This window comes from Psychrobium sp. 1_MG-2023, assembly GCF_030689115.1.
In the GTDB taxonomy this organism is placed as follows: Bacteria; Pseudomonadota; Gammaproteobacteria; order Enterobacterales; family Psychrobiaceae; genus Psychrobium.
Map to the genome: position 1 here is coordinate 1 of NZ_JAUYVJ010000005.1, position 115,343 is coordinate 115,343.

Consider the following 115,343-nt stretch of genomic DNA (forward strand, 5'->3'; position numbering starts at 1 on the left):
TCCCCCGAACGGTAAAGCCCAGACCTCAACGTTATGCTAGAAATAAAAATGCCGCTCACCTTAAGTGAACGGCATTAGGGCCAAGGCCCCTTTTTATAACATTACAGACAATGTCTAATCTTCAATTTCCATAGTCATCAGGGATGCATTACCACCTGCTGCGGTTGTATCAGTACTAATTGTCTTTTCAGTCACCATACGAAGGAAAAGGTTCTCATAAGAACTAGCCGTGATTAGTGGTAGAATTGCGCCGCTTCTTGCAGCTAACTTATCATTGATCAAATGCGTAAGGCTAGTTTTGTAGTCAACCACAGCGCCAGCTAATGATTGATGCGCTAGAATACCATTTAATTGTGATGTCTTAGCGATTTGGAAAATACCAGAGACCACACCAATTTTGGCAAAGGCATCACGGATAGCTTGTGCTTGAGCGAGATCTTCATCGTCAACAAGTGCGATAACGGTGTTACCAGCGGCCAATGCAGAGACAATTGACATAAACCAGAAATCAAAACTTGTATCTTTATCACGGATAACAGCTAAAGTGCCACGAGACTCAAGATAAAGTCGATTAGACTCACCTGTTGGCCCTGGTAATTCAAGCGGGTTTGTTAATTGTTTTTCTGCAGAAATTAGTAACGAGCTTGCCGATGCCAATGTGTCCTTTGCTTGAGCAGCTTGATTGATTCCTTGATTATTTGAAACATGTGCAAGCAACTGTCGTAATACCGAAATTCGTGTATTTACATCGCTGTATTGCCAACTATCTGCAACATCTTGTGCGCGATTAAGAACACCATCAATAATTGAATGATCACCACTATCTTTAGCAAAAAGCGTATTTAACGCAGCAACTTTCGCATCGTCAAAGCGCGGTACACTGCTCAGTGATTGCTCTTTAACCAAGCGCGTTAGATACATTGGCCCACCGGCCTTAGGGCCCGTACCAGATAATCCACGACCACCAAAGGGTTGAACACCAACAATAGCACCAATCATGTTACGATTAACATACACATTACCGGCACGCGATCGAGACGCTAAGTATTCAGCTTTTTGGTCGATACGAGTGTGAATACCCATCGTTAAACCAAAGCCAGTGCTGTTGACCTGATTGATAACATCATCAATCTTGTCACCTTTGAATCGAATGACGTGAACACATGGCCCGAATACTTCTTGTTTAAGAACAGATAAATCACTAATCTCATACAAACGAGGTGCAAAGAAAAAGTTTCCAGTCTCACCCATATCTGGGATTGGGCAGGTGTAATGTAATGTTGCTTTCCCTTCCAGGTACTTCACGTGGTCATTCAGTGCTGTCAGTGCCTTTTGATCAATAACAGGGCCGATATCTGTACTAAAGAACTCAGGATTACCAACATGTAGTTCTGTCATCGCACCTTTGATCATGGTGATAACTTTATCAGCAATTTCATCTTGAACAAATAAAACACGAAGCGCAGAACAACGCTGGCCTGCTGATTGGAAACCTGATGCAATCACATCATCAACAACTTGTTCTGGTAGTGCTGTAGAGTCAACGATCATACAGTTTTGACCACCAGTTTCAGCGATAAGTGGCACAGGGTCTCCACCTCGAGCAGCAAGATCTTGAGCAATTCGTGTACCAGTTTCTGTTGAACCAGTAAACATCACGGCTTGAACACGTAGATCTGGCACAATGACTCGACCCACTTGGCTACCACGGGCAATCACCGGTAATACAACGTTGTCAGGTAAACCGGCTTCTTTCATTAATTCAATTGCACGTAAAGCAATTAGACTGGTTTGTTCAGCTGGTTTAGCAACAACTGTGTTACCAGCAACAATCGCTGCTGCGACTTGACCTAAGAAGATAGCTAACGGGAAGTTCCATGGGCTAATACATAAAACAACACCGCGAGACTCTAATTGCGGGTCTTGCATCAGTTCTTGTGCACGTACAGCGTAATAACGGCAGAAATCTACTGCTTCACGAACTTCCGCAACACCATCGACAGGAACTTTGCCTGCTTCTTTGATACATAATGCGATTAACTCATCACGGTTCGCTTCAAGTAAATCAGCTGTTTTGTCTAAAACTTGTGCACGAACAGCAACATCAGTAGTTGACCACGTTTTAAAGGCTGTATCAGCATCTGCTACAAGCTGCGCCATACCTTCTGCATCAACATGGGTGATGTGGCCAATGATTTCGTCATGATTTGCAGGATTAGTTACGGCTTGTGAACCAGCAGGTAACTGCTCTTGAGTCAGGCGGTTACTTTCAAACCATTGGTCAAGATTGCCTTTCATTTCGGTTACTAGATCAACGTCTGTAAGGTCGATGCCTTTAGAGTTAGCACGCTCAGCACCATAGAGCTCAATAGGCATACTTATTTGTGGGTTATATTTATCCTTCCAAGCTTTAACCGTTTCAACAGGATCTGAAAGTAAAGACTCCACTGGAATATCTTCATCAACAATGTTGTTTACAAACGAGCTATTGGCACCATTCTCTAACAAACGACGAACTAAGTAAGCTAATAGATCTTCGTGAGCCCCTACCGGCGCATAAACTCGACATGGTACCTGATGGCCTTGAACAACTTGGTCATAGAGAGATTCTCCCATGCCATGAAGACGTTGGAACTCAAAACCAGATTTATCTTGATTAGCAATCTCAAGGATTGTTGCTACAGTATATGCATTATGAGTAGCAAATTGTGGGTAAATTGTATCGCGGTAACCTAGTAGCTTAATTGCACAAGCTTGGTAAGAAACATCAGTTGATGGTTTACGCGAAAACACCGGGAAATCTGGTAAACACTCTGTCTGCGAGATTTTAACTTCACTATCCCAGTATGCCCCTTTAACTAGACGTACCATCATTTGACGTTTGGCTTGTTCTGTTAAGTCACGAACCCAATCGATCACGAATATCGCACGTTTTTGATAAGCCTGAACAGCAATACCAAAACCATCCCAACCATCAAGATCACTGTCTAAGAAAACAGCTTCAATAACATCCATAGAAATATCTAAACGATCAGCTTCTTCAGCATCAACCGTAAAACCGATGTTATAGCCTTTAGCACGCATTGCTAAATCTTTCAAACGTGGGACTAACTCTTCAATGACACGGTCACGGTGACTGAATTCATAACGTGGGTGAATAGCTGAAAGTTTAATAGAAATACCAGGGCTCTTTTGTGGTCCACGACCATTTGCAGCTTGACCAATGGCGTCAATTGCACTGACGTACGCCGCGAAATAGCGATCGGCATCGCTCATGGTGCGAGCACCTTCACCAAGCATATCGTATGAGTATGTGTAGCCTTTAGATTCTTGCTCAACGGCACGCTCAACGGCTTCACCGATATTACGCCCCATCACAAATTGGGTACCCATAATTTTCATCGCATAACGCACGGCTTTACGAATAACAGGCTCACCTAAGCGGCCAACCGTACGTTTTAGTAGGTTAAACTGCAGTTTTTTCTGTTTATCGGTGTAGTTAACCAGCTTACCGGTCATTAACAAACCCCAAGATGAGGCATTGACAAAAATAGAGTCACTATTACCAATATGAGAGCTCCAATCGCCGTTCGCTAACTTATCGCGGATTAAGTTATCTGCCGTTACCTTATCTGGCACACGAAGCAACGCTTCGGCTAGACACATTAATACAACACCTTCTTCGGTTGATAATGCAAATTCATTGAGCAGTGCATCCACACCACCTTTACCGACTTGGTCCTTACGAATATTAACCACCATCTGACGTGCATTTTCCCAAGCACGGCTCTTAGCATCGACATCAATCTCAGCTAATGGTAAAAGGTGATTGATAATTGTATTTTCATTACAACGGTAATGATCTCGGATGGTTTGGCGAATTGAATTTGTCGTCGTTAATGTGCCATTAAATAACATGAGCGATCCTATTATTTATTATTAGAGGTAAATAAAGCTAATATTTAGCTTAGTCTATTTACACGGGATTTTTTAGTGCAGCAAGTTTACCCATTGGGCAGCAGAATGTGCTGGTTAAATACGAAGAAATACCGTAAATTATCGTGCCCAGCCATCATTAAACAGAATAATCTACTGATATTATGCAATCGACTAAAACTAAACCGCTAGATCGAATTGATCTAAGCATCCTTTCTACACTCCAAAAAAATGGCCGAATTTCGAATGTAAACCTTGCTAACGAGGTTGGGCTTAGCGCGAGTCCTTGTCTAGATCGGGTAAAACGCTTGGAGAATGAGGGCTACATTGAGCGATACGGCGCTAAATTAAATGCATCAAAGTTAAAATTTGGCATGTCAGCCTTTATTCAAATCACATTAGACCGCACCACCACTGAGCTTTTTGATAGTTTTCAAGCGGCTATTGCTGAGATAGACCAAGTGTGCGAATGTCACATGGTGGCAGGAGGCTTCGATTATCTGGTTAAGATTCGGATTGCTGATATGGAAGCTTATCGGCAAGTACTCGGAATGATTGTCGACATCCCAGGTGTTGCTAAAAATCACACCTATGTTGTGATTGAAGAAATTAAGCAAGACCATGGCTTACCGCTTAAGCTAACCTAATATCATCATTAACATGCTACAAGAAAGTATTTCGATTTTAGCATGTTACCTTTTAGTCTAAGATAGGTCGATATTGGCTAAATAGCCGTCTAAAAACCCTCTCCCTCTTAGATTAACAGTGGTATATTAACTAGATATTTTTTATAGAGTATTACTAAGCAATGAAATCTGAATTACGTGACAAATCCCGCGACGCCAAATTTGGTGTTTATTTTATCGGTACGACTCCACCTCGTGAAGGTGTACCATTAAACAAGGTTGAAGAGGTCGCCGATAAATTAGTGGCTCGTTTAGACAAAATCGACTTTGACGGACTGATTGTCTACGATATTCAAGATGAGAGTAGTCGCACCGAAGTCAAGCGCCCTTTCCCATTCAGTAAAACATTTGAGCCTTGTCATTACTCACAAATTTTAAACAATAAGACAAACAAGCCAATCATCACTTATAAAAGTGTTGCTCAGCGTGATAAAGCAGAGTTTACCCAGTGGTTAGATACTAGTTGGCAGCTTTATGGCGTCAGAGATATTGTTCTCGTCGGTAGCCCATCTGCTGATGGCCAACAAAAGCTATCACTACCAGAGGCGTATCAAGCACAACAAGAACACCATAAAAATTATTACTTAGGCGGTGTCACCATTGCAGAGCGTCACTCTAAAAAAGGTGATGAGCATTTGCGCATGCTTGAAAAAGATAAACAAGGCTGTGAATATTTCATCTCTCAAGCCGTCTATGACGCCGCCGCAACCATTGACATGTTAGCCAATTACGCCCGTGAATGCCGCGTCCAACAAATGCGACCACGTCGAATCATTCTAACATTCACCCCGTGTGGCAGTGAAAAAACTATGGATTTCATGGAATGGTTGGGTATTGCTATTCCAGATGCTACACGGTGGCGCATTTTAGAGTCAAAAGACCCACTCAATGAGTCCATTCAAATTTGCCGTAGTAATCTTAATCAGATTATTGAGGCTTGTATGTCACTTGATATCCCATTGGGTCTTAATATCGAGAGCTTGACTAACCGCAAAGAAGAAATAGATGCATCTATAAGGTTATATAAACTGTTAAAAGCGACGTTAGATTTAGCGCTAGCAGAGCGGGAACTTGTGAATGTTGAAGCGGAATTCAATAAAAAAGGTTCATAACATCGTTGGTCACTAGCTAGGTATCTATTTTGGGCTCAGGTATGAGCCCTTTTTGTTTAATGTAGGTATGTAACCACTCCATAAAATGCAGCTGATTACGCTTTTTCCAGACAACTCGTATCTTTCGCGTTACACAGTACGCCCAATATTTTAGTATCAGTCTCATCAAGCTCTTTGCCTAAAAGGTCTGAGGCAATGTCTCTCATGAGACGCTTATTAAATAACATAACCATTTCTAGATGCTTTAAGTTATCATAAGTTTGAACTTTTAAATTATCTGCAACGATGGACTCCCAATAACTACTTGGGGTAATGGCATCACCTGATGACACATAGACATTGGTTGTGATGGTGTTAACTTCAATTCCTCGGCGAAGGTTTAGGTCATTGGGCTGTATCTGTGACTTACGGTGCACAATGTCGACTGCTTTTTCTATAGTTTCTAGGTTGTGGGCGAGTGATTTGGTTGGCAACGATTGAAGCACAACCTGAACATAATAGTGAAAATACGATGATGATGTAGCTTTGGCAGCTAATCATACTGAACTCCTTTTCGGTATGATTTCTATAAATTCGTCTAAGCTATTAATACTATGACGATACCAATAGCTATTTGAATTAATAGCTGCTAATTCTTTTTGGGAATGTATTTAGCAGAAAGTTCCTCGATAGATAAGGGTTTATCAAAAAAGTACCCTTGAATAACGTCACAATTAAATTCGCGCAAACGCTCATATTGCTCACTCGTTTCAACCCCTTCTGCTACGACGCTCATGTGACCCGAAGACGCGATAAGAATAATCGATTTAACTAAAGACTCTGCTTGCTCATTAACGAGTAGTTTATCAATAAAGCTCCGATCGATCTTAATTTCACTGATCGGTAGCTCTGCAAGGTAACTGAGTGAAGAATAACCTGTACCAAAATCATCTAGTGACACATCAAAGCCATAATTGCGTAATTGCTCTATCACTGGTTTCGCCTTTTTAACATCAGCGATCAACACATTTTCAGTTATCTCTACCGTGATATAGGACGAGTTAAGCCCTGCTTTCTTAGCAAAATTTAAAACCGTGTTAGCAAAGTTGTCAGCAACTAGATGGTCAGGGGAAATATTGACTGATAATGTCACCGGGTTTTCATTATTCGCATTATAGTGACCAATATCGATACTTGCCTGCTCAAGAACAAACTCGCCAATTTGTTCGATAATGCCGATATCTTCTGCCAGTGGGATAAACTCGGCAGGTGAAATAAACCCTAAGCTTGGGCTAACCCAGCGGATTAATGCCTCAACGCCAATGATCTGTTGACTTGCAGTACAGATTTGCGGTTGATACACCAAGGAAAATTCTTGATTAGTTATCGCTAAACGTAATTCCTCTTCAAGCTTAAAGTCACGTTTCACTTTGAGGTGAGTAACTTTATCATAAAATAAAAATTGTCCTTTTTGTTCAGCTTTAGACTTATAGAGAACAAGATCTGCTTTACTGATTAGCTTTTCAGCATCCTTGCCATCCTCGGGAAACATTGATACACCTATACTTCCGCTCGTATAAACTTGCTTGCCATCTAATGGAATAGCTTGACGGAAAACATCTTGTATTGCCTGCACTTTATGTTCAGCTTCTAATAATGATGAAAGCTTTGGAAAACAAAAAATAAACTCATCGCCACCAAATCGACAGACTGTATCACCCTCACCGATGACCTCACTAAAACGTTTACTAACATGTTCGAGTAATCGGTCTCCCATCGAGTGACCATAGTTATCGTTAACCTTTTTAAAGTCATCGATATCAACAAACATGACAGCTAACGATTGCCCCACTTGTTGTGACAATGCGATGCCGGTGTTAATTCTCTCGATGAGCGCAACACGGTTAGGTAATTGCGTTAAAGCATCATGGTGGGCCATATGAGTCAGCTTATTTTTTGTGGCTTCAAGCGCCTCAAAGTCTAGCTGAATTTTTCGTTGATAATTTTGAAAACGCAACGATATATTCTTAGAGATCAAGATAGACATTACGATCAAAATAAGTGAAACAAAGACGCTTATCGCGACAATTTTAATTAGCTCTTGTTGGTGACGTGCTTCAATAGTTATTTTTCTGTCGTCAATATATTCATTGATTTCTTGTAAGTAGGTCCCAGTGCCTATGGCCCACTGCCAGTCTTTGACCCCTTTTACAAAACTTGTTTTGTCCGACGGTTCCCCTGTTTCCGGCATGATTGAAGCGACGTAATTAATATAGCCCTCTCCACTACGCGCAACTTTAATGATTTCTTTAACTAACGGGAAACCTTTGGCATCGACAGCATTAAAACGGTTTAAGCCAACAAGATCTGTTTTGTAATGTGCTAAGTAATTACCTTTGAAATCCATGACGAAGAAGTAACCATTATCACCATATCGCATTTTTTGGATCTCTTTGAGTAACTCTTGCTTAATCTGAGACTCAAAATCAATTACGTACTCCCCCGTTCCAATAAACCAATTATAAGGGGCAAAGTATTTCGAATAACCTACTTTTTTGAACGAAGCTTGTTTATTATCAGGTTTAGGGAACCACCACGTATAAAAACCGGCCTGACGTTGATCCTTTGAGGCAGCTTCAGCTAAACCACGAATGATGTAGTTTCCCTTAACATCTTTCATATCCCAAAGGGCTTTGTTCTCAAGGGATGGTACTGTTGGGTGCATGACGTTCACACCATCCATAGTATAGATGAAGTAATAGCCGCGACCTTGATTGAATGAGACAGAGCGCAATGTATCATTAATCAGGGCTTTAACGACATGCTCTGGTCGGTGTTGATTATTATTGTAAATAGTTGACGCAATCGCGTGAGCTTGATTAATCCTCAGCTCCATACTCTGTTTAAGCTCAGACTCAGCGGCTTCTTTTCGAACTAAAATATGCTGATAAAGCTGACTGACTTGATTTTTAATTATTTGACGTTCAGTGGCCTCGAAATCCTCTTGCAATGATAAAAGATCAAAATCACTCATGGATTTATTCTCATGGATTACAATAACGTTGACAAGGATCGAGAAGAAGATGATTAAGGAGATAGGACCAAACTTAATTAAGCGTAATAAGTTTTTGTCGTTAGAATGTGTCATTAAACTAGTCTTTACTTAACTTATCAGAGATAAGTTTTTGTTTACAAAAAATGCCTTTGATTAGATTGTGACTTGCCTGACCACAAGGTGACAGCACAAATCACACCAACTAAAGGGATGGATATTAACACTAAATAAAGCCATCCTTGACTAAATAAAACAACGCCCGCAGAGAGTGAAGCAAAGCCCTGGACAATAAAAATGCTAAAGTCATTAAGCGACTGAACCTTAATTCTCTCTTCTGGCTGATATGACTTCTGAAGCATCAAAGTGCCCGTTAAGAAGAGAAAGTTCCAACCTAAACCAAGTAAAACCATTGTTAACCAATAGTGCATTACATCGTGGCCACTTAAAGCAAAGATTATCACAGATATGTAACAAAGACAGCCTAATCTCATCACATTCAAGAGTCCAACTTTTGCAACAAGCCAGCTGGCAAATAGTGACGGTAGATACATAGCGAGAATATGACTCTGAATAACCCACTTTGTGTCATGAAGACTATGCCCTGAGACTACACTCATACTTAACGGTGTTGCTGTCATGATATAGCTCATAAAAGCGTAAGCAATGACTCCGCAAGTTAACGCTATGATAAAGACGGGCTGAGATGTAATCGTCCCTAATGGCCGTCCACTATAATCGCTAGTGATATCTGGTACCGGATTAGGCTCAAGGAAGCACAACAAACACAGTCCACCAAATAGCATCAAGCTTAGCGCCATAAATGAACCCGCAAAGCCATGAGGAGAGGCAAGTGTGTTTTCGAAACTCGTGGCTAATTCAGGCCCCAAGATTGCGGCGAAAATGCCGCTGAACATTAATACGGACAAGGCTTTTGCTGACTGAGATTGATCCGTTAAACTTTCCAAGGCCGCAAAACGCATTTGTGCAACAAATGCCATGCTAAAACCAAGAAGTAATGACGCGATGCAAAAGATTTCAAAAGATGCCTTCTGCGCTGCAATCATAGCGGCTGTAGAGCCACATATACTCACTAACGTGCCGATGATTAAGCTTTTCTTGCGACCAAACAAGAGGGTTAATTTTGCCGCCGGAATAACTGCAAGTGCAACCCCTAAGATTAAAATCGTCACGGGTAAGGTTGCCAGTTCCTGTGAAGGCGCTATTTTATTTGATAGGAGTCCACCCACAAACACCATCAGCGATGTTGCGCTCATTGCAAGTGGCTGCACAAGAAACAACAGCCAAACATTTCTAGGAACAATAATGACCTTACTTGCAATAAACGCACTTAAACCGAGTAAAATAAAGGCGAACGTTAGTATTGTAGGCATTGCACTTTCTTATAAGAAAACGTTTAAAAACAAATACTACAACATTAGTATTAATAGGTATAGATATTATACCTATTACGCAAATTAAATAGTCTTCCAGCCTTTAAATACCAATTTTTGACCACTACCACCTGAAGGGTTACCCACAACTTTAGCTTTCGATAGTGCGGTATCGTAATGGAGTCCACCGTCACCGCTTACCGTGACCTTGTTCCCAAGCACAGACCCTTTAAATGCAACATCAGAGCTAATTGTTATGTCAGTTTTAGGTGCGTAAATGGCTGCATAAATTGACTCGGTGCCCCCTGTTATATCAATACCGGTGCCACTATAAGAACTGTATATAGAAAAAACCGGTTGCCCTGTGGTTGTGATTCCTTTAGCTGGTGTATAGACCTGAGCGCCACCGCCAATTTCAACAGCTCCTTTTATCACAAGGGTTAAACTCGAGTTATCAGGAATTGTCAACGAACTGCTACCACTCATCTTAAAGTTCCCTTTAACATACATCATAACATTTGCGCCGGGTGCAACTTTAAGGTGTCCTTTAATGGTGACATTGTCATAAGCTAAAAATTTATGATTGACACCAAGGAAATCAGCAGTCACTGGCGTAATGATTTTTGAAGGGCTACTTTGGCTACCGTTATTCAATGAGAAATCACCAATTGCATCACTAAGTAAGTAAATATCCCCTGTTCCGGAGCCACTGATAGTTAGATCCTTTGCATTATCAGCACTGGCGTCAACAGTTAGCACTTCAAATTCGATTGAATGAACATCACACGTTGAACCTGTTGTCTCAGTTGCTTCTGAATCATCGGTTGGTAATGCAACAACTTCTGCGACGTCAGGTAAATTTAGCGGGACTTCTTGAGCGTATGGAGATACGCCATAACCTAATGAGTGAGTGTAAAAGGTGCCGATGCCGTTATAACGTAAATCATCATTAGAGATCTGTGCACTCTCTTTCAAATGAACATTGCCCTTAGCCCTGACACCATTAGAAACTACCCCTCCAATTTGTGTATATTTACCATGAGTTTGTACACCGCCGCCAACAGTTAAGACACGAGTAAGGGTAACGTCTTGTTGTGACAAAATTGAGCCGGTAATTTTATTACCTGTAATGTTTACTATACCTCGAGACTTTAAGTTACCACCCAGTTTCGTCTCGTTAAGGGTCACCGTTCCGTTAGCGTGAATTGTTCCACCGACAGTACCACTTGACTGCTTATAATTACCACGTAAGGTCACGTTGCCATGAATATCACTACTGCTTGGTAGCGTGACATTACCATTTGCAAATACATCCCCATCAATCGTTGCACCACTTTTGAGAGCCAGACTGTGAGTGGCAAATACATCGCCCTCAATTGTTGATGCGCCTGATAAAGAAATTAGACCTGATGAAGTCACCGTTTTTACAACAGCCTCTTTGCCTTTATTAGTTGTAATATGATAGTCACCCAGCGCAGAGTTATAGCTATCAATTGAACCACTTGCACTGATATCGACACCTTCACAGCCTATAATCCCATCAGCAAAAGGTGAAGTTTTGCTTGAGGCAGAACCTTGTAACTCGAAAATGGCGTTAAGTTGACTCAGGCCTTCAAATCTAGAGCCCTTACTAGTCAACGTTAGCTCCGAGCCTGCGTGTGACAGATTAACTGCATAAGCTAAATCAGATAGCTGATGACCTTGCCCTGTTATGTTGCCGTGGGCATCCGTAGGTAGGGCAGCGACTAACTCCTGTATCGTACTGGTAGGGTTGGCACTAAGCGTTGTTGTCATACTATCCAGTGTATCAAAAACTCCCTTTTCAGCGAGTAGCCGAGCATTAATCTTTTTTTGAAAGTTCCCGGTGAGCCGCTCTTGAATAACGCTACTTTGTAATGAACTTAAAACTACAGTGCCAGCCATTAAGCTCATAATAAGGACAGAAACCAACGTATAGCCTTGCTGTTTAGTGTGCTTAGAGTTGCTTTGTATTAATATTTGTCTCATATTTATGGCCTCGTTGCATTCGTAAGGATGACACGCGTTAAAGCAACATCAATAGTAAATGGCGCATTAGCCCCTTGACCACTCGGCTCTCCCCCTGTTGCCAGCGGCGTCACAGTGATAGTGACTAACCTCCCGTTAATCGCAAAGGCTATAGCATCAATTCCTGTTAAAATTGTTATGGGACCAGCCCCTAAATCACAAGTTAAATTATTACCGTCGAGCGTGAATGTTTCAGTATAGGCAACCGCTTTTACTAGGCCATCACACGCCGTGGAGTTGGCCTCTTGCGATACGACGATAGAGTCAGGTCCAACCGTTGGTATCAGTGACGTTTGTTTCAAACTAGTACTATAAATTTGGGAAGAGAATCTAAGAACCTCTTGGGCATTTTCTAGGTTTTTGCTAATGCTCACCATGGACTTAACGGTCACGTAACTCATAGAAAGCCCAGTGACTATTAACGTACTCAGGAACATGGCTATTAGTAATTCAACTAACGTAAAACCACTCATTTTTTGCTGATTAACCATTACAACCTGCCTCTAACGTAGGGTAAGCGGCATTGAGTGAGACTTTATTATCAAGCCCGTCTGTCATTCGCTCATCTAACCAAGTTACCTCAACAGTAAAATCGGTATTGAATGCCCCTACAGCTAACCCGTTATATGTAATCGTATAAGCGGAATTCGCCGGTTTCAACGTATCAAGGAAAGTTGTGTCAACGGCTTGACGGCCGTCCTGAAGTTCACAGATCTTACTCCAGACACGTTCAATCGCATTATTGCCATGAATAATCGAAGCCGTATACATAAAACTATTAGTTGCAAATTGAAGAGTCTTAAGTTGAGCACCAGCCAAAGCGAGCAGTGCGATAGTTGAGACTAACAGAGTAATCAGCACTTCGATCAAGCTAAAGCCAAGCTGTGCGTTATTTGTTTTCATGGGCAAGTCCCCTGTGAAATTATTACGCTTTGACCACTTGGGTAGGTACAAAAACGATAATCCCCTGTCGAACTATCAAGGTCACTAATGACAAACTCGTTTGCTGAAGTTGTGCCGATCTTTGAAATACTTAAATTCGCTAACCCGGTAACCGTAACCCCTGTTGCAGGCTCGAACTCTAATAATGTTTTTTCTGATGCAAGGCCTAAATCTTGGAGTACGAGCCACTTGATGCCAGAAACATGGATGTTAATCGTTTCATCTCTTTTGACTGCTTCACTACGAGCAAACTTATAAACAGCATTAAGCTTATTGACGGTGGTCACTAGACGATCGTCTTTAACTTGTTTGACAAATGAAGGCATCGCTATGCTTGCAGCAATGGCAATAAGCGTTAAAACAATTAACAGCTCCACCAACGTATATCCATGTTGACGCTCGTTTCCAATCGGATCGCTATAAAGCATGTTTAAGACCAACAGTCGGTAACTGTAACCGTGGTGTTCCCAACGGTTTTCTTTGCGAGTTTACTGCCCTGATGGTTGATAGTAAGAGCGCCACATCGATCACCAGACTGTATAGAAGATGAGATAGGCTTAGCAGCAAGGACAAATGTTGCCGAGTCATTGGTCGCACCGGGTGTTGCTTGTGCTGCCACTGATGGCGTGTAGGTAAAAGAGTATTGTTCTGTCGAAGAAACAGTGAAAGTATCAGGGTAGCCACCTAGTCTGGTGTATTGGCGCTCTAAACGTTGTACTTGTTGTAATAAGGTTTGTTGAACATCAAGACGATTAGCTTGTTGTACGTGGCTCTTGTAACTTGGAATAGCGACCGTTAATAAAATCGCAATGATAGCTACCACTATTAATAGTTCGATAAGTGTAAAACCACGTTCATTTTTAAACATAACTGTCTCCTATATTCGATTTGACGAATTTATATGACAGCGGTATCAGTGTCAATTAATCACATTGAGTTACGTGATAACGATAAAATAAATAGATTGTCTTATTGTGTTAATGTGACGCCCGACACGATGTTCAGAAAACTCAACAAACCATATGGAATAATATATTTCATATAATTCTAAAAACGAACATGATCTATGACAGTGAAAACTGAACGTGGTATTTACATTTCATTAAACTAGACGATGGGCTGAACGTTATTGATACTTAAGTATGAGGCGGTAAATGTATGTCTAAGACTAGCTCAACCAAATGTCTTTAACGTTATTAGAATACAGGTTTTCTGCTTCACATTAATTCGTAAGGCGTACAGTTCCATTTATTGTTGAAATTCTAATACCAGAATTCGGATTAGACACCATCATAATTAACTAGATAAATATGGAGCAGCCCATCAGGCTGTAAAGCTTCTTATTAGTGAGCAAAGGTAGAAGACCTTAGAAGTGAGAGTGATAATATTACTGATTGCAAAAAAATTATTTACAGGCGCATCGCTATTTCAGCACCGTCAAATAACCCTTGTCGATGCAGAAACAGCGGTGTTATGCGTTAATTATTTTTAAGTACAATACTACGTTGCTCTTTCTTGGGTAAGTTACTAACCACTAAATTGAACGAGTTATCAATCATTCGCTCAATTTCGCCAGTTGGTATACTGCCGTCAATGATTACTGTATTCCACAAACGTTTATTCATATGATAGCCTGGGATAATACTCTCAAAGATATCACGAAGCGCTAATGCTTCATCAGGGTCGCATTTAAGATTGAGCCACCAAGGTTGCTCTGTCTTAGTATCCTTACCTTTCCCTCTTGATAAAGTGGCAAACATCTTGTGTTTTACTTTAAAGACCATCACCTCTTCGCCAAATGGGAAGTCGAGCACAGCAAATGGTTTATTTAGCAAGTACGCTTTAAGATGGTTTTGACTAAGCATTGCGTAATCGCCCCTCTAACTCATTAATTTTTTCTTTAAGTTGAACGATATGCGCTTCAAGCTCTTTGATTTTTGTTGCATCGCAATGGGGTGCTGTTTGATCTGTTTTGTTCGGCTGCTCATCGATTGCTTGATAAAAAAGTTGTTCGAACCTGTTATCTCTCTGACCTGGCTGTCGCTCAAGTTTTCGAACAATGCAACTTCCGTTGTAGTGACAAAGGCTCTCTAAACAAGCCTCGACCTCAGCTAAATGACTAAAAGTCGATAAACGATTAGTTCTTGTCTTTAATTCTCCTGCACTTTGTTTTCCACGTAACAGTAATACACAAAGAACAGCCTTTTGTTGCTCGGTAAGTTTGAGGTCACTAAACTCAGTGTTGCAGAAACGGTGCTTATATTTGATAACACGACTACCAAAACCTGTTTGTTCACTCACCAAATGCATTGCAATTAACTGCTCAATCGTTTCTTTAACCTCTGATTCACTTAATGTCATTACAGGTTCACGATTACTTTTTTGATTACATGCCGTCATTAACCCATTTATCGACATCGGGTATTGATCAGGTGTGGTGACCTCTTTCTCTAATAATACACCGATAACACGAGCTTGGGTGTTTGTTAGGCTAAGCATAAATCTCCTTGATGCTGATAAAATTTGTTTGAATGGCTTAATAACGATGGGTCCGTGTGAACGTTCACATCACTATAATCTTAATGCTAATATAATACATAAAACTTTGATGTAGAATAGTTAACATATATTTAGACAAGGAAGCACCATGTTCGTCAGTAATGATTCCACCGCAGGAACAGTTAAGCGCTTTATGTTTTTAATAACATTATGCTTGATCCCAATAGTCGTTTCTGTCTCTATTTATGAACATGCCGCCTACAAACAGTATCAAAGCCACAAAGACAATCAAATCCGCCAACAATTATTAATTTACCGCACAAACATAGAAAGTATAATCACTCAAAACTTAATGCTTGCCCAAGGGCTTGCCGATTACATTGCGATCAAACCCGATATTTCACAAGTGGAATTTGAGGAGTATGTCACTAGGTTGTTATCAAAAGATAATCAAATAAGTCACTTTGGCGCTGCACGTAATTTAATAATAAGTCATATTTATCCAGTAAAAGGCAATCAAGCGGCTTTGGGCTTAGATTATAGAGACAACAAACAGCAATTTAAAACAGTCTCTCAAGCAGTGACCCTAAACCAAACAATCATTGCTGGTCCATTAGAATTGGTTCAGGGGGGAATTGGTTTGATCGGCCGTATCCCAATAAAAACAATAAATGAAGACTGGGGGGTATTGTCTGTAGTACTCAACCTGCAATCGATTTTGATAAAATCAAACATAGAAAGTCCGTCTATTAATGTCGCCATCCGTGGCAAAGATGGTGCTGGCGTACTGGGTGATACATTTCACGGAACAGCTCTATTATTCGCTCAAAGTGACTTAGTAGAAACAATCAAACTGCCCTACGGTGAATGGCAAATCGTTGGACAGGCCTCTGAAAATTGGCCCAGATATAAAACTCACCCACTTGTTTGGTTAATTACTATCACCTTAATCATCCTGTGCTTCATACTGATTATTCAACGCGTACGAACCCAGCGGGTCTATTATCACTCTCTTGCGATGAAGTTGCGCTCAGAAAAGAAATTTAGAGCATTTTTCACTAACCATACTGCGCCGATGCTTATTATAAAGCCAGGTGGTGAAATTACCGGTGCCAACGATGCCGCAGCTTCACTATACGATTACGACAAGAGTCAGCTAACTCAGTTAAATATTTCTCAGTTACATACCTTTAGTAATCAACAATCGGCTTTATTTCTAGGACCCAATAACAATCTATCTATCCCTACGTTCACCGCAAGTCGTCAATGCCGTGATGGTTCAGTAAAACAGATTCAAATAAACTCTGCGCCGATATATTTTGAAGGTCAGAAACTGTATTTCACTATTCTGAGCGACATTACCGAACGGTTTGAATTGGAAAGAAAGCTAAAATTAGACGCGCAAGTTTTTGAATATTCCCAAGAAGGCATATTGATCACAGATCATAATAAAAAAATAATATCTATCAATAAGGCTTATACGGAAATAACGGGCTATCAACTCAGCGATGTATTTGGCAAAACTCCACCAATGCTCACTTCAGGTATTCATGATGAATTATTTTACAAAAAAATTTTTGAACAATTGGCCAATAAAGGTTTTTGGAAAGGAGAGATCAAGAATCGTAAAGCAAATGGTGCTATCTTTTCAAAGCTATTATCCATCAGCAAAGTAAACAACGATCAAGGAGAAACGGTTAATTACGTCATAGTTTTTTCGGATATCACCAAACTAAAACAATCCGAAAAGCATCTTGATCAGCTTGCACATTATGATACGTTGACAGGCTTGCCTAATCGCAATTTATTAAAATCACGCCTTCATCATGCAATCAAAAATGCGAAACGACTGAACACCAAAGTTGCGGTAATGTTTCTAGACCTAGATCGTTTTAAAATAATTAACGATAGCTTAGGTCACATGGCTGGAGATGAATTATTACGCCATGCTTCGACTAGATTGGTACAGCAAATCCGAGAAACAGATACGTTAGCTCGTATTGGTGGCGATGAATTTGTTGTGCTTTTAGAGAATGTTAATTGCCCGGATCGATTAAGCAACATTGCAGATAAATTAATTAATGAGTTAAATAAACCTTTTATTATTGCTGAAGATCAAGAAGTGTATATTGGCGCATCAATCGGTTTAAGTACCTACCCAGGTGATGCCACAGAGCCTGAGCAATTAGTGTCTTATGCTGACGCGGCGATGTATAAAGCAAAGCAAATGGGTCGTAACTCTTTTTATCGCTATACGCCTCAAATCACCTATATAGCCAATGAAAAACTCAGGCTATCTACAGAAATCAAGAATGCACTAATTTGTAATCAATTCGTTTTATTTTATCAACCACAAATCAACCTAGCGTCTACGCGTATCATTGGTGCGGAAGCATTGATACGTTGGAAGCACCCGATTGATGGCATTATTACACCAGATAGGTTCATTGATATCGCAGAAGATGCTGGCGTGATTCATCAATTAACCTTATGGGTTATTGAGCAAGCCTGTATTCAGTTAAATCGCTGGCAAAAAAACTTTGCTGATTTAACTATCTCTGTAAATATATCAGCAAACGATTTTACCAATATTCATTTTGTCAGTGAGGTAGAAGCTATCCTAGATAAATTTTCAGCGATCAGAGCAGAACAGTTAGAGTTTGAAATAGTAGAAAACGTTATCATGGAAAATATTGGTGATGCAGTCTCAATGTTGGAACAGTTTAGAAGTATGGGCATCAGTGTAGCTATCGATGACTTTGGTACCGGCTATTCTTCACTTTCATATTTGCGGAACTTACCAGCAGATAAACTAAAGATTGATCGCAGCTTTATTCAAGATATCGAACCTGATGGTACAGGAGCTGAAATAGTGCTATCAGCGATTGGTCTAGCGAAGAACTTCCATTTAGAACTCGTTGCTGAAGGGGTTGAATTACAACACCAAGCTGACTTTTTAAAACAACAAGGCTGTCAAACGGTTCAAGGTTACTTATTCGGAAAACCAACAGCGATTGAAGAATTCGAAAGGCACGTCTTACATGACAAAAGAGGTAGCGTTAAACAATAAAAAGCGACTTCTAGAGTCGCTTTTTATAAGAATAGATGGCGGTGAAGGAGGGATTCGAACCCTCGATACGTTTCCGTATACACACTTTCCAGGCGTGCTCCTTCGGCCACTCGGACACTTCACCTAAGAATCAATCGGAATTGATAATGGCGCTAGTCTAGGCTAAACGCCAAATTAAAGCAATGCTTGAATAATCAAGTGATTATTTATCAAGCATTTCCTTTTACTTTCATCTTTAATTCTGCTGCAAAATCTAACATACGACGTAGTGGAACTAATGCGCCTTCGCGTAATGATTCATCAACGAAGATTTCATGCTCGACAGGGTTAGGGTTAGTTAATGCATTTTCAATCGCTGCTAAGCCATTCATTGCCATCCAAGGACAGTTAGCACAAGAACGACATGTCGCGCCCTCACCTGCTGTTGGCGCTGCAATAAAAGTTTTATTTGGCATTAACTGCTTCATCTTATAAAAGATACCGCGATCGGTAGCAACGATAAATGTTTCTTTATCTGAGTCTTGTGCTGCTTTAATTAACTGGCTTGTTGAACCCACAGAATCTGCTAATGCAACAATCTCAGCAGGCGACTCAGGGTGAACCAATACTTGTGCTTCTGGGTAGACAGCTTGCATATCTTTTAGCGCTTTAGTTTTAAATTCATCATGAACAATACAATCACCCTGCCACAACAGCATGTCGGCACCTGTTTCACGTTGAATGTATCCACCTAAATGTCTATCTGGGCCCCAGATAATCTTTTTCCCTTGTTCATCAAGATGCTCGACAATTTCAAGAGCGATGCTTGAAGTGACGATCCAGTCAGCACGCTTTTTAACGGCCGCTGAAGTATTCGCATAAACGACAACGGTACGATCAGGGTGTTGATCACAAAAAGCACTAAATTCATCAATAGGACAACCGACATCCAACGAACACGTCGCTTCAAGTGTTGGCATTAATACCGTTTTTTCAGGGCTAAGAATCTTGGAGGTTTCCCCCATAAATTTAACACCGGCAACGATTAACTTATCAGCAGGGTGTTCTGCACCAAAACGAGCCATCTCTAACGAGTCAGAAACACAACCGCCAGTTTCTTCGGCTAGCGCTTGGATTTCAGGATCGGTGTAATAATGCGCAACTAGTACAGCGTTTTGCTCTTTAAGTAAACGTTTAATATTCTCACGATATTTTGCCGTTTGGTCTTGCGATAAAGGAACGGGTTTCGCTGGGAACGGATAATCTAATTCGCGCTTTTCTGGAATATCTAACATTGCTTTACTACCTAACTGGCTTACACATAATTATTTGCGCCCGATTATAATCGAAAGCGATCCAAATGGTAATAACCCAATAGTGCAAAATTAGCCGAATCTAAGTATTTACTATTAAAACAATGTATAGCTTATACTTTTTTTATCTAATTAGACCACTATATTCCTTGGTTTTGTTTGAACTTTGTTGCAAAGACGTTGTAAACTCGGGACAACTAGTTAAAAAGTAGGTAGGAAGAACATGTCAGACAACTATAAAATATTGATTGCCGATGACCATCCGTTATTTCGCAATGCGCTACGTCAAGCACTAGAGTCGGCTTATCCTGACACGCAATGGCTGGAAGCCGAGTCTGCAGATTCTTTGCAGGCAGTACTAGAAGATGATAATCAACTTGATTTAGTTATCTTAGATTTACAAATGCCAGGTTCACACGGGTATTCAACCCTGATTCATTTACGTAGTCACTTTCCAACTATTCCTGTTGTGGTTATTTCAGCTCATGAAGATAATAATACCATCGCAAAATCTATGCATTACGGTAGCTGTGGATTTATTCCTAAATCTACATCGATGGAAAAGTTAGCAGATGCTTTAGATCAAATCTTACAGGGTGAAACGTGGATCCCTGAAGGTATCGATCTTTCAGAGAAGAATGTGTCTAGTGAAGGCGACTTTGCAAACCGCCTTTCTGAGTTAACTCCTCAACAATATAAAGTATTGCAAATGTTTGGTGAAGGCTTACTCAACAAACAAATTGCCTACGATTTAGATGTATCAGAAGCGACGATTAAAGCTCACGCAACGGCTATCTTTAGAAAGCTAAATGTACGTAATCGCACACAAGCGGTAATTGCTTTATCTCAATTAGAAGTGACGCATCAACCACCTGAATAGGTTTTACCTGTTCAGTAAAAAGGGTTGCCAAGGCAACCCTTTTTTATGCACTAACATTTATACCAACTCGCACCTATTGGCTATAAGACTGCCAAATAAATACAGACAGCCTATCGGGTCGTTAAATCAAACCTGATATCACTGCACGCAGCGCTGCAGGACGAACCATTTTCGCCATGTATCGATAGTTTTTAGACTCGACTTCTTCAACCAATTCCTTGCGTGTATCAGCTGTGATCAAGACACCCGGAATTTGATGTTGATATTTTTCACGCAATGCTTCCATTGCATCTAACCCCGTTTTATCATCGTCTAGATGAAAGTCTGCTAGCATTACATCGGGCAGCTCACCAGACTCTTCAATTAAAGTGATCGCATGTTCTAAGCTCTCGGCAAGTAAGACCTCACATTTCCATCGTTGAAGTAACAAATCGAGACCAACTAGAATTTTTTCTTCGTTATCGATACATAAAACTTTGACCCCTGCAAGCTGAGTATTACCAAGGCTGGCCAAAGGTTTGGCCGCCTGTGGTTTATAATTCTTAACAATGGGAACAGTGATGGCAAATACAGACCCTCTATCAACTTCTGATCGTAAACTTAATTCATGCCCCAAGACTTTACTGATTCGATCGGCGATGGCTAAGCCCAACCCTAAGCCATTGCGATCGTAGACCGAGCTATTCTCCAATCGCTGAAACTCACAAAAGATTTCTTTAACTTTATCCTGTGGAATCCCCTTACCCTGATCCCACACTTCAATACGAATTGTGTTTCCAACATGACGACAGCCAAGTAACACTTTACCGCCACTGCCATATCGAAAAGCGTTGGTCAGGAAATTCTGAACAATTCGGCGTAGTAAGTTGATATCACTATGTACAACAGCAGAAGAGGAAACAGTTTTAAACGAGACAGAATAATCAGCAGCCATAGCACCGAATTCAGCATCAAAATTATTTAATAATTCAGACACCGCAAAGTCACCGACATTAACTTCGATGGCATCAGATTCCAACTTAGAAATATCGAGTAAATCAGCAAGTAACTGCCCAGAAGCTTTTAAAGAGTCAGCAATGTGACGAACCGTTTCTTGAACCTGAGGCTCCGCGCTTTCGTGTTGTAGCAATGAGGCGGTAAATAACCGAGCGGCATTAAGTGGTTGCATCAAGTCATGACCGATCGCGGCCATAAAACGTGTTTTACTCAGATTAACTTGATCGACTTTAGCTTTCGCATCAGTAAGATTCTCATTAGCAAGTTCCAACTCCATGGTTCTGGCTAATACACGGGCTTCTAATTCTTCTTTGGCACGCACAAGTTCCCGCTCAACTTCACGGTATTGTGTAATGTCAGAAAAAGTTGTCACAAAACCACCGTTAGGCATAGGGTTTCCTTGCATCTTAATTACCTTACCATCGGGGCGGGTACGCTCGAAATAATAAGAAATTCCTTGCTTGACTCGCTCCATGCGTCGGGATACATGATCTTCAACGTTCCCCTCGCCACAAAAACCGCGCAGTGAATTAAATCGAATAAGTTCGGCAATAGGCTTGCCCACTTCCAGAAAGCCCGGTGGATAATTAAATAGATCTGCATACCGTTGATTCCATGCCATCAAGTTATGGTGCTCATCAATCACACTCATACCCTCGCTGGCATGTTCAATCGCGCTTTGCATTAGCTTCTGACTGGTTAGTATTTTAGATGAGGCTTCATCAATTAACTCGACTAAGTCATCCAGTGGCATATCACGCCCTTCTAGAACAGAGTGCATGACAAGGGATGCGGAGGACGTACCAATGACGGAAGAAAGTAACAGTTCAGTGTGGTCAATAAAAGCAGTTCCAGCGGCCTTATTCCAGTTATAATGGCCTTGATACTTCCCATCAAAGGCATGGTAACTATCTAAAGCACGTTCCCTGCCAATAAAACGACTGGCAAGCATTAACAGCTCTTGTTCAGAAACTGCAGCGCCCTTCACTGCCTTTTCATGGGTTAACCTGTCAACAAACACACCCGCTTGCATACGTTCGCGTACGCTTGATCGGAAAATCAGAGAGCCCCAAATATAAAACATGCAATTAACGGCTAAACTGACAAAAATCCAGTTGTAACTTGGTTGAATTTCACTAAGCCATTCCATCGAATGTAATAAATCAATATTCCCTTTCATTGGCTTGAATAAAGTGTAGAACCAAATAAATAAACCAACAACTAAACCAATATACACCCCTTTTCTGTTACCGTGCTTCCAATAAACGGCACCAATTAAACCCGGCAAGATCTGAATAAACACACCAAAAGAAATTTGCCCTAAATTAGCTAGTGAGTTTTGATAGGAAACATTGTTATAAAACAGCCACCCAAGACCAAGCACAATTAAAATAACTAAACGCCGAATATTGAGGATCTTTCTGCTAAATTGACTAAAGCTCCCTTGTTCTATACTGCCAGTTCTTAACAAAAGGGGCACAACCCATTCATTGCTTACCATAATAGATATAGTGAGTGCAGCAACAATCACCATACCTGTCGCAGCCGAAACAGCACCTAAAAAGCCAAGAAAGGCGGTGTTTTCAAAACCAAGTGCCAACGGTAAAGAGATAACATAAGTATCAGCAGAAATACTTGGATCGAGAATCAATTTTCCCGCAAGGGCTATTGGCAAAACAAACAGACCAGCTAGAAACAGATAGGTAGGAAAAACCCAGCGACTCTTTTTAAGCTCTTCTTCATTATCTGACTCGACCATCATGGTATGGAATTCACGTGGCATACAAAGGAATGCAGCCATCATGACCACTGTTTGTGCAAATAGAGAAGACCATGAATATAAATTACTCTCATGGTTAATAAGGTTGTTGTCTTTCGCTTGATTCCAAATGTCAGTAAAACCATCAAAGTGAACATAACAAACAACAAAACCAATCAACAAGAAAGCCACAAGCTTGACCACAGATTCAAAAGCGATAGCCAACATCAGCCCTGGATGATGCTCAGTAGCATCTAGCTTGCGAGTACCAAATAAAATCGTAAAAATGGCCAGAATAAACGCAATACCGAGTCCGACTAGCCAAGGTTCTTCAGTGGTTTGTGTATCAAAAATGTAAAAAGTATTGACGATTGCTTTTAATTGAAGCGCAAAATATGGCAACGTCCCAATAACAGCGATTAGCGTAATAATTGCGGCTAACGCTTGTGATTTACCATAACGAGAAGCGATAAAGTCGGCAATTGATGTAATACGTTGTTCGCGTGTTATTTTTAAAATCCGGGTTAACAACGGAAAGCAGAAAATAAACAGTAAAATGGGTGCAGCATAAATAGGGATATATGAGAGAAGGCTATCGGCTGACATCCCTACCGTACCCAGAAAACTCCATGATGAACAGTAAACCGCTAAAGATAAACCATAAATCATATTCTTGGTGTTACGTTTAAATGCGTTGAAGTGACGATCACCAAGCCAAGCAACAACAAACAGTAAGCCCATGTAGCCTATTGAGATCAGCACTAATAAAGCACTACTTTCCATACTAAGTCCTATGCCCATAAATAGAGATTCGGCTTATCTTAACCAACAATTAACAAAATGTCGCTGTTCGTATGTGGTTTAAAACCTGATAAATAATAAAGATTATTATGTTTTAACCCTAACGTATAATATTTAACCACTTTGCACCAGTAACAAATTGAAATTACACTATTTTATGTATTACTATTGAGTATCTTTATAAGTGTTTGCTTGTCTTTTAGACACAATATACCAATGTCTAATAGCAGCGAATCACCACAAAATTGATACTTTGAACAATAAATAATAAGAAAGGAACAACCATGACTACAACGGATCTATTTCCTGTATCAGGCGAGTTTGAACAAAATGCGCTGGTAAACAACACTCAATACGAAGCAATGTATCAAGAATCTATTTCTAACCCAGAAGCATTCTGGGGTGAACATGGTAAACGTATCGACTGGATCAAACCTTACACACAAGTTAAAAACACCAACTTTGCTGCTCCAAACGTTGACATTCAATGGTTCAAGGACGGTACTCTTAATGCCTCAGTTAGTTGTCTAGATCGTCACCTTGAAAAAAATGGCGATGACGTAGCAATTATTTGGGAAGGCGATGACGCAAAAGATCAACGTAAAATTACTTACCGCGAGCTTCACGCTGAAGTATGTAAGTTTGCCAATGCCCTTAAATCTAAAGGCGTGAAACGTGGTGATGTTGTTTCTATTTACATGCCTATGGTTCCAGAAGCAGCCGTAGCGATGCTAGCCTGTGCTCGTATTGGTGCTGTTCACTCAGTTATTTTCGGCGGTTTCTCTTCAGAGTCTATTTCTTCTCGTGTAATCGATGGTAACGCAAAAGTTATTATTACCGCTGACGAAGGCCCACGTGGTGGTCGTTTCGTACCTCTTAAAGGCAATATCGATGAAGCACTAAACAACCCAAATGTAACTTGTGTTGAAACTGTAATCGTTCTTCAACGTACTGGTGGCGACGTTGACTGGGTTGAAGGTCGTGATGTTTGGTGGCACGAAGCAACAGCTGCAGAGTCAGCTGAGTGTGCTCCTGAAGAAATGAATGCAGAAGACCCACTATTTATTCTTTACACATCAGGTTCTACTGGTACGCCAAAAGGTGTATTACACACTACTGGTGGTTACATGGTTTATGCGTCAATGACTCATGAATATGTTTTCGACTACAAAAAAGGCGACGTTTACTGGTGTACAGCCGATGTAGGTTGGATCACAGGTCACAGCTACATGGTATATGGTCCATTAGCAAATGGTGCAACTACCGTAATTCATGAAGGTGTACCTAACTACCCTAGCCCATCACGTCTAGGTGAAATCGTTGATCGTTATAATGTTAATCAACTTTACACAGCGCCAACATTAATTCGTGCATTAATGGCTAAAGGTACTGAGTTCTTCGATAGCTTCGACGGTAGTTCATTACGTGTTCTTGGTAGTGTTGGTGAGCCGATTAACCCTGAAGCATGGCGCTGGTACAACGACGTTATCGGTAAAGGTAACAGCCCTATCGTTGATACTTGGTGGCAAACAGAAACTGGTGGTATCTTAATTACTCCACTTCCTGGTGCAACTGCAACTAAACCTGGCTCAGCAACACGTCCATTCTTCGGTGTACAACCAGCACTTGTCGATGCTGAAGGTAACGTAATCGAAGGCCCTGGTGAAGGTTCTCTTGTTATCACTGACAGCTGGCCTGGTCAAATGCGTAGTGTTTACGGTGATCACGAGCGCTTCATGATGACTTACTTCCAAACGTTCCATAACATGTACACCACTGGTGACGGCGCACGTCGTGATGAAGATGGTTACTACTGGATCACTGGTCGTGTGGATGACGTAATCAACGTTGCTGGTCACCGTATGGGAACTGCTGAAGTTGAGAGCTCATTAGTTGGTCACGAACAAGTTGCTGAAGCAGCAGTTGTTGGTTACCCGCATGACATCAAAGGTCAAGGTATCTACGCATACGTTACTCTAAACGATGATGTTGAAGAGACTGAAGAATTACGCCGTGAGTTAGTATTATGGGTACGTAAAGACCTTGGCGCTATCGCAGCACCTGATATGATTCAATGGGCACCAGGTCTTCCTAAGACTCGTTCAGGTAAGATTATGCGTCGTGTATTACGTAAGATTGCAGCAAATGAGATTGGTGAATTAGGCGATTCGTCTACACTCGCTGACCCATCGGTAATCGATACACTTATTGGTAACCGTCAAAACAAATAGTTTGTTGACTCAGCCATGATAAAAGGCAGCTTCGGCTGCCTTTTTTATTATGTAAGCTCGCAATACCCTTCATTTACTAGGTTGTTAACGAATCACGGCCACAGCATCACTTGTAATCGATGAGCTATGTACAAGGCAAACCCAGTTGTAAAAGCCTAATGCGGTCTTTAGCAGTAGCTAATACATATAGAGAATAGAACAATGTAATCCATCTCAACACTACACAAAATTGTTTACAGGATCGCTTTCAACCAATACCTTGCCTCTAAGACTTTTAATGTTAATTTTGAACGACTGTCCTTGTTAGTCTCTTGTTTGAGACAAAGGCCAACTGAGTATCAATTTTGCACCGCCAAGAGAAGAATCAGACAAGTTTACTTCCCCGTTATGCCATTGCATGATCTGTTTCACAATAGCTAAACCTAAGCCGTGACCACCATTACCACCACGCTGCTCATTACCTATTTGTGCAAAAGGAGTAAATACTTTCTCCCATTCACTTGACGGTATACCACAACCATCATCTTCGACTGATATAGCATAGCCTAGCTCATCTTGATAAAAGTGAATTGAAACCTTTGAAGTGGCATAGCGACTTGCGTTGGCAATGAGGTTATTTATAGCTCTGATCATCGCCCTTTTGTCTATATAGATTGATTGTTCTAATAAAGGTGTATCAACTTCCAATTCAATTGATATATCACTCCTTTCTAGGGAAAAACAATCCACTTCATATTGAATTGTTTTTGCTAATGGTGTCATCGCAAAATTAGTCAAATCAGCTGAACTTGTGTATCTAGATAAAATAAGCGTTTGATTTATCAACTGATCCAAATCATCGATACTTTTGTCAATAGCATCAAAATATGTCGATTTTTCTTCTGCTGGTGTATCATCAGATTTTATCATTTCAAATGAAAATCGCATTCTATACAAGGGAGTTCGTAAATCATGTGCAATGGCGCGAGTCAGCTGCTTTTGACTTGAAAACAGTCCTTCTATTTTATCTGCCATTTTATTGAACGACGCTGCTAGATTAAACACCGTGGATTTTTCATTTATTTGAGCCCTTTCATCTAAAGCTCCATCACCAAATTTAGTCGCAATCCTATTGAGTTTTGATATGTCCTTCCAAAGAGGTGAAACCCATAAAAACATAGCAACAGAAATAATAACAATAAAGGTTAGTAAAATTATAAGTACGATTAATGGGCTAATACTATTCGAAGGGATTTCTTCAGCTTTGATTACCTGACTTTTATTTGGCAAAAGAAAATAAAAATTGGTGAAACCATTTTTATTCGATTCCCATACTATATCATTCTTTTGAAGTTTGTCTTTTAATGTTAAAGCAATATCAACCTCACCTACATCAAGCAAAGACAGGGTAAATGAAAACCGATTTTGCAGTTCATCAAGCTTTTGCAACCATAGCTCTTTATCTTCGAGAGAAAACTCTTGTTGGAGTAGATATAAGGTTCCTTTACTACTTCGGTAAATATGTTCAGTTTCTGCACTATTGACGTTAATGCTGACAAACCAAGGTGCATCATCTATACGCTTTATCAATATCCCAGTTTCATTATTGATATAGACATACTCACCTTTTTCTATTGCATCATAGGTCTTTGAGTTTCCTTTCCATTGGTCTAAATGGGTTAATGTTAAACCATAGCCAAATTTTTTTGACAGTCGATCAATATCTTTTTGCCACAAGCTTTGCTCTAACGATTTTAACCTTTTAAAAATAAGATAAAACGTTCCTTTATAGGTTTCAACATAACGTGTTTTTTCAGCATACTCATTGAAAATAACAATAGGAGTATAAGGTGTTGGGCTCAGTAAAAAAAACAGAGGTAAAAATACAACAATCCAAAGGCCTGCAAATGCTTTAAACATATTTATCTACTCAACTCTTGTTTTTACATAGCTGATAACCTTTACCACGAATCGTTTTAATGATTTTGGGTGCATCAATATCATCTTTAAGTTTTTTGCGTAATCGAGAGATTCGTCTATCAAGCGATCTATCAAGGGGATCATATTCATAACCTTTCAAGTGTTGTGTCATACTCTCTCTTGAAACAGGTTCACCAGGCGTTCTTGCTAACAAATATAACAATTCGAACTCTGAGGTTGTTAACTCTACCTCTATATCATCTAACATCAACTTTCTTAATGAGATATTAATGATTAAGTTTTCTAAAGATATGACATTACTATCTTCACTCTTTGATTGAACAGACTGATCTAAGTTTTTTTGTGGTGATATTCTACGTAACAACGCTCTGACTCTAGACAAAAGTAATCGAGGCTGAACTTGTTTTACTACATAGTCATCTGCTCCTAACTCTAAGCCCATCATCTGATCTATGTCATCATCAAGAGCAGTCTGCATAAGTATAACGCCATTATATTTATGCCTTATTTGACGACAAACTTCCATACCACTTTGCCCTGGTAACATTACATCTAAGATAACAAGATCAGGTTGTTGAACAAGCACGACATCAACAGCTTCATAACCGTCACTAACTACAAATACATCAAATTCATATTTCGTTAAAAAGCTTTTAATCAGGTTTGCTAATAATTCATCATCTTCAACCAAGACTATTTTTTTGTTGTCGGGCAAAGGTTTAAACTCCTTAAATTATGCTAATGACTGTTGGTTCGTTTTTGTTTTTCATTAGGCGCATTGTTTTCTCATTTAAATCGGTTCTAAATTTCTGCTTATAAAAACTATTTACACGCGATAAAGGCTAAATATACATTATTATTTTAAAGCTTGTTTAAGAGTATATTACTCCTGACCAAAAAATAACTTCACCATTTTTGTTAGGAGTAATATAACTTTGCCCTACATTGGCGACTTGACAAAAGTTTGAGTCGCTATTATTTATTGCGTCTAATTCATCACAGTTATCAAAAGATAAGATAGCCATCATTTACCTTTAACCGCAATAACCAGTGCTGAGTCACTCTCACCTAAACGATATCCCTATCCTTTACCGAGAAAAACGAACCATGTAACTACTTATTGCTTGAATCAGAACAAATAAATCCCAAATGGGTACAAATAACTACTCTTGAATCATTAGTTGTTTTCCATTTGAATCCACTATAACAAGATACGACTGACCGAAGTCACCTTGACACAAATCGATATCATTGTTGCCTACTTGCAAGCTGTCGGAACAATTACTGATAGTAAAAGCGCTGGAAACCTCACCTTTTTTCGCTATTGCAACCACTTCATCAGAGCCATTTATTTTTATGCTCATATCATTGTCGGCAAATATACGAACTCTAAAAACATCGCTGGTATTAGACGGTTTCTTTTCTAAAACTGATATTTTGTATTCATTAGACGACTCCCAGCTAATAACAAAGAAGTCTATGCCATTTTTCAGCTCGAATTCTACTTGTGCTTTATTAACGTTGCTATTGGTATCTTGTACGCCAAAGTAGCTCTTATTTAAATTAACGTTTTTTAAATCATCATGCCAAGTATACTTAATTGGTTCGCTACTGTCGTTTTTAGCTAGTTCAACAGTCTTATGATTGTCGTCAAATAACTTATTCCACTTGATAGAATTTTTGACATAAAAAGTTACCATGTCATCCACTGCATTAACATAAACAAGCTCAGACGAACGGTTTTGCTCAAGTTCATCGACACTTTTGTCGTATTTGTCACTACCGCCGCAAGCACTTAAAAATAAGCTCATTACTGTTGTACATAAAACTGCTTTCACGTTAAATTTTTTCATCATTTTTTCTCTCTTCAAAAACATTGAAGCAAGTATACATAAGCAGAAATTGATAATATGTAGCCTTCGCTAGACCAAATGTGACGGTTTGTGACAATGAGAGTTATTTCTCGACAAAGACCAACTAAGCATAAACTTTGCTTAGCAAAGAGAGTAGTCCGCACTTTGTGTTGGTGTTTTTAGCAGAATATGCAGGAAGGCATATAATATTAACCATACATGTCGGTTCTAAATGTTAGGGGAGAATCTAAAAATCCTTGTTCATTCTGGCATAACACAAAAGCACGAATAATATTAACGCCCTGAAGTTTCATTCAGGGCCGTTAGGTGGTGCTTTGCAACCGTTGAGTGGGCATTAGTTGTAATATTTAGCGGCAATCGTTTAATTAAAATGCATCCGAATACGTTCAAGATCCGCTTGAGTGTCAACACCAGCCGGAGGCGATTGGTGGGCAATGCCTACTGCAATCTTTTCCCCATGATATAACACTCGAAGTTGCTCAAGTGATTCAATCTGTTCCAGTGGCGACGGTTCCATGGTTAAATACTGACGAATAAAACCAGCACGATATGCATAAATTCCAATGTGTCTGAAATAGTTTTGTGCTAATAAATCACGGCTACCACGGTGAAAACCATCACGGTCGAATGGAATGGCCGCGCGGCTGAAATATAGGGCACAGCTATTCTTATCACAAACAACCTTCACCGCATTTGGATTATCGATATCTAAGTTATCATCAATTGGCACAGCCAGTGTGGCCATTGGGATAGTTGCTTTTTCACTTAACAACGCGGCAACCTGCGCAATATTTTCACTCGGGATCATTGGCTCATCCCCTTGGACATTAACGACGATTTCATCTGAATCTAAACCAAGCAGGTCGATTACCTCGCCCAAACGCTCGGTGCCGGACTCATGGTCTGTCCCAGTCATGCAAAAAGTGCCACCAAAGCCAGCAACAACATCAGCGATACGTTGATCGTCGGTAGCAACCACGACCTTATTGGCTCCAGAGCTCATCGCTCGTTCGTAAACCCACTGAATCATTGGCTTACCACCGATATCTAATAATGGTTTACCTGGTAATCGACTCGATTGATAACGAGCAGGTATAATGACACTAAATGACATAGATAGTTACTCCTGACTATTTGCTTCTAATGGCGTCGCTTGTTCTTCAAGCAATACAGGAATTGAGTCGTTGATTGGAAATGCAAGCTTGTCAGCGTGGCAAGCCAGCGTGTTATTTTGTTTATTGTAGCTAAGTTTACCTTTACAAACAGGGCAGGCAATAATGCCCAAAAGGTTGATATCAAAAGCCATTTTTAATTTCCTTTACTTTATCTAATATTTTTTGTGTTGCGGTATCAGTCAGTTTAGCGCTAACCGGTAAATAGAACCAATTGTCTTGTGCAAACGCTTGGCACTTGACGGCGTCTTTTTCCGTCATCAGTAAGACTTCGCCCTCGCCTGTTAACGCGTTGATAGTTGACGAGTCAAACGCTTGATGGTCAGCGAAAGCATGTTGACGATCAACCGCTAACCCCATGGTGGTTAGTGTATTAAAGAACCGTTGTGGGTAACCTATGCCTGCCATAGCGACAATTTTTTTATCCACGATGTTAATGTGTTCAACGGGCTCATTATTCGCCACCGAACAAAAAGCCTGAGGTTGTAGCTGCATTCGTTCTTCACCAAAACAACTTGAACCGCCATTGTTTATAATAAGATCCGCCTGCCCTAACCGCCACTTACCTTCACGCAATGGGCCCATTGGTAATAAGCACTCATTACCAAAGCGTCTTTCACCATCAACAACCACTATCTCAGATTGACGATCGAGCCGATAATGCTGGAGCCCATCATCACTAATAATAATATCCAGTGCGCTATTTTTTTTCTCTGCATATTCTAACAGTAGCTTAGCAGTAGATATACGATCAGCGCCAACAGCCATTAAACAGCCAGTTTGATTGACTATCAGTTTAGGCTCATCACCACAAACCTCTGCTGATGTATTAACACGGACGATTAAGGGTTCTCTCGATTGTCCGCCGTAGCCTCGGCTAATCACACCAACATTGAATCCTTGTTCCGTCAGTAGTTTGGCTAACCAAACCACGACTGGGGTTTTCCCATTACCACCGACAGTGATATTGCCAACAACAATCACAGGAACCGGTAGTGTAATTCGCTTTTTAATTCCAAGCTTATACAACAACCGACGCAGTGACGTGACCAACTTGTATAGTTGCATTAGGGGCCACAATATCCATATCACAGGGTGGCCTTTGTACCATGCACGTTCTATAAATGATTTTATCATAGCTCAACATTAACCCTGTGCTGATTGCATATTATGTAATTGACTATAAGCACCGCCTTTTTCGAGTAAAGCCTCATGGGTGCCAGTTTCGATTATTTGCCCTTCGTCCATCACGACAATAAGGTCGGCGTGCTCGATGGTTGATAGACGATGTGCTACAACTATTGATGTTCTTCCTTGCTGTAACACTTCAAGTGCATCTTGAATAGCACGCTCTGATTCGGTATCGAGTGCAGAGGTTGCTTCATCAAGAATCAATACAGGTGCGTTACGTAATAATGCTCTGGCAATGGCAATACGTTGACGCTGGCCACCGGATAGATTGGCACCATCTTCACCAACAGGGCTATTTAGACCTTGAGGTAAGTTATCGCTAAATTCAAGAACATGAGCGGCTTTAGCTGCATCATAGATTTGTTGTTCACTTACCTCACCTAAGGCCCCATAGGCGATATTATTAGCGATGGAGTCATCAAATAACACGACTTGCTGAGAAACGAGTGCAAATTGCTGCCGTAAATTATCAAGTTGATAATCATTAATTTCGGTGCCATCGAGCGTGATTCTACCGTCACTGTGGTCATAAAAGCGCATCAACAAACTTGCGAGTGTCGATTTACCACTGCCCGAACGACCGACAAGCGCCACTTGAGAGCCAGCAGGAATTGATAAGTTGATATCTTTTAGCGCCTGTTTCTCCTGACCCAGATAGCTAAAGTTTAACTTGCTGATATTAAGATCACCGACGGACCTTTCGGTCAGTTTACTGCCATTATCTACCTCATCGGGTAAATCAAGCACTTCAAAGACACTAGCACAGGCTGTAATACCACGTTGAAAATCTGCGTTGATTTTTGAGATTTGTTTCAAAGGTCTCATTAATGAGCCCATTGCAGCTATCAGCGCCATAAATTCGCCAGCAGATAATGGATCAATTAAGCCATCTATACTAGTAATCAGAAGTACCGCAGCGATAGCAAATGAGCCTACAAACTGAATAAAGGGAGTGCTCGACGCACTAGCACCGACAAGCTTCATAGCTTGTTGGCGATTTTTGTTGTTTACGCTCTCAAAACGTTTGGCTTCTTTTTCTTTACCAGAAAAAGCGAGAATGATCTTATGGCCTTTAAGCATTTGCTCAGCCGATGTCGTCACTTGGCCCATTGCCGTTTGTATCGCCTTACTTATTTTACGAAAGCGCTTAGAAACCACAGATATGATCAAACCAATTAACGGTCCGACGATAAAGAACACTAATGAAAGCTGCCAGCTGTAATAAAACATAATTGCAAGAAGACTAATGATTGTCACGCCTTCACGAACTAATGAGATCATAACTTGCGAAGTCGCTCGAGCAACTTGTTCGGTATCGAAGGTAATTTTAGAAATCATAGAGCCTGAGCTATGACTATCGAAATGACTCACTGGCATGCCTAGCATTTTGCTAAATAACTGCTGGCGCATCTGACGGATCACATGATTGCCAACCCATGCCATAGTGTAGGTTGATATGAAGCTAGCAATCCCTCGCCCTAAGAAAATCAACAAGACAAAGACAGCACCAACCCCTAAAATACTGCGATCATCGCCAGTGATACCTTTATCAATTAGAGGCTGAATATAATAGATCAAACTCGCATCAATTAAGCCATAAATCACTAATGCTAAAAATGCGACGATCAATGCAGATTTATATGATTTAAAATAGGTAAGAAGGCGATAGAAAACAGCTTTGAAGTCGATAGATTGGTTCGAAGGCATCGAGACTACTCATAATAAGAAAACTCGGCTATTTTAGCCCTATCGGTCGAAATGACCAAATGAAAGATCACGATTATACCAAAAAGGCGCAAAATCTTGACGATAACTTTGATATCGCAATGTTTTTTCACTTAAATCGAAACTTATTTGTCCCAATTTTGCTGTATTTAAAATAGTTGAACCTTGTTTTCTATAACGGGATAAAACTCGATGATGAGGTAAGAACCATTGATTAAACCTCGCTGCACTCACTACGCCATATTCAGGATTAATCAATTTTAAAAACGATTGAGAAGATGAGGTAGCACTGCCATGATGAGGTACTTGAAGGATTCGGGCTTGCCAGGAGCTATCAAGCTGTCTTATAAGTCTGTTTTCTGCGGCTCGTTCGATGTCACCCGTAAATAATGCCGTGTGATTCTTATAACGCAGATGTACTAAGCAAGATTGATTATTCTCACTTAAATTTGTTTTATTGCTTTGTGCAAAGTAAGCACGTGCAAAGCGAAGCTCAACTCCACGCCAAACGATATGCTTGAGTTCATCGCACAATAACGGCTTGATAAGACCCGCAGGTTCAGCCGGTAACTTGTTATATAAAATCTGTGCTGATGGAAAATGAGCTTTTAGAATAGGCAAACCACCACTATGATCATTGTCGGCGTGAGAAATAATGATATAAGAAATCGAGCTAATCCCCCAGTGCCTTAGAAAAGGAAAAATAACTTTCTCAGCAACGGGGTGTTGTTTATTTGCTGCGGTGTCAATAATGATTGCTTCATTGCCAACTTGTAACACAGCAGCATTGCCATGACCAACATCCAGAAAGTGCAGTATAGGTTGAGGGTTGTTAATTGGACCTTTAACCATAAACACTAGGCAAACCAATATCACTGATATACAGCTCCTTATAAATACCAGATAGGCATGCTTTTTAACCATCACGAATTTGTAAGCGCCAATCAATAAAACAATCAATACAACCATAAGGACATGCCATGGTTGAGCTAGTTCAAGCCACTGATAAGGGCATTGAATTATCCACTGTAAAAAAGGCATCAACACGGAAAATAGCCTATCTGCAGCGATAAATAACATATGGCTCACACCATGAAGGTAAGACACTTGCCCGAGCAGTAAAGCGACTATAATAATGGGAAGAACAAGCAGACTGATTAAGGGCAATGCCACCATATTAGCAAGAGGTGCAGCTAAAGATACCCCTTTGAAAATCAAGATTTGTAACAGCGCCATCCCTAGCCACAGCGCTAATTGTATTTTCAGTAAGGTTACAGTCGCCACAACTATTTTATATCGCAATGGTGTCTTTTCAGCTCTCTCCTTCTGAGGTGAACTCATTAATGTAAAGAAAATGATTACTGCTACCGCAGTAACAGACAACCAAAAACTCGTCGATAAAATGGCAAGTGGGTCGATTATTAACAAACAGCTTATGGTAAACAAAAAAACCGTTTGCAAAGTTAATTTTTGATTAATGAGTAAAAAAAACAATGTAAGCGCGAGCATCAACAAGGCCCGAACCGTTGGTGTGCTCATACCTGCCAGATAGGCATAGCCAATGACAACAAAGAAAGATAAGCCAACTGTAATCCATCTGGTGTGATTTGTAGTTCGATGTAAGATTCGTAATGACAAAAAACACAGTGATTTGGTAAAAACGCTATACACAAAGAAGAAAACCAATGAAAGATGTAAACCTGAAATCGCGAATAAGTGACTGGTCCCCGTTGCAGAAAGTACCGCCCAGTCATCAACAGTAAAACCTTGCTTATCACCGATGGCGAGAGCTCGAATGTATTGTTGATAGTCTAAGCCACTCGTTTGTTGATTTAATCGCTGTGATACCTGAGCTCTTAGGTTCGGTGACGAGTCAATTATTTCTCCACGTTTAACATTCGCTACAGCTATCACCCCCTGCGCAATTAACCACTGCTGGTAATTAAAACTGCCCTGATTTGCTAAACCATGTAACGGCTTCACAACAACCTGTAACATTAAGCGCTGTCCTTGCTTCAGATCATGGACACCTTGCCAATAAATCAGTAGTTTACTAGTCATTGGTCTAATTAAATTGCTTGTTTCTAGCTGTTCTAGCTGAAAATAGAAGCTATTATTGAATTTTCCCTGTTTGGGTAGTGAAATAATTGTTCCTTTTATGCTAGAGTTTGCGCTACTAACAAAGGTTAAATCGGAGAAGTGCTGATTTATCGATACAATAAAGTATGCTGTGCCTATTAAAAAGCTGGCAAAATATTGATTTGTTTTTATTGTGAAAATTGCAAAAAATGCAATGACAACGCCAACCCACATAGCTGGCAGCGTTGGCCATATTAGAGATGATGTTAGTCCAATGACAAACCCGAGTAATAAACGTTCCATAGCGAATTAGTGCACAGTAGATTATTTATGCCAAGAAAAACCATAAAACGGATGATGCCCGACCATCAAAAAATTAAAGAGCATAAGCATTTGCGTCATTTGGGCTCAAGATTACATGATCCAAACTTATGGCACTTAAATAGACGCAGTGCATCTGGCGCGTTTGCCGTTGGGCTGTTTTTTGCTTGGATGCCCGTGCCTATGCAAATGTTGCTCGCTGCATTCAGTGCGGTTTTCTTCCGGGTTAACCTTCCGCTTTCCGTGGTATTAGTCTGGATTAGTAATCCAATTACCATGCCTCCGATGTTCTACGGTGCTTATCTTTTAGGCGCTAAAATCATGGGAGTTGAAACGCAAGAGTTTAGCTTTGAAATATCAATAGAGTGGCTTGTGGCCAGTGTTAGTACCATAGGACCTCCTTTCCTTTTAGGTTGTGTGATAGTGGGGGCAATATCAAGTTTACTTGGTTATACCATCATCCGCCTACTTTGGCGTGCATCTGTAGTCAAAGAGATGAAACAGCGGCAGAATAGAAAATAAGTTCGTCCTATTGCGTTAATCAAGCATTCTAATTTTATTTCATCCATTAAAAAGGCAAGTGTAGTACTTGCCTTTCTTTTTGCCAGTTTTGTCAGAATATTTAATACACCGGTTACTGGCCAAGAACGACAGCGGGTTGAATTTTGCTTGCTTGTATTGCTGGATACAATGTGGCAATCAGGCTAATCACAAGCGTAGAACCAACTAATAGTAATAAATCAGACCAATGGAAAGCCGAGGGTAATGTATCAATAAAGTAGATATCAGAGGCTAGCACCTTGAAGTTTAAACTCTGCTCTATCCATTGAACCAATGAGGAAAGATTTTTAGCAAGAATAATCCCTACAATCCCGCCAAGTAAACAGCCAAGTGTTGAGTTGATCATCCCTTGAACGATAAATATTGATTTAACTTTGCCTTGAGTTAACCCCATGGTTAGTAGAATCGCAATTTCACTTTCTTTATCTTTTACCGACATAACCAAGGTAGATACAATATTAAAACTTGCAACTGCAATGACCAACACTAAGACAATATAAGTAATTACTTTGACCAACTGAATATCACTATAGAGGTGACCATGTTGCCTCGTCCAGTCACTGAGATAGACATACTGCTGAATTTGATTGGCTAAGTTTCTAATGATTATTGGCGCATTAAAGGCATCATCAAACTTAAACCGTATGTGACTCACCCCATGTGTCATCGCATTGAGCTCTCGGGCGTCATCAAGGTGAATGTACGCTTGCGAGTAGTCAAGTTGACCACCAAACCTAAATGCCCCAATCAAGGTAAATGAGACGGAGGACGGAGCCTTAAAGCGCCCATTAGATGATGGCTGCGGGATTAAGATATTAATCTGTTCGCCGATAGTCAGTTCAAGATCATCAATAATACCTTGTCCGAGAATAATACTGCCGCGTTGTGATTCTAGTCCTTGCCACGACGCATTGCTGACATAATTGGCATTATTTAAAAATGATTGCTCTACTGACGGTATCACACCATCTAGTTTGAGTGCACTAAGGTCATTCCCTTGTAAAATAAGACCACTGGTTGTTATTAAAGGAGCTGCACTGATAACCCCTGGCATTTTTGTTGCCTGTTCAGCGAGCCCTTGCCAATTAGCAATAGGCTTATTGATCATTGAAATTTCACCATGGGGAACGACCCCTAGTAACTTATCTTTTAGCTCTCGCTCAAAGCCATTCATTGCAGACATAATAACCAGTAATACTGTAATGCCTACAGAAATTCCGAGCATCGCAGAAAGCGATATAAATGAGATAAAACCATTCGCTGATTTAGCGGTTAAAAATCGTAATCCAATTTTAGCTGAAAGATTATTAGCTGACATTAGACAACCTTTGCATTAGAGTTATTGGTAGCTTCTGCACTGTCAGCTTTTAATACACCAGCACTGAGATTAACCACACGATCTAAACGTCTCGCAAGCATTTGGTCGTGTGTAACGACAACAAAACTGGTTCCCTGACTATCCCTCAATTGTTTAAGCAATTCAAAAATAGTGTGTGCATTCTCGCTATCTAAGTTGCCCGTCGGTTCATCTGCCAACACTAATGCAGGACGATTAACCAAAGCACGGCTAATCGCAATTCGTTGACGCTCGCCACCAGATAGCATCGATGGTTGGTGATTAGCACGATCTTTTAGCCCGACTTGCTCAATCATTGCTAACGCTTGCTGTTTCGCTTTTTTTTCAGAGACCCCAGCTATAAGCAGCGGCATCATTACATTTTCTAATGCGCTAAATTCAGCCAATAAATGATGAAACTGATAAATAAATCCAAGCTTTTCATTCCTAAATTGTGCCTGCTTTGTTGCTGACAATTGATGAATATCCTGCCCATTGAATAATACATTTCCTTTGGTCGGTTTATCTAATGTCCCGAGAATATGTAGCAATGTCGACTTACCTGAGCCCGAGCTCCCCGTGATAGCGAGTAACTCATGTGAAGATAAACTAAGATCAAGTTTATTCAATACATTAATTGAATTGTCACCATCTTGATAAGTTTTAACAATGCCTTGGCAAGTAAGTAATTTATTATTCATGTTTTAAAGCCTCAGCGGGATTAATTGTTCCAGCTTTGTATGATGGGTAAAGCGTTGCGATAAAGGTCATCGCTAAAGTCACAATAACGAGTTGTATAATTTGAAGTGGATCGACAATAAGTGGTAGGCCAGCTGAAGGATCAACAGGGTTAATCGCTCCGCCAAGCCCTAATAAGTTTAGAATATCATTAATAGTAAAGAGTAAAATGAACCCAAGGATTAAGCCGACAATTGTTCCTATTATTCCATTCATCGTTCCTTGGGCAATAAAGATCATTGAGATGTGTCGTTTGTTTAAACCCAAGGTCGATAAGATCGCAATGTCAGTTTGTTTCTCTGTCACCAAAATAACTAATGCAGAAACAATATTAAACGCTGCCACAGCTACTATTAAGCTAAGCATTAATCGCATCATGTTTTTTTCCATGGTGACAGCAGCGAAAAGTTCACCGTACTGTTGACGCCAACTTGTGATGGTAACAGTATCATCGTCACCGAGAATATCCGCTCGAATCTTCTGAGCAACCCCATCACTTTGCAAGGCATTATCAAGAAATAAGCGTAAGCCACCGACACTGTCAGAGGGATGTCGTAATAATTTAGCGGCATCAACGATATTAATTAAAGCAACCGACATATCCGCTTCAGATTGCATCTCAAAAACAGCACTCAAAGTAAAGTTACGCTGGTTGGGCATACGACCTAAAGGCGTATATACACTTCTTTCAGCCGACAGTACCCTCACCTTATCACCTAAGTTCAAATCAAGTTTTGCGGCAAGTGCTGAACCTAGAATGATATTATAATCACCTGGTGTGAGACTTGAAATGTCACCGTAGCGAATATGCTCGCTAATTGGATTGTGTTTCTTAGCTATATCAGGCTCAATACCTTGCAACATCACCGCTTGAATATGTCTAGTTCCTTGCAACATCGCTTTAGAAACATTAATTGGGCTGACACCGATAATCTCTTGTTGCTTCTCGAGTGAATCAACAAGATTATTCCATTGTTGATAGCTTTGTCGCTTCTCTACAATCAAATGTGGCACGGCCCCTAAAATGCGTTGTTCAAGCTGCCTTTCAAAGCCGTTCATCACACTTAACACAACAATTAAAGCAGCCACACCTAAAGCGATACCACCAACAGAAAACAAAGTAATGAAGTTTAAGAAACGACTGCCACTACGGGACTTGGCGTAGCGGGAAGCGATAGATAAGGAAATTAAGTTCAATTGAATCCCTCAATTGTTTCGTTACCACTGAGCAAATGACAATAAAACAATAAGTTAGTAATAGTATATTTCAAGGCGCTTAAAATAATTGATTTAGGGGGAAATGCCAACTTTTATTCTTGTACCCTCCCTAAATCTTGGTATATTAGCAAGATTAACGTATTCGACCTGATCTTAAAGTGAATGGCTCGATAACCCAAGCAAAATTTTGTAACCATAATTAAGCATTTGCAACCTGCTTAACCTATGGTGCCAAATAGTATTGCTTATTTGTGAAGGAATTACCGTGAGTGACGAACAGCACTTTTTTTCAATAAACCACCCTTTTGATGTTAGCGCAGTCCCCTTAGCACCTCACGCTAAGGTTCCGACACAAGAGGAGTTTGAGGCTGATATGCCCGCGCCATTCAAATTAGCGTCACAAATCAATCAATTAGAGTCTGCAGCCGTTAAACCTTTAAGGCAACTAAGTGAAACTTCTCATGACCTTGTTGATTTTCTTCGCTTACAGTCACAGAAAATTGATTTAATGATGAGCTACGTGCTGACCATGGCTGATGGTGATGATAATAAACATCTTGGGCACAGTTTTGGTGGTAGCAAATTGAGCTATAACGCACCAGAGGCATTAGAGATCGGATGCCTTGTTCAATTAAAAATATTTATTAAAGAAAATAATTGTGCCATTTTCTGTCTAGGCCGAGTTAGTGCCTGTGACAAGCAAAGCAACAGTTACCTCATCGAAACAGAGTTTGCGCTTATCCGAAATGACGATCAAGAACAACTGGTGCGTACCTCATTAAATATTCAGTCAAACCAATTAAAACAACGTGCGGCTAAGCGGAAAAAACAAACTGATTCATAGAAGATTCAGTAATCTGCATTTAGCATATGCGGTAGTCTATTTGGTCAATGCATAACTATAAACTACCAAGGCTCACTGCAATTTAGTTATAAACTCGGTATACTAACCACCAAAAATTAAAGTAAATTATTAATGCCATTATCAACACAATTACTCAATACGATTCCGTCGCTCTCAGATAATAATATTACGCTAGCAAACCTTCGTGGTAGTGCACTACCTCTTGCAATGATAGAGGCTGCGCAGCAACATGACGGTCTTAATGTATTAATTTGTAGCGATACCAGCACAGCCCTCAAATTAGAAACAGAACTGTCTTTTTTAGGGCAAGAACACGGACTCCCGGTTTTGTTATTCCCTGATTGGGAAACCTTACCGTATGATAACTTCTCTCCTCATCAAGATATTATCTCTCAGCGACTAGAGACCTTGTATCGTCTGCCGTCTATGACCAACGGTATTTTAATCGTCCCTATAGCTACAACGATGGCTAAACTCGCACCAAAGCAATATTTACAAGGCAACACTATTTTGCTTTCGGTTGATCAACAACATGACGCCGCTCAATTTAAGTCTCAACTTGAAATGGCGGGTTATCAAAACGTTCATCAAGTTTTAGCGCATGGTGAATACAGCCAACGAGGATCAATCCTTGATATTTATCCAATGGGTAGTAACCAACCTTACCGTATCGATTACATTGATGATGAAATAGACTCTATTGCCTTTTTTGACCCAGAAACTCAGCGCTCAAAAGACAAAGTTAGCCAAATCCGTATTTTACCTGCCCATGAGTTTCCAACAACAAAACTTGCAATTGAGCAGTTTAGAAGTAATTGGCGAGACAAATTTAGTGCGTCAAATGAAGCAGAATCAATTTATCAACAAGTCTCAAAACGGGTGCTACCAGCTGGGATCGAGTATTACTTACCTTTGTTTTTTGCTGCCTGTGATAGTTTATTTGATTATTTACCACAAAACACACAGCTGTTGAGTGTTGGTGATATACATCAATCAGCTAATGAATATTGGAATGACGTTGCTGCTCGATACGAAGAACGTCGATACGATCGACAACGTCCGATTCTTGCTCCAGAGGACCTTTTTAATCGAGTCGAACAAACATTTAGTCAACTTAAGACATTTCATCGGATCGACTTTACCCAACAGCCAGTGGAAGAAAAGGCTGGAAAATTCAATATTAACGCCCATGACATCACGGGTATTGCTGTCAATCACCAACTAGACCATCCAACCGCTGATTTACTCCAATATTTAACACAACATCAAGACCACCAGATTATATTCTGTGTAGAGTCTCTTGGTCGGAGTCAAGCACTGCTGGAGTTGTTGGCTAAAGATAAAATAAAACCGATCGTTTGTGATAGTTTTATCCACGCTATCAAGCAAAAACTAGCTATTGTTGTATCGCCTTTAGAGAACAGCGTAAAACTGCCAACTCTTGCCCTATCTTTGATTTGTGAGAGTGAATTATTCGGTATTCAGGTTTCACAGCGACGTCGTCGTGAAAAAGCGCAGACCATTTCAAGTGAGGCGATTGTTCGCAGTCTAGCCGAGCTATCTATTGGCCAACCTGTTGTTCATTACGATCACGGCGTTGGTCGATACCAAGGGTTAACTTACATTGAAAACGGTGGCATCAATGTTGAGTACGTAACATTAGAATATGCTAGTGAAGCAAAACTTTATGTGCCTGTATCATCATTAAATTTGATCTCTAGATACAGTGGAGCGAGTGAAGACTCTGCCCCCCTACATCATTTAGGAAGTGATAAATGGACCAAAGCTAAACGAAAAGCTGCAGAAAAAGTGCGTGATGTTGCCGCAGAGCTTCTCGATATTTATGCCCAGCGTGCTGCAAAGAAGGGTTATAAGTTTAACCTTAATCATGATGAATACAATCAATTTTCTGCAGGTTTCCCATTCGAAGAAACGGTCGATCAACAAAATGCTATTTTGCATGTAGTCAATGACATGCAAAAGCCAACGGCCATGGACAGGTTAGTTTGCGGTGATGTTGGTTTTGGTAAGACAGAAGTAGCAATGCGTGCGGCATTTGTCGCCGTTAATGACGCAAAACAAGTCGCTATCTTAGTTCCGACGACCTTATTAGCGCAACAACACTTTGAAAACTTCAGAGACCGATTCGCAAATACAGCAATAAAAGTTGAACAATTATCGCGTTTTCGCAGTGCAAAACAGCAGCAACAAACCATCGACGAGTTAGCAGATGGAAAAATTGATATCATTATCGGTACGCATAAACTGATTCAAGGTGACATTAAATTTGCGGATCTAGGTTTATTGATTGTTGATGAAGAACATAGGTTCGGTGTCCGCCAAAAAGAAAAAATTAAAGCACTTCGCGCTGATATTGACATTTTAACCATGACCGCGACCCCTATTCCTCGAACACTGAATATGGCGATGAGTGGTATGCGTGACTTATCAATTATCGCGACACCGCCCTCAAGACGTCTATCAGTTAATACCTTTGTTCGCGAGTACGATGAAGCGATCGTAAAAGAAGCAGTTCGACGTGAGATCATGCGTGGTGGTCAGGTATATTTTTTACATAATGATGTTGATAAAATTGAAGATATGGCACAAGACCTCGAACAGTTATTGCCAGAAGCACGAATTGGTATTGCTCATGGGCAAATGCGCGAGCGTGAACTGGAAAAGGTCATGAGCGATTTCTATCATCAGCGATACAATGTCTTATTATGTTCAACCATTATTGAAACTGGTATCGATATCCCTAGTGCAAATACTATTATTATCAATCGCGCGGATAAGTTTGGCTTGGCTCAACTGCACCAGCTGCGTGGCCGTGTCGGGCGCTCACACCATCAAGCATACGCGTACTTATTGACTCCAAATCAGAAGAATCTAAGTAAAGATGCTATCAAACGGTTAGAAGCTATTGAGTCATTAACTGACCTTGGTGCAGGTTTTGTATTAGCAACTCACGATCTAGAAATTCGTGGGGCTGGTGAATTGTTAGGGGATGACCAAAGCGGTCAGATTCAAACCATTGGCTTTAGTTTATATATGGAAATGCTTGACGGTGCAACAAACGCGTTAAAGAACGGTGAAACTCCCGCCTTAGATAATTTATTGCCACAAGGCGGTGACGTCGACCTGAAAATAGCTGCGTTATTACCAGATGATTATATTTTTGATGTTAATACGAGATTGTCCTTATACAAAAGGGTTGCTAACTGTCGTAACCAAAAACAACTCGATGCGCTACAAGTAGAACTCATTGATCGTTTTGGCCTTCTTCCTGACGCAGCTAAGAATCTATTTGTTATCACCCGAATTAAACAACGCATTTGTGCCCTTGGCATCGATCGTTTGGAGGCTGGTATTAATGGTGGCCAAATAGTATTTAGCAACCGTTCTAAAGTCGATCTTGGTTATCTGTTGACCCTTCTTCAACAACAGCCATCCATCTATAAATTAGACGGCAGCAATAAACTTAAATTTTTAATCAAAACAGACACCCCAGCAGACCGCTTAAGCCTGGTTAATGCCATGCTAGATGAGTTTGAAAAACATCAAACGGAGAATTAAGGTGAAATTTACCCCAACAACTGTCTCACTCGCGTTATCAGCGGCGATATTTTCAGGTGTAGCAGATGCAGCAGACCGTTGGTTTGAGATTGAGTTGATTCTATTCAAACGTCATGGCGAAGTGACCACAGAACAATTCGAGCCGACATCAGTTGATTTTTCTAACCAACGTCAAATTCGACTACAGCAACAGCATTTAATAGGAGCGGCGTTACCCTGCCCGACGCTTAGTCAATTTGAGCGGTTTGAGTTAAGACAAGCAAGTTTACTTAGCGAAGAATTGCCAAAGGTAGCATTGGCGACAGAGAGTCCCTCGCTGTCTACAACAGACATAGTCGATGATAACAATGTAGAATGTATCGCACCTGATGAAACACTGCTATCTCAAGCCTACCAAATTAAGCAACAACGGCTTGCCGAGCTTGAACAGCAGCAAGCGGGTACCTTGACCGATCTTCTTACGAGCCCTTTTGATGCATTAACGAGTAACAAGCCAGATCAAGAGATGGTTGAGGAACAATCACAAACAACCGAGCAAGAGATCTCGAAAGAAATTAGCTTGCATGATCCTAGCGTTTTTATCCCTTATCCAGAACAGTTCACGCAAAATGGTCAGACTTATCGAGCGACTGCTCATTTATCGGAAATAAAACAAACACCAATTGAAGTGGCTGCACAAGCGTTACCTCAAACTCAAACATCCCCATATCTACTAACAGCAGATATGTTGAGGCTATCAAGACTAGTGAAGAAAATGCGTTGGCAAAAACAACTGACCCCCATACTTCATACCGGTTGGCGTCAGCCTGTTAAAGCTAGACATTTAGCTGTACCTTTGCACTTATTTGGCGGTAAAGACTGGTCTGAACAATATAATCATGATGGGAGCCATGTCACGAGCATTACTCCAACTCAGCCGCAACAGCCATTATCAACTGACTTAGCCGCTATCATTTCAGAGCTAGAGTCTAATCAACCATCAACAGCCCAGCTTTGGGAGTTAGAAGGTTTACTAAAAATTTACCTCAATCATTATTTATTTATCGAAACGGATCTTGATTTGCGTACCCCGGGTCAAATTATGCGCCCTATTGCACAACCACAGCCGATTGATAAACCGGAAGTCTTAACATTAGGTATGATGGATCAATTGAGCCAGTCGCTACCATTAGCGAAATTAGCTCAGCTCAATCTTGGTAATATAGCGCTACCGCAAACAGCGCCTCCTCATGCTAATGATCAACAACAGAAATCAACTTCGCTGGTCACTAAAGCCAATAAGGCAAAACTTAAACCACTAACCCAAGCTTCTGCTGATAAAAATGTTGAAAAAGAGACAACACAGGTAATTGATAGCGAGATTAAAAAGAGCCAAGGCACGACGCTAGCGAATGATACTAACATAAAGCGTCAACGAGTAGAGCAAAGCTCTAACAACCTACAGGCAACGCAGACAGTTGTCGATGCTCCCGTAGAGCTTGAACAGGTACCTTGGTTATTAAATCATAGACTGAAGCAGCATCGTAAGGTCAAATCAAAAGAAGTCCATTATTTTGATCATCCCAACTTTGGTATGGTCATTCAAATTAGACGCTATAGCTTTAAACCTACTAGCTAGATTTAAGTTAAGACTTGCAGTAAAAAGCCAGCTTAAAAGCTGGCTTTTTAATAACTGGGGAGTGCGATTTAACTTGTCGGCAGAATTTTCTCTTCAGGAGGTCCATGCTTGGACATTGCGTTGATGACTGCTTTGACTAAGGTGGCTAAAGGAATAGCAAAAAACACTCCCCAGAACCCCCACATGCCTCCAAATAATAGCACTGCCACAATGATAGAAGTAGGATGTAGATTGACAGCTTCACTAAATAATAGTGGCACCAATAAGTTACCATCAAGAGCTTGAATGATGGCATAACACAACATCAAATATCCAAATGGTGCTGTAAATCCCCATTGAAATAACCCAACAAGGCAAACTGGCACAGTGACAATAGCCGCGCCAATGAAAGGAATTAATACAGAAAGTCCCACAAGTACGGCAAGTAATGTAGCGTAAGCTAAACCAAGGATTGAAAATGCAATATAACTAACACCACCGACAATAACGATCTCTATGACTTTGCCACGAATATAGTTGATGATTTGAACATTCATCTCTGACCATACTTGGGCTGCCAAACGGCGATTGTTTGGAATAAAGCGCGTGGCATGGTCAATCAACTGACGTTTATCTTTTAAGAAGAAAAAGATTAATAATGGCACTAAAATAACATAAATCATCAAAGCAACTAAGTTAACCAATGATTTGAATGACTGCGAAACTATCCCTTCACCAAGACTAATCAGGTAGGCTTTAATATTGTCTGTGACACCTTGGATTTGCGCAGCACTAACATAGTCTGGGTACTTGTCAGGCAGTGCCATTAAGAACTGTTGTCCTTTGGCGAGCATGTCAGGTAATTCAGTCGTTAGTGTGATGACCTGCTGCCACACGCTTGGCAGAACCCCAAAAAAAAGTAATAGACATATCAATGCCGTTACAGTCAGTGTTATCACTACCGCAAGGGTTCGGGGAATATTTAGTTTAGTTAAAGCAACGACTGGACGTTCCAATAAATAAGCAACAACAATGGCCACCAATAGCGGCATTAAAATATTTGCGAAAAAGTAAATCAGAAAGCTCAGCGCGACTAAAATAAACACTAAAGTCACTGCATGTGGGTCAGAAAACCTTTTTTTATACCAACTACTCAACAATTCAAGCATAAATGTTTCCTTTAATCTTTTATAATTACCTGATATTTTGAAACATTATCATCGGTTATTTCACTAAGTACAACCTGATGGCCCAATTTTTTTAAAAGCTTGGGAACATCTACTACTGAACCAGGGTCACACAATAGGATTTCGAAACTATCTCGTGCCTTAGCCTGCTTTAGATATAACTTGGTTTGAACTAAAGGTACCGGGCAGCGAAACGCTGTAAAATCTAAAGTAATCAATGCGCAGAACTCTTTATAAATTTATGCCATTATTACTCGTAAAGAACAAAAGCTCAATGTGATTTAAAGGAAACAAATTGAAACGGTTAAACAAGTCACTTATCTCCCTACTTATAGGTGCTGCGATCGCCTCTCAAGCTTCGGTTGCCGCCCCTATCAATAACAACATCAGTAATAAGCTACCTGAGCTAGGAACTGCTGCAGCTTCCACATTGTCAATTGAGAAAGAGATTCGTGTAGGCAATGCTTATATGATGATGATGCGAGGTAAGCTTCCCATCGTTCATGATCCTTTAATTGATGAATACATCAACGATATTGGCCTAAAATTAGTCTCGCAAGCAAACGACGTTAAAACACCTTTTAATTTTTTCATGGTCCAAAATAATGCCATCAATGCGTTTGCATTTTTTGGTGGTAATGTTGGGATTCACACCGGTTTATTATTACTTGCTGATAATGAAAGTGAGTTAGCGTCTGTCCTGAGCCATGAAATTACACACGTTACCCAGCGTCACCTTGCTCGCTCTATAGAAGAAAGAGCAAAAAATAGTCCTGCAACAATGGCCGCACTGTTAGGTTCTTTAGCGTTGGTCATGGCTGGTGCTGGTGACGCTGGCATTGCTGGTGTACAAGCTTCGCTGGCCATGTCTCAACAATTATCGATTAATTATACCCGTAGTAATGAACGTGAAGCCGATCGGATTGGTATTGAATTAATGGCTCGCTCAAATTTCAATCCAAATAGTGCTTCCTCATTTTTCAGCAAAATGGCACAACAATATCGTTACTCTTCAAAAATACCACCTATGTTGAGGAGTCACCCCGTCACAGAGCAACGTATTTCTGAAACACGCGTGCGTGCACAAGGCTACAATCCAGTAAGGGTCGCACAAAGTTTATCATTTCACCTTGCCAAGGCTCGAATTCTTGTTCGCTTCACCGCTAAAGATGAAACAATCATCGAAGATGAATTAAACCGAATGGATACTAAAACAAGCCCGACTCTTCTGGCTGCACAACAATATGGAAAGGCACTATTACTCCTAAAACAAAACAAAGTCGAACAGTCGCTGGCTATTATTAAAAAACTACGAGCTTCAGATAATGCTAACTTGTTTTATATTGATACCCTTTCGGATATTTATCTCGCGTTAGGTCAGCCACAAAAAGCAGCAGAGGTCCTAGCTTTTTATAATGACATTATGCCCAATAGCCAAGTTATCGCATTAAATTATGCTACGGTTTTAAAATCATTAGAAAAATTTGATAAAGCAGCTGAAGTTATCGATGACTTACTACTGACCAACCCGCAAAATGTCATGGCATGGGGGCTACTACAGCAGATTCATCAGAAAGCCAATCAACCAATCAAACGCTCAATTGCACGAGCCGAGCAAATTTCATTGTATGGCAATTATGAAAAAGCATTGAAAGAGCTTTATAAAGCACACAACCTCATCGTCGATGAGCCGATAACTCAAGCTAGAATTGAGGCGAGGATAAAACAATTTCGTCAAATGCGCGATGAGCTAAAAAGTCTTAAAATCTAGTTTTTACGCAACTTGCAGGTTCCCCCCTTGGGCCTGCAAGTTTACCTCTCAGAATATGAAGTAATTTAAGCAAGGTGTCCTCATAAGATATGAATAATGGTATAGTACCCCTTTTCAGTCAATGGATACGCTAATGTCTGCTATTACTATTTATCATAATCCCCGCTGCTCTAAAAGCCGCCAAACGTTACAATTACTCCAAGATAATAATATCACTCCAACAGTTGTTGAATATCTTAAACAACCCTTATCTGTAGTTGAAATAGAAGCATTAATTACAAAACTTGGTGTCAATTGCCCCCGAGAAATGATGCGTGTCAAAGAAGCTGATTATAAAGAACAAGCCCTAGGAAATACGGATGTAACGGCTCAACAATTGATTGAAGCAATGGCACAAACCCCAAAGCTTATTGAGCGCCCGATTGTTGTCAATGGGGATAAAGCCGCCATTGGCCGCCCACCAGAACAAGTACTGGACATTATTTAATGCAAGAAAGTGTAGTGCGCGAGAAAGCAATGCGCGAGAAAACTAAGCGCTTTTTGGTGTTGGGGCAGACAGGCTACTTTGGCCTACTCATGTTTTTACCGCTATGGCATGTCGTATTAGTCCCTTCAGAAATGAGTAAATTTACCACTCTGCTACTTACCGTTGGTCCGTTATTATTGCCTATGTGGGGAATTTTAAAACGCCAACCATATACCTATGCTTGGTCTAACTTTATCGTTTTACTCTACATGTTACATGGACTGACGCTTATTTGGGACCGTCCCGATGAGCGACTCTATGTCGTCATCGAGCTCATTCTAGCATTCATGATGTTTGTCGGTTGTTCTTACTTTGCTAAGTTTAGGGGACAGGAACTCGGATTAAGTATTAGAAAAGAGAAAGAAAAAGAGGCTGAACAGCAAAAATAATGTTCAACCTCTGAACTGAATGCCCTTATTTTTGAGGGCATTATCAGACTTACAATGCCTGTTAAACGCACTCACTGTTTACAGTTTTAAGATTTCTTTAATAAAAGGAATCGTCAACTTACGTTGCGCCTGCATTGAAGCTTTATCTAAACGATCAAGAGTGTCAAATAAAGTTCGTAAATCACGGTCTAGCCGGTTAAATAAATACTTGCCAACATCATCAGCTAAGACTAAGCCCCTAGACTCAGCACGCTGCTGCATCGCGGCCAATTTATCTTGATCAGACATTGAATGAACTTGATAGCTCAAGCCCCAGCTAAGACGTGAAACTAAGTCGGGTAATTTAAAACCGTTTTGATTAGGAGAATTGGTTGCACTTGCGATAAGTTTGCCACCGGATTCTTTGACACGATTATACAAATCAAACAGCGCTTCTTCCCAGAGAGGGTTCCCTGCGACCAAATCAATATTATCAAGGCAAATAAGAGGAAGATTATGTAAGTCTTCTAGAACTGCATCACTCATCGAAGCATACATTTCAAATGGGATATAGAAGGTGCTGTGTCCTAAGGCTTGTGCTTGGGCACAACAGGCATGTAATAAATGAGTTTTACCTGATTTAGGTGCCCCCCACAGATAGACGAAATGACAGTCTTCATCATCAAATATTTTTGAGACGGTGCCTAATAACTCTTCGTTATTAGCCGGATAAAAACTGCTAAATGTTTCATCATCTGGTAAATACACCGGTAATGACAGTTGCCTAGGGTTTGACAAGCTTGGTACTCTTTATAAGAAATTACGATACATAGTTTACCATTGCGATAAATAGGCAAGCAACACCGATTAGCCTAACATCATTTAAATGTTGATTTATTAAACTTAAATAACCAATTAACGATGCCACATGTAAACATTTTGCTCACTAGTAAACATTGGTTGCACAATCAGCTTTTGTTCTAGAGCAATACCATCAATCAATGAGAGCTTATTACCTAAAAACCTAACACTGAAAGTGTAACGTGAGCCAATTGAACTGACTAAATTGACTGATTCAACAGCTTTTATTGCGTTAAGGTAGTTAGTCACGCCAACAAACTGTTCCAAGGATTCAATATTATTCACGACAAATTCTAGTTTGCCCTGCTCCTCAGTGGTGTCTACGCTATATTGAGATGCGAAAAAATCGGTACTTTGGTTTACAAGTACCCTCATCGCCTGCTCGATACTCTCAACCTCTTCTGATCCTGAGCCAACAATCTTCTGAGTCATACCACTATCGAACTGGTTAGATCCGTTCGTTGCTACTTTATAAATTGCCCAATCGAGACGTTTGAATAAGCCTTGAGCTCCAATACGAGATAGAATCATGTAATTAGACGCATAGCGTTGGTTAACTTGTGCAACTTTGTCGCCAAACAGAGCCCAAATATCGGTAGTGGATAACTGCATCTGATCGTCTAAATCCCAAAGTGGTAATAATAAAGGCAAACCACGTTGTTGCGATTGTTCTTTTATTAATCGCTCTAATACTGTTGCGTCTGATTCACTAACTATTTGGCGTCGTTGGTTTTCATTTTCATAAGCCAGCCACAACATTACACTCGGGCGCTGACTTCCCCAAATCGAAACACCATTTGACTTTAATAAATCATCGATCACTGTCTCATTGAACGAAACACGTAACAGTAAACGAGAACCGTCGCGAAGGTAGTTAAAGTCTGTCAAGAAGCGTTGTGCATTGGATGCCGCCTCCATTACTTTAACATTATCCATTACCGCACTTTTCCCAGATACTTTAATCAGTACAGCTGCGAATAGACGTTTAATGGCTTCATTACGAACTTTGGAAGATTGATTGACTACCTCAGTTTGAGCACGATACAAATTGTCAACTTGCTTGGCCATCACTTGAATCGAACTAGTAAGGCAAATAAATAAAACAAAGCAATAAATCAAGTGGGGAATCTTTTTCACAGAAGTAATCTTTACATTAACAATCGAGATGGCCATAAATATTAGCATATCCTTAAAATAAAAAAACAATTATGGAGTTAAATAACTTAGCTATAATAACTTATTACTTAACTAGTCTAATACAAAAAAATGTACTGTTGCTTAATCAAAATTACGCTAGTAACAACGTATAAAAAACCAATCAATGAGTGATGGATCAACATTTCCAGTCACATTAGATAAAAAATAGTGAAATAAATCTCACTTTTCGATGTTTTCTAACTCGACATTAGGCTAAAATACGCAAAAATTTTTCATGTAATTAAATTGAAGGTTCTCGTGAGCAATTCTAAATCTCTAAGTTATAAAGACGCTGGTGTTGATATTGATGCAGGTAATGCACTTGTAGATAACATTAAAAGTGTCGTAAAACGCACGCACCGTCCTGAAGTAATGGGTAATATCGGTGGTTTTGGTGCATTGTGCCAATTACCAACTAAATACAAGAACCCTGTGCTTGTATCTGGTACTGATGGTGTAGGCACTAAATTACGTTTAGCGATCGATTTAAAACGCCACGAAAGTGTTGGTATCGATTTAGTTGGCATGTGTGTTAACGACTTAATAGTACAAGGTGCTGAGCCTCTATTTTTCTTAGACTACTTCGCCACAGCAAAACTTGATGTTGATGTTGCAACTCAAGTGGTTTCTGGTATTGGTAAAGGGTGTGAATTATCTGGTTGTGCTCTAATTGGTGGTGAGACTGCTGAAATGCCAGGTATGTATCACGGCGATGATTACGACATGGCAGGCTTTTGTGTTGGCGTTGTCGAAAAAGAAGATGTTATCGATGGAACTAAAGTTGCTTCAGGTGATGCATTAATCGCCCTAGCATCTTCAGGCCCACACTCAAATGGCTTTTCTTTAATTCGTAAAGTTTTAGAAGTAAGCAATCAAGATCCTGAGCAACTTTTAGGTGACAAATCGATTGCCGATCACTTATTAGAACCTACTCGTATTTATGTTAAAAACTGTCTTGAAGTGATTGCTAAGCATAACGTACATGCGTTATCTCATATTACTGGTGGTGGTTTTTGGGAAAATATCCCACGCGTTTTACCTGAGACATTAAAAGCAGATATCGATGGTAATAGCTGGCAATGGCCTGAAATCTTCAACTGGTTACAACAGCATGGCAACATTGATACTTATGAAATGTACCGTACGTTCAACTGTGGCGTAGGTATGATTTTAGTTGTACCACAAGCAGATTTAGCCGGTGCACTTGCACAGTTTAAAGAGCTAGGTGAAAACGCTTGGCACATTGGTAACATTGCAGAACGTCAAGGCGACGAAGAGCAAGTAAGTATCTCTTAAACCAATTGCAGTTAAGGCAAAACATGAGCAAGAAGATTGTAGTATTAATTTCTGGCAATGGTAGTAATCTACAAGCGATCATTGACGCTTGTGAAAATAACACTATCTCTGGCGAAGTTGCTGGTGTCGTATCGAACCGACCTGATGTTTATGGATTAGAGCGTGCAAGTAATAGCAATATTGCCAGTAGCGTACTTGACCATAAGAAATTTGATAGCCGCGAAGACTATGACCTAGAATTAATTAAAGTCATTGACCAATATCAACCAGATTTAGTCGTTCTTGCTGGCTTTATGCGTATTTTAACACCCGCTTTTGTGACACATTATCAAGGGAGAATGTTAAACATTCACCCTTCATTGTTACCAAAGTATCAAGGGTTAAATACACATCAACGGGCTATTGATGCAGGTGACAGTGAACATGGCGTCAGTGTGCATTTTGTAACTGAAGAACTGGATGGTGGTCCAGTTATTTTACAAGCAAAAGTACCTGTATTCCCTGAAGACACTAGTGATGATCTCGCCATGCGTGTTCATGAACAAGAGCACCGAATATATCCATTAGTAGTAAACTGGTTCTGTCAATCGCGCTTAGCGATGGTAACCAACGGACAGTCCCACCAAGCTAAACTCGATGGTCTCATTTTATCACCATCTGGACATGCGGTTGACTAACCGTTGCTACATTTTGTAAAGAGCCCCGTATTTCGGGGCTTTTTCTTACCCTCTTTTTAATGTTCAGCCACATTCTCTCTTATTAACTTATATGAAATAAGGTCGATAGACTGACCAAATGGTAACTCACATTCCACAATATAGTTGCCCTGTTTTGTTCGCCAATAGCCTTCAATATTAAAGCTACCGTCACTATTAAATCGTTCTGAGCGCCAACTTAGCAAACTTATCCCCATTTCCTCCAGTGTCTCTTGACTAAGCTCTTTACATGCCATTTCAACTGGCTTGATTGATAAAACGGCCGATTGTTCCTGAGCGACAGATTGAGCTGAACTAGATAAAAAAAACATGAAAAACAGTGCAAAAAGACTGAATTTGTACATAAAAACCACACATAAAAGTAAAATAGCCAATGGTCTAACTGTAACTGTTTAAAATAGCGTTGACAACAAATCAGGCATTAGCTATAAAGTTGTCTAAATAAAAAATATTAAAAGATTGTTTAACAGATCATTCACCAAAGAGTGACAAACAATTAATACCAGTTACAACTGGTATACAGTGATTAGCGTGTTAACACTCAGGGTCACACTTCACAAAGCCGCCAACATTATAACTGACGAATGACTCAGTTATCACTCGTACCGTTTTGCTATATCAAAACACCGTGTTTTTTAGGAGAGTTTTACCCAATGTGTTCTATTTTTTCTATTTTTGATTTGAAATCAGACCCTCAACAGCTACGCGAAACAGCATTAGAGATGTCAAAGTTAATGCGCCATCGTGGCCCTGACTGGTCTGGAATCTATGCATCAGAGCGTGCCATTTTAGCGCATGAGCGTCTATCAATCGTAGACGTTGATCATGGCGCACAACCATTACTGAACGTAAAACAAGATCATATTCTTGCGGTCAATGGCGAAATATACAATCATAAAGAACTAGCAAAAGACTACCCTAACTTCAAATTTCAAACAAAATCTGACTGTGAAATTATACTCGCACTCTACGAAGCGCAAGGAAATGAGTTTTTAGATCAACTCAATGGGATGTTTGCTTTTGCCCTTTATGACGAATCTCAAGATCGCTACTTACTTGGTCGTGACCACATGGGCATTATCCCAATGTATACGGGCTATGATGAACACGGTAACTTTTATGTCGCTTCTGAAATGAAAGCACTAGTACCTGTTTGTAAAACCGTTGAAGAGTTTCCACCGGGACATTATTTAGATAGTAAAATTGGAAAACCCGTTAAATACTACAACCGTGATTGGTCTGATTACAACAATGTAAAGAACAACGACGCAAGCCCTGCCGCGTTAAAAGTTGCATTAGAAAACTCGGTTAAACGCCAATTAATGTCTGACGTTCCTTATGGTGTATTGTTGTCTGGTGGATTGGATAGTTCTGTTATTTCGGCAATTACCAATGTTTTTGCTAAACGTCGTGTTGAAGATGATGACCAATCCAACGCATGGTGGCCACAACTTCACTCTTTCGCTGTTGGTTTAGAAGGATCACCCGATCTTATTGCTGCACAAAAAGTTGCCGATCATTTAGGGACTGTTCATCACCCTGTACATTTCACTATCCGTGAAGGGTTAGATGCGATTAAAGACGTGATCTATCATCTAGAAACATACGATGTAACAACCATTCGTGCGTCAACCCCGATGTATTTAATGGCACGTAAGATTAAAGCAATGGGAATTAAGATGGTATTATCAGGGGAAGGTTCAGATGAGTTACTCGGCGGGTACTTATATTTCCACAAAGCGCCCAATGCTAAAGAGTTTCACGAAGAAACAGTGCGTAAGTTAAACAAATTACATATGTTTGATTGTGCTCGTGCTAATAAAGCAATGTCGGCATGGGGCGTTGAAGCGCGTGTTCCATTTTTAGACAAAGAGTTTATTGATGCAGCTATGACGCAAAACCCTGATGCAAAACTCATTACAAAAGATCGTATTGAAAAGCATATTTTAAGAGAAGCCTTTGCTGATATGTTACCGGAGTCTGTTGCTTGGCGTCAAAAAGAGCAATTCTCTGACGGTGTAGGCTACTCATGGATTGATGAATTAAAAGCGTATGCAGATACTCAAGTATCCGACTTACAACTTGAGAATGCCGCATTTAAATTTCCACATAACACACCTGATAGCAAAGAAGGTTACTTATTCCGTAGTATCTTTGAAGGTCACTTCCCTAATGAAACTGCTGCTAAATGTGTTCCTGGCGGGAAATCTGTTGCCTGCTCTACACCCGAAGCACTAGCCTGGGACGAAAGTTTCCAAAACATGAATGAACCATCAGGACGAGCAATAGCTGCGGTTCATAATGACAGTTACTAAATAGTCGTTTTAGAACGCTACAAAAAAGCCGCTTTAAAGCGGCTTTTTTGCTAATGAAGCGCCTAACGTGGTGACTCGATTAAACGGATCAGTACAGCTTCTACTTTCAAACAGAACCTAAGGACCGACATCCTGTCGCTTAAGGCATTTATTGTCTATGTAGTTATTCTACATAGACAATAAATAACGCTGCTATTATTCGTTTAGACCGCGAAAAGCAGTCCGATAACTAGTGGAATGGGTATTATTGTTCCCAGTAAGCTTCTTCAAGCGAATCTTCTTTTTCAGGTAAGCCTTTAGACAATCGTGGGGAGTGCTGATTAAGCATTTCAAAACTAACCCGATTTGAATATTTACATACCTGTGCAAACGACGAGTAAGTTAATGCTGGCGTTAAGTGCTTACTTGAGTTAGGAAAATGTTGTCTGTGATAGTGGTTTGCGGCCATATCATGTAACAATGCCGATAATGCGCCATCACCAGCACCATTAGTATTCTTTATCTTTGCTGGACCGCCCATATAGGGCTCAATGTGGGAGAAAACCATAATGGGTTTACGGCAATCTTCAAAACGCATGGCTCGGCTAAACTCAAACTGGTTAAAGTCACTAAGACTTGCCGTTTTTAATGGGTTAGTCGTGGTCCGTTTTAGCTCACAATCTGTATAACCAGATAAATATAAACCATCGGGCCCTGCGGTTAGTAATACTAAGTCAGCTACATTTAGCGCTTGTTGGCTAGCTAACAATGGATCAGACTCACCAGTCAATGTTTCTGCTTCTTCTTCATTCATTGCTAAAACAGTAACATTTGATTTTATAAAATCTAACCACCATTGAGGGTCCTGAGCAATAATTTGCTTTGTACCTAAACTTAAAACAACAGGTATCGAATGCTCATTAGCATAGGCAACTGCTTGCATCGTTGCATCATCGATAGTATCGCCATCCCCTACCCGCATTAAATAAGAGCTTATTACCAACGCAGAAGATTTAGCGATAACATTGTGATCAATATTGTCACGAGTTAGCGCATTCGCCATGCCACGATTAAATGCAAACGTTCGTTCGCCATCTTCACTGATCAACGTAAAACACCTACCGATAGGGCCTGAGACAGGCTGTAGGAGGTCCAAATCAACTTTTGATGACGTATTGCATAAATATTTGTAAGCGTAACCTTTTGCACGTATTGGGTCACTAATGACACCAAACAACACACTACGGTCATCTGATAACACGGAAAAATTATGAAGTGTATTACCAATGGTACCGCCAGCAAATTCATGACTGATAGCATCGCTTTCTAATAGTCGATGATAAATTGCTTCAGCTTGCTGATCGTCGACAAGGCAAGACGTTCCTTTTATCAGATCAAACGCTGTTAAAAAAGCATCGTCAACAGGGGCTTCAATATCGACTAATGTCTGGTCAATACCACAGATATGGCTTTCAATTTTTTGTTTTTTCGCCAAATCCGTAGGTGTTTTACGTGTGCTCACCGGAAAATAATGCTTAATTTTTCGTTGACCAGGAAATTTCATGCGTTTGCCTATTTATGTATCGCTCATCCAAGGAAGGGATGTAGCTCAAGGGCGATATTTTAACGCAATGTTTGAAGCAGCTGTGCACTGCAAGCAAATAAATGTGACAGGTTGCACTCAATTGACATTTTTTTAGGTTAATTTGGCTAAAAAACTATCAACAAAGAATAAAAAAACGCAGAAGAAATTCTGCGTTTTTAGATGTTTAGCTCGAAAAAGTCAGAAAACTTTTCGAGTGGAGTAAACTTTATGCAAGAAGCGTGTTAATTTCAGCGCTTACAGTTGCAACTTCTTTAGTACCATCAAGTTTGTGATATTTATTTAGACCTTGCTCACTTGCTTTTGTGTAGTATTCAACAAGAGGTTTAGTTTGGTCATGATAGATACCTAAACGCTTACGAACAGTAGACTCTTCATCGTCAGGACGGATAGATAAGTCATCACCCGTTACGTCATCTTTGTTTTCAACTTTAGGTGGGTTGTAAACAACGTGATAAACACGGCCAGAGCCAGCATGTACGCGACGACCGCTCATACGCTTAACGATATCTTCGTCAGGAACGTCAATTTCTACAACGTGGTCAACGACAATACCATTTTCTTTCATTGCATCAGCTTGTGGGATTGTGCGAGGGAAACCATCTAAAAGAAAGCCTTTTTCGCAATCATCTTGAGCAACACGTTCCTTAACTAACCCAATGATCAGCTCATCAGAAACTAACTGGCCTGCGTCCATTACTTTTTTTGCTTCTAAACCTAGTGGAGTTTCAGCTTTCACGGCAGCACGTAGCATATCGCCCGTAGAGATTTGAGGGATACCAAAAGTATCCATTAAAAATTGAGCTTGGGTTCCTTTACCAGCGCCTGGTGCGCCTAGTAAGATAATACGCATAATCTATCCCCTGTTGAATAATTAGAATTTTTAATATCAAACGATAATACAGAACCAACAGCGGATGTACAGTGGATAGTGGTTAGACTTTAGGCAGATAAACTAATTGATTAAAAATATTAAATAAAACGACTAAAATGCACTACATTTTATTGATATTGAAAACAAAAAAGCTCGGCATGTGCCGAGCTTTTTATCGAATTATTCATCTTATAGACAATTAATTATTCACCACGAGGTAACGTTGGGTAATCTAAACCAAGCATGTTGCGCATTACACGAACAACCTGACAGCTGTAACCGAACTCATTATCGTACCAAACATAAAGAACACAACTGTTATCACTAGTAATTGTCGCTTTAGAATCAACAACACCAGCGTAACGAGAACCCACTAAATCAGTAGAAACGATTTCGCTAGACGTTGTAAAGTCAATTTGATCTTGCAACTCTGAATGCAATGCCATATCGCGTAAGTAAGTGTTTAACTCTTCAGTTGTCGTACCTTGCTTAAGGTTTAAGTTCATAATCGCCATTGAAACGTTTGGCGTAGGAACACGAATCGCATTACCAGTTAATTTTCCAGCTAATTCAGGAAGTGCTTTTGATACCGCTTTCGCTGCACCAGTCGACGTAATTACCATGTTTAATGGTGCACTACGACCACGACGTGGAGACTTATGGTAGTTATCAATTAAGTTCTGGTCATTAGTGTATGAGTGAACAGTTTCAATATGGCCGTTGGTGATACCAAACTTATCATTAACCGCTTTAAGTACTGGCGTGATAGCGTTGGTAGTACAGCTTGCGGCACTAACGATGCGTGCGTCACCAATCATTTCTTCATTTACACCGTAAACGATGTTATCAATTTCACCTTTAGCTGGTGCTGTTAATAAAACTTTTGAGCTACCGACTGATTTAAGATGCTGTGATAAACCATCAGAATCTGACCAGATACCTGTATTATCAACGATTAATGCGTTGTTGATACCATATTTAGTGTAATCAACTTGGTCTGGAGAGTCTGCATAAATTACTTGAATGTAGTTACCATTAGCGATTAATGCGTTATTTGACTCATCCACTTCAATTGAACCATTAAATGGACCATGAATAGAATCACGACGTAGTAAACTTGCACGTTTTTCTAAATCGCCACCTTTACCACGAACAACAATCGCGCGTAAACGCATGAAGTTAGCTTTACCACTACGTTCAATTAATAAACGAGCTAATAAGCGACCGATACGACCGAAACCGTAAAGGACTACATCACGTGGTTCACCTTGCTCTTCAGCTGCGTGAATCTCTTGTAGCTCTTCTTTTAAGAACTCTTCAACTAACGAGTAGTTCGTACCGTTTTGAGCTGCATATTTAATCGCTAGCTTACCTAAGTCGATTCGTCCGTGAGCAATTTCCATTTCAGAAATCGCTTTTAACAGAGGGAAAGTTTCGCGTAAACGAAGCTTTTCACCAATGTGCTGACGAACATTACGGTGCGCTTTAATAATATCAATGGTAGTAGCTGTTAGTAGCGGACGGCCATAAACTGTGATCTCAACGCCTTGTTGACGAAAAAGTTTACCTAGCAATGGTTGCATTGCTTCAGCAAGTTCTTGACGTTCTTGCCAGCTGTCTAAATACTTATCTTGGTTCATTTAAGCTTCCTTAATTAGGCTAAATTTGAAAAGCGAATCCGTTTTACGGTAGAGTAACATTTATACCGTGGTCTGTAGTTAACACATTAGTGTTAAACCACACCCATGTAATAAACGATGTAACATTTCATTGTCTATACAACAAATGGCTAAGTACCGGGCCAGCAATGATAAAATCGCTACTGATCTCGCTACTAATTTTCGGCGACATTCTATAGCAGCAGCCACAAAAATGCTACTAAAATCACGCTTTTGACGTAGTGTAATTTTTTAATCAGGAATGAAATTTGAGTACACGTGCAAGCAACATTTTACCTCTTTGTGCCGTTTTAATTTTGAGCGGCTGTGACTTTGGCGGGGAAACTATTTACGCCATCTGTGAGGACAAGCCACAAATTTGTAATGATATAAAAACAGAAGGTTGGTGTAAAAACGAACGCGCTTTAGTCATTAGAAATCGAGCTAAAGAGGTTGAAGGTAGTGTCAGTGACCGACACTTGTATCAAAGCCTTAAGGATTGGAAAAGCTTTAGCCAATGTATTGAAATTGCGGCAAATATCAAACGACGTCAGATCAAAGATAGGACAGCGGTTAAACCTGCTACTTTCTTAAAAACACTTGAAGAAATTGAAAAGATTGAGCGACAGACTTCCGATAGCAACCTACCACAATTCTTGTATTACCATTGGGCTGAAACTGGTGATAAATCAAAGATTAAAAGATTAATATCACTTGATCGTCGTAATAAGCTCAGAACAACAGAATTGCAGTTGATGATTGCCAGCTATTACACAAAACACGATAAAAAGAAAGCAATTAAAGCGCAATACAAGGCGTTAAAATACTTAACAGAAGACGATTTAGAAACACTTGATCCTAGCCTATTCGCTAGTTTGGCTACCCATTTTTACCAAACAGAAAAATACGAACTCGCTTATATTTGGACGCAGATATCGGCCCTAGCTGGGCTTAGCCCAAATGAATATACTTCACTGAAGAGAAAACTGTCAGATTTAACAATAGATACAGATAAGCTTAACGAAATAGCGGAACACACCTACGAATCAATCTATGACCTAGACTTTGTTGCTCCTCCACAAAGTGGCAGTAACTAAATTTAAAGTTGCTGTAATAAAATTACAATATTAAAGTAATTTAATTGCAAAGTACGCCTAAAGTATGTCATATTGCCTGTAAATAATTTACAGGCAATTTTTTTTATGAACGTATTAGAGCAAATTACCGTCAGTTTAAATAAGTTGAGTCGGTCTGAGCGCAAAGTGGCTGATGCAATTTTAGCCTCTCCGAAGTCTGCTATACACTCTAGTATTGCAACCTTAGCTAAGTTAGCTGATGTGAGCGAACCGACTGTTAACCGTTTTTGCCGAAGAATGGACACAAAAGGCTTTCCTGATTTCAAACTACATCTTGCACAAAGTTTGGCTAATGGGACGCCTTATGTAAATCGCCACGTTGAAGAAAGCGATAGTGTCGAAGATTATACCAATAAGATTTATGAAGCCACATTAGCCAGCCTCGACCGAAGTCGACAGATGGTTGATACCGTTTCTATTAACAAAGCTGTCGATATTTTAACGCAAGCGAAAAAGATTTCCTTTTTTGGTCTCGGAGCATCAGCCGCTGTAGCACAAGATGCCCTCAATAAGTTTTTCCGCTTTAATGTGCCGGTGCAAAGTTTTCAAGATGGCTTAATGCAACGCATGAGCTGTATTAATTCATCCGATGGTGATGTTGTCATCTTAATTTCACATACAGGGCGTACAAAGTCATTAGTAGAATTAGCGATAATGGCTAAAGAGAATGATGCGACAGTGATTGGTATTACCGCGACAGACTCCCCCCTGGCCAATGAGTGTAATTTAGTTATTTCTTCGGAAGTTCCAGAAGATACTGACTTATACATGCCAATGGCATCTCGGATTGGGCAACTCGTTATCATCGATGTATTGGCCACGGGCTTTACATTGCGTCGTGGAAGTAAGTTTAGAGACAACTTACAGAAAGTTAAGCAAGGTATTAAAGAGTCTCGGTTTAACAAGTTATTGGAAAATTAGTTTACATTTAGAACTAATAGTCAGATTTTCACTAGGTTGTGTATTCCCCTTCCAACCTAAAACTAACAAGCGTAAACAAGCTGGAAAAAACTATGTCAACTTTTAGAAGAACGAAGATTTTAACTACATTAGGTCCATCAACTGATACTCCTGAGGTATTAGAGCAATTGATCCAAGCTGGTGCTAATGTAGTCCGCTTAAACTTTTCTCACGGCAGCGCTCAAGATCATATCGCTCGTGCAGAAATGGTTCGTGCAGCGGCCAAGAAACTAAACACTTACGTCGGTATCTTAGGTGACTTACAAGGCCCTAAAATTCGTGTTGCGCGCTTTAAAGAGGCAAAAATTCAATTAGCCATTGGCGATGTATTTACACTTGATGCTGCCCTTGATAAAGACAGTGGTGATCAAAACCAAGTAGGTCTTGATTACTCTGAATTACCAAATGATGTTGAACCAGGTGACATGTTGTTACTTGATGACGGTCGTGTTCAATTACGTGTTACATCTATTGATGGCAGTAAAGTGATCACTGAAGTCGTTATCGGCGGTCCATTGTCAAATAACAAAGGAATCAACAAACAAGGTGGTGGTTTAACGGCTGACGCATTAACAGACAAAGATAAAGAAGACATCATTACTGCCGCTGAAATAGGGGTTGAATACTTAGCGGTTTCATTCCCACGTAATGGCGATGAGATGCGTTATGCGCGTAATCTTGCTGAAAAGGCCGGTTTAAAAACCAAACTGGTAGCAAAAGTTGAACGTGCCGAAGTTGTTGCTACGGATGAAGCGCTAGACGATGTTATCCTTGCATCCGATGCAGTTATGGTTGCACGTGGTGATTTAGGTGTTGAAATAGGTGATGCTGAACTGGTTGCCGTTCAAAAGAACATTATAGGACGTACTCGTACTCTTAATCGTGTTGTTATTACTGCAACACAGATGATGGAATCAATGATAACAAGCCCAATGCCAACTCGAGCCGAAGTAATGGACGTTGCCAATGCCGTACTCGATGGTACTGATGCCGTGATGTTATCTGCTGAAACGGCCGCTGGTGACTACCCAATTGAAACAGTACAAGCTATGGCAAATGTTTGTTTGGGTGCAGAAAGCCACCCTTCTATCGTTAAGTCACGTCACCGTATGCAAGAAGAGTTTAACTCTGTTGAAGAAACTATCGCATTATCGACAATGTACGCCGCGAATCACATGACAGGAATTAAAGCTATCGTCGCATTAAGTGAGTCAGGTGCAACACCGCAGTTGATGTCGCGTATAAGTTCACACCTACCTATTTACTGTTTATCACGTCATCACGCAACATTAGCTGCTGCTGCACTATACCGCGGCGTATACTCAGTAAAATTTGATTCGACTCAAGTAGACTCAGATAGCTTAACTATGTCTGCTCTTGCTGAATTAAAGATTCAAGGCCATGTGAGTGAAGGTGACTTAGTACTATTCACCTGTGGTGACCGTATGGAAACTGTCGGTGGTACAAATACTTGTAAGATTTTAAAAGTTAAATAATTCTACATTTAGCAAATAAAAAGCCGCTAATTTTCGTTAGCGGTTTTTTTGTACCAAGGGGTCAACTCAAAGACAACTTTTCATCAAGTGCATCATTTAGCTATGGTAATAACCCTGAACGTAGGTCATCTATCACCTTCCCGTCATTGGCTAAGCTACCTTGAGTGACCAACTCAACGGTCCCCGATAGATTGGTGACTGCTCTAAGCGTCTCAGCTAAAGCAACGCTCAACGTTTGCTGTTCATCAACACTCAGTACGGTGAAGTCTACCTCGCATTGCAATGACATAACGTCATTATTATTATGCTGTGTAATGTTCAGTCGCAGTTTAAACAATGTCTCATATTTATCACGAATAGACTCTATTTGTTCTGGATGAACGAACATTCCCTTCACTTTCGCCGTTTGATCAGCACGCCCTAACCAACCTTTTAACCGTTTATTGGTGCGTCCACACGAAGTAGTTTGTGATACAAACGCTGACAAATCACCAGTAGCGAAACGGATTAACGGATAGTCTCTGTTGAAACTCGTGACCACAACCTCTCCAATCTCACCATTCGCTACAGGAGCACCACTTCCAGGACGAACGATTTCGACAATAATGTCTTCAGCAACCACCAGCCCTTCATTACGTTCACTCTCATAAGCGATCAATCCGATATCTGCACTAGCATAAGCCTGTTTGACCAGAATGCCACGATGCAAAAACTCCTGTTGTAAGGTTTCAGGTAATGCTTCACCAGTGACTAATGCTTTATTGATGGAAGTGACATCGCGGCCTTGCTCATCTGCTTTATTTAAAATAATATTTAAAAATGATGGTGTACCACTATAAGCTGTCGGTCTAAGCATTTCGATAATTTCAAGCTGCTGCTCTGTTTGACCTGGGCCTGCTGGTATCACCCGTGCGCCACAGGCGCGAGCACCAGAATCCATAATAAAACCGCCCGGTGTCATATGATAGGATAAACAATTAAGCACTAGATCATTTGACGTAAAATTAGCCGCTGCAAAGGCATTTCCCATACGCCACCAGTCATCACTGGTTGATTCTAATTCAAATATGGGTCCCGGTGAGCGGAACACCCTTGATACGCGACCACTTTCAGCATTAATATCACCAAATGGTGGACACTCTTTTTGCAGTCTAATCAAGTCTGACTTTCGTGTGACAGGGATTGTCGCTAATTGTTCTAGAGTCGTCACACTCGAGGCCTTAACAGACTGTAAATGATTGCGATAATAAGCTGATTCAATCTGACAAAAGTTAATAAAATCGGGGAGTTTCGCCAACAATGTTTGTTCTCGCACAGCTGCTGGCTGAAATGGTTGCTCAAAGCTTTGTAGCTTATTCATAGAAGGTTGCTCTTTTTTTGTATCAGTAAAGGCGGTCTCTGTGATAATAGAAACCATTTAAGGGCACAGCGTATTATAGCCAGCGCTTACGACGTTTATATGATTTTAAGTTCTTAAAGCTTTTACGCTCTTCATTACCGCCACCTAGATAAAACTCTTTAACGTCTTCATTATTGAGTAATTCATCTTGCGTGCCATCAAGCACAATTTTTCCAGACTCCATAATGTAACCATAATTCGCCGCTTTAAGTGCATAGTTAGCATTTTGTTCCACCAGCAGCATCGTAATTCCTTGCTCACGATTAATCTGGCCAATGATGCTAAACACTTCTTTAACAAGTAACGGTGAGAGCCCCATGGACGGCTCATCAAGACAGATCATTTTAGGTCTCGCCATTAACGCACGGCCAATTGCCAACATTTGTTGTTCACCGCCAGAAAGATACCCAGCTAAGCCTGTACGTTCTTTTAATCTTGGGAAATAATTAAATACCATTTCGATATCTTGATTGATTTGAGAGTCATTTCGTGTGTAAGCGCCTAATTTAAGGTTCTCAATCGCAGTCATATCTTCAATGATTCGTCTACCTTCCATAACTTGGAACACCCCACTTCGAACGACATCCTCCGCATTCTTATTATCTATACGCTCTCCCATGAACGTAATATCACCTTTAGTAACTTCCCCATCTTCACTTTTCAATAAGCCAGAAATGGCCTTTAACGTTGTTGATTTTCCCGCTCCATTTGGACCAAGTAATGTCACCACATCCCCCTCCGGAACGGCAAGGCTGACACCACGTAAAACTTGAATAACCTCATCATATACAACTTCAATATTGTTAACTGTAAGGATTGGGTTGGCTGGTTGAATATTAATTGCTGGTTGTGACATAGATACTCCAATATAAATAGCTGGGGTAAGGGACTTACCCCAATGAAATGATTAATAACCTAACCAATCAACGCGACGGTCTAATGTAACTTGAGATACCTTTTCAATGGCAATATCACCGCCATTGTAGTTACCTTGATAAATATTCACTTGGTTAATACCACGATGGTCATCAGCTTTCCAATTGGCTGCAAGACAGACACCTTCTAGCCCTTTTGGCACCCAGTTATCACGAGCGTACATGCCTTTTTTGATATTTTCCCCTGTGATCCCTCCGTTTTCTTTTGCCCACTCCATGGCCTCTTTCATGAAGTAGGTTGAACATACCCCTCGCATATAATGATGGACACGTTCTTTCTGTCCTTTAGGATCTGACATCTTAGAGATCTCCTTAATCAAGGCCATGCCAGGTGACGTGTCGGTCCAAAACGGTGTCATTGTTGGAAAGACATAATTCTTAATACCTTCGCCACCCGCTTGGAAAATCTTCTTATCGCCTCCCCAAATGTTCGACATGAATTGAATATTGGTACCGACAGTGTTACAGGACTTGACTAACGACAACACCGACCCCCCTAAATTACCAATATAACCATAATTAGAACCAGAACTTTTCAGGCTTAAACACTGCGCTTTGAAGTCTCCAGGTTTCATAGAAATAACCACAGACGGCATTACTTTAAATCCGAGCTCCTGAGCATATTCGGCACAAGCAGCCTTAGGCGCATTTGGAAAGGGGTGATTAGCACCAATGTGAGTAAATTTAGGTTGCCCTTGGTTACCTTTCTTCTTCCAGTCAGCTGCTGCCCACTGAACTAAACCGCGACATGCATCTGAATAAGACGCACCATAAAAAAAGTTATAAGGCGCAGGTTTCTTCGTATGCGGATTCTTACCTTGCGGATCGGTTAAATGTCCCGAATAAGATGCTGAGAATACCGGTGTCTTATCTTTGGCCACAAAAGAGATCAGCGCTTCCGTGTCAGCCGTTCCCCACCCTTGCATCGCTACCATCTTTTTGCGTGAATGCCATTTTTTATATGATGCAATCGCTTGAGGTACTTTATAAGCGTAATCGATTGTTTCATATTCCAAAGCAGTACCTTTTATACCACCATTTTTATTGATATAAGCCAGGGAATCTCTCACACCATCAGCGTAATTTTTTCCCACAAACGCCGTTGGCCCAGACATATCAGCAAGGTGACCGACAAACACGGAATCTTTTGCTTGTGCTTGGCTTGCTACGCCCACTGTAAGACAGCTTAAAATAGAAGTTACTAATACTTTCTTTTGCATTGTTATTTCCTTTTTTGTACTGATTATTATTGTTTAGTTATTACTGTTTGTGACTTGATTTGTGATTAATATGAAAATGGATAAAATTTCCAATAGTTTTTAATTTGTGCCCAGCGATGGGCCATACCTTCTGGCTCGAAGATTAAGAACAGGATAATTACCAAGCCAATGGCCATCTCTTTGATGTAAGCAAGGCCATCCACGACCATCGGTATGTTGCCCCAATCAGTCATTTTCATCATGCCTACCCCACCTTCGAGTACCTCTGGTAAGAACACCATAAAAACAACGCCCATTAAGGTGCCTTTAACAGAACCTAAGCCACCGATAATAATCATCGCTAAGAACTGTATAGACATGAAGATAGTGAAGCCTTCCGCCGAAACATAACCTAAGTAATGAGCATAAAGCGCACCACCAATACCTGCATAAAATGAAGACACACCAAATGAGAGCAAACGGTATTTATTCAGTTTAATCCCCATTATTTCTGCTGATAGGTAATGGTCACGCACAGCGACAAACGCACGACCTTCACGAGAACGCATTAAGTTACACCCCCAGATGTACATAAACACTAGAGCGAACAACGCGATATAGAAGAAACTTTCATCTGTATCAAAGACAATACCCATTAGTGAAATAGGTTCTGCAGAGGCTCCGGCTGAGCCACCAGAAAACCACTCCGCCCGAGCAAAGAAATCTTCAAGAATGAATTGTGCAGCTAAGGTGGCGATTGCAAGGTATAGCCCTTTAATCCGAGACGCCGGCAGGCCAAATAGCATCCCCACTGCCATAGTGATAAAACCGGCCATGGGAATACATAACCAAACAGGAATACCAAACGAGGTATTCAGCCAGGCAGATGTAAACGCACCCACTCCAAAAAAGGCACCATGACCCAGTGATATTTGACCGGTATAACCGACTAAGATATTTAACCCTAGCGCAGCAATCCCCAAATATGACATTTGGATGAACAGCGTTAAATAGTAAGCATCTAATACCATTGGCGCTGCACAAAGTAGTGTGATAGCGGCAATCGCGACTAATCGAATAGTGTTAGTCTCATAAATCGTATCATCTTGTTTATAGCTGGTACGGAAATCTCCGCACGGTCGCATCATTAAACTCGACATAAAAACTCCTGAAATTAGGTTGAGTAGCAGGTATCCCCTATGAACATCACCTGCTAACATGACTTTGTACTGTGTATCGTAATATCACTAAATACGTTCGATATCTTTAGTGCCAAATAAGCCGTAGGGTTTGAACCATAAGATAATCAACAGGACATAAAATGGCGCAATGTCATACATATTGCCGACATGGAGATATTGACTATCGAAGAATTCAGCCACGTTCTCGAGCACCCCAATCGTTAAACCACCAACAATGGCACCCACAACAGAATCTAACCCGCCTAAAATAACAGCAGGGAATACCTTAACGCCCATCGTTGATAGTGAGTTTGATACACCATTAACCAAGCCGATAACCACACCAGCTGTTGCTGATAACGTCGCAGCAATACCCCAGCTCATCGCAAAGACCTGTTTCACTGAAATACCCAAACTTTGTGCAATCTGCTGATTAAATGCGGTCGCTCGCATCGCCAAACCATACTTCGAGTACTTAAAGAACAGGAAGAACGCCACCATAATCGCTAATGAAATTACCGTACTCATCAAATAAGCCATTTCTATGTTAAGACCTAGAATTTGTACACTTTCACTTTCAAAGACCTTGGGATAACTCTGTGGTGACACGCCAAATATCCACTTCATTAGTGATTGGAAGAAAATGGATAGGCCAATGGTGATCATAATTACCGAGATAATCGGCTCACCAATCATTGGCCTGAGTACCACCATCTGTAGTAATACGCCAAACAGAGCCATAAACACCATGGTGAGAATAAAACCCATAAAGAATGGCAGTTGAAAGTAAGTTAGAAACGCCCAACAGACCCACGCACCGACGAGTAGAAACTCCCCTTGGGCAAAGTTGACAATTTGTGTTGATTTATACACCAGCACAAAGCACATCCCGACCACGCCGTAAAGCAAACCAACAATGATCCCGTTCACAATGAGCTGCATTAATAATTCAAAATTCATGACACTTTCCTCTCTAAACTAGGGCTAGTCGACTCAATGCTTGGTGAAATCAATGTTTCAACATTGAGCTTAGTTTGAATCCGTGTTTTAGTGCCGTCTTGGAATACAATCATTGTATCAATATCAACAGCTTGCGCGTCATCATAAACAGATTCAATAATGTCACCATACTTCTCGGCCACCACCCCTCGGCGAACTTTACGGGTACGAGTTAGCTCTCCATCGTCAGCATCTAGCTCTTTATAAAGCAAAACGAATTTATGGATCTTCTGCGCAGGTGGGAGAGTTTCATTGACGCGAGCAACTTCTTCACTGAGTTTTTGATAGACCTCAGGAAGTGATGAAAGATTGGTATAATTAGTAAAAGCAAGACCTTGCTGTTCTGCCCATTTTGATAAAATACTAAAGCGGATACATATCAACGCGGATAGATAAGGTTTATCTTTACCCAGAATCACTGCTTCGCCGATAAAGGATGAGAATTTTAGCTTGTTCTCAATGTACTGCGGTGAGTATTGAACATCGTTACTAGTGCGAGCCAAGTCCTTAATTCTATCGATAACAACTAAATGACCTGACGGTTTAAAGTAACCCGCATCACCGGTATGCATCCAGCCATCTTTAACGTCTTCATCGTAAGCAGTTTGATTGTTAAGGTAACCTGTAAACATCCCCACGGTTTTAGCGATGACTTCCCCTAACCCTTCTTTATCAGGGTTAATGACTTTAATCTCTGCACTGTCGAAACATACACCAACACTGTCATAATCAACATCGTCCTCTTTGTGAATAGTGTAGGCGCCGCACATTTCTGTTTGCCCATAAAGCTGACGTAGCGGTACTCCAATAGTTTGAAAGAACTTAAAGGTATCAGGCCCCATGGCAGCACCACCCGTTGCGGCAGACTTTAGGAATGAAAACCCAAGACGGTCGCGTAATGCCTTCATTAATAACCATTCCGCTAAACGCGAAGTTTTACCTTGTTCACGGTAACGATCCGCTCGCGCCATCGCAAAGTCATATAGGCGACGTTTAAGGGGGGTTGAGTCCATCATTCTTGCTTGCACATCGGCTAGGATCCCTTCCCAAACCCGAGGTGCTAAAAGAACAAAGTGAGGGCCTATTTCACGAAGGTCAGACATCAACGTTTCTTTTTCTTCGACAAAATTGACCACTTGCCTGGCAATCAATGCCTGACCTACCGCATACACTTGCTCCATAATCCATGGCAGAGGGAGTACTGATACATAGTTATCACCAGGCTGGCGGGGATCGGCACGTAAATAAGAACTACAGTGTTGAACAAAATTGCCACCATTGAGCAGCGCAATTTTGGGTTTAGACGTCGTACCCGACGTGGTGCAATATATCGAAATGTCGTTTGCAGATGTCGCGTCCACCAGCTCATCGTAGCGCTTAGCATGCGTTTTATCTATTCGCTGGCCACGCTCATAAATCGTTTCAACACTGATTAAACGTTTATCGTCATATTTACGCATACCGCGTTTGTCACAATAAACAATGTGCTTAACCTTTGGGATTTTGTCACCTAGTTCAAGCAACTTATCACACTGTTCTTCATCTTCAGCAATGACTACAGTCGCGCCACTACTATCAAGTAGATAAACGACTTCATCGTGCATTGAGTCTTGATAAATACCTAACGAATAGCAGCGCATTGCATGAGCTGCAACTTCACCCCACACCCACTCGGGACGATTATCACCGATTAGCGCCACAGCATCCTCTGGGTTAATATCCATATCAAGTAGCGCTAACGTCATCCACTTAACTCGGTTGTGATAGTCGAGCCAAGTAAACTCATTCCAAATACCGAATTCTTTCTCCCGCATAGCAATATCTTGCGGAAAATGTTGCGCATTGTGACGCAATATTTTGGGAAACGTATCTAGTTCCCCCATATCAAAAGTATTTAATTGATCACTCATTAACTGATCTCCTCTAACTGCTCATTCTCGTCCTCAATCCCTAAGTAAGCCCGTTTAACATAAGGGTCAGCCATAACATCATCAGGTAAACCACAAATTAGTTTTTTACCAAAATCAAGGACCATCACTTGATCTGAAATATCCATCACCACCCCCATGTCATGCTCAATCATCACTATGGTGATGCCAAACTCCTGATTTAGATCGAGAATATAACGGGCCATGTCTTCCTTTTCCTCAAGGTTCATTCCCGCCATTGGCTCATCAAGCAAGATTAATTTTGGCTTTAACGCCATGGCACGGGCGAGTTCAACGCGCTTACGCAGCCCATAAGACAGCGTTCCGGCCACTGATTTGCGAATATGAGAGATTTCTAGAAAATCTATGACTTCTTCAACCTCACGGCGATGCTCGAGTTCTTCTTGTTGGGCTTTACTTGCCCAGTAGAGTGGCCCCGTCAACCAGTTGTTCTTTAACATATGGTGACGTCCAACCATGATGTTCTCTAATACACTCATATGACCAAATAACGCTAAGTTCTGGAATGTCCGGCCCATGCCAAGATCTGCACGGTCATTGGGTTTCAAATGAGTAACATCTTTGTTATTAAAACTTATTGAGCCACTGTTAGGTTGATAGCGACCCGAAATGCAATTGAGCATCGATGTCTTGCCGGCCCCGTTCGGGCCGATAATTGAAAAAACAGCGCCTTGCTCAACTTCAAAGCTAACATCGGTGAGCGCTTTAACGCCACCAAAGGCCAGCGAGATGTGTTCTACTTTTAGTATTGGTTTTGACATACCAACCGCCTAATAATTATCACTGTCGACAGTGAGGTTCTTCACTATCAGAAATAAACAAAAGAAATGAACGATGAATCGCAATTCGCTTCTTACAGGGTATATTGCAAAGAAATCTGCGCGTAATTTGAATCAGCGTTTTGCTCATCCATCGAGAAGTTTCCGACTTCAAAACCCACAGCTAATTGTTTAGTAATGTTATTGAAGAGGTTAACGCTCCACTGAGAACGCTCAGCACCTGAGACATCTGCGTCTATTTTTCCGTAGAGTACCGTTGAGCGAAGGTTTTCATCCCAAAAATGACGATAGGCTGCTAAATAAGAAGTAACATCTTCGACTTTTTCATCGACTAAGTCTTTAGCCGCTGCCACACCGACATAACGACCGAGCTCACCTTGATGAATCTGGAATCTGAAATCATCTTTACCAATAGACTGAATGCGACCTGCGATCGATGCTCCAAAAGTACTTTTGTTTTCACCTGATACAGTGGTTAGGCTTCGCGCTAAACCAGAAACAGAAACACTTCCCCAATCGCCTTTAGCGTTATAACGAGCAACGACATCTGGTACATTGTCATTACTTGGATCGCCGCCCCACGATTCAGGGTTTTCTACAGAGAATTGAAAGTTTCCTGTGGTGTATCGCAATTGACCTTGCCTAATAAAGACTAAGCCTGTTGTCGCACCAGCAAAGTCCGCCGATTCGGGGATCGCACTAGTATTCATGAATGTCGACCACGTCTGCCCCGCTGTAATTCCTTTATATTTGATAAAAGCATGGCGTAAGCGTGGGTTGGCTGAGTTAGAAACAATCTGATTGCCGCCACCACCAAGAAAGTCCAGTTCGATATAACCCATCAAATCGCCATGAACGTATTTAGTATTAAAGCGGGTTTCATTGGCATTAATTCTAAACTGAGACGCGCTCTCATCGAGTACAGCGCCCGTACCAATCCAAAAGTCACGGTAGGCAACATCACCGTCAACATAGCGACCATCGATTTTGATATAACCACCAAACGAAATTGTGTCCTCGTCTGATATCTTTATTTCATAGCCTGCTGATGCCACGCTACTTGCACCGAGTAAAGTGGTAGCAACTAACATTTTTGCATAATTATTCTTAGCTAATTTAATCATTCATACTTCCTTGGTTGTCTTGTTGTTTTTTATTAATCCTACCCCTCGCGTTAAAATCAACAATTGGAATTACGGGCTAGCACTCGGTGCTTAACACTAAACAACTAACGCTTTTAAATTAGTGCTTTACATTTAGTCCTTAAGGACTAGTACTTTCTTTCGTCGATAGTTTTTATATTGATGAGGTCTTTTATGGTAAGTTTTACCGTATGTGGTAGTTGTCTAGGAAGTGTATGTTTTCAAACTGGTTACTAATCAATGTTAGCCTCGGTTATATCGGCCTGTTATTTCTGATTGCTCACCTAGGTGGCAAATACCGACATCAACTCGCTGAAAGACAACACACCATCATTTATGCCCTATCTTTGGGGGTATATTGTACTTCGTGGGGTTTTTTAGGCACATCAGCACAGGCTGCCAACAACTCTTTTACCTACTTATCCGTTTATTTAGGTCCGATCTTATTATTTATTTTTGCTTGGCCGCTAATACAACGAATCATAAAAACGAGTTTAGCGCTTAAAATCACTTCTATTGCAGATCTCCTTTCTGCTCGTTTTGGAAAAGCACGAAACCTAGCTGTGTTAGTAACAATCGTCGCCTTGATTGGTACCTTGCCTTATATAACACTCCAACTTAAAGCCATCATTTACTCATTCACTATATTGCAACAGGAGCAAAACCTAAGTGAGTGGAAGCTTGGATTAATTATTAGTGTCATCCTTGCCATCTTTACCATGATCTTTGGTATCCGCACCATCAATGTCACCGAACGGCACCCAGGTGTTATGATAGCCATAGCATTTGAGTCATTAATTAAATTAACAGCTTTTTTAATGGTGGGACTCTTTGTTAGTTTTGTCGTTTATGATTCCCCCATCGAAATCATTAACTTAGCTATTGAGCAACAAGCCATCTCTAAGCAGTTTGAGCCCGGTAATTTTGTGGCAATGGTTGGGTTACTAATTATTGTGATGTCGGCTTTTTTGTGTTTGCCACGCCAATTCCAAGTGATGTTTGTTGAAATTAAAGACAAAAAACACAGTAGTTGGGCCCGTTGGCTACTCCCCGCTTACATATTAATTTTTGCACTGTTCGCCGCACCAATCGGCTTAGCGGGAAAGCTAAATTATGGGGAGTCCTTACAATCGGCTGCGTACGTTTTATTTTTACCCGCCTATGATGGTGAAATATGGCTGTCATTGTTTGCGTTTATCGGCGCAATCTCTGCTGCTAGCTCAATGGTTATTGTTTCAACTATTGCATTAAGCACGATGTTAAGTAATGAAATTGCTTTCCCACTACTGTTTAAACTGACTAAGCAAAAACAGCAGTATTACGATCGATTTAAAGCTCAGTTGCTATTAACCCGCAAACTGCTCGTTGTTGTTGTCATTGCGTTAAGTTATGCAATGTTAATTCTCTCCCCTGCTGATACACTCGCGTCATTAGGTGAGGTCGCCTTTGGAGCAATAGCACAGATAGGACCGAGTTTGTTAGCTGCTTTCTTTTGGCGCAGAGCAACATTAGTGGGTGTATTAACAGCAATTAGTACAGGGTTTTCTATCTGGGTGCTGTTTAATTTAATGCCTCAATTAGGTCTGTATACACACCCATTACTAAACACTAACTGGCCTGCGACAACCACAATAACGTTAATTGCCTTAGCAGCCAACATCACAGTGCTGTATAGCGTTTCGGTATCGACGCGGCAAAGCATTCGTGAACAGATGCAAAGTAAATATTTTAACCAATCAACCGACAAACCACTGTGGCAATTCACAAAACAGCCGAACATAGAAATTAGAGAGCTTGAATGTCTTGTCGCGCGCTTTATCGGTGATCAGAAGGCAAAAGCCTGTTTTACAAGCTTTATTGCTACCACCGAAGCAGACAAACCCAAAGATTATAATCAAGCGCTAATCCTTCATACTGAGCAAACGCTAGCCAGTATTATGGGCGCTGCCTCAGCAAAGCTTGTAACCTCGTTTGCATTAGGCGGTCGTGATATTGCTTTTGATCAGGTCGCCGACCTTGTTGAAAAGAACTCTACCCAACAACTCGAATTTAATCGCACGGTATTACAGCGCGCAATTGAAAATGCCAGCGAAGGCATCTCAGTAATCGATAGCGAACTCACTTTAGTGGCTTGGAATGACAAATACCTTGATATCTTTAACTTCCCAAAACACTTAATTTATATCGGGGCACCGATCTCAGAACTAATACGCTTTAACCTAACACAACAGCATAACGTGTTAGATATTGAACATCAGGTACAAAAGCGCCTAACCTATATAAAACAAGGAAGTCGACATAGTTCAGAGCGTCAACTTAAGAATGGCAAGGTAATACATATTGAGGGCAATCCTATCCCTGGTGGTGGCTTTGTTATGATCTTTAGTGATATTACCGTTTACCGTCAAACAGAAGCATATTTAAAAGAAGAAAATGATGACTTAGAAAACCGAGTTGAAAAGCGAACAAGTGAATTAGAAAAAGCTAACCAAGAGCTTGAACTTGCCAACTTAGAGCTGGCACAAGCGCAGCAGCGTGCAGAACAAGCCCATCTCAAAAAGAGCCAATACTTAAGAGCCTGTAGTCACGACCTATTACAACCACTCTCTGCCGCACGATTATTCTCTTCAGCGCTGAGCTTAAGTCCTCGTGTGAATGCTCAAGAACGTGAACAAATGGATCAGATTAACACTTCATTAGAAATAGCGAATACCCTATTACAAGATCTTAACGAGATGGCACGTATTGAGAGTGGCAATATCACGCCTGATATACGAGTATTTAGCATCAATGAACTCTTTGACAAGCTGGTGGCAGAATTCAATGCTATGGCAGGCGAGTATAAAGTAAAGTTTCGTTACCATCATTCAAGGTTATACATTAAAAGTGACCTAACCCTGCTTTCTCGAGTGATTCAAAACTTTTTAAGTAATGCGTTTCGTTACAGTAGGCAAGGACAGGTCGTACTGGGTTGCCGTCGACGAGGTGATTCAGTGACAATTCAAGTGATTGATACGGGTCCCGGCATCCCTCAATCAATGCAACAAAAGGTGTTTAATCAATTTACACAATTGTCTGGTAATCAATCTACGATTGGACCGAAAGGACTTGGCTTAGGTTTAAACATTGCGCAAAGTCTAGCTAAGCTCTTAGGCCACCCACTAGGTTTACGCTCAGCCCAAGGACATGGCAGCACATTCGAAATCACCGTCCCGACAGCTCAAAAACCAGTTATATCCGCTAAGCTTTTCCCTAATCAGCGGATCTCTCTCAAGGAAGTAGGCGTACTGTGTGTGGATAATGAGCCACAAGTACTGGCAGCGATGACCGCCTTACTTACAGGGTGGCAATGTAACGTTTTTAGTGCATCTACACCAGAACAAGCCTTAACCCTGTTTTCACAGCACAAAGATCAGATAGATATCCTACTAATAGATTATGAGTTAACAGATGAAATAGATGACCAAACGCTAGTCAAACCACGTGACGATAAACAAGAGGCTGTGTTCAATGGGATTGGCTTAACTCAGCAGTTACGAAGTCAACGGTCGTACCCACTTCCAGCGATTTTGATCACAGCAACCAACGATGAATTTGTTAAAATAAATGCTAAACGACATAATATAGCGTTTTTGGCAAAGATTATTAAACCACTAGCACTTCGCTCATTAATGAGTGCATTATTAGCACAGACCTTAAAAGATAATTACCTTAGCCGGGAACGATGATTACCAAAGCCCGCAGCTCGAAAGAAAGAACGTTTGGCTATTAAATAAAATTAAAAACTAACTTTACCAAGTCAGTCTTTAGATACGAGCACCGTTTGGTAACACAGCATTAGCAAGTTGTAATTCATTTAACATGATGACAGCTTGCGTGCGGTTTTTAACACCCAGTTTGAGAAAGATGGTGCTTGCGTGGCTTTTAATCGTCGACTCAGATAAGCCAAGCTCGTAGGCAATTTGTTTATTAAGCAAACCATCGGCAAACATCAATAAGATTTTATGCTGCTGTGGGGTCAACGAGGTAATACGCTCATCAGCCTCAGTTGACTGTTCAACGTTATGGTTATGTGATTCGCCCGGTAGCCAGACATTGCCGGCTAATACCTCATTAATCGCAAGAACCATTTCTGGCACAGGTGTAGATTTAGGTATGTAACCGCAAGCCCCTTGACTCATGGCTTGATTGATTGAATCACTGTCTTCGATTCCAGACACAATAACCACGCCTAATTGCGGGTAAAGCTGTCTAATGTTCATCAAGGTATTAAAGCCCTGACCACCTGGGATATCCAGATCAAGTAATAGCAAATCAGCCTGTTGCTGTGCTAACAAAGCTTCTAAAGCAGAAATAGTGTCAACTTCTGATACCTGCGCCTCATTGATATTTGTTTCAAGCATCATTGACAGTGCTTGACTGAACAAAGGGTGGTCATCCGCTATTATTATTTTTATTTGGGGTACCATATCCATTACAGCCTTTAATTGTTGATATAGGTTGCGCCTGTAGTTTGCATAGATCGTTACTGATATGAAACCGATTAAGAAAGTTTTCAGGCGCGCCATATTATTGATTAATAATACAGCGAACGCCTTGAGAAGTTCAAGCGATAAACGACGATTAAAAGCTATAAATACAATTAAGTAATAAGCTTATAATTAGTCGTAAATTGTCGGGATTGGCTGTCGCTTATGTGCTGTCCGTTTGTAGATTGCAATCAAGCGCGCTTCAACGTCAGCATGGACATCTTTGCCTTCTAAGAAATCATCAATCTCATCGTAGGTCATACCTAATGCGTCTTCGTCAGTCAGCTGCGGCTTATCACATTCTAGATCCGCTGTAGGCGCTTTATGCACTAGGGCATCTGGGGCTTTTAAGTACGTTGCTAATGCACGTACTTGCCGTTTATTTAAACCAAATAAAGGGGCAAGGTCACATGCACCATCACCAAACTTAGTGTAAAAGCCTGTAATATTTTCAGCTGAATGATCTGTCCCTATCACTAAGCCACCAGTTAATCCTGCAACGTGATATTGTGCAGACATTCTCATCCTAGCTTTAAGGTTTCCTTTAACAAAATCTTGATTAACACCATCAGCAACAGTGATTTGATTCCCTATTGTCTCTAAATCTAATGAGTCTGCGGCAGCTTTTACATTGATAGTTAATGAATTTGAAGGTTGAATGAAATCTAAGGCTAATTGCGCTTCGTCTTCATCACGCTGAGTCCCATAAGGTAAACGCACGGCATAAAACGTATAAGGCTGGTTTGGGGTAATTTGATTGAGTTGTTCGACGGCTAATTGAGCTAAACGACCTGTCAACGTTGAGTCGATGCCACCACTTATCCCAAGCACTAAAGACTTAGCGCCACTGTTGTTCAACGTTTCTTGAATAAATGCGATACGACGGTTCACCTCGAACGCAACGTCAATGGTTGGTTCTACCTTCATTTGTTCAATGATTTCTTGTTTCATTGTACTCTTCTTTAAAATTAACTAATTGTTTACGATATCTATTAATAGATCACCCACCATACCATTGTTCTAAACCAACAGCTATACTCGGGCAGTCTGATTCAATGGCTAAATATCCACTGAGATTATCATGAAACAAATAAGCTATCACTAGTGGGTTTATTTTTAACGTGATCATCGCATGTTTGATATCGCTAAGTAACTGTGTCATTGAAACCCTTTCCTGATGGACATCAAAGATAAAGCGTTGCTGGGCTTTGGCTAGTGCCCTAGAGTCCATGTTTCTATCTTGTTTTGCCCTAGCCCCTTTGCCAGGGAAAAGGTACAAACTTTCTCGATTAGTAAACTCAGTCACAACTTCTTTTAGTAACGCCTTTAGTGGCCCGGTTACTGGAATAGATTTACCCGTTAACTTGCCATCACTTCCTCTCAATAGCCACCGGTTTGCTTTTATATCCTGTCGATAGCTCTGGCAGATTGTTGATAAACTTTGCCCAGTTAAAATTTGTAAGCGCAGTGTGAATAAAAAAGCTGAACGTCTAGTCGCTTTACTTGCTCGAAAATATATACCTTTTAATTGAGCACCACTGAGAATTGCGTCACCATCACGAGGTTCTCGACTATTGAGATCACTATTAGATAAATCAGTCGACCCAAAAAAAGAAGGATCCACTTTCTTGATCGGTTGGTGTGTTAGATATTGTTGATCAACAGCAAAACTTAACAAAGCTTTTAACTGACTCAAAATGACTTTCGCTTGGCTTTTTTTACCGGCTGAAACTAACGGCTTGAGCACCCTAACCTCGACCAATCGTTGGCTGATTTTACTTAATTCAACACTACCAATTTTAGGTAAAATATCTACCTCAAAATTACGTTTTGCATCTTGAGAATTTTTGTACTTTTTCATGATGAAATCAGCCCCCTTAAAACGCCAAAACGTCTTAAGTTTGACAGTCTGTTTTTCAGCCTCAAATTTCATTTGTACAATGTCTTTACCTTGTTTGACAAGAGGTTCGATTTGCATGGCAATACGTCTAGCAGTACCGACGTCCATTGTTGAACTGTTACCAATAAAATAATTAACTTGGCGGCCGTTTCGACCGCCAAGCCGATAATAGAAGTAATAACTAATCAAACGGTAACCATCAGAATTAGTTTTCCCAAACCTCGCATGAAAGCCACTAATCTGACTATCATTTACTCTTGTGACCTCAAGGGAACACTTTGCCAGCTCAGCTGCTGAAATACGCAATTTAAGATTCAAAAAACCACCACCCAACAAATTAAAGCACAAATGTAGCACACCCAAAGAACACTTAAAAGCCATATAATAACACTTAAGCACCCAGAACGGTAAAAACCCATCTACAAACCCTAAAGAGTGCAAAAATGAAAAAATAATGAACAAAATTGTCATCAATCTCTATTTTTTCAAATTTAGACAACACAGGCCAAGAGAAAAACAACAAATTAATACAACCATTTAAAACGGTCAAACTTAAACAAGTAAGCTTAAGATGTAGTACGTATCAGAACTAACAATGAAGCTCCCCCTTGCTCTTTTCTGTTTCTACAGTGTGAAAATAAATTGTTATTACCTTCTACGAACACGGGATTTGTGATTGTTCTTCTGCTATATCATTGTAGAGAAAGCTCATAAACCTTAAACTACCGAGTCAATATTATGGCGCTTTTTACATCAGGACATTAATAGAAAAACATGCTTTTTTTTAGTCCAACTTAAGAGCAAAATCCATAACAGAAACCACCAAAAATAAGTGTCACAAAAAGCGAACATTGGCAATCAAGATCAAAGGATAATAAGTAATAATTAGAGAGTTGAAAGTAGTGTTATTTGACGGAGTTTAGATTATTGAATAACCGTCTACATATTAACAATAATCGGCTAAAAATTAGAATACTCTGTGACAGAATCCTTTATGGTCAAATTTATTAAAACCCCATACAAAGGATCATTTCGATGCTAATTATCTTAGGTGATTTTAAGGTTTGAATTAAACGATGAGATTAGTGACTATTCATAAGTCTGCTGTCCCTGATCTCAGGTTCTCCATTCTTATCGTGTCATCTCGCAAAAAGTAACTTGTTTCATTTAAAGTAATGGTGTTTCACTGCAACAAAATTTATAATGCGCTTTTATTGTAAATACTGCGTAGGAACTCCATTGTCATTCTCTTCATTTGGCTTAGATAAACGACTCACCTCCTCTCTTGAGCATTTAGGTTTTGACCAAGCAACACCTATTCAATCAGAGGCGATCCCTGTAGCGATGAGCGGAAAAGATATCCTTGCCTCATCACAAACAGGCTCAGGTAAAACAATAGCGTTTTTATTGCCTATTATGCAGCGATTACTACGTCAAAAAGCATTTAGTAAACGTGACCCTCGTGCTCTTATATTGGCACCAACACGCGAACTAGCTGCTCAGGTATTCCAAGACTTTAAAAAGCTTGCTGCGGGTACTCGCCTTAACGCAACCTTAATTGTTGGTGGTGAGTCTTTTAATGATCAAGCAAAAGTTCTTCGCAAAGAGCCTGATATTATCATTGCAACACCTGGCCGCATTGCAGATCATCTAGAGCATCGCCATATTGCTTTAAATGCTCTTGAAGTGTTGGTGTTAGATGAGGCAGACCGTATGCTCGACCTAGGATTTGCCACAGCATTACGTCATATCAATAAGCAAGCTGATCATCGCAAACGGCAAACAATGCTGTTTTCAGCGACCATTGATGATAAAGAAATAAAAAACCTAAGTGTTGAAGTGTTACAAGACGCCAAACGAATCGAAATCGGTCACAGCACTGACAAACACAAGAATATAACGCAGAAAATGTACCTTGCCGATCACTTGGATCATAAAGAAGCATTGCTAAAAGCTATCTGTGAGCAGCCATTTGAGCAAATGTTAATTTTCACTGCGACTAAACATGACAGTGATCGTCTAGCGCAATGGTTAATAAGTCAAGATGTTAACGCCGCAGCCTTACATGGTGACATGCCGCAGTCAGCACGTAATAAAGCTATGGATGACTTTAAACGCACTATCAGTAAAGTACTTGTTGCTACCGATATTGCTGCCCGTGGTCTTGACATAAAACACGTTAGTCATGTTGTTAACTTTGACCTTCCAAAACATCCAGAAGACTTTATCCATCGTATAGGGCGTACCGGACGGGCTGGTAATAACGGCGTCGCAATATCGCTGGTAAGTAAGAAAGACTGGCAAAGTCTTGAACGGATTCAACTACTGTTAAAAACTAACTTCAACTTCACTACTATTGAAGGACTACAAGCAAAATTCAAAGGTATTAAGCCAAAGCAACCAAAAGTGGCTAAGAAAGTTGATTACCGTAAAAATAACAAGCCAACTTACAAAAAAGCGCTAAAGAAAGACAAACCAGCTAAAAAACTAGATAAGTCATTCGTCAATGCAGTCGAAGTCGGCCACATTCCAATGAAACGCAAGAAGAAAGACTAATAGCTAGTGCTAGTCTCAATTCATTATTAGTACACTTTTCAATCACAAGCAACAATTGATAGCAGCCCTAAACGGATTAAATCTCTTTAGGGCTGTCACTTTAATCAGTTATGTCTCTAGTTAAGTCACATAAGTTAAAATATCAATCCCATTAAATAATCAACAAAGTTTATAACTCGAATAAACAGATGAGAACACAGGTTTTACGTTCCAAGTGAACCTAAGTATCAACATCCATGTCGCTAAGGTATTTTTTATCCAATAGAGTTGTTCTATATAGATAAGAAATATCGACGCTATCATATGTTTAAACTGTGAAAAACGATCACATTATTAATGGAGTTATCACCATTGCTTTTAAGCCAAACTGAAGCTAACGCATCTCCATCACTACCGAGAAACCTGGGCAAGAGAATTAATCAAGACGTATAAATCGTTCGAATATATACCCATGAGTAACACGCCAACCTCTCGCACAAACGTATAATAAGTCGAGTCTACGAATCAAATACGTAGAGGAGCACTTATACAATGCGCACAAATAGTTGCCATAGTAGAAATGACAATGCTGTCATAACAAAAAAGCCAGCTGTTACGCTGGCTTTTTACTATTTCTTAGCTTCTAATTGCTCTACACGAGCTTTGAGCTTTTGTCCTGCTCTGAAGGTCACCACACGGCGAGCTGAAATAGGAATATCTTCTCCCGTTTTTGGATTTCGACCTGGACGTTCAGATTTATCACGCAGATCAAAATTACCAAATCCAGAGAGTTTGATTTGCTCACCATTCTCTAAACAGCCACGAAGCTCTTCAAAGAAGAGTTCAACCATATCCTTGGCTTCTTTTTTACTAAAATCCAGTTTTTCAAATAGATGTTCTGCCATCTCGGCTTTAGTTAGGGCCATAAACTAGTCTCTTAATGTTGCACCAAATGAATCATTAGCAGCTTGTACAGCTTTCTCAACCACCAATGCGATCTCTTTTTCTTCCAAGGTACGAGTTGAATCTTGCAATGTTAATGCGATTGCTAAACTCTTATAACCTTCTTCGATACCTTGACCACGATATACATCAAATAAGTTTATTCCAACTAACTGATTTTCGCCAACATTTTGAATGCTTTTTATCACATCTTTTGCGTTAACGTCATCTTTTACTACTAATGCGATGTCACGTCGATTAGCTGGAAACTTAGACTGGGCAACGGCTTCAGGTAATTTCCGTTGCAACAGAGCAGCCTGAGTAATTTCGAAAACGATTGTGCGTCCATTTAAGCCCAAAGCCTTCTCATGCTGTGGGTGAATCGCACCAATAAAGCCAACTGACTCATCATTAACAAATATTTCTGCAGACTGACCCGGATGAAGTGCCGATAAGTTTGCTTTTCTAAACTCAAACTTTCCAATGTCGGCAGATAATTCCATTAATGCTTCTAAATCCCCTTTCAAGTCGAAGAAATCGACTGAACGGTTTTCGATATCCCAATGCTCATCACTGATACCACCAGCAATCACACCAGAAATCATAGGGTCTTGTGAAATGCCATGTTCACTTTCACTATTAGGGTAAAAACGTAAACCCGTTTCAAATAGACGAACACGACCTTGTTGGCGTTTTTGGTTATTACTTACCGCCTGTAACAAACCTGTCCATAAGCTAACACGCATCACTGACATATCTGCCGAAATTGGGTGCGGCAAGACTTTTGCGTCTAACTCAGGAAACAGAAGCTGCTGCTTCTTAGGGTCAACAAAACTATAAGTAATTGCTTCGTTAAAACCACGAGCAACTAATACATCTCGCAACTTACGTACTGGCAATTGCTTTTCATTATGTGCGCTCATGCTTAGCGTAGCTGTTGGCGACACATTAGGAATGTTGTTATAGCCATACACTCGAGCAACTTCTTCAACTAAGTCTGACTCGATATTGATATCAAAGCGGTATGACGGTGAACGACAAACCCAACCTTGCTCAGTCACAGTTACATCGATTCCTAAGCGAGTCAGGATCTCACTGATTTCTTCATCAGCGATAGTGATTCCAATAATGCGAGCGATACGCGAACGACGTAACTCAATATCAACAACTTTAGGTAAAGCTTCTTGAGATACCGCTTCAACAACAGGCCCCGCCTGTCCACCAACAATTTCTAATAAAAGATTTGTTGCACGTTCCATTGCATCCGACTGCAGTTCAAAATCAACACCACGCTCATAACGATGCGATGCATCTGTGTGTAGACCGTATTTACGTGCTTGTCCTGCAATCGCTAATGGTGCAAAGAATGCACTTTCTAAGAAGATATCTTGCGTTTGCTCAGTAACACCACTGTCCTGACCACCGAAAATACCAGCAATCGCAAGTGCTTTATTGTTATCAGCAATGACAAGTGTATCTTGATTAAGCTTTGCTTCGTTACCGTCTAGTAACGTTAATGTTTCATCAGTATTTGCAAGGCGAACATCAATTGCGCCATCGATTTTAGCTAAATCGAATGCATGCATTGGATGACCCAGTTCTAATAGAACATAGTTGGTTACATCAACAACAGGATCGATAGAACGAATACCACTACGACGAAGTTTCTCTGTTAGCCAAAGTGGAGAAACTGCATTAAGGTTAATGCCCTTAATCACACGGCCTAAGTAACGCGGGCAAGCTTCATTCGCTGTTAATTTAATCTCAACAGTATCATCAATTGAAACCTGCGCTGGAGAAATAGATACCGGCGTGATTTCGGTACGGTTTAATACCGCAACCTCACGTGCTAGACCTTTAATACCAAGGCAGTCAGCACGGTTAGCGGTTAAGTCAACATCAATAGTGACATCATCTAATGATAAGTATTCACGCACACATGTGCCGATTGGCGCATCGCTAGGTAGCTCTAAAATACCATCACTATCATCAGCCATGCCTAATTCGCTAAACGAACACAACATGCCGAATGAAGGTTGACCACGTAATTTTGCTTTTTTAATCTTGAAATCACCGGGTAACACTGCACCGACTTTTGCCACAGCTACTTTTAAGCCTTGGCGGCAGTTTTTCGCCCCACAAACAATATCAACTAATTCGTCGTCACCAACATTAATTTTGGTCACTTGCAATTTATCAGCATCAGGATGTTGTCCACACTCGACAACTTCACCAACAACAACATTTGTAAAAGACGCTGCAACAGGAGTTACGTCATCAACTTCTAAACCAGCCATTGTGAGTTGTGCTGACAATTCGTCACTCGTTACATTTGGGTTAACCCATTCACGTAACCATGATTCGCTAAATTTCATGCTAATAGAACCTTACTTAAACTGTTTTAGGAAACGTGCGTCATTCTCGAAGAATGAACGTAAATCATCAACGCCATAACGTAACATCGTTAAGCGTTCAACACCCATACCAAAAGCAAAACCGGTGTACTCTTCAGGATCAATACCCACAGAGCGAAGAACATTAGGGTGGACCATGCCACAACCTAACACTTCTAACCAACCGTTTTTCCCTTTCACATCAACTTCCGCTGACGGTTCAGTAAATGGAAAGTATGATGGGCGGAAACGAATCTCTAAATCTTCTTCAAAGAAGTTTTGTAAGAAGTCATGTAAAATACCCTTTAATTGAGTAAAGCTTACATTTTTATCAACCATTAAGCCTTCAACTTGATGAAACATTGGCGTATGTGTTTGATCATAATCATTTCGATAAACACGACCCGGAGAGATTATGCGCAACGGTGGCTTCTCAACTTCCATGGTACGAATTTGAACACCTGACGTTTGTGTTCTCAGTACTGTTTTAGGGTCAAAATAGAATGTGTCGTGATCAGCGCGCGCAGGATGGTGCGCAGGAATATTTAAAGCATCAAAGTTATGAAAATCATCTTCAACTTCTGGACCAGCCTTAACACTAAAGCCTAATTCTCCAAAAAATGTTTCTATACGTTCAATGGTTCGATTTACCGGATGAATATTGCCACTTGCAATACGACGACCAGGTAAACTGACATCGATAGACTCTTCAGCAAGTTTTGCGTTAAGAGCTTGCGTACGTAATGTATCGCCTTTTTCAACGAGTAATTTCTGAATTTGTTGCTTTGCTTTGTTGATCAATTGGCCCGCTTTCGGACGCTCTTCATTTGATAATTGACCAAGTGACTTCAACAAGTCAGTCATTTTCCCTTTCTTACCTAAGTAAGTAACACGAACTTGATCTAATGTATTTAGATCGTTCGCGTCATTAATCTCAGCTTCCGCTTGCTTAACAATTGGTTCTAGTTGCTGCATTAAGCTATCCCAGTAAATGGTTTTCATTGGTGACTAATCACCAAGATATTAAATTGTTTTTGAAAGGCGATAATTCTACGTCATGACAACATCAATAGCTAGGCTAGGCTATTGATAATTGGTCGATGATCATGCATTTAATCACATTTTTTAGTAGTTTTTACCTATAAAGGCAGCACACCACGCTTAAATAATATTCATTCTCAATTATGTGAAATCTCGAAGAATTAATTTACCTTTGGTTTGATTCATTGCAATCCGTTCAAAAGCTACACTTACTTCATCATAACGGTAGCTTGTATCGATAACAGGTTTAAGCCGTCCAACCTTAAAGCACTCACTGAATTGTTTCTCAAACTCACTCACAAGTTGTTGTTTATACACTAACGAGCGGTTTCTGAGTGTGGATGATGTCAGTGTCACCCTTTTTGACAGTAATTTTGCAAAATCTAAACGCTCACCATACCGGCCACCCAACATAGCAAGATTGACAATAGTCCCATCAATAGCTACTACATTGATGTTTCTGGTTAGGTACTTTGCCCCGATGAAATCAACGATAACATCGACACCTGATGTTTTTGTGCGCTGTACTATTTCCGTTTCGAAGCAACTCTGCTGATAATTGATACAATGATCTGCACCCAGTGACAGTGTAAATTGCGCTTTATCATCACTACTGACGGTGGTAAAAACCTCAGCACCAACTGCTTTAGCAAGCTGTATTGCAGCAGAGCCAACACCACTTGCACCAGCGTGTATTAATACCCTTACGTGCCCCTGCGCTATCCGCTCATTTAACTTCGCAATCATAAATAGTGCTTGATAGGCCGTTAAAAAAGCCTCTGGAATGGCTGCGGCTTCAACAAAGCTTAATCCCTGTGGTATTGGCATAACACACACTTCTGGCACAACCACTTGTTCGGCGTAGCCCCCTCCAGATAATAACGCCATCACAGCCTGTCCCACTTCAAACTTTGAATTCTTCGGCGCACTCCTCACTACCCCAGCGACCTCTAGCCCAATAACATCACTTTCACCTACCGGCGGTGGGTATTTACCAGCAAGTTGCAATAAATCAGCTCGGTTAACACCACTTGCTTTAACGTCTATTAACACGTCATTGACTTTCTTGATTACAGCAGGCTGTTCAGCAACAACCAAGTTATCTCCAGCTCTGCTGGGTATTAAACATTTCATGATCTCACCCTAAAAACTTCACTTTAATGTCACGCTAATTTTTCTCATTAACAATTGCAACTTATTTTACCTGTGCCAGTCCACAACTCGACGTACTAACGTTTATATAACCACGATTTATGTTGCCTATCGATCACCTTCCCCGTAGAATCGCGCCACTATTTTTCGATTAGAGAAACCTCTTATGCACCCTTCAATTATTCTTAAGCCCGGTCGTGAAAAAGCACTTAATCGACGTCACCCTTGGATTTTTTCCATGGCGATTAAAAAAGTTTCAGGTAAACCTGAGCTAGGGGAAACAGTCGACATACTTGATCATAACGGAAACTGGTTAGCGAGAGGGGCATACTCACCACAGTCACAAATTAGGGTTCGTATTTGGAGCTTCGATCAACAACAAAATATTGATCAAGCGTTTTTTACAGCACGTGTTGAACAAGCCTTTTTATCACGTCAGGCTCTAATCAAAGAACAAGGGTTGACCGGATTTCGTCTAATTGCTGCTGAGTCTGACTACTTGCCAGGAGTTACCGTTGACCATTATGACAATACACTTGTATGTCAACTACTCAGTGCTGGGGCTGAATATAACCGTCACCTAATCATTGCTGCATTGGAAGCGGTCTTTCCACAACATACTATTTATGATCGCTCAGATGTTGACGTCCGTAAAAAAGAAGGACTTGCCAAGACACAAGGTGAAATCAAAGGTGTGCTTGAAGGTGGCTTAAGCATTATCGAAGAAAATGGCGTTAAAATTCTTGTTGATATTAAACAAGGCCATAAAACTGGTTTTTATTTTGACCAACGTGATAACCGCCGCATCGCTGGTGAATTCTGTAAAGATAAGACAGTACTTAACTGTTTCAGCTATACAGGTACATTCGGTATCTATGCATTAAACAATGGTGCCAAACATTTCACCAATGTTGATTTATCACAACCGGCACTGGATATTGCGAAACAAAACATCGAACTAAATAACCTTGACTTATCTCGCGTTGATTTTGTTCAAGCTGACGTTTTTAAACTGCTTAGAAAATACCGTGAAGAGGGCCGCACCTTCGATGTAATCATATTAGACCCACCTAAATTTGCTGATAATAAAGCCCAACTTACAGGGGCCTGTCGTGGTTATAAAGATATCAACATGGTTGCAATGCAGTTACTGAACCCAGGTGGCACCTTATTAACGTATTCATGTTCAGGATTAATGTCTGCGGATCTGTTTCAGAAAATTGTCGCTGATGCCGCTCTTGATGCGCGTCGTGACGCCCAAATTATCGCCAGACTATCGCAAGCTTCTGACCACCCAATTGCAAGCACCTTCCCTGAGGGCTTCTACCTCAAAGGACTGGCATTAACTGTTTTATAAGTTACAATTAACCTAACACACTGATTAAAAATAAATTAAGGATAAACTCATTTGAATAATTCGGTTAGTCTGCGCCTAGAGCAACTTGGCTTTGATCAACAAAAAGCATTAGCTTTGCTTGAAAATAACGCTTGGCTAGATGCTAAGGGCTTAAGCTTAGGTCAAGAGCGAGCAGAAAATGCATTTGAGTTTTTTTCCACACCACACTGTCACGACCAACACCTTTTTATGCTCGGTTACCCAGCGATTGATAGTAAAGCGCTCATCAGAGAGTTACTACTATCGCACCCTTTATCAAGTGATAATGTTTATGATGCAGTCTACTGTGAAGATGTTAAAAACCCTCGCAAGCCTGTCTGTTTAACACTGCCTAAGGGTCAAGGGCTTAAGTTTTCTCGTTTAGTTAATTCGTGGCTAAAGCAATCGGCAACGTTATTGGCAGCACAAGAAAAAGAATTTAAACAACTGCAACAACAAAAGCTTAGCGCTAACCCAGAACATATAGAAGAAACCTTTGTAACCAGTGCTTTCAGTGATCATATCAACCCGCTTCTTACAGTATTCAAACGATTACCAGAAGTTAAATCATACTTAAGCGATCTAGCCAAACAACTTGATTACGGCTACCAACTAAGTCACCCTGTTGTATGTAATAATTTTGTCAGTCACCAAGGTGATGACCAATTTCCTATCGTTTTTTGTGACAATCCAGACAGTGTCAAATTGTTTGGCGACATCGCTATTGTTACAGAGCAAGGGACGACGGTTGCCAACCACCACTTATTACAACCTGGATTACTACACCAAGCGAACGGTGGTGTATTAATCCTGCCTGCCGAACGCTTACTAGAAAATCCTGAACTGTGGTTTGAGTTAAAATCATCATTGTTTGACCACCAAATCAAATGGCGATGTAGCAGCCAATGGCTTGATCCAGAGTCAATGGACTTACGACTACAAATTATCTTAGTCGGCGACTCAATGGCATATAAGGGCTTTTTACATCTAGACCCTGATATCATTCAATTATTTCCATTAATCGCAGAAGTTAACCATCAATACTCGCTTGACACCGAATCAGCCTATATAAGTTACGCAGGCTATTTACAGAATATCGCTAGACGCAGTAATTGTAACGATCTGACCAACGCTGGCTTAGTGTGTTTAATGAATTTTTCTTCAATGCTCATCGAGCATCAACATAAAGTGTCTCTTGATAGTGCGATTTTCAAATCGCTTATCCAGCAAGCTCAGACATTTGTCGATGTTAAAGACCAGTTTATTGATGAACCACACATTGAACAAGCCATTGCAGCTTATAACTTACGTAAAAACCGTATCGCACAATACAGTTTTGAAGCGATAAAAGAGAAACAATTACTATTAGTTACTCAAGGACAGGCTATCGGGCAAATCAACGCTCTCTCAGTTCTTGATACCGATTTAGACTGCTTTGGTGAACCATCTCGTGTAACTGCCGCTGTCTACTTAGGTAACGGCGAAATAGATGATGTTGAACGAAAGGTCGACTTGGCCGGGAATATTCACGCAAAAGGTGTTGCGATATTAACCTCCTATTTACACCAAAAATTTGCCCTCGAAGATGATATCCCCCTTGCCGCCAATCTGGTTTTCGAGCAATCCTACCAAGGAATAGATGGTGATAGTGCTGCGATGGCTAGCTTATTATGTTTACTGTCGGCCTTCGCAGACAAACCGCTTGAGCAAGGAATAGCTGTTACTGGCGCGATGGATCAATTTGGGAATATCTTAGCCATTGGTGGGGTTAATGAGAAAATATCAGGGTTTTACAAGGCCTGTGAAGTCAATGGTTTTGGTAAACGCCAAGGCGTCATTATTCCAATGAGCAATATCAACAACCTCAATTTGACACCCAAAATAAGACAAGCTGTCAAAGATAAGCGCTTTTATATCTACCCGGTCAGTCACATTGAGCAAGCTATTGAATTAGTATTTAGTCTAACAGCAGGACAAGTGAATGAAGATAGCACCTACCCACAAGATTCATTGTACGGTGCTATAAAGCAACGTATTGATAAGCTTAACAGTCATGACCACCAACCCGAATCACTTTGGGATAGGCTTAAATTTTGGACTAATTAATCATTCATTGGCTCATCGGAGTTGTTTAGCGAACAACTGTTAGCTAATCTAGCGGCCGATTTTAATACAATGGTTTATGAGATGTCTAAACAATCAAGCTACTCAAGAGAAGATTTATTAGCCAGTGGTCGTGGTGAGTTATTCGGTCCAGGCAATCCACAATTACCTGCACCAAATATGTTAATGATGGATCGCATCGTTAGTATGACTGAAGACGGTGGTACTTACGGTAAAGGTGAGATAATCGCTGAACTCGATATCACCAAAGATTTGTGGTTCTTTGACTGTCACTTTATCGGCGATCCTGTTATGCCTGGTTGTTTAGGTTTAGACGCGATGTGGCAGCTTGTTGGCTTCTACCTTGGCTGGGTTGGCGGAAAAGGCCGTGGACGTGCTCTGGGTGTGGGCGAACTAAAATTCACTGGTCAAGTTTTACCAACAGCGAAAAAAGTGACATACAAAATCAACATGAAGCGTGTGATCAACCGTAAATTAGTTATGGGACTTGCTGATGCAACAATGGAAGTTGATGGACGTGAAATTTACAATGCAAAAGATTTAAAAGTAGGTCTTTTTACTGACACTGCGGCCTTTTAAGTTTTATTGTTTTAATGCGCTACATCTGTAGCGTATTTCCCCCTCACCTGTTATATACTCTTCTACTATCTCTTTAGTCGACATTTTACTTTTTTTGCATAACCTTATTTATACAATGCTATTTATGTTGTATATTTGATTCTGTATATCCATCAATTAATCAATATGTCCAAGCATCTGCGAAATTATTTTAATGTAGCCTTTCAAAGGGTTTAGTAATAAACGTCTTTTTCAAAATAAGAATAACTAATCAAATTGAGTATGAATGAATAAGAATATTTTAGAGTCAGTCATAGAAATCACTAAGCAACGAGATTCCGAAGCTTTCGGGATTAGTTTATTAGCGACTATTTCTGAGTTAGTCCCTAATGCATTTATTTCTTTATTTCAAAAGGTGCTCTATCCGACGCCTCACTTTGAAGTATCCTCAACACTATCCACCCAAAAAGATGAACATGGCATTGAAAGTTACATATGGGATACTAAGCTACCGGAAGCGACTAAAGAATACATAAAAGTTAATGTTTCAAAGTTAATTCAAATGACGGTTTATCAAAGCGCCGACGGTATGTATCATACGTTTATTCCTATTAATATTGATGAGAATGTCAGTTACGCGGTCGACGTTGCCTCAGAGCAACGCCATTCAAAAGACCTCGACTCACTAATTGCCATCACTAAACTAAGTCAAAACTTCTATTCAGTGCTAGCAATCAGTGAAAGAGATACGTTAACGGGCTTATTTAACCGCCGTACTTATGAACAAAAATTAAATTCGCTACTCACTAAACAATATAACAATCAACAACACCCACTAAACACCTGCGAAGGACAAGAACATCGCCAGCCCAAGGCCCTTGGCCATACATGGCTAGCAATGATTGATATAGACCACTTTAAAAAGGTCAATGATGAAATTGGGCACATGTACGGTGACGAAGTGTTGCTAGTCCTGTCTCAGTTAATGCAGAAGTCGTTTCGAGCTAACGATTTATTATTTAGATTTGGTGGTGAAGAGTTTGTCATTATTTTTGAGCCGACCAGTAAAGAGAACGTTGCTAATTTACTCGAACGTTTTAGAAAAATCGTCTCCCAATATCACTTTCCTCTAGTAGGGCATATAACAATAAGTTGTGGCTATGCAAAAATAACAACACATGATCACGCACCCACTATTTTAAATAATGCAGACCAAGCGTTGTACTTCGCTAAAGATCATGGCCGTAACTGTGTTTATAACTATGAAAATCTATGTGCCGAAGGTGAGATACAATCGCCTATTAATGACGGTAATATTGAACTGTTTTAGGTGACTATTTAGCCATCTTGAGTGGCTTTTAATAAGCGCATTTCTGTGATGCGCCGAAACGTTTTATGCTATTAAACCTATATTAAAATATTCTCTGAGGTAAGTTCACAGACCTTAGATAAAATGTTTAGCGAATCGACTTTTTACGCCTCATAAAGAAAAAACCACTATTAATCGCTTAATAGTGGTTTTTAATTTTCTACACTGCTAGGTATTATGCTTTTGCTAAATCTAGCATCAATTCATTCATCTTATTGATGAATCCTGCTGGGTCTTCTAATGAACCACGCTCAGATAGTTGTGCTTGACGGTATAAAACATCGACCCACTTTTCAAAACGAGCTTCGTCTTGTTCATCGGCTAAATGCTTAACCAGTGTATGCTCAGGGTTAAATTCAAAGATAAACTTAGTTTCAGGTACAGGCTGACCAGCCGCTTCCATCAGTTTGATCATTTGGCTAGTCATATCATTGCCATCAGATACGATACAGCTCGGTGTGTTGGTTAAACGGTGTGAAACTCGTACATCTTTAACCTCATCACCTAATACTGTTTTAATACGTTCGGCAACGGTTTCAAATGCTTTGTCAGTCTCAGCTTGCTTCTCTTTGGTCGCTTCATCTACTTCACCAAGATCAAGATCTGCTTTTACAACTGATTGAAGTTGTTTGCCATCGAACTCAGTCAGGTGACTCATCAACCACTCATCAATGCGATCAGACATTAATAATACTTCATAACCTCGACTTCTTAACTGTTCTAAATGCGGGCTATTTTTAGCGGCTTGGAAGCTATCAGCAGTAATGAAATAAATTGACTCTTGGCCTTCTGGCATACGTTCAATATATTCTTTAAGCGACACAGTCTGCTCGCTTGTGTCAGCATGAGTTGAAGCAAAACGTAATAATTTAGCAATGGCTTCCTTATTCGCTGCATCTTCAGCTGGGCCTTCTTTTAAGACCTGACCAAACTCTTTCCAGAATTTTTGATATTTCTCAGCATCTTTGTTACCTAAACGATCTAACATTTGTAAGACACGCTTAGTACAACCATTACGCATTTGTTGCGTTACTTTGTTTTCTTGCAAAATCTCACGAGATACGTTTAACGGTAAATCATTTGAATCGACTAACCCTTTAACAAAGCGTAAATACGTTGGCATGAACTGTTCAGCGTCATCCATAATAAATACACGTTGCACATATAGTTTTAACCCTGTGCTTGACTCTCGATTGTACATATCCCATGGCGCGCGAGCAGGAATATAAAGTAAGCTCGTGTATTCTAATTTACCTTCAACTTTATTATGTGCCCAAGTCAGCGGGTCTTCAAAGTCATGAGCAACATGTTTGTAGAACTCATTATAATCGCTGTCTTCTAGCTCTGATTTACTTAATGTCCAAATTGCTGTCGCTTTATTAACAGGAGCCCAAGATGCCGGGATTGCAGGAATTTTTTCACCGTCTGGGCCATCTTGTTCTGCAACTTCTTCATTAAACATTTCCACAGAAATTGAAATATGGTCAGAGTACTTACTGATCACCTGCTTAAGGCGATAATCATTTAAGAACTCTTCTTCACCTTCATTTAAATGAAGAATAATTTCCGTACCACGCTCTGCTTTGGTGATATCAGTTAAGTCATAACTGCCCTTACCTTCTGATTCCCAACGAACACCTTGGTCTGCACTAGTACCCGCTTTACGTGTGTTAACAGTTACACGGTCAGCAACAATGAATGAAGAATAGAAACCAACACCGAATTGGCCAATCAGTTGGCTGTCTTTCGCTTGATCACCCGTTAAGTTAGAAAAGAACTCTGCCGTACCCGACTTTGCAATCGTACCAAGATGCTCAATAACATCATCTCGGTTCATACCAATACCATTATCATTAATAGTAATAGTACGCGCTTCTTTATCAAAGCTAACACGAACGCGAAGCTCACCGTCATCTTCATATAATGCACTATCTTCTAACGCTTTAAAGCGTAACTTATCAGCAGCATCCGCAGCATTAGAAACTAATTCACGTAAGAATATTTCTTTATTTGAGTAAAGTGAATGGATCATCAATTGAAGAAGTTGTGTCACTTCTGTTTGAAAGCCATGAGTTTGAGTTGTTTCTGACATTCCTGAACTCCGTTATATTTAACATACTAAAATGATGTTGCAGTTATTCTGCAAACCGTTAACTAAAGAAATGGGGCGCAATTTGGGGATTTCAACTAGTGAAAAGACTTTTTTCAACTTTAGTGGTGTAAGTGGATAAAAACTCGGCAACTAAACCGCAACGCCCTGACTAGAATCTGTCAAGGCGTTGTTCAATTTATTAGCACTTATAATATGTTAAAACATATCATTAGGCATGGCCATCACTGAAGATGCCCCCGCATAAATTGTATCAATATGAGCTTGTTGTTTTGGCAGTAAACGAGCAAAAAAGAATTGCCCAACACATAATTTATTGTCATAAAATGGGTTATCGCTACTAAGCTGACTCGCTTTTGCTTTAACCGACATCATGCACCACATATATGCATAAGCTGTATAACCAAACGCATTAAGATAATCGACAGCATTAGCGTTTAACTCATTACCATCGTTTGAGCGCTCAAGCATTGTTTGAGTAACACTCTCTAAGCGGTCGACTGCAGAACTCAATTGCTCTAACATTGCTGAAATTTGTGATGTTTGATCACTGACATTTTCAGTATCAATAAACCCCCTAATCTCGCCGATAAATAGATTAAAGTCTTTTGCGTTATTCATCGCAACCTTTCTACCAATCAGGTCTAATGCCTGTATTCCGTTTGTACCTTCATAGATTTGTGCAATGCGAACATCACGAACAAGCTGCTCCATGCCCCATTCACGAATATAACCATGACCACCAAAGACTTGTTGAGCAAGGATAGTAGATTCTAAACCAAGATCGGTAAAAAATGCTTTTGCTACTGGTGTTAGCAATGCAACTAAACAACTCGCCTTTTGCTTAACCTCCTCGTCCTCGCTGTACTTTGCTAAATCAAGTTGTTTGGCGATGTACAGTGCAAATGCACGACTGGCCTCATTGTTAGCACGCACAGTTAACAACATTCGACGTACATCACCATGTACAATGATAGGATCAGCATCCTTAGTTACATCTCGAAGTTCACCGTGGCCTTTACTTTGGCGTCGATCCTTTGCGTATTCACTCGCTCCCTGATAGGCCATCTCACCACAACCGATTCCTTGAATACCAATCGACAAACGTTCGTAGTTCATCATTGTAAACATGCACGCGAGGCCTTTGCCTTTCTCACCGATAAGGTAGCCTTTCGAAGCATCAAAATTCATAACACAAGTTGACGATGCTTTAATGCCCATTTTGTGTTCAATTGAACCACAGCTGACATTGTTTGCAGTTGTTAGTTGATCATTTTCTACATTAATTTTTGGAACCAAAAATAATGATATGCCACGGGCGCCCGGTGCAGCATCAGGTAGCTTAGCTAACACAAGATGAATGATATTTTCATTTAAATCATGTTCACCACCAGTGATAAATATCTTGGTCCCGGTGATGTCATAACTGCCCTGTTCATTCGGAACCGCTTTTGTTCTAATTAAACCTAAATCAGTGCCACTGTGCGGTTCAGTTAGACACATCGATGCAGACCAACGACCGCTGTATAAAGGCGGAAGAAATTGTTCTTTGAGCGAATCGCTGCCATGTGCGTTTAACGCTAAGCATGCTCCAGAGGTTAAGGTTGGGTAAAGTGTAAATGAAGTATTTGCTGAATACATCATTTCGTCAAACAAAACCCCCAACATTTTAGGCATTCCCATGCCTCCGTATGTTGGTTCTCCGCAAAGACCACTCCAGCCACCTTCCGCAAACGTATTGAATGCCTCTTTAAAGCCTGTAGGTGTTGTGACTTCGCCTTGGTTAAATGTAGCCCCTTCTTCATCACCAATTCGGTTTAACGGAGCAATCAACTGACTTGCCAGTTTTCCTGCCTCTTCAAGAATAGCCTCAGCAGTATCAACATCAACAGCCTCTTGCAAAGTCGGTATTCCCTGCCAAAGTGTTTCTACATCAAAAACTTCTTTTAACAAAAAACTCATATCTTGTAACGGTGGTTGATACTCAGTCATCTATCTTTCTCCTGTCAAGCCAATAATCAAACATACCATTTAAACACCCGTTTACTTTATACTATTTTTATTTAATTGTTAATGACGTAATACACTTTTCTCATTAGCTATTTGTCGTAAAAACACAGATAAATGAACTATGCTTAATGTAATTACGCCACCCAGTGGCACTATTCCTTTAAAAAGTATAGGTCATCTTATGTTTGATAAAATGAAACTATCTACTATGTTAGCTTTTGGCTTTGGCATGATAGTCGCTTTGTTTATTGCAACATCCACCTTGTCCTACTATGCGATTTCAGATAGTACTAAAGGATTTAGTGAGTATAGAAATTTAGCTAGGGATACAAACCTTGCTGGTCGCTTACAAGCAAATATGTTGTTCGTACGGTTATTCGTTAAAGAGTTTTTTAAGACCGGCGATCAAAGTAGCGTCAATAATTACCGTTCTCGATTGAAGAAACTACAAAGTTTTTTGGATGAAGCGAGGACACAAATCCAAGAGCCTTCTAGAGCGAGGCAAGTTGCGCTGATTAGCGAATCAATCGACGATTATGTGCAAAACTTCGATATCATCATCGATATGAAGACGAAAAGAGATGATCTTGTTTTTAATAACCTCGATCCTACCGGTATCATCATGCGCACAAAACTATCTTCGCTAATTGAAAGCGCATACGCTGATAACGCTCCTGATATTGCTTACTATGCAGGTCGGATACAGGAACGTGTTTTATTAGCTCGCCTCTATGCCAATAAGTTTTTAAACACCAACTCCAATCAAGCAGCGTTACGCTTTAAAAAAGAAATCGGTATCGAAATAGACACCCTTGCGACAACACTAAGCCCACAACTTACCGATACTAATCGACGATTATTTTTTGCTACATTCCAAACATCCCGTGCAGCTTATATCGAACATTTTGATGCCATTGAAAAGCTTATCCTTGAAAGAAATGCCATCATCAATAACCAACTAGACAGGATTGGCCCCATCATCTCACTTGCTGCAGAAGACGTTAAGCTTTCTGTAAAAAGCGATCAAGATAAGCTCGGACCTAAGGTACAACAGGACAATGAATATTCAACCTTGGTGATTAGCGTCATTTCCATAATTGGTTTATCCGGCTCAATGTTAGTGGCTTGGCTAATTACCGTACAAATTAAAAAACCCATTGGAGGTGAGCCCTTAGAAATAATGGGCGTGACGACTGAGGTGGCCAGAGGTAATACAGATATAAATTTCCCTCAAGAAGCGTCGCTATCGGGTATCTTTTTAATGCTAAAAACTATGGTCGATGCACTAAATAACAAAGTCAATATTGCCCAAGAAATTGCGCGCGGAAATTTAGACGTTAAGGTTGAACTAAGCTCGAGTAAGGATACCCTCGGCATCGCCCTGCAACAAATGGTCGTACAATTGCGTGAAAGAGACAATAAAATCACTGAAGAAACTCAGGCTAAAGCACTGATACTTTCAGACTTAGAGCGACAGGATTGGTTAAAAACACAGATTGCAGCTGTCAATAATGTATCTCAAGGAGTGATTAATCATTCAGAATTATGCCAACGCGTTATCACCATCATCTCAAAATCACTCCAAGCTGCTCAAGGCGTGATCTATATCGTTAAAAAAGAAGACTCAAAATTACTTAAATTATATGGTTCATACGCATTTAACAAAAGAAAATCTAACGATAACACCATAGAGTTTGGACAAGGGCTGGCTGGTCAATCTGCCATAGAAAAAGAATCAATCGTGTTAGTTAATGTTCCTCAAGAACATACAACCATTACTTCTGCATTAGGGAAAAGTGCACCGCTCAATATCATAGCCACCCCTATTTTATTTCAAGATGCAACTATTGGTGTCATCGAAGTGGCATCATTTAATCACATCACAGAAATACAGCAAGATTTTATGGAGCAAGTGGCTGATAACCTTGGTGTCATTATCAACAGTGTAAGCAGTCGTAAACAAGTAGAACAGCTCTTGAAAAACTCAAAACAACAAGCGGAAGTCCTTACATTTAAACAACAAGAGCTAGAACAAGCGAATGAGGTGCTGCAGAGTAAAACGGAGCTCTTAACCATCTCAGAAGAAAATTTAAAACAGCAAAGTGAGGAGCTAAGAGCTTCAAATGATGAACTCTCGGATAAGCAACGCTCGTTGCATCAACAAAAGAAGAAAATAGAACAATCGCAAAGAGAGTTAACGACCAAAGCCGAAGAATTAGCACAAGCGAGCAAATATAAGTCTGAATTTCTCGCCAATATGAGCCATGAACTCCGTACTCCATTAAACAGCCTGCTTCTTCTTGCTAAAGGGCTCAGTGAAAATAAAAAAAATAATTTAGACAAAATAGAAGTTGAAGACGCACAAATAATTTATCGAGGTGGCCAAAATTTATTACTTTTGATTAATGATATTCTTGATCTTTCTAAAGTAGAAGCAGGCAAGCTAACACTTCATATAACTGCTGTTGAAGTTAACTCTATAGTCGAAAACTTAAAACAGTTATTTGCTCCAATGGCCAAGGAGAAATCAATCGAGTTCGATGTCGACGTCGATAGCCAAGTACCGACTGTTATAGAAACAGATAGCCTTAGGATAGAACAAATCTTACGTAACCTCCTCTCCAACGCGATAAAGTTTACAGAAGTAGGTCATGTCCGGTTGGCGATAAAGCTCATTAAAACACCAGCAGGAGGTGCTCAAGGGTCGCTTTCAGCAACTGATAGTGTCATTTTCTCCGTCATCGATAGCGGTATTGGTATCCCGCAGAATAAGATAGAGTCAATTTTCGAAGCTTTTCAACAACAAGATGGCTCAACAAGTCGTAAATATGGAGGAACAGGATTAGGCTTAACCATAGCAAAAGAGCTCACCCATTTATTAGGTGCCAATATCAGTATCCAAAGCGAAGTTAACAAAGGGAGTACATTTACACTGGCAATCCCACTCAATGAACTGCCCATGAAACAAACTGAGATAGAATCAGCACTAACTATAGAGACTAACACGAGTAAAGAATCAGTTGACAGTGCAACAGACAAACCACAACCGCAGCAAGCTTTCCCGGCTATTCGAACAGACCTGCCTAAGCTGCCTGATGAGAGTAAAGTACTAATATCAACGACAGATCAAGACTTCAAAGATAAAGTACAACAGTTTGATAAAAATGTATTAATCGTAGACAGTCTACTTGACGCGTGCGTGGTTGCCGTTAACTCGACAATCGAAGTATTTGTAATTGATCATCCTCTGACAGATGACCAAATACAACAATTGGTAATGTTTGTTAGAACCCTTGCTGAAGCACCCGTTAAGGTTTATTTCACAATACCCGAAAGAGACAATAATTGTGTCGACTCAATATTACCTTACATAGATGAAGAGCAAGGTGATATTAACTTACTAAATAAACACAATGACAGTGAGCTAGATATATTATTTCAAAACGTAGGAGACCAAAAGTTAGTTCTTGCCACTAAGAACACGCACAGTCACTTATTATTAGAGCACATAAAAATACTACTCATTGATACAGATATGCGTTTTGCATATTCGCTATCAAAACAATTACTCAGTGTTGGGGCTCATGTTGACATGAGTAATACGGAACAATATGCAATAGAACTGTTAGCGACAGAAGGTTATGACTTAATCATCATTGATCCCGCACTCAATGAACAAGCAACAGACTGTGTAAACACAATTACTGCAATACGGGATCTAGCGGACTACGCAGAGAAGCCGTTAATGGTGCTTACGGATCAGCACAATGAAGCAGCACAACAGCGGTTTTTAACTCATGGCGCGAATATTTTTGTATCAAAACCAATACATTTTGATATTCTCATACCATTGATATATCTCAATCTCTATTCGATTGGTACATCTGTAAACGAAAAAGCCGATGACTAATGTCATCGGCTTTAAAAGCAAGGTATTACTGCTGTGTTTATTTGGCTAGCGATTGATTGATATCGCGTAGTACCTCTGATGGGTTATCAGCTTTAGTAATTGGGCGACCAATGACTAGGTAGTCACTCCCCGCGGCAACGGCTTGCACTGGCGTCATAATACGTTTTTGATCGCCAACGGCACTACCCGCAGGTCGAATACCAGGCGTGACAAGGTTGAACTCTTGACCCAATAACGATTTTAGTTTTTTCGCTTCTTGCGCGGAACACACCACACCGTCTAAGCCACACTCTTTAGTTAATGTAGCAAGTCTCTCTACATGCTGGTCAAGTGGTGCATCAATACCAATTAAAGGTAACTCTGCTTGCTCCATACTGGTTAACACTGTAACAGCAATCAATAGTGGTGCTTTGTCACCGTAAGGCACAAGCGCTTCTTTAGCCGCTCGCATCATTTTCTCGCCACCCGTTGCATGAACATTAACCATCCATACACCGAGTTCTGCGGCTGCAGTCACGGCCTTAGCAACGGTATTAGGAATGTCATGAAATTTTAGATCGAGAAAAACATCAAAGCCTTTGTCTACCAATGCTTTAACGAATTCAGGGCCAAAATAAGTAAACATCTCTTTACCAATCTTAAGGCGACAGCTATCCGCTGAAATACTATCGACAAATGCTAAAGCTTGCTCTTTGTTGTCAAAATCTAACGCAACAACGACTTTTGATTGATTAATCATGAATTCCTCAAATATATAACGTAAAACTTTTAATCGCCGTCTAGACCACGAATAGGTTTAATACTACCCCAGCCTTGACATGACGGACATTGCCAGTGAATATTTCTGGCACTAAAACCACAACTCTTACAACGATAACGCGGCCTAATTTTCAGTTGCTCACCAACGAGAACGCGTAAATGATTTAAACTATCTTTAGCACGCCCTTCTTCTGCGTCATTAAGCTGAATTAACATTAATTCATGAAAACCATTAATGCTCGGCGCTTGAATTAGATGATCGGTTATCGTTTGCTCTAATTGTTGCTGACTCAGCTTAGGCTGCATAATTTGCAACTTGGCTAACAAGGTAGCAATACCCGCCCCTTTTTGAAGCGCGTCATCAAACTTCTGAACCAATTGTTCATTTTGATTTCTTTGGTGATAACACTGAATAAAGAGGTCAATGGCTTCACGAAAGTAATCAATATCTTGCGCTAAAAACTGATCAATCACTAATTGGCAATCAGCAAGCTTATTATTATCGAGGTAGTGCTTTCCTAGTATTAATCTAGCTCGAACACATCCCGGATCGGTAGACAAAGCGGTTTTTAATAAACTAATGTCTTGTGAATCCTGCTCAAGATAAAGCTCGCAATAAAAGTGAGCTAAAGCACGGGTTAAACAACCATTACCGCGCTGCCCTAGTTTCTGAGCAGTTTGAATGGCAAGCTGCCAATCCTTAGTTTGCTGATATAAACTCACTAAATGATGCAGCGCACGTTCACCAAACTCTTTACTCACCGAAAGTTCGGTAAAAATCTCTAAACTACGGTCAATCAATCCTGCTTGGAGGTAATCATTACCAAGTTCGTAGAGCGCATTATCACGTTGATGGTCCGTTAAATTTGGCCGAGCTAATAGATTTTGGTGAACGCGTAATGAACGGTCCACTTCACCACGTTGTCGAAACAAACGTCCAAGTGCTAAATGGGTTTCAATTGTCTCATTATCAACTTCGACTAACGCAATGAATTGATCAACAGCTTTATCGGGCTGATCAGACAATAGGTAATTTAGGCCTGCGACATAACTTTTTGAATAGTCACTCGCATGACGTTTGTGTTGATGCCCTGCACTGCGACGGCCCATATACCAACCATAGGCCGCTGCAATAGGCAGCAACAGAAACAACAACTCAAACATTAGAAGTGATTTGTTTTTCTTGTGTTGGTGCAACTACTGGTGCTGGACTATCAGCTAAACGCGTAATTTTCTTGTTTGCTATGTTAAGTTTGATTTTTAATCCGATGTATAATGAGTAAAAGATAAACCAACAAATGACAAAGCCTGAAATGAAGGCTAAACCAATAACATGACTGACATTAAAACTACCTTGAGCGATCAGGTAATTAATAGTCACCATCTCTTTATTACTTGCACTAAAGATCATTGCCATGACGAAGAACAGAATGACAACAATTGTTGCTATGACCGATTTCATTGGAGCTCCTTGCTAATAAAGTTTATATGGCTTCATTATCTAAGAAATTGTGCAGCGTGACTAGCCATAATTTATTAAAAAGCAATAAAAAAGCGACCCTAGGGTCGCTTTTATAATCGCTTGTTAAATAAGACCTCACCTAAGTGATGAATTATTTAAGCATTAAGGCTGGCATTGACTCGTTCACGAAGCTCTTTACCTGGTTTAAAGTGAGGTACATATTTTGCACCTAACTCAACCGTTTCACCTGACTTAGGATTGCGTCCTGTACGTGGTGCACGATAGTGTAATGAAAAACTACCAAAGCCACGAATTTCAATACGATCACCTTCAGATAAAGTATTAGCCATCAAATCAAGCATGTCTTTAACAGCCGACTCAATATCTTTAGCAGATAAGTGTAATTGTTTCAGGGCTAACCTTTCGATTAATTCTGATTTAGTCATAAACCTTCCTTTTTGCTATTACTATTACTATATAGATGAGGCGTTTACACGCCTCAACCACATCATACTAGTCGCGGTTTGCGTTTTTGAACGCTTCAGCCATCGCATTTGAAGAGAAGCTCTCTTCAGCGTTGTTGATGCTATCAACTGCAGATTTCTCTTCAGCTTCGTCTTTAGCACGGATTGATAAGCTAACAACACGGTTCTTACGATCAACACCAACAAACTTAGCTTCAACTTCTTGACCTTCAGATAGCTCTGTAGAAGCATCTTCAACACGGTCACGAGAAATGTCAGCTACACGGATGTAACCTTCAACGCTATCTGCTAACTCAACAGTTGCGCCTTTAGCGTCAACAGCAGTTACCTTACCTTTAACAATAGCACCTTTTTTGTTTTCTGACAGGTAGTTATTGAAAGGGTCTTCTTCAGATTGCTTGATACCAAGGCTGATACGCTCACGTTCTGCATCTACTGCAAGAACAACAGCTTCGATTTCGTCACCTTTAGAGAAATCACGTACTGCATCTTCACCAGCAACATTCCAAGAAATGTCAGAAAGGTGAACAAGACCGTCGATACCACCGTCAAGACCGATGAATACACCGAAATCTGTGATAGATTTGATCTTACCAGAAACGCGATCGCCTTTAGCGAACTTAGAAGAGAACTCTGACCAAGGGTTAGCAACACATTGCTTAAGACCTAGAGAAATACGACGACGCTCTTCATCGATGTCAAGAACCATAACTTCCACAGTGTCATCTAAGCTAACAACTTTAGATGGGTGGATGTTTTTGTTAGTCCAATCCATTTCAGAAACGTGTACTAGACCTTCAACGCCTTCTTGAATCTCAACGAAACAACCGTAATCTGTTAGGTTAGTTACGCGACCAGTAAGCTTAGTACCTTCTGGGAAACGACCCGCGATTGATACCCATGGATCTTCACCCATTTGCTTAAGGCCAAGAGAAACACGAGTTTTCTCACGATCGTACTTAAGTACACGAACATTGATTTCGTCACCAACTGCAACGATTTCGCTTGGGTGCTTAACACGTTTCCAAGCCATATCAGTGATGTGTAGAAGACCATCGATACCGCCAAGATCAACGAATGCACCGTAGTCAGTAAGGTTCTTAACGATACCTTTAACTTCGATACCTTCTTGAAGGTTAGCTAGTAACTCTTCACGCTCTGCACTGTTTTCAGTTTCGATAACTGCGCGACGAGAAACAACAACGTTGTTACGTTTTTGGTCAAGTTTGATAACTTTGAATTCTAATTCTTTACCTTCAAGGTGAGAAGTATCACGTACTGGACGTACATCTACTAATGAACCAGGTAGGAAAGCACGGATAGTATTCACTTCAACAGTGAAACCACCTTTAACTTTACCGTTGATAACACCAACGATAGTTTCTTGCTCTTCGAAAGCTTTCTCAAGAACGCCCCAAGACTCGTGACGCTTAGCTTTCTCACGAGAAAGTTGAGTTTCACCAAAGCCATCTTCCATAGCATCGATTGCAACGTCAACAACGTCGCCAACAGCTACTTCTAATTCACCAAGTGCGTTTTTGAATTGGTCAGCAGAGATTGGGCTTTCAGATTTAAGACCAGCGTCTACTAATACAGTACCACGTTCGATACGAACTACAGTACCTTTTACAATCGAACCAGGACGGGTTTCAAGTTCTTGAAGAGACTCTTCAAACAGTTGAGCAAAAGATTCAGTCATGTTTAAATTCACATTTTTCAATCCATCTATGCATCCGGCAACAATGGGGTTGTTAATTAATACTCTATCAATCCTTGACTGAGTAATAGGGTTTATTAGTTCTTTATCTACATTTCGATGCTGTTAGCTGCATGTTCAACAACTTTAGCTAACACTTCATCAATAGATAAACCTGTCGAATCAACGACTAGTGCATCATCGGCCGGTACAAGCGGTGCAACACTTCGGTTACGATCTCGCTCATCACGTTCGCTGATCTCACTTAAAAGGGACTGGATATTAGCATCAAAGCCCTTTTCTTGCAACTGGTTATAGCGTCGTTGAGCGCGCTCTTCGGCGCTCGCCGTTAAGAAAAATTTAATTGGTGCTTGTGGAAAAACAATGGTCCCCATGTCACGGCCATCTGCAATTAAACCATCGCTGGTCAAAAATGCTCGTTGACGACGTAATAATGCTTCACGAACACGAGGGAAAGCGGCGACTTTAGACGCGCTATTCCCCACTTTTTCATTACGAATTTCGCGAGTCACGTCCTCACCTTCAAGGATCACTTTAATGACGCCTGATTCACTATCACTAACAAAACGAACGTCTAAATGCCCTGCTAACGGTGTTAACGCGTCCTCGTTATCGAGGGCTACATTGTGATGAATGGCTGCTAATGCTAGCACGCGGTATATTGCACCGCTGTCAAGTAAATGCCACCCTAACTTATCAGCTAATAATCTCGCGATAGTTCCTTTACCAGCACCGCTTGGGCCGTCAATTGTTATCACTGACAAATTTTCTGCCATTGTTTACTCCTACGAACCTGATATTACAATAGGCTTATTATTTTAATTATCTTATTGGTCTTGTACTTATTAACTAGTACTAAATACTTAGAAAGACACCAAATTTCGGGACATATACTACAGTAGCCAGACACAAGATGAAATCGTTAAACAAAGATTTAACCTTTTATTAATGTTAAATAATGTTTCTATGATTTAAATCACTATTCACCGACCACGTTTTTGGTCAGCAAATCGATCGAAAACAATCAAAATACGTAGGAAATGTTTTTGCGGTACAACCAGGATCATTGATGGTTACAGGTGTATCGCTTAACGCAACCAACGAAAAACACATTGCAATGCGATGATCATTATAGGTATCAATCGCGGCATGGGCTAATGACGTCGGAGGAGTCACCGTTATATAATCGTGCCCTTCATCAACTGTCGCGCCAACCTTTCTTAACTCAGTTGCCATGGCAGCTAAGCGATCAGTCTCCTTAACACGCCAGTTATAAATATTGCGGATTGACGTTGGACCTTTTGCAAATAAAGCCGTCGTCGCTATCGTCATTGCAGCATCAGGGATATGATTCATATCAAGATCAACACCTGATAGTGTATCTGCTGTCACAGTGATTGAATGCGGCTGCCACTCAACCTTAGCGCCCATAGCTTCAAGAACGTCAGCAAAGTGCTTATCACCTTGAACAGAATCGGAGCCCACACCGGTAACAGTGACACTGCCACCCTTTATCGCAGCAGCAGCTAAAAAATAGCTAGCAGAAGAAGCATCGCCTTCGACATGAACTACACCTGGCGATACATAACTTTGCTGACCTTTAATGCTAAATGACTGTAGGTTAGTGTGCGACACTTCAACACCAAACTTTTTCATTAGATCAAGAGTAATTTCGATATAAGGTTTTGAAACAAGTTCACCGACGATTTCAATGTCGATATCACCGTCGGCTAATGGCGCAGCCATTAAGAAGGCGGTAAGAAATTGACTAGACACAGAACCATCAATTTGCACTTTACCACCGCTGATACCAGTACCCTTAATTGTCACTGGTGGGAAACCCTCAAAATCATGATATTTAATATCACAACCCATCGCTTGTAATGCTTCAACTAATGAATCAATTGGTCGCTCAGACATACGCGGTTCACCCGTTAAGGTAAACTCGCCCCGCCCTAAACACAGTGCTGCACACAATGGACGCATCGCTGTACCTGCATTACCTAAGAATAATTCACAAGAACCATCAAAATTTAATGACCCGCCATTACCTTCAACAATACACTCAGTGCGATCATCGCTTAGCTGATAAGAAACATTTAGCGTCTCAAGTGCGTTAAGCATATGACGAATATCGTCACTATCAAGTAAATTCTTAATCGTTGTTTGCCCTTGAGCCAATGCCGCCAATAATAGCGCACGATTAGACAAACTTTTTGAACCGGGTAAATTAACAGTGCCATTAACTGCAGATATTGGCGAAAGCGTTAGCGAATCCATCATGTTCCTTTTAAATAATAACGTGTGTAATTTAATTACATTGGAAACTTATAATGCCAGCGTAAACGCAACTTGCCAATAATAAATGTTACCTATTTGGTCGAATGAATTGTAAAAATGAATTTTTATTACAAACTGAACAAAAGTGAAGAATTATTATAAAAAGGAATCTTTAAACCAGTCCCAAACACCAAAAGAGTAATTAGGAAAGATATCGATACCTAAAGCTGATTTAGCAAGTTAAAGGATAAGCAAGCCTAGACCCGCACTAAACATCAGAAATAGCGATAACGAAAGAATTTAACAGTACTGCGTAAATAAACAGCGTGATTGCCCCACTGTCTAGCCCCTAATGAATGCTTAAGATACGAAAGCTGTTCTTCCGTAAAACTGTTCTGTACATTTTCAGGCATGCGCTCCAACAGTTTCGCCAAAGCAATTTCTTGCTTTAACAAACTTGCTGCTGATGGCTCTTTATCAAGGCTCATTTCAGGTTTCACAGCATTTCCAAACTCTCGTGACTTTGAATATTAATACCCAAAGTCAACGCTATTAACTAGTTGTCTTATTGATTATTTGAAACTGACAGTCCACGCCCGATACTGTAGTAACTGATCCCTTTAGTCGCCATTCGGCTAGGCTCAAACAAATTACGCCCATCGAAAATGATTGGCTGAGTCAGTAGCTCTTTGATTACGTCAAAATCAGGTGCTTTAAAATTTTGCCACTCTGTACCAATAATCAAAGCGTCCGCATCCTTCAACGCAGCCTCTTTAGTACCCATCAGTGCGAGTTCAGGCTTATTCCCGTAGATTCGTTGGGTTTCGTTCATTGCTTCAGGGTCGAATGCTTGTACATTTGCGCCAGCGGCCCATAGCTGCTCCATTAACACACGACTTGGTGCCTCTCGCATATCATCTGTATTTGGTTTGAACGAAAGTCCCCAAAGAGCAAATGTTTTTCCTTCTAGGTTGTCGGCTCCAAATTGTGTCTCGATATAGTCAAATAACTTATTCTTTTGACGGTAGTTAACGGATTCGACCGCCTTAAGAATCTTCGACTCATACCCGATTGCGTCAGAGGTACGAACGAGTGCCTGAACATCTTTCGGAAAACAAGAGTCTCCATAACCGCACCCTGGGTAGATAAATTGAAAGCCAATACGTGAATCAGAACCTATGCCCTGCCGCACGTGCTCGATATCGGCACCAACGTGTTCAGCAATATTTGCCATTTCATTCATAAAACTAATTTTAGTAGCTAACATACAATTAGCGGCATACTTCGTTAATTCGGCGCTTCGAATATCCATGACAATAATCTTTTCATGGTTACGGTTGAAAGGTGCATACAATTCACGCATCAACTCTTCTGCCATTGATGAGTCTGTGCCAATCACTATTCGAACTGGGCGTTTACAGTCTCCAACAGCGGCACCTTCTTTTAAAAACTCAGGGTTTGAAACCAAAGAGAACCCCAACTCTTCACCACGCTGCTCTAATACAGATTCAACTTGTTTTTTCACTTTATCTGCAGTGCCAACTGGGGCGGTTGACTTATCAATGATGACTTTATAAGAGTTCATGTGCGTAGCAATAGTTTCGGCGACCTTAAGAACATATTTCAGATCAGCTGAACCATCTTTATCAGGTGGCGCACCAACGGCTATAAATTGTAATTCACCAAAATCAACATCAAATTTAGCATCAGCTGTAAATACAATTTGGCCTTGTTCAAAGTCACTTTTGACTAAAGGAGTCAGACCCGGTTCATATATAGGAATAATACCATTTTGAATGGTCGTGAATTTTTTTGGTCGACATCAACACAACAAACATCATGACCAGCATCGGCTAACACTGCCGCTCGTACAAGGCCAACACAACCAATACCCAAAAATGTAACTTTTATCTTTGATTTCTTTCCATAAAATTTCGCGCTAATTAATGCATGATTAATTTAAAAGTTTGAACTATAGATTTTATTACGGGCTCATTTCTACAGAAATGAGCCCAGACTAAGCAAAAATGACAGCGCCGTCACACTTTAATTGAACGAGCAGCAAAGCTGTAACTAAATCTCTTATTTAGAACAGGCTTGAGTCCGCCTAAGAATTATTGCTTGCTACTTTTTTTTTTATTGTTTTATAATTAAATAACTTTAACCGACATGGATGGGCATTACTTTGAAACAAATTGCTGTTCTTGTTGGTTTTTTCGCTTTATTATTGCCATCATTGTCTCAAAGCTCTTGTAATGGGTATTTTTCATCCCACTTTTTCTGAACTTGAGCAACAGTGTAATCTTAACGCTGTATACAGAGCGCAAGACTGGCAAAAAGTTCTTAATGATAACCGAGATGGTAATGAATGGGTCAAACTTAATCGTATTAAACACTTCTTTAATAAAGAGATAGCTTATCAAGATGATCTTCCACTCTGGGGGAAGAAAGGTTATTGGGCTTCACCATTTGAAACCATTGGCCGCAGCAAAGGAGATTGCGAAGATTATGCCATTGCAAAGTTTTCTCGTTTACTGCGCTTGGTATTCCTGAAGACAAGCTAAGGCTCATGTATTTTCTACACCTGAAAGTTAATTAACCACACGTGGTTTTAATCTATCTAAAAAACCCGACATCTGTACCTTTAGTATTAGATAATAATAATCAACGAGTGTTACCAGCGAATAAAAGAAAAGAGCTTAGACCAATTTATAGCTTTAACGGCAATGGTTTATGTCTTTCAAAAGCTAGAGAGCGCGGGCGAAAAGTAAGTAACAGCAAAGCAGTATCAGCATGGAACAAGTTATTACTTTAAATAGAATCAGATAACAACAGAATATTAGCGAGTATCCAATAAGCTGGCTAGGTAAAGGACAACAACATGAAGCAACACGCTAAAACTGCAGGAATCAGTTTACGAACACAGCTATATGGCTTAGTTATCGGCATTGCATTAGTGACATTAATCGGTTCGCTATGGATCAGTATAGAAAATACCCGTAGTTATCTTAATGAACAAATGGAAACACACGCTCAAGACACTGCGACGAGCTTGGGACTCTCTATTTCACCTTATATGAACGAAGAAGACGCGGTTATAGTCGAGACGATGGTTTCTGCCATATTCGACTCAGGCTACTACAAGTTATTAACCTTAACCGATGTCAATGGCAATGTTATCTTAGAGCGAAATAACCCTACATTTGTTGACGGCGTCCCACAGTGGTTTATCGAGACCTTTACATTGTCTCCACCCATTATGCAAACAGAAGTCAACAATGGCTGGAATATTGCTGGTGTATTAGCGCTTCAGAGTCATCCCGGTATTTCTTATGATAAATTATGGCAGCAGAGTGTAAATAGCACATATTCAGGCTTAATTATTTGCTTTATCGCGCTATTTCTCGCTCATTTAATCCTACGAGAGGTTCTACTCCCCCTCTCTCAGGTTGAAAAGCAAGCCCAAGCCGTTTGCCGTAAGCAATTTCCCATTATCGCAAACCTGCCGATGACCAGAGAATTAAAAGCGGTTGTAACTGCAATGAACACTATGGTCAGTAATATACAAACAACATTTGATCAAATGAGCAAGCATGCCGAGAAATTAACTCATGATGCTTTTATAGATCATTTGACCAATTTGGGGAACCGCCGTTCTTTTGAAAATCAATTTGACGCTGACAATCAAGAGATGAATTTAAATGATAGTGCCACTTTGGGGATGATTCAGCTACCTTCTCTATCAAAGATCAATAATGAACTAGGTTATAAAGCCGGCGACGAATATGTTTGTCTCACCGCAGAATTAGTTCAACAACACCTACAAGCGTTTGGCGGTGCAAAACTTTTCCGTACTGGTGGCGGTTGCTTTTTCTTTATGATAAAAGACACAAGCCAAGATGTTTTACATATGTGTGAACGTTTACAAGAGCAATTTAGCGCTTTATGCTCTAAAGGTTACCCTGAAGGCTTTGCTGAGATTATTGCTACATCTTATAGTAAAAAAGATAACCTAAGTTCATTACTTGCAAAGCTTGATACCCTACTAACACAAGAAGGTTCAGCAACAAAAGAAGGTATTGTCTATTCTACTCATCATAGTCATGATATACATGGTTTACATGAATGGAGTGATTTAATTGATAATTTAGTACAAAGTAATGATGTTAAATTTTCTTTCCAGCCTGTTCTAGCTTCGTCTCAAAGTGAAGTTATCTATTACGAATTATTTAGCCAGTTTTATTTTGATGAACAAAGTATTGCCAATAATCAACTATTTGCAATGGCAGAACGCTTAAATAAGTCTCAAGAATTAGACAAAATGGTTCTAACTAGTCTATCTATGCACGAAAAGTTTTCTTCTGAAACAAAGCTAGCTATCAATTTAACTCATCAGTCTGTTCATGATATCAACTTCAGAAATTGGTTAGCAAAGTTCTGCGAAAAACATGCAAAAAATTTACCTCACTTAGTCTTTGAGATTAACGAAGATGCAATTCTAGCCTCAATCGAATCCAGCCAAGATTTCATTCAGATGATAAAACGATATGATATAGAAATCTGTATCGAGCGGTTTGGCTCAAGCTTTACCTCATTCAAATACCTTAAAGGTTTAGATGTTGATTTCTTAAAAATTGATGGGTCATATATTCGTGATTTAGATAAGCATCCAGAAAATAATTACTTTATTCAGGCTGTCACCCAAATTGCTCATGGTGTCGGAATCAAGGTCCTAAGCTCTCATGTAGAAACAGTAAACAGCCTTGAGCTTCTGAAGGACCTTCACTGTGACGGTATGCAAGGTAACCATATTCAACAGACATTCGCACTAGTATCAAATAATCTCTCTAGTACATGTAAATATTCGCCACTTCAACTCGAATCAAGTCAGTAGTTCTCTTTGTAGCCTTGGAGGTGCGGTTCTTTACTCCGAGGCTACTGTTGTTGAGATACTTTTTAACCACTCACCCACCCCGATGTATACAATATCCCAATGTCTTGTTAGAGTACTTTCTCTTATTCTGACATGGACTATTTGGCATGAACAAAACTATTGCTTCTTTCTTTTTACTCTTTGCATTCTTAAGTTTGACTACATTCTCTAGCTTTGCACAAAAAAGTCCTATTGAATATTCTGATATCATGAAGTTTCAAAGTATTAAGCAAACCGTGATATCAGATGACGGCGACTGGGTTGCTTATCAAGCACAACCCGATAGAGGCGATGCTATTGGCTATGTCCATAATGCAAATAGTAATACCACGTTTGAGGTAGAGTTAGGGACTAAGCCCGTCTTTAGTGATAACAGCCAATTTGTTGCTTTTATTCAGCCACCGAGCTTACTTAATCATACTAATGCCACGCCAAAGGAAAGAAAGAAACTTAGCAAGCAATTAGTGGTGCTCAACCTGTCTACTGGAGAGAGAACTCACTTTAACCATCTTGATAGCTTTCAATTTTCTTCTGGCAGTCAGTATTTGGCCGTGCTAGCTAAAACACCTTCACCAGACAACCAAGAGTCAGGCGACAAAAGTATCAATAAAAAGAAGAAACTCTATAATAAAGGCGCTATCGGCGATAAACTCGTTGTTATTGATCTACAATCTAACCAATCTCATACCTACCCAAATGTCGCAAGCTTCGCTTTTTCTACCAACAAGCAGTGGTTGGCACTGGCAACGTCAACAAAAACTGGTGAACAGAACGCTATTGATGTCATTAATCTAACGACCGAACAGCAGCAAACGTTATTCCAAGAGCCAGCCTTGTCAATTGAACAACTCGCGTGGAGTGATAAAGGAACTAAACTAGCGTTTCTAAAAGGTAGCTATCAAGAAAAAGTAAAAAAACGTTCACATTCACTGCATATTTGGCACTCAACCAGTCACTTTAAAACAATAAAAACTAACAAAAAAGGTTGGTTTATAAGTAACAAACATCCACTTAAATGGAGTTTTGACAGTAAACGCGTTTTCTTTGGTTATAGTCCGAGTATTATTAGTAAAACAAAGAGCACTACACTCAGTCAAAGCCAACTATTTGATGTGAATACCATCCTCGCTAAAAAAGAGATGCAAACTTGGCATCACCAAGATACGACAGTAAAAACTCAGGATAAAGTTGATTACAACAAGAAAAATTACGACTACTACCTTGCCAGTGTTAACGTTAAACGCAGTAAAGTAGTACAGCTGGCTGATAAGTCATTACAAGATATTCGAATTGTTAAGAATCGTCATGCATTAATCGGCATTGATTACCGCCCATACCAACGTCAATCAACCTGGAATGGTTGGTATTTTGATGCTTATCGC

86 protein-coding genes, 1 tRNA gene and 1 pseudogene (1 of these 88 running past the window's edge) are annotated in these 115,343 nt (G+C 40.3%); 28 read left to right on the forward strand and 60 right to left on the reverse strand.

Annotation, left to right across the window (positions count from 1 at the left end; translation table 11 throughout):
• Window positions 1-114 precede the first annotated feature (114 nt).
• Complete coding sequence (putA, locus tag Q8W26_RS03740; protein ID WP_101215038.1) at window positions 115-3,918, reverse strand: bifunctional proline dehydrogenase/L-glutamate gamma-semialdehyde dehydrogenase PutA; 3,804 nt, start codon at window positions 3,916-3,918, stop codon at window positions 115-117.
• A gap of 182 nt (window positions 3,919-4,100) precedes the next feature.
• On the opposite strand from putA, the gene Q8W26_RS03745 reads away from it, so the two are divergent.
• Together Q8W26_RS03745 and Q8W26_RS03750 are read left to right on the forward strand one after the other, a co-directional pair.
• Window positions 4,101-4,583 (forward strand): winged helix-turn-helix transcriptional regulator, encoded by a 483-nt coding sequence (locus Q8W26_RS03745; protein ID WP_101215039.1) that lies wholly within the window; start codon window positions 4,101-4,103, stop codon window positions 4,581-4,583.
• Window positions 4,584-4,744: 161 nt separating this feature from the next.
• Window positions 4,745-5,734 (forward strand): methylenetetrahydrofolate reductase, encoded by a 990-nt coding sequence (locus tag Q8W26_RS03750; protein ID WP_101215040.1) that lies wholly within the window; start codon window positions 4,745-4,747, stop codon window positions 5,732-5,734.
• 95 nt (window positions 5,735-5,829) lie between these two features.
• On the opposite strand, the gene Q8W26_RS03755 is transcribed toward Q8W26_RS03750, so the two are convergent.
• The 11 genes from Q8W26_RS03755 to Q8W26_RS03805 form a co-directional block, all read right to left on the reverse strand.
• Window positions 5,830-6,150 carry a hypothetical protein gene (locus Q8W26_RS03755; RefSeq protein WP_153071519.1) on the reverse strand — a complete coding sequence of 107 codons (321 nt, stop codon included), beginning with the start codon at window positions 6,148-6,150 and terminating at the stop codon, window positions 5,830-5,832.
• Window positions 6,140-6,274 (reverse strand): hypothetical protein, encoded by a 135-nt coding sequence (locus tag Q8W26_RS03760; protein WP_305472322.1) that lies wholly within the window; start codon window positions 6,272-6,274, stop codon window positions 6,140-6,142. Before Q8W26_RS03760 ends, Q8W26_RS03755 begins: the two co-directional genes overlap by 11 nt.
• An 88-nt stretch (window positions 6,275-6,362) precedes the next feature.
• Window positions 6,363-8,861 (reverse strand): cache domain-containing protein, encoded by a 2,499-nt coding sequence (locus Q8W26_RS03765; protein ID WP_101215042.1) that lies wholly within the window; start codon window positions 8,859-8,861, stop codon window positions 6,363-6,365.
• Between the two features lie 41 nt (window positions 8,862-8,902).
• Entirely contained in the window at window positions 8,903-10,159 is a 1,257-nt protein-coding gene (locus Q8W26_RS03770) for an MFS transporter (protein ID WP_101215043.1), read from the reverse strand.
• A gap of 84 nt (window positions 10,160-10,243) precedes the next feature.
• Window positions 10,244-12,166 (reverse strand): hypothetical protein, encoded by a 1,923-nt coding sequence (locus tag Q8W26_RS03775; RefSeq protein ID WP_101215044.1) that lies wholly within the window; start codon window positions 12,164-12,166, stop codon window positions 10,244-10,246.
• A gap of 2 nt (window positions 12,167-12,168) precedes the next feature.
• Complete coding sequence (locus Q8W26_RS03780; RefSeq protein ID WP_101215045.1) at window positions 12,169-12,696, reverse strand: PilW family protein; 528 nt, start codon at window positions 12,694-12,696, stop codon at window positions 12,169-12,171.
• A complete protein-coding gene (locus tag Q8W26_RS03785; protein ID WP_101215046.1) occupies window positions 12,689-13,108 on the reverse strand; it encodes a prepilin-type N-terminal cleavage/methylation domain-containing protein in 420 nt (139 codons plus the stop codon). The genes Q8W26_RS03780 and Q8W26_RS03785 overlap by 8 nt, the downstream gene beginning before the upstream one ends.
• A complete protein-coding gene (locus Q8W26_RS03790) occupies window positions 13,105-13,575 on the reverse strand; it encodes a GspH/FimT family pseudopilin (RefSeq protein WP_101215047.1) in 471 nt (156 codons plus the stop codon). Before Q8W26_RS03790 ends, Q8W26_RS03785 begins: the two co-directional genes overlap by 4 nt.
• Window positions 13,576-13,577: 2 nt before the next feature.
• Window positions 13,578-14,015 (reverse strand): type IV pilin protein, encoded by a 438-nt coding sequence (locus Q8W26_RS03795; RefSeq protein WP_101215048.1) that lies wholly within the window; start codon window positions 14,013-14,015, stop codon window positions 13,578-13,580.
• A gap of 610 nt (window positions 14,016-14,625) precedes the next feature.
• A complete protein-coding gene (locus tag Q8W26_RS03800) occupies window positions 14,626-15,012 on the reverse strand; it encodes an MmcQ/YjbR family DNA-binding protein (protein ID WP_101215049.1) in 387 nt (128 codons plus the stop codon).
• On the reverse strand, window positions 15,005-15,646 hold the full coding sequence (locus tag Q8W26_RS03805; RefSeq protein WP_101215050.1) for a YceH family protein: 642 nt from the start codon (window positions 15,644-15,646) through the stop codon (window positions 15,005-15,007). Before Q8W26_RS03805 ends, Q8W26_RS03800 begins: the two co-directional genes overlap by 8 nt.
• 148 nt (window positions 15,647-15,794) lie before the next feature.
• On the opposite strand from Q8W26_RS03805, the gene Q8W26_RS03810 reads away from it, so the two are divergent.
• Window positions 15,795-18,716, forward strand: coding sequence for an EAL domain-containing protein (locus Q8W26_RS03810; RefSeq protein ID WP_101215051.1), 2,922 nt, complete (start codon window positions 15,795-15,797; stop codon window positions 18,714-18,716).
• A gap of 36 nt (window positions 18,717-18,752) precedes the next feature.
• Here the strand turns inward: Q8W26_RS03810 and Q8W26_RS03815 are convergent.
• Together Q8W26_RS03815 and nadA are read right to left on the reverse strand one after the other, a co-directional pair.
• Window positions 18,753-18,840 (reverse strand) — tRNA-Ser (locus Q8W26_RS03815).
• Between the two features lie 85 nt (window positions 18,841-18,925).
• Window positions 18,926-19,990 carry a quinolinate synthase NadA gene (gene nadA, locus Q8W26_RS03820; protein ID WP_101215052.1) on the reverse strand — a complete coding sequence of 355 codons (1,065 nt, stop codon included), beginning with the start codon at window positions 19,988-19,990 and terminating at the stop codon, window positions 18,926-18,928.
• Window positions 19,991-20,231: 241 nt separating this feature from the next.
• Between nadA and Q8W26_RS03825 the strand changes: the two genes are divergently transcribed.
• The gene (locus Q8W26_RS03825) at window positions 20,232-20,888 is read left to right on the forward strand and encodes a response regulator transcription factor (RefSeq protein ID WP_101215053.1); all 657 of its coding nucleotides are present in this window, start codon (window positions 20,232-20,234) and stop codon (window positions 20,886-20,888) included.
• A 121-nt stretch (window positions 20,889-21,009) separates the two neighbouring features.
• Here the strand turns inward: Q8W26_RS03825 and Q8W26_RS03830 are convergent, their stop codons facing one another.
• Window positions 21,010-24,426, reverse strand: coding sequence for a PAS domain-containing hybrid sensor histidine kinase/response regulator (locus Q8W26_RS03830; RefSeq protein WP_101215054.1), 3,417 nt, complete (start codon window positions 24,424-24,426; stop codon window positions 21,010-21,012).
• Window positions 24,427-24,728: 302 nt separating this feature from the next.
• Here Q8W26_RS03830 and acs point away from each other — a divergent pair, with 302 nt between their 5' ends.
• Window positions 24,729-26,675: an acetate--CoA ligase gene (gene acs, locus Q8W26_RS03835; RefSeq protein ID WP_101215055.1), complete on the forward strand. Its 1,947-nt coding sequence runs from the start codon at window positions 24,729-24,731 to the stop codon at window positions 26,673-26,675.
• Between the two features lie 303 nt (window positions 26,676-26,978).
• Here acs and Q8W26_RS03840 read toward each other — a convergent pair whose 3' ends face one another.
• The 8 genes from Q8W26_RS03840 to Q8W26_RS03875 all read right to left on the reverse strand — a co-directional run bounded on the left by Q8W26_RS03840 (window position 26,979) and on the right by Q8W26_RS03875 (window position 36,939).
• On the reverse strand, window positions 26,979-28,574 hold the full coding sequence (locus Q8W26_RS03840; protein WP_101215056.1) for an ATP-binding protein: 1,596 nt from the start codon (window positions 28,572-28,574) through the stop codon (window positions 26,979-26,981).
• Between the two features lie 10 nt (window positions 28,575-28,584).
• A complete protein-coding gene (locus Q8W26_RS03845; protein ID WP_101215057.1) occupies window positions 28,585-29,310 on the reverse strand; it encodes a response regulator transcription factor in 726 nt (241 codons plus the stop codon).
• A 448-nt stretch (window positions 29,311-29,758) separates the two neighbouring features.
• Entirely contained in the window at window positions 29,759-30,451 is a 693-nt protein-coding gene (locus Q8W26_RS03850) for a hypothetical protein (RefSeq protein WP_101215058.1), read from the reverse strand.
• A gap of 379 nt (window positions 30,452-30,830) precedes the next feature.
• On the reverse strand, window positions 30,831-31,583 hold the full coding sequence (gene kdsB, locus Q8W26_RS03855) for a 3-deoxy-manno-octulosonate cytidylyltransferase (protein WP_101215059.1): 753 nt from the start codon (window positions 31,581-31,583) through the stop codon (window positions 30,831-30,833).
• 6 nt (window positions 31,584-31,589) lie between these two features.
• Entirely contained in the window at window positions 31,590-31,775 is a 186-nt protein-coding gene (locus Q8W26_RS03860; RefSeq protein WP_101215060.1) for a Trm112 family protein, read from the reverse strand.
• The gene (gene lpxK / locus Q8W26_RS03865) at window positions 31,765-32,775 is read right to left on the reverse strand and encodes a tetraacyldisaccharide 4'-kinase (protein ID WP_305472395.1); all 1,011 of its coding nucleotides are present in this window, start codon (window positions 32,773-32,775) and stop codon (window positions 31,765-31,767) included. Before lpxK ends, Q8W26_RS03860 begins: the two co-directional genes overlap by 11 nt.
• Before the next feature lie 12 nt (window positions 32,776-32,787).
• Window positions 32,788-34,539, reverse strand: coding sequence for a lipid A export permease/ATP-binding protein MsbA (msbA, locus tag Q8W26_RS03870; protein ID WP_101215062.1), 1,752 nt, complete (start codon window positions 34,537-34,539; stop codon window positions 32,788-32,790).
• A gap of 39 nt (window positions 34,540-34,578) precedes the next feature.
• Entirely contained in the window at window positions 34,579-36,939 is a 2,361-nt protein-coding gene (locus Q8W26_RS03875; RefSeq protein ID WP_101215063.1) for a DNA internalization-related competence protein ComEC/Rec2, read from the reverse strand.
• Window positions 36,940-36,966: 27 nt separating this feature from the next.
• Here Q8W26_RS03875 and Q8W26_RS03880 point away from each other — a divergent pair, with 27 nt between their 5' ends.
• The gene (locus tag Q8W26_RS03880; RefSeq protein ID WP_101215064.1) at window positions 36,967-37,479 is read left to right on the forward strand and encodes a DUF2062 domain-containing protein; all 513 of its coding nucleotides are present in this window, start codon (window positions 36,967-36,969) and stop codon (window positions 37,477-37,479) included.
• Between the two features lie 112 nt (window positions 37,480-37,591).
• Here the strand turns inward: Q8W26_RS03880 and lolE are convergent, their stop codons facing one another.
• From lolE to Q8W26_RS03895, 3 genes are read right to left on the reverse strand one after another with little or no spacing between them, the layout of a single operon-like run.
• Window positions 37,592-38,836 carry a lipoprotein-releasing ABC transporter permease subunit LolE gene (gene lolE / locus Q8W26_RS03885; RefSeq protein WP_101215065.1) on the reverse strand — a complete coding sequence of 415 codons (1,245 nt, stop codon included), beginning with the start codon at window positions 38,834-38,836 and terminating at the stop codon, window positions 37,592-37,594.
• Window positions 38,836-39,555 (reverse strand): lipoprotein-releasing ABC transporter ATP-binding protein LolD, encoded by a 720-nt coding sequence (gene lolD, locus Q8W26_RS03890; protein WP_101215066.1) that lies wholly within the window; start codon window positions 39,553-39,555, stop codon window positions 38,836-38,838. Before lolD ends, lolE begins: the two co-directional genes overlap by 1 nt.
• Window positions 39,548-40,789: a lipoprotein-releasing ABC transporter permease subunit gene (locus tag Q8W26_RS03895; RefSeq protein WP_305472334.1), complete on the reverse strand. Its 1,242-nt coding sequence runs from the start codon at window positions 40,787-40,789 to the stop codon at window positions 39,548-39,550. Before Q8W26_RS03895 ends, lolD begins: the two co-directional genes overlap by 8 nt.
• 286 nt (window positions 40,790-41,075) lie before the next feature.
• On the opposite strand from Q8W26_RS03895, the gene Q8W26_RS03900 reads away from it, so the two are divergent.
• The 3 genes from Q8W26_RS03900 (at window position 41,076) to Q8W26_RS03910 (ending at window position 46,872) form a co-directional block, all read left to right on the forward strand.
• Window positions 41,076-41,654 (forward strand): PilZ domain-containing protein, encoded by a 579-nt coding sequence (locus Q8W26_RS03900; RefSeq protein WP_101215068.1) that lies wholly within the window; start codon window positions 41,076-41,078, stop codon window positions 41,652-41,654.
• Window positions 41,655-41,786: 132 nt separating this feature from the next.
• Window positions 41,787-45,254 carry a transcription-repair coupling factor gene (mfd, locus tag Q8W26_RS03905; protein WP_101215069.1) on the forward strand — a complete coding sequence of 1,156 codons (3,468 nt, stop codon included), beginning with the start codon at window positions 41,787-41,789 and terminating at the stop codon, window positions 45,252-45,254.
• Window position 45,255: 1 nt separating this feature from the next.
• On the forward strand, window positions 45,256-46,872 hold the full coding sequence (locus Q8W26_RS03910) for a CsiV family protein (protein WP_305472338.1): 1,617 nt from the start codon (window positions 45,256-45,258) through the stop codon (window positions 46,870-46,872).
• A 68-nt stretch (window positions 46,873-46,940) separates the two neighbouring features.
• Here Q8W26_RS03910 and Q8W26_RS03915 read toward each other — a convergent pair whose 3' ends face one another.
• Together Q8W26_RS03915 and Q8W26_RS03920 are read right to left on the reverse strand one after the other, a co-directional pair.
• A complete protein-coding gene (locus tag Q8W26_RS03915) occupies window positions 46,941-48,020 on the reverse strand; it encodes an AI-2E family transporter (RefSeq protein ID WP_101215071.1) in 1,080 nt (359 codons plus the stop codon).
• 11 nt (window positions 48,021-48,031) lie between these two features.
• The gene (locus Q8W26_RS03920; RefSeq protein ID WP_101215072.1) at window positions 48,032-48,256 is read right to left on the reverse strand and encodes a sulfurtransferase TusA family protein; all 225 of its coding nucleotides are present in this window, start codon (window positions 48,254-48,256) and stop codon (window positions 48,032-48,034) included.
• A 77-nt stretch (window positions 48,257-48,333) separates the two neighbouring features.
• Between Q8W26_RS03920 and Q8W26_RS03925 the strand changes: the two genes are divergently transcribed.
• From Q8W26_RS03925 to Q8W26_RS03935, 3 genes are all read left to right on the forward strand, one after another.
• Window positions 48,334-49,809 (forward strand): M48 family metalloprotease, encoded by a 1,476-nt coding sequence (locus Q8W26_RS03925; protein ID WP_101215073.1) that lies wholly within the window; start codon window positions 48,334-48,336, stop codon window positions 49,807-49,809.
• A gap of 133 nt (window positions 49,810-49,942) precedes the next feature.
• Complete coding sequence (gene arsC / locus Q8W26_RS03930; protein WP_101215074.1) at window positions 49,943-50,296, forward strand: arsenate reductase (glutaredoxin); 354 nt, start codon at window positions 49,943-49,945, stop codon at window positions 50,294-50,296.
• Entirely contained in the window at window positions 50,296-50,724 is a 429-nt protein-coding gene (locus tag Q8W26_RS03935) for a DUF2069 domain-containing protein (RefSeq protein WP_305472342.1), read from the forward strand. The genes arsC and Q8W26_RS03935 overlap by 1 nt, the downstream gene beginning before the upstream one ends.
• 78 nt (window positions 50,725-50,802) lie before the next feature.
• Here Q8W26_RS03935 and hda read toward each other — a convergent pair whose 3' ends face one another.
• Together hda and Q8W26_RS03945 are read right to left on the reverse strand one after the other, a co-directional pair.
• On the reverse strand, window positions 50,803-51,501 hold the full coding sequence (gene hda / locus Q8W26_RS03940) for a DnaA inactivator Hda (RefSeq protein WP_101215075.1): 699 nt from the start codon (window positions 51,499-51,501) through the stop codon (window positions 50,803-50,805).
• A gap of 117 nt (window positions 51,502-51,618) precedes the next feature.
• Window positions 51,619-52,701, reverse strand: a complete 1,083-nt coding sequence (locus tag Q8W26_RS03945) for a DUF2066 domain-containing protein (protein ID WP_305472344.1) — start codon at window positions 52,699-52,701, stop codon at window positions 51,619-51,621.
• 318 nt (window positions 52,702-53,019) lie between these two features.
• Between Q8W26_RS03945 and purM the strand changes: the two genes are divergently transcribed.
• Together purM and purN are read left to right on the forward strand one after the other, a co-directional pair.
• Window positions 53,020-54,057 (forward strand): phosphoribosylformylglycinamidine cyclo-ligase, encoded by a 1,038-nt coding sequence (purM, locus tag Q8W26_RS03950; protein ID WP_101215077.1) that lies wholly within the window; start codon window positions 53,020-53,022, stop codon window positions 54,055-54,057.
• Window positions 54,058-54,080: 23 nt separating this feature from the next.
• Window positions 54,081-54,734, forward strand: a complete 654-nt coding sequence (gene purN / locus Q8W26_RS03955) for a phosphoribosylglycinamide formyltransferase (RefSeq protein ID WP_101215078.1) — start codon at window positions 54,081-54,083, stop codon at window positions 54,732-54,734.
• A 56-nt stretch (window positions 54,735-54,790) separates the two neighbouring features.
• Here purN and Q8W26_RS03960 read toward each other — a convergent pair whose 3' ends face one another.
• Window positions 54,791-55,084, reverse strand: a complete 294-nt coding sequence (locus Q8W26_RS03960; protein ID WP_305472347.1) for a hypothetical protein — start codon at window positions 55,082-55,084, stop codon at window positions 54,791-54,793.
• A gap of 342 nt (window positions 55,085-55,426) precedes the next feature.
• Between Q8W26_RS03960 and asnB the strand changes: the two genes are divergently transcribed.
• Window positions 55,427-57,088: an asparagine synthase B gene (asnB, locus tag Q8W26_RS03965; protein ID WP_101215080.1), complete on the forward strand. Its 1,662-nt coding sequence runs from the start codon at window positions 55,427-55,429 to the stop codon at window positions 57,086-57,088.
• Between the two features lie 244 nt (window positions 57,089-57,332).
• Here the strand turns inward: asnB and Q8W26_RS03970 are convergent, their stop codons facing one another.
• The 3 genes from Q8W26_RS03970 to Q8W26_RS03980 all read right to left on the reverse strand — a co-directional run bounded on the left by Q8W26_RS03970 (window position 57,333) and on the right by Q8W26_RS03980 (window position 61,184).
• Window positions 57,333-58,631, reverse strand: a complete 1,299-nt coding sequence (locus Q8W26_RS03970; protein WP_101215081.1) for an inosine/guanosine kinase — start codon at window positions 58,629-58,631, stop codon at window positions 57,333-57,335.
• 247 nt (window positions 58,632-58,878) lie between these two features.
• A complete protein-coding gene (gene adk, locus Q8W26_RS03975) occupies window positions 58,879-59,523 on the reverse strand; it encodes an adenylate kinase (RefSeq protein ID WP_101215082.1) in 645 nt (214 codons plus the stop codon).
• Between the two features lie 224 nt (window positions 59,524-59,747).
• Window positions 59,748-61,184 (reverse strand): glyceraldehyde-3-phosphate dehydrogenase, encoded by a 1,437-nt coding sequence (locus Q8W26_RS03980; RefSeq protein WP_101215083.1) that lies wholly within the window; start codon window positions 61,182-61,184, stop codon window positions 59,748-59,750.
• Between the two features lie 287 nt (window positions 61,185-61,471).
• Here Q8W26_RS03980 and Q8W26_RS03985 point away from each other — a divergent pair, with 287 nt between their 5' ends.
• The 3 genes from Q8W26_RS03985 (at window position 61,472) to pyk (ending at window position 64,794) form a co-directional block, all read left to right on the forward strand.
• Entirely contained in the window at window positions 61,472-62,299 is an 828-nt protein-coding gene (locus Q8W26_RS03985; RefSeq protein WP_101215084.1) for a DUF2989 domain-containing protein, read from the forward strand.
• A gap of 105 nt (window positions 62,300-62,404) precedes the next feature.
• Complete coding sequence (locus Q8W26_RS03990) at window positions 62,405-63,259, forward strand: MurR/RpiR family transcriptional regulator (protein ID WP_101215085.1); 855 nt, start codon at window positions 62,405-62,407, stop codon at window positions 63,257-63,259.
• Window positions 63,260-63,351: 92 nt separating this feature from the next.
• Window positions 63,352-64,794, forward strand: a complete 1,443-nt coding sequence (pyk, locus tag Q8W26_RS03995; protein WP_101215086.1) for a pyruvate kinase — start codon at window positions 63,352-63,354, stop codon at window positions 64,792-64,794.
• A 100-nt stretch (window positions 64,795-64,894) separates the two neighbouring features.
• Here the strand turns inward: pyk and Q8W26_RS04000 are convergent, their stop codons facing one another.
• The 8 genes from Q8W26_RS04000 to Q8W26_RS04035 form a co-directional block, all read right to left on the reverse strand.
• Window positions 64,895-66,154 carry a phenylacetate--CoA ligase family protein gene (locus tag Q8W26_RS04000; protein ID WP_101215156.1) on the reverse strand — a complete coding sequence of 420 codons (1,260 nt, stop codon included), beginning with the start codon at window positions 66,152-66,154 and terminating at the stop codon, window positions 64,895-64,897.
• 73 nt (window positions 66,155-66,227) lie between these two features.
• Window positions 66,228-67,010, reverse strand: a complete 783-nt coding sequence (locus tag Q8W26_RS04005; protein WP_370694260.1) for an ABC transporter ATP-binding protein — start codon at window positions 67,008-67,010, stop codon at window positions 66,228-66,230.
• Window positions 67,011-67,100: 90 nt separating this feature from the next.
• Window positions 67,101-68,348, reverse strand: coding sequence for an ABC transporter substrate-binding protein (locus tag Q8W26_RS04010; RefSeq protein WP_101215088.1), 1,248 nt, complete (start codon window positions 68,346-68,348; stop codon window positions 67,101-67,103).
• A 65-nt stretch (window positions 68,349-68,413) separates the two neighbouring features.
• On the reverse strand, window positions 68,414-69,487 hold the full coding sequence (locus Q8W26_RS04015; RefSeq protein WP_305472355.1) for a branched-chain amino acid ABC transporter permease: 1,074 nt from the start codon (window positions 69,485-69,487) through the stop codon (window positions 68,414-68,416).
• A gap of 87 nt (window positions 69,488-69,574) precedes the next feature.
• Window positions 69,575-70,468 (reverse strand): branched-chain amino acid ABC transporter permease, encoded by an 894-nt coding sequence (locus Q8W26_RS04020; RefSeq protein ID WP_101215090.1) that lies wholly within the window; start codon window positions 70,466-70,468, stop codon window positions 69,575-69,577.
• Window positions 70,465-72,417, reverse strand: coding sequence for a long-chain fatty acid--CoA ligase (locus Q8W26_RS04025; RefSeq protein WP_305472357.1), 1,953 nt, complete (start codon window positions 72,415-72,417; stop codon window positions 70,465-70,467). Before Q8W26_RS04025 ends, Q8W26_RS04020 begins: the two co-directional genes overlap by 4 nt.
• A complete protein-coding gene (locus Q8W26_RS04030; protein ID WP_101215092.1) occupies window positions 72,417-73,217 on the reverse strand; it encodes an ABC transporter ATP-binding protein in 801 nt (266 codons plus the stop codon). Before Q8W26_RS04030 ends, Q8W26_RS04025 begins: the two co-directional genes overlap by 1 nt.
• A 92-nt stretch (window positions 73,218-73,309) precedes the next feature.
• Window positions 73,310-74,359 (reverse strand): DcaP family trimeric outer membrane transporter, encoded by a 1,050-nt coding sequence (locus Q8W26_RS04035; protein ID WP_305472360.1) that lies wholly within the window; start codon window positions 74,357-74,359, stop codon window positions 73,310-73,312.
• A gap of 233 nt (window positions 74,360-74,592) precedes the next feature.
• Here Q8W26_RS04035 and Q8W26_RS04040 point away from each other — a divergent pair, with 233 nt between their 5' ends.
• Complete coding sequence (locus Q8W26_RS04040; RefSeq protein ID WP_101215093.1) at window positions 74,593-78,105, forward strand: PAS-domain containing protein; 3,513 nt, start codon at window positions 74,593-74,595, stop codon at window positions 78,103-78,105.
• 78 nt (window positions 78,106-78,183) lie between these two features.
• On the opposite strand, the gene Q8W26_RS04045 is transcribed toward Q8W26_RS04040, so the two are convergent.
• The 3 genes from Q8W26_RS04045 to Q8W26_RS04055 form a co-directional block, all read right to left on the reverse strand.
• Window positions 78,184-78,852: a response regulator gene (locus Q8W26_RS04045; RefSeq protein ID WP_370694257.1), complete on the reverse strand. Its 669-nt coding sequence runs from the start codon at window positions 78,850-78,852 to the stop codon at window positions 78,184-78,186.
• Between the two features lie 186 nt (window positions 78,853-79,038).
• Entirely contained in the window at window positions 79,039-79,857 is an 819-nt protein-coding gene (nadE, locus tag Q8W26_RS04050; RefSeq protein ID WP_101215094.1) for an ammonia-dependent NAD(+) synthetase, read from the reverse strand.
• Window positions 79,858-79,906: 49 nt separating this feature from the next.
• Window positions 79,907-81,124 (reverse strand): hypothetical protein, encoded by a 1,218-nt coding sequence (locus Q8W26_RS04055; RefSeq protein WP_153071520.1) that lies wholly within the window; start codon window positions 81,122-81,124, stop codon window positions 79,907-79,909.
• A gap of 921 nt (window positions 81,125-82,045) precedes the next feature.
• Between Q8W26_RS04055 and Q8W26_RS04060 the strand changes: the two genes are divergently transcribed.
• The gene (locus Q8W26_RS04060) at window positions 82,046-83,362 is read left to right on the forward strand and encodes a DEAD/DEAH box helicase (protein ID WP_305472363.1); all 1,317 of its coding nucleotides are present in this window, start codon (window positions 82,046-82,048) and stop codon (window positions 83,360-83,362) included.
• A 608-nt stretch (window positions 83,363-83,970) separates the two neighbouring features.
• Here the strand turns inward: Q8W26_RS04060 and Q8W26_RS04065 are convergent.
• The 4 genes from Q8W26_RS04065 to Q8W26_RS04080 form a co-directional block, all read right to left on the reverse strand.
• Entirely contained in the window at window positions 83,971-84,267 is a 297-nt protein-coding gene (locus tag Q8W26_RS04065) for an integration host factor subunit alpha (protein ID WP_101215097.1), read from the reverse strand.
• A gap of 3 nt (window positions 84,268-84,270) precedes the next feature.
• Window positions 84,271-86,658 carry a phenylalanine--tRNA ligase subunit beta gene (pheT, locus tag Q8W26_RS04070; protein ID WP_101215098.1) on the reverse strand — a complete coding sequence of 796 codons (2,388 nt, stop codon included), beginning with the start codon at window positions 86,656-86,658 and terminating at the stop codon, window positions 84,271-84,273.
• A 12-nt stretch (window positions 86,659-86,670) separates the two neighbouring features.
• Window positions 86,671-87,651 (reverse strand): phenylalanine--tRNA ligase subunit alpha, encoded by a 981-nt coding sequence (pheS, locus tag Q8W26_RS04075; protein WP_101215159.1) that lies wholly within the window; start codon window positions 87,649-87,651, stop codon window positions 86,671-86,673.
• 207 nt (window positions 87,652-87,858) lie between these two features.
• On the reverse strand, window positions 87,859-88,851 hold the full coding sequence (locus tag Q8W26_RS04080) for an NAD(P)H-quinone oxidoreductase (RefSeq protein WP_101215099.1): 993 nt from the start codon (window positions 88,849-88,851) through the stop codon (window positions 87,859-87,861).
• 184 nt (window positions 88,852-89,035) lie between these two features.
• Between Q8W26_RS04080 and Q8W26_RS04085 the strand changes: the two genes are divergently transcribed.
• From Q8W26_RS04085 to Q8W26_RS04100, 4 genes are all read left to right on the forward strand, one after another.
• On the forward strand, window positions 89,036-90,226 hold the full coding sequence (locus Q8W26_RS04085; protein ID WP_101215100.1) for a class I SAM-dependent methyltransferase: 1,191 nt from the start codon (window positions 89,036-89,038) through the stop codon (window positions 90,224-90,226).
• 51 nt (window positions 90,227-90,277) lie between these two features.
• Window positions 90,278-92,350, forward strand: a complete 2,073-nt coding sequence (locus Q8W26_RS04090; protein ID WP_101215101.1) for an AAA family ATPase — start codon at window positions 90,278-90,280, stop codon at window positions 92,348-92,350.
• Window positions 92,351-92,431: 81 nt separating this feature from the next.
• On the forward strand, window positions 92,432-92,947 hold the full coding sequence (fabA, locus tag Q8W26_RS04095; RefSeq protein ID WP_101215160.1) for a 3-hydroxyacyl-[acyl-carrier-protein] dehydratase FabA: 516 nt from the start codon (window positions 92,432-92,434) through the stop codon (window positions 92,945-92,947).
• A 265-nt stretch (window positions 92,948-93,212) separates the two neighbouring features.
• Window positions 93,213-94,256 carry a GGDEF domain-containing protein gene (locus Q8W26_RS04100; protein ID WP_101215102.1) on the forward strand — a complete coding sequence of 348 codons (1,044 nt, stop codon included), beginning with the start codon at window positions 93,213-93,215 and terminating at the stop codon, window positions 94,254-94,256.
• A gap of 214 nt (window positions 94,257-94,470) precedes the next feature.
• Here Q8W26_RS04100 and htpG read toward each other — a convergent pair whose 3' ends face one another.
• Together htpG and Q8W26_RS04110 are read right to left on the reverse strand one after the other, a co-directional pair.
• The gene (gene htpG / locus Q8W26_RS04105; protein WP_101215103.1) at window positions 94,471-96,387 is read right to left on the reverse strand and encodes a molecular chaperone HtpG; all 1,917 of its coding nucleotides are present in this window, start codon (window positions 96,385-96,387) and stop codon (window positions 94,471-94,473) included.
• A 216-nt stretch (window positions 96,388-96,603) separates the two neighbouring features.
• Window positions 96,604-98,397 carry an acyl-CoA dehydrogenase C-terminal domain-containing protein gene (locus Q8W26_RS04110; RefSeq protein ID WP_101215104.1) on the reverse strand — a complete coding sequence of 598 codons (1,794 nt, stop codon included), beginning with the start codon at window positions 98,395-98,397 and terminating at the stop codon, window positions 96,604-96,606.
• Window positions 98,398-98,596: 199 nt separating this feature from the next.
• On the opposite strand from Q8W26_RS04110, the gene Q8W26_RS04115 reads away from it, so the two are divergent.
• A complete protein-coding gene (locus Q8W26_RS04115) occupies window positions 98,597-102,325 on the forward strand; it encodes an ATP-binding protein (RefSeq protein ID WP_305472368.1) in 3,729 nt (1,242 codons plus the stop codon).
• A 37-nt stretch (window positions 102,326-102,362) separates the two neighbouring features.
• Here the strand turns inward: Q8W26_RS04115 and pyrF are convergent, their stop codons facing one another.
• From pyrF to Q8W26_RS04160, 9 genes and pseudogenes are all read right to left on the reverse strand, one after another.
• Window positions 102,363-103,064, reverse strand: a complete 702-nt coding sequence (gene pyrF, locus Q8W26_RS04120; protein ID WP_101215106.1) for an orotidine-5'-phosphate decarboxylase — start codon at window positions 103,062-103,064, stop codon at window positions 102,363-102,365.
• Between the two features lie 29 nt (window positions 103,065-103,093).
• The gene (gene lapB, locus Q8W26_RS04125) at window positions 103,094-104,248 is read right to left on the reverse strand and encodes a lipopolysaccharide assembly protein LapB (protein ID WP_101215107.1); all 1,155 of its coding nucleotides are present in this window, start codon (window positions 104,246-104,248) and stop codon (window positions 103,094-103,096) included.
• A complete protein-coding gene (locus Q8W26_RS04130) occupies window positions 104,241-104,546 on the reverse strand; it encodes a LapA family protein (protein WP_101215108.1) in 306 nt (101 codons plus the stop codon). Before Q8W26_RS04130 ends, lapB begins: the two co-directional genes overlap by 8 nt.
• A gap of 155 nt (window positions 104,547-104,701) precedes the next feature.
• On the reverse strand, window positions 104,702-104,992 hold the full coding sequence (locus Q8W26_RS04135; RefSeq protein WP_101215109.1) for an integration host factor subunit beta: 291 nt from the start codon (window positions 104,990-104,992) through the stop codon (window positions 104,702-104,704).
• 67 nt (window positions 104,993-105,059) lie between these two features.
• On the reverse strand, window positions 105,060-106,730 hold the full coding sequence (gene rpsA / locus Q8W26_RS04140; RefSeq protein ID WP_101215161.1) for a 30S ribosomal protein S1: 1,671 nt from the start codon (window positions 106,728-106,730) through the stop codon (window positions 105,060-105,062).
• A gap of 107 nt (window positions 106,731-106,837) precedes the next feature.
• The gene (gene cmk / locus Q8W26_RS04145) at window positions 106,838-107,524 is read right to left on the reverse strand and encodes a (d)CMP kinase (RefSeq protein WP_101215110.1); all 687 of its coding nucleotides are present in this window, start codon (window positions 107,522-107,524) and stop codon (window positions 106,838-106,840) included.
• Between the two features lie 226 nt (window positions 107,525-107,750).
• Window positions 107,751-109,028 carry a 3-phosphoshikimate 1-carboxyvinyltransferase gene (aroA, locus tag Q8W26_RS04150; RefSeq protein ID WP_101215111.1) on the reverse strand — a complete coding sequence of 426 codons (1,278 nt, stop codon included), beginning with the start codon at window positions 109,026-109,028 and terminating at the stop codon, window positions 107,751-107,753.
• Between the two features lie 275 nt (window positions 109,029-109,303).
• A complete protein-coding gene (locus Q8W26_RS17890; protein WP_370694258.1) occupies window positions 109,304-109,528 on the reverse strand; it encodes a hypothetical protein in 225 nt (74 codons plus the stop codon).
• A 65-nt stretch (window positions 109,529-109,593) separates the two neighbouring features.
• A pseudogene (locus Q8W26_RS04160) lies at window positions 109,594-110,939 on the reverse strand (UDP-glucose/GDP-mannose dehydrogenase family protein).
• 344 nt (window positions 110,940-111,283) lie between these two features.
• On the opposite strand from Q8W26_RS04160, the gene Q8W26_RS04165 reads away from it, so the two are divergent.
• The 3 genes from Q8W26_RS04165 to Q8W26_RS04175 form a co-directional block, all read left to right on the forward strand.
• Window positions 111,284-111,592 (forward strand): transglutaminase-like cysteine peptidase, encoded by a 309-nt coding sequence (locus Q8W26_RS04165; RefSeq protein WP_101215112.1) that lies wholly within the window; start codon window positions 111,284-111,286, stop codon window positions 111,590-111,592.
• 317 nt (window positions 111,593-111,909) lie between these two features.
• Window positions 111,910-113,922: an EAL domain-containing protein gene (locus Q8W26_RS04170; protein ID WP_101215113.1), complete on the forward strand. Its 2,013-nt coding sequence runs from the start codon at window positions 111,910-111,912 to the stop codon at window positions 113,920-113,922.
• 146 nt (window positions 113,923-114,068) lie between these two features.
• Window positions 114,069-115,343, forward strand: the 5' portion of a protein-coding gene (locus Q8W26_RS04175; RefSeq protein ID WP_101215114.1) for a prolyl oligopeptidase family serine peptidase. It continues 1,497 nt past the right edge of the window; the window shows 1,275 of its 2,772 coding nt (coding positions 1-1,275); it begins with the start codon at window positions 114,069-114,071; its stop codon lies off the right edge, out of view.

What these genes read in the sequence shown, in the direction of transcription:
- putA (WP_101215038.1), bottom strand. Translation starts at nt 3,918, where the DNA reads ATGTTATTTAATGGCACATTAACGACGACAAATTCAATTCGCCAAACC.
- Q8W26_RS04100 (WP_101215102.1), top strand. Translation starts at nt 93,213, where the DNA reads ATGAATAAGAATATTTTAGAGTCAGTCATAGAAATCACTAAGCAACGA.
- rpsA (WP_101215161.1), bottom strand. Translation starts at nt 106,730, where the DNA reads ATGACTGAATCTTTTGCTCAACTGTTTGAAGAGTCTCTTCAAGAACTT.
- mfd (WP_101215069.1), top strand. Translation starts at nt 41,787, where the DNA reads ATGCCATTATCAACACAATTACTCAATACGATTCCGTCGCTCTCAGAT.
- purN (WP_101215078.1), top strand. Translation starts at nt 54,081, where the DNA reads ATGAGCAAGAAGATTGTAGTATTAATTTCTGGCAATGGTAGTAATCTA.
- Q8W26_RS04130 (WP_101215108.1), bottom strand. Translation starts at nt 104,546, where the DNA reads ATGAAATCGGTCATAGCAACAATTGTTGTCATTCTGTTCTTCGTCATG.
- Q8W26_RS03880 (WP_101215064.1), top strand. Translation starts at nt 36,967, where the DNA reads ATGCCAAGAAAAACCATAAAACGGATGATGCCCGACCATCAAAAAATT.
- Q8W26_RS03800 (WP_101215049.1), bottom strand. Translation starts at nt 15,012, where the DNA reads ATGCTTAGTCAAAACCATCTTAAAGCGTACTTGCTAAATAAACCATTT.
- Q8W26_RS03805 (WP_101215050.1), bottom strand. Translation starts at nt 15,646, where the DNA reads ATGCTTAGCCTAACAAACACCCAAGCTCGTGTTATCGGTGTATTATTA.
- Q8W26_RS03795 (WP_101215048.1), bottom strand. Translation starts at nt 14,015, where the DNA reads ATGTTTAAAAATGAACGTGGTTTTACACTTATCGAACTATTAATAGTG.
- msbA (WP_101215062.1), bottom strand. Translation starts at nt 34,539, where the DNA reads ATGCCTTCGAACCAATCTATCGACTTCAAAGCTGTTTTCTATCGCCTT.
- asnB (WP_101215080.1), top strand. Translation starts at nt 55,427, where the DNA reads ATGTGTTCTATTTTTTCTATTTTTGATTTGAAATCAGACCCTCAACAG.
- Q8W26_RS03760 (WP_305472322.1), bottom strand. Translation starts at nt 6,274, where the DNA reads ATGATTAGCTGCCAAAGCTACATCATCATCGTATTTTCACTATTATGT.
- nadE (WP_101215094.1), bottom strand. Translation starts at nt 79,857, where the DNA reads ATGAAACAAGAAATCATTGAACAAATGAAGGTAGAACCAACCATTGAC.
- kdsB (WP_101215059.1), bottom strand. Translation starts at nt 31,583, where the DNA reads ATGTCATTTAGTGTCATTATACCTGCTCGTTATCAATCGAGTCGATTA.
- lapB (WP_101215107.1), bottom strand. Translation starts at nt 104,248, where the DNA reads ATGTTTGAGTTGTTGTTTCTGTTGCTGCCTATTGCAGCGGCCTATGGT.
- pheT (WP_101215098.1), bottom strand. Translation starts at nt 86,658, where the DNA reads ATGAAATTTAGCGAATCATGGTTACGTGAATGGGTTAACCCAAATGTA.
- Q8W26_RS04170 (WP_101215113.1), top strand. Translation starts at nt 111,910, where the DNA reads ATGAAGCAACACGCTAAAACTGCAGGAATCAGTTTACGAACACAGCTA.
- Q8W26_RS04040 (WP_101215093.1), top strand. Translation starts at nt 74,593, where the DNA reads ATGTTTTCAAACTGGTTACTAATCAATGTTAGCCTCGGTTATATCGGC.
- Q8W26_RS04020 (WP_101215090.1), bottom strand. Translation starts at nt 70,468, where the DNA reads ATGAATTTTGAATTATTAATGCAGCTCATTGTGAACGGGATCATTGTT.
- Q8W26_RS03790 (WP_101215047.1), bottom strand. Translation starts at nt 13,575, where the DNA reads ATGCTTTATAGCGATCCGATTGGAAACGAGCGTCAACATGGATATACG.
- Q8W26_RS03970 (WP_101215081.1), bottom strand. Translation starts at nt 58,631, where the DNA reads ATGAAATTTCCTGGTCAACGAAAAATTAAGCATTATTTTCCGGTGAGC.
- Q8W26_RS03990 (WP_101215085.1), top strand. Translation starts at nt 62,405, where the DNA reads ATGAACGTATTAGAGCAAATTACCGTCAGTTTAAATAAGTTGAGTCGG.
- pheS (WP_101215159.1), bottom strand. Translation starts at nt 87,651, where the DNA reads ATGCAGCAACTAGAACCAATTGTTAAGCAAGCGGAAGCTGAGATTAAT.
- fabA (WP_101215160.1), top strand. Translation starts at nt 92,432, where the DNA reads ATGTCTAAACAATCAAGCTACTCAAGAGAAGATTTATTAGCCAGTGGT.
- adk (WP_101215082.1), bottom strand. Translation starts at nt 59,523, where the DNA reads ATGCGTATTATCTTACTAGGCGCACCAGGCGCTGGTAAAGGAACCCAA.
- lolE (WP_101215065.1), bottom strand. Translation starts at nt 38,836, where the DNA reads ATGTCAGCTAATAATCTTTCAGCTAAAATTGGATTACGATTTTTAACC.
- Q8W26_RS03935 (WP_305472342.1), top strand. Translation starts at nt 50,296, where the DNA reads ATGCAAGAAAGTGTAGTGCGCGAGAAAGCAATGCGCGAGAAAACTAAG.
- Q8W26_RS03770 (WP_101215043.1), bottom strand. Translation starts at nt 10,159, where the DNA reads ATGCCTACAATACTAACGTTCGCCTTTATTTTACTCGGTTTAAGTGCG.
- lolD (WP_101215066.1), bottom strand. Translation starts at nt 39,555, where the DNA reads ATGAATAATAAATTACTTACTTGCCAAGGCATTGTTAAAACTTATCAA.
- Q8W26_RS03775 (WP_101215044.1), bottom strand. Translation starts at nt 12,166, where the DNA reads ATGAGACAAATATTAATACAAAGCAACTCTAAGCACACTAAACAGCAA.
- Q8W26_RS04085 (WP_101215100.1), top strand. Translation starts at nt 89,036, where the DNA reads ATGCACCCTTCAATTATTCTTAAGCCCGGTCGTGAAAAAGCACTTAAT.
- nadA (WP_101215052.1), bottom strand. Translation starts at nt 19,990, where the DNA reads ATGTTAGATATTCCAGAAAAGCGCGAATTAGATTATCCGTTCCCAGCG.
- htpG (WP_101215103.1), bottom strand. Translation starts at nt 96,387, where the DNA reads ATGTCAGAAACAACTCAAACTCATGGCTTTCAAACAGAAGTGACACAA.
- Q8W26_RS04015 (WP_305472355.1), bottom strand. Translation starts at nt 69,487, where the DNA reads ATGTCGAGTTTAATGATGCGACCGTGCGGAGATTTCCGTACCAGCTAT.
- Q8W26_RS03840 (WP_101215056.1), bottom strand. Translation starts at nt 28,574, where the DNA reads ATGTTTAAAGCATTTGCAGGCCTTTGGATTGTTGTATTTTTACCTCTG.
- Q8W26_RS03850 (WP_101215058.1), bottom strand. Translation starts at nt 30,451, where the DNA reads ATGATGAAAAAATTTAACGTGAAAGCAGTTTTATGTACAACAGTAATG.
- Q8W26_RS04000 (WP_101215156.1), bottom strand. Translation starts at nt 66,154, where the DNA reads ATGAATAAGCTACAAAGCTTTGAGCAACCATTTCAGCCAGCAGCTGTG.
- Q8W26_RS04025 (WP_305472357.1), bottom strand. Translation starts at nt 72,417, where the DNA reads ATGAGTGATCAATTAAATACTTTTGATATGGGGGAACTAGATACGTTT.
- Q8W26_RS03830 (WP_101215054.1), bottom strand. Translation starts at nt 24,426, where the DNA reads ATGGAAAGTAGTGCTTTATTAGTGCTGATCTCAATAGGCTACATGGGC.
- aroA (WP_101215111.1), bottom strand. Translation starts at nt 109,028, where the DNA reads ATGGATTCGCTAACGCTTTCGCCAATATCTGCAGTTAATGGCACTGTT.
- pyrF (WP_101215106.1), bottom strand. Translation starts at nt 103,064, where the DNA reads ATGATTAATCAATCAAAAGTCGTTGTTGCGTTAGATTTTGACAACAAA.
- Q8W26_RS03780 (WP_101215045.1), bottom strand. Translation starts at nt 12,696, where the DNA reads ATGGTTAATCAGCAAAAAATGAGTGGTTTTACGTTAGTTGAATTACTA.
- Q8W26_RS03980 (WP_101215083.1), bottom strand. Translation starts at nt 61,184, where the DNA reads ATGAACCAAGATAAGTATTTAGACAGCTGGCAAGAACGTCAAGAACTT.
- Q8W26_RS04065 (WP_101215097.1), bottom strand. Translation starts at nt 84,267, where the DNA reads ATGGCCCTAACTAAAGCCGAGATGGCAGAACATCTATTTGAAAAACTG.
- Q8W26_RS04045 (WP_370694257.1), bottom strand. Translation starts at nt 78,852, where the DNA reads ATGGATATGGTACCCCAAATAAAAATAATAATAGCGGATGACCACCCT.
- arsC (WP_101215074.1), top strand. Translation starts at nt 49,943, where the DNA reads ATGTCTGCTATTACTATTTATCATAATCCCCGCTGCTCTAAAAGCCGC.
- Q8W26_RS03745 (WP_101215039.1), top strand. Translation starts at nt 4,101, where the DNA reads ATGCAATCGACTAAAACTAAACCGCTAGATCGAATTGATCTAAGCATC.
- pyk (WP_101215086.1), top strand. Translation starts at nt 63,352, where the DNA reads ATGTCAACTTTTAGAAGAACGAAGATTTTAACTACATTAGGTCCATCA.
- Q8W26_RS04110 (WP_101215104.1), bottom strand. Translation starts at nt 98,397, where the DNA reads ATGACTGAGTATCAACCACCGTTACAAGATATGAGTTTTTTGTTAAAA.
- Q8W26_RS03750 (WP_101215040.1), top strand. Translation starts at nt 4,745, where the DNA reads ATGAAATCTGAATTACGTGACAAATCCCGCGACGCCAAATTTGGTGTT.
- Q8W26_RS04135 (WP_101215109.1), bottom strand. Translation starts at nt 104,992, where the DNA reads ATGACTAAATCAGAATTAATCGAAAGGTTAGCCCTGAAACAATTACAC.
- Q8W26_RS04165 (WP_101215112.1), top strand. Translation starts at nt 111,284, where the DNA reads ATGGGTATTTTTCATCCCACTTTTTCTGAACTTGAGCAACAGTGTAAT.
- Q8W26_RS03785 (WP_101215046.1), bottom strand. Translation starts at nt 13,108, where the DNA reads ATGAAAACAAATAACGCACAGCTTGGCTTTAGCTTGATCGAAGTGCTG.
- Q8W26_RS04080 (WP_101215099.1), bottom strand. Translation starts at nt 88,851, where the DNA reads ATGAAATGTTTAATACCCAGCAGAGCTGGAGATAACTTGGTTGTTGCT.
- Q8W26_RS03860 (WP_101215060.1), bottom strand. Translation starts at nt 31,775, where the DNA reads ATGGCTTTTGATATCAACCTTTTGGGCATTATTGCCTGCCCTGTTTGT.
- Q8W26_RS04115 (WP_305472368.1), top strand. Translation starts at nt 98,597, where the DNA reads ATGTTTGATAAAATGAAACTATCTACTATGTTAGCTTTTGGCTTTGGC.
- Q8W26_RS03810 (WP_101215051.1), top strand. Translation starts at nt 15,795, where the DNA reads ATGTTCGTCAGTAATGATTCCACCGCAGGAACAGTTAAGCGCTTTATG.
- acs (WP_101215055.1), top strand. Translation starts at nt 24,729, where the DNA reads ATGACTACAACGGATCTATTTCCTGTATCAGGCGAGTTTGAACAAAAT.
- Q8W26_RS03915 (WP_101215071.1), bottom strand. Translation starts at nt 48,020, where the DNA reads ATGCTTGAATTGTTGAGTAGTTGGTATAAAAAAAGGTTTTCTGACCCA.
- Q8W26_RS03875 (WP_101215063.1), bottom strand. Translation starts at nt 36,939, where the DNA reads ATGGAACGTTTATTACTCGGGTTTGTCATTGGACTAACATCATCTCTA.
- Q8W26_RS03825 (WP_101215053.1), top strand. Translation starts at nt 20,232, where the DNA reads ATGTCAGACAACTATAAAATATTGATTGCCGATGACCATCCGTTATTT.
- Q8W26_RS04030 (WP_101215092.1), bottom strand. Translation starts at nt 73,217, where the DNA reads ATGTCAAAACCAATACTAAAAGTAGAACACATCTCGCTGGCCTTTGGT.
- cmk (WP_101215110.1), bottom strand. Translation starts at nt 107,524, where the DNA reads ATGGCAGAAAATTTGTCAGTGATAACAATTGACGGCCCAAGCGGTGCT.
- Q8W26_RS04010 (WP_101215088.1), bottom strand. Translation starts at nt 68,348, where the DNA reads ATGCAAAAGAAAGTATTAGTAACTTCTATTTTAAGCTGTCTTACAGTG.
- Q8W26_RS03960 (WP_305472347.1), bottom strand. Translation starts at nt 55,084, where the DNA reads ATGTTTTTTTTATCTAGTTCAGCTCAATCTGTCGCTCAGGAACAATCG.
- Q8W26_RS03765 (WP_101215042.1), bottom strand. Translation starts at nt 8,861, where the DNA reads ATGACACATTCTAACGACAAAAACTTATTACGCTTAATTAAGTTTGGT.
- Q8W26_RS04035 (WP_305472360.1), bottom strand. Translation starts at nt 74,359, where the DNA reads ATGATTAAATTAGCTAAGAATAATTATGCAAAAATGTTAGTTGCTACC.